The following is a 115343-nucleotide window of genomic DNA, read 5'->3' on the forward strand; positions in this document are numbered from 1 at the left end:
CGGCGCCGAGGACGCGGCGACGGGTCCTGCGCGTTTGAACGTACTCGACGTGACCCTGGAGACGACGATCTTCATTGCACCCAAGCACCTGCTCTCGCTTGGCGAAGAGATAACGGCAGATGGCCTGGTCACTTTCGAGATCGTCTACTGACGAAAGAACGCAACACACAACCGATGGAGGTACCACCTTGACGCTTCGTTCTTCCCTGTTTGCCCTCGGGCCACTGCTTCGTGCGAGGTCAACGACGTCCAGCGCCGGACAAAGGAAAGTCATGAACCCTTGTGGGTGTTTGATTGGGGTGGCACTTGCTTTAGCGCCGATCGGGGTCCGAGCAAGTGATCGGGCGGACCTGAGCGTAGCGGGTACGATCATGCCGTCGTCGTGCGAGGCGTTCGTGCGCGGCGGTCAGCTCGACCTTGGGGTGATCCACTTCGCGGACCTGAATCCCGACGAGACTCAGCCGACCCATCTCGTCGACAAGGAGAACAAACTCGACATTCTCTGCAATGGACCTGCCCGGTTCGCTCTCGGGGCCACGGACCTGTCCGATGGCGGCGGCAACGGACGCAATTTCTTCGGCCTCGGCCTTGGGTCCAATGACAAGTCGATAGGCCACATAACGATAAGCGAGCGCAATGACGGATTCATGGCCGATGGTAAACGGGCGTATCTGACGGCGACGGAGGATCGCGAGCTCTGGTTTGCCTCGTCGAAAAGCCCCATACCGTTTTCCCAGGCGGACTACCTCCTCGGCCTGAACAAGACCGAAGGATCGAGTGCGGGCCCGGACTTCGTACGGCAGGCGTCGATGTGGTTGTTCATCCCCGTGACGATCGCGCCGAAGGCGGATCTGGTGCCGGGAGACGAGCTCGTCCTCGCCGGAAATGTCTTGTTCGAGATCAAGTATCTCTGACCTTGGGTCACGCGATCGTCCAGGGTCGGTCGATATCCATGCCGGCGTCGATGCCGGCAACGTAAATCAACAAGGAATGCGAATGATACACTTCAATGCCTTAGGCGCGTCGGCAGCGCTGCTGCTCATGGCAAGCTCGGCAGTGGCGAGCGAGACCCGCGCCGATCTTCTCGTCAAGGGATCCATTACCCCGGCTGCAGCATGTAGCGTGGTCGTCGGCAGCACACTCAACCTGGGTACGATCAGGCGTGATCAGCTCGAGGCGGATCCCTCCAAGGAAACCGAGCTCGAGGAGCAGCGGGTGTCGACGACGGTCAACTGCCCCAGTGCCCGGCGCTTTGCCTTTGTCGTTCGCGAAGCCGGGGGCAACGATGCGTCATCGGACAGGATCTTCCCGATGCGGGCGAATGAAAGTGGAAAAGATACCGGCAAGTTGTTCCTTCTCTTCGATGCCCAATCGACCAAGATCGACGGCGTCCAAGGCTACGCGACGGGTGCGGACCGCGTGAATGACCTCGAGCAAGCCACCTGGGGGCCGGCAACGTCACCGCGCGAGAACCTGCCGATCACCAACGGACGTTACGCGGTTGGTTTCGTCACGGAGGCGGCGAGCACGGCAGCGCCGGCCAACATCAAGGACCTCAGCGTCAAGCTGCTGGTGAGGCCCCGGATCAATCCCGTGAACGAGCTCGACCTTTCGGCGGATATCGGCTTCTCGAGCGATCTCGGGCTCGAAATAAACTACTTCTAGTCGCAACCCGTAGGAGTCGATTCATCGGCGATCCCGCCGCAGCGCGGGCACTTCGTCGCGGCGCGGAAGTCCACCGCAGTGGGGCAGCCGGTCGCGAGCACCCATCGCCGATGAATCGGCCCCCACCGTACACAGAGCGGCGGTCAGGCCGTCGCCAAAGGGCGCTCAATGGCGGCGATACCGCTGCGTGCGTGATCGACGATCTCGCCAGCGAGACGCAGTGCATCGAGGAAGGCGTCGACCTCGTCGGCGCGCCCGGTGAACTCGGCGACCGACTGGTTTCCTGCGCGTTGCAGGAGCCGTCCGCCGAACTGGGCGAGGCACGCATCCACCGCACCGGCACTGGCTTCGACGTGGGCGACGAGGAGTTCCCGCTCCACGTGTTCGCGCCGGGTGATCTCCGCGATCTCGATCACATCGACGAGCTTTGCCGTTTGCTTGATGATCTGCTCGACCACGGCGTCGTCGCCGAACACCACGAGCGTGAGGCGTGACGCATCCACGTCGTGCGTGGCCGCCACGGTGAGCGATTCGATGTTGTAGCCCCGCGAGGCGAACAGACCGGCAACGCGTGCGAGTGCACCGGCTTCGTTCTGCAACAGCATGGAGATCAGGTGGCGCATGTCAGAACATTCCCGTGGGTTCGGCGGTGTCGGTCGCCGGCGCGTGGCGACTGGCGATCCAGTCGCCGGTGATCATCTCGGCGTAGGTCGATCCCGGGCCCACCATGGGATAGACGCCGGCATCCGGATCGATGATCACCTCGAGAAAGGCCGGGCCCTCGAAAGCGAGGAAGTCGGCGATGGTGGCGTCGATATCGTCCGGCTTGTCGAGGCGCTGCGCCCATTCGAAACCGTCGGCCTGGGCGGCGCGAACGAAATCTTTCTTATGCAGGCTCTTGTCCGAGGCTGAGAAGCGGCCCTTGAAGAACAGCTTCTGCCATTGGCGCACCATGCCGTCGCCAGCATTGTTCATCACGACGACTTTCACGGGAAGGTCGTACGTCGTCACCGTTTCGAGCTCACCGATGTTCATGCGGATGCTGGCATCGCCGTCGATATCGATGACGGTCAGGTCGCGCCTGGCGAACTGCGCGCCGATCGCTGCGGGCAGGCCGAAGCCCATCGTGCCCATGGATCCCGACGTCAGCCAGCGACGCGGCTCGCGGAAGTCGAAATACTGCGCCGCCCACATCTGGTGTTGGCCAACGCCCGTGCTGATGATGGCGCGCCCGTCGGTGATGCGGTTGATCGCCTCGATGACCGCGCAGGGATGGATCGTTTCACCGTCGCGGCAGAAGTCCATGGCATGGCTTTTCTTCAGTGCGGCGACGTGGTCGTGCCAGGGAGCGTAGTCGGTTGTGAAGCCGATGCGCTGGCCGTAAGCGAGCAGGCGCTCCAGGGACGCGTCCAATGAACCGATATGGTGCCAGTCGACCGCCTTGACCTTACCGATCTCCGCAGGGTCGATATCGATCTGGGCAATCGCGCGTGCCTTCGGTGCGAACTTGGCCGGCACCCCGACCACCCGGTCATCGAACCGGGCACCGAGCGCGAAGACGAGGTCGCAATCGTCCATGGCATAGTTGGCATAGGCGGCGCCATGCATGCCCAGCATGCGCAGGGCGAGCGGGTCGGTGGTATCGAAACCGCCGATGCCCATCAGCGTCGTGACGACCGGCAGGCCGAACGCGTGTGCGAACTCCCGGAGTACGCCTGCGGCTCCGGCTGAAACGATGCCGCCACCTGCGTAGATCAGCGGCCGCTTAGACGCGGCGAGCATGGCGAAGAATTCGGCGCACTGAGTATCGTCGATGACGGCGGATTCCACCGCATGCAAGCGAGAACGGTAGCCGCGCACCGCAAGTTCGCGCCGGCCTTCGAAGATGAGTGGCGCGTTCTGGACGTCCTTGGGTATGTCGATAACCACGGGCCCTGGCCGCCCGCTCCGGGAGATATGAAATGCCGTGCGCAAGGTGGCCTCGAGCGTGGAAGCATCGGTCACCAGGAACACGTGTTTCGCGCAGGCGCCCATGATCGTGGTGATGGGCGCTTCCTGGAAGGCGTCGGTACCTATGGAGCCCGTGGGAACCTGGCCGCAGATCACGACCAGGGGAATCGAATCGGCCATGCAATCGCGCACCGGCGTCACGGCATTCGTGGCACCCGGTCCGGAGGTGACGAGTGCGACGCCCACGCGACCCGACGCGCGTGCATAGCCGGCCGCCATGAAGCAGGCACCCTGTTCGTTGGCGGGCACGATGAGCGGCAGGGATTCGCGGCCGTCGTCGTGGAGATGGCTTTCGTTGTAGCGGAATACCGCGTCGTACACAGGAAGGATGGCGCCACCGGAGTAACCGAAGAGTACGTCGAGGCCCTCGTCGGCAAGCACTTGCACGACGATGTCCGCCCCGGTCATGGACTGGCCAGCCAGGGGATGATTCACGGTTGGACGGCGAATGTCGCCGACGGATTCCAGTTGCGCGTTCACGGGTATGTGAGTCCTTTAACGTCGAAAAGCCTGAGCTCTTGTAGGAGCCGCTTCAGCGGCGAAGGGTCCTCGCCGCCATCGGCCCGCTGCCGCGGGATCGCCGGCATAGCCGGCTCCTACAGGGTTTCGGTCAGTCAGCTTTGGCCGGTTCGGCGGCTGGCTTTGGCTGGTTGGTGGCTAGCCAGGGCATGCGGGCGCGTAGCTGCGCACCGACTTTCTCGATCGGGTGATCGAGATCGCGCTGCTTGAACGCCTTGTAGTTGGGCAGGCCTGCCTTGTACTCGGCGGTCCACTCGCGGGCGAACGTGCCGTCCTGGATCTCGGTGAGCACCTGCTTCATGCGCTGCTTCGTACCTTCGTCGACGATGCGCGGGCCACGCGTGTAATCACCGTACTGCGCCGTTTCCGAGATGAACTCGAGCATGCGGGCGATGCCACCTTCGTAGAACAGGTCGACGATCAGCTTGAGCTCGTGCATCACCTCGTAATAGGCGATCTCCGGGCGATACCCTGCCTCGACGAGGGTTTCGAATCCCTTGATGACCAGTTCGCTGGCACCACCGCAGAGCACGGCCTGCTCACCGAACAGATCGGTCTCGGTTTCTTCCTTGAAGTCGGTTTCGATCAGCATCGCGCGTGCACCGCCGATGCCGGCGGCGTAGGCCGTGGCACGTTCGGTGGCATGGCCAGTGGCATCCTGGTGCACCGCGTAGAGGCAGGGCACACCGCGACCGATTTCATACTCACGGCGGACGAGCGCGCCCGGCCCCTTCGGTGCGACGAGCACCACGTCGATGTCCTTGCGTGGTTCGATCTGGCCGAAGTGCACGTTGAAGCCGTGGGCGAACAACAGCGTCGCGCCGGGCTTGATGTTCGGCTCGATCGAGTTCTTGTAGATCTCGGGCTGGGTCATGTCCGGCGTGAGCACGGCGATCAGGTCCGCACCGCGGACGGCATCACCGGGCTCGGCCACGGCGAAGCCGTCGACATACGCGCGGCTCCATGACGGGCCACCGGGACGCAGGCCGACTACCACGTCGAGGCCGGAGTCCTTCAGGTTGAGCGCGTGTGCGCGGCCCTGGCTGCCGTAGCCGAGGACGGCGATACGGGCGTTCTGCAGCGGTGCGGTGGTGGCTTGCTTGTCGGTCACGGGGTGTCTCCTTGGGATTGCGAAGGTGTCATTCGGTGGTGGCTTGTTGTGGGAACCGATTCATCGGCGATTGGGGGTCGCGACACGGTCAGGGATTCGCCGATGAATCGGCTCCTACAGATGGGGGTGCTGGATAGGGTCAGTTACCGATGAGTTCCTGCGTCATGTCTTCTTCGTCGGATCGGCGCCGGGCGGGCGCCGTACCTGTCGCCGGCGCGTCGTCGAAGGCCTGGGTCACCGCGCCTTCCGCCGCCGAGCCAACCAGGCGCGCGTACTTCGCCAACACCCCGCGCGTTACCTTGGGTGGTGTGGGTTGCCACGCGCCACGGCGCGAGGCGAGGTCGGCATCGGTACGCAGTTCGCGTGTCGACGCGTCGATGAAGATCGCGTCGCCTTCGCGGAGCAGTCCGATCGGGCCGCCGCGTGCGGCTTCAGGCGCGATGTGCCCCACCATGAAGCCGTGCGTGGCACCGCTGAAACGGCCGTCGGTGATCAGCGCCACGTCGTTACCCAGTCCGCGACCGACCAGGGCAGCGGTGACGGCCAGCATCTCGCGCATGCCTGGACCGCCGGCAGGCCCTTCGTTACGAATGACCATGACATCGCCCGAGCGGATACGACCGGCCTGCACCGCGGCGAACGCCTCTTCTTCGCTTTCGAACACGCGGGCGGGACCCGCATGGCTGCTGCGACCGTGGCCGGCCAGTTTCAGGATGCAGCCTTCCGGCGAGAGGTTGCCGTAGAGGATGCTGTATCCGCCGCGCGGCTTGAACGCATGAGCGACCGGGCGCACCACTTGCTGCCCGTCGGTTGCCGGCGGCGCGGCGTCCAGCTCTGCGAACAGGCTGTGGCCCGTGACCGTCGGTGTATCCGTCAACAGCCCGGCCTTGCGTAGTTCCTGCGCGACGATGGCCGTGCCGCCCGCGGCGGTCAGCTCCACGGCGCTATAGCGACCGCCCGGCTTCAAATCGGCAATCACCGGTGTATTCGCCGATGCTGGCTCAAAGTCCTCGATGCTCAGCGGCACGCGCGCCTCGTTGGCCATGGCCAACAGGTGCAGCACGGCATTGGTCGAGCCTGCGGTCGCCGCGACCATGCGTGCGGCATTGTCGAAGGCCGCGCGCGTCATCACGTCGCGCGGCAGGCGGTTGTTATCCAGGCAGGCCATGGCGAGTTCGCCGCAGCGGAAGGCAGCGTCACGCTTGGCCGGATCGGTGGCGGGGATGTCGTTGAAGCCGACGGGTGACAGTCCCAGCGTGGTCAGCACCATCGCCATGGTGTTAGCGGTGAACTGCCCACCGCAGGCACCGGCGCCGGGGCAGGCATGGCGCTCGACATCGTCGAGTTCGGCGTCATCGATCTTGCCCGCGCCATGGGCGCCGACCGCTTCAAACACCTCCTGCACGGTGATCGGGCAACCGTTTCGATTGCCATGCGCGATGCTGCCGCCATACAGCGCGACACCCGGAATGTTGAGTCGGGCCAGCGCCATCGCGGCCGCTGGAATCGTCTTGTCGCAGCCGCACAGCACCACCATCGCATCCAGGCAATGACCATCCACCGCCAGTTCGATCGAGTCGGTGATCACTTCACGGCTGACCAGCGACGAACGCATGCCGGAGGTGCCCATGGCGATGCCGTCGGTGACGGCGATGGTGTTGAACTCCACCGGTGTACCACCGGCGGCGCGCACGCCTTCGGCGGCCGCTTCTGCCAGGTCGCGCAGGTTGAGGTTGCACGGCGACACGTTGGACCAGCTGTGCACGATCGCGACCATCGGACGGGCGATCGCCTCGTCATCGAGGCCGGTGGCGCGCAGCATCGCGCGTGCCGGAGCACGGTCCGGGCCGGTCTTTATCGCATCGCTGCGCAGCGTGCGGATCGGGATCTTCTTCTCGTTCATGCGGCCTCCGCCTTGGCGTTACATGCTTCCAGAACAGCGCGCGTGACCGTGTAGGTGGTCGCGCTACCGCCCAGATCGCGCGTGAGATTGCTGTGCTCCAGTACGTGATCCACCGCCGCTTCGACCACGGCCGCCTCGTTGGTCAGCCCCAGCGAATGGCGCAGCAGCATCGCTGCCGAGAGAATCGTCCCGAGCGGGTTGGCCAGTTGTTGTCCGGCGATGTCAGGCGCGGAGCCGTGGATCGGCTCGTAGACGCCCGCGCCGGGGCCACCGATCGATGCGGAAGGCGACAGGCCCAGCGAACCCGCCAGCACCGAGGCTTCATCCGTCAGGATGTCGCCGAACATGTTCTCGGTCACGATCACGTCGTACTCGGCGGGACGCGTGAGCAGATGCATGGCCATGGAATCGACCAACTGGTGCTCCAGTTCCACATCGGGGTAATCCGCACCGACGCGTGTAGCGACCGAACGCCACAGGCGCGAGGTCTCCAGCACGTTGGCCTTGTCGACCGAGGTGACCTTCTTCTTGCGCGTGCGTGCCAGCTCGAAGGCATGACGAACGACACGCTCGATCTCCACGACGCTGTAGCGGCACTCGTCGGTTGCGTCGGTATCACTGCGCGTTTTCGCGCCGAAGTAGATGCCGCCGGTGAGCTCGCGGATAAACACCAGATCCACACCCTTCGTGCGTTCGGGCTTGAGCGGCGACAGGGCCGCCGTGCGCGGGTGCAGCTTCAGCGGACGCACGTTCGCGAAAACGCCGAGCAGCTTGCGCATGGCCAGGAGACCCTGCTCGGGACGAACCGTCGCGTTCGGGTCCGACCACTTCGGGCCGCCCACGGCGCCCAGCAGGATGGCGTCCGCGGCCAGCAGCGCTTCACGCGTTGCCGGTGGCAGCGGATCGCCAAAGCGATCGATCGCGTCGCCACCGATCGCATGCTCGGCGAAAGTGAACTGATGACCGAAGCGCTCGGCGACCTGGCGCAGCACAGCTACGCCAGCCGCAGCGACTTCGGGGCCGATACCGTCACCCGGCAATACGACGATCTGGGCCTTCATGCGGCTTCCTCCATGCGGTTCTCGAAGGTGGCGATGGCGGCTTCGTGTTGCAGCAGGAAGCCCATCTGATCGACGCCGTTGAGCAGGCAGTGACGCGAGAAGGCGTCGAGGTCGAAGCGGATCGTTCCGCCGTCGGGCAGGCGGATCGAGCCATCGGCGATGTCGATACGCAGTTCGATGCCGGGATTGTCGAGCAGCCAGCGGTGTTCCGCCGCGCTCACGACGATGGCGAGCAGGCCGTTCTTGAGCGAGTTACCCCGGAAGATGTCCGCGATCTCGCTGGAGATGACCGCCTGGATGCCGTAGTCGAGCAGGGCCCACGGCGCGTGCTCACGCGAGGAGCCGCAGCCGAAGTTATGGCCGGCGACCAGGATGGCGCAGCCGCGGGCGTTTGCCTGATTCAGCGGGAAGGCAGGGTTGTCGCTGCCATCGGCGGCATAACGCCAGTCTTCGAAGCAATGCTTGCCCAGCCCCGTGCGTTCGGTCGTGGTGAGGAAGCGCGCCGGGATGATCCGGTCGGTGTCGATATTTTCGTTGCGCAGCACCGCGGTACACGAATGCACGTAGGCGAGCGGGCGGCTGGTCGGGCTCATGCGGCAACTTCCTGGGTCATGTATTCGCGTGGATCGGCAACGCGTCCGGCGATCGCAGACGCGGCGGCGACGAGCGGGCTGGCGAGCACGGTGCGTGCGCCCTTGCCCTGGCGTCCCTCGAAATTACGGTTGCTGGTGGCGACGACGAGCTGGCCCGGCTGGGCCAGGTCGCCGTTCATGGCAATGCACATGGAGCAACCCGGCTCGCGCCACTCGGCGCCTGCGGCGCGGAATATCTCGTGCAGGCCTTCGCGCTCGGCGTCGCGACGCACCTGCTCCGAGCCTGGGACGACCAGCATGCGTACGCCGGCGGCGACCGTGCGACCACGCATGATTTCCGCGGCGGCGCGCAGGTCGGAGAGGCGACCGTTGGTGCAACTGCCAATGAAGACCACATCGACCGCCGCGCCCGCGATGGGTTTACCCGCGACCACCTGCATGTAGTCGAGTGCGCGCTGTTCAACCGCGTCGGCGGCGGGAGGCACATTGGCGTGAATGGCGACGACCATGCCCGGGTGCGTGCCGTACGTGACCGAGGGCTGGATCGTCGATGCGTCGATGCGCACTTCGCGGTCGTACGTTGCGCCCGTATCGCTTGGGAGCGTGCGCCACGCCGCGACGGCACGATCCCATGCGTCGCCCTTCGGCACGCGCTCGCGGCCTTCCAGCCACGCGAATGTCGTCTCGTCCGGAGCAATCAGGCCGGCACGCGCGCCCGCTTCGATGGACATGTTGCAGACGGTCATGCGCTCTTCCATCGACAACGCGCGTATCGCATCACCCTTGTACTCGAGCACGTATCCCGTACCGCCACCGATGCCGATGGTGCCGATGATGTGCAGGATCAGGTCTTTCGCCGTGACGCCACGCTGCAGGGCGCCATCCACATGGATGGCGAAGGACTTCGGCTTGCGCTGGAGCAGGCATTGCGTGGCCAGCACGTGGCCGACCTCGGTGGTGCCGATGCCGAACGCCAGCGCACCAAACGCGCCATGGGTGGCGGTATGGCTGTCGCCGCAGACGATGGTCATGCCGGGCTGCGTCGCGCCTACTTCGGGACCGGCGACGTGGACAATCCCGCGCTGCGGGCTGTCCCAGCCCATGAGGTCGACGCCAAACTCGCGAACATTCGATTCCAGCTTCGCGACCTGTGCTTCGGCTTCCTTCGTGTAGTACGGACGAACGCCGCTCGCATTGGCGGGCAGGGTCGGCGTGGAGTGATCGAGCGTCGCCAGCGTGCGATCGGGACGACGCACCTGCAGGTTGCGCAAGCGCAATTCATCGAAGGCCTGCGGGGAGGTCACTTCGTGGACCAGGTGCAGGTCGATGTAGAGCACGCCCGGTGTGCTCTCGGTCTCCGGAGCGACCTGGTGGCTGTCCCACAACTTGTCGAACAATGTACGCGCGCTCATGCGGCGGCCCTCCCGGCAACGGCAGGCTCGTCGATGGCGGTCAGCCAGCCCCAGCGGTCTTCGGTGCGACCGTCGAACAGGCCGAAAAAGTCTTCCTGCAACTGGCGCGTGATCGGGCCCGGCCGACCATTGCCAACGGGCTTGCGATCGACCGAGCGCACCGCGGTGACTTCCGCGGCCGTACCCGTCATGAACACCTCGTCGGCGAAATACAACATTTCTCGCGGAAGCGATTGCTCGACGACGTTGAAGCCGCGCTCGCGGGCCAGGGTCAGCACGGAGTCGCGCGTGATGCCGCAGAGGATCGACGACGCGGCGGGCGGCGTGTAGATGGTGCCCTTGCGCACGATGAACAGGTTCTCGCCGGCACCTTCGCTCAGCAGGCCATCGGTGCCCAGCGCGATGCCTTCCGCGAAGCCGCCATTGATCGCCTCACGGGCGATCAGCTGGCTGTTGAGGTAATTGCCGCCGGCCTTCGCACCGCTCGGGTAGGTGTTGGGTGCGGCGCGGTTCCAGGAGGAGACACACACGTCCACGCCGTTCTCGATGGCATCGGCGCCGTGGTAAGCGCCCCAGGGCAGGGCGATGATGGCGACATCCACCGCGGTATCCAGTGAGGGAGCGAGGCTGAAGGTGAAGCCGCTGCGGAAGACGATCGGACGGACATAGGCGGAGGTGAGGCCGTTGGCAGCGATCACGTCACGGCAGGCGCGATTGATCGCGTCGGCGTCGTAGGGCATCGTCAGGTCGTAAATGCGGGCGGAGTGGAACAAGCGCTCCGTGTGTTCTTCCAGCCGGAAGTAGCGCGGTCCGTCGGGCGTGGCATAAACGCGCACACCTTCGAACACGGAGGAGCCGTAATGCAGCGCATGCGCGCCGACATGCACGGTGGCGTCGGCCCAGGTCTTGATGCGACCGTTGTGCCAGAGATGGGTCGGGGCTTCCATGTGTTGCTCCTTCAGGGACTGACCGCGAGGGCGGCGGCTGGGGTGGTGTTCTGATGCATTGCCATCAGCGAAGTGAGGTCATCGTTGGTCACTGACCGCTGTTTGTCTGTAAGGGTTTTAAAACTTTCGAAGACGGCGTCGAGCGTCGCTTCGTCTACCTCGTACTCGAGTTCGACCAGTCGCTGGCGCAGCGCGTGGCGGCCGGAGTGCTTGCCCAGAACCAGCGAGGTCTTCGCGCCGACATCCTGCGGACGCATGATTTCGTAGGTGCCGCGGTGCTTGAGCATCCCGTGCTGGTGAATGCCGGATTCATGGGCGAAGGCGTTGTCGCCGACGATGGCCTTGTTGCGCGGCACGGCCTGGTTGGTGACTTCGGCGAGCAGGCGCGAGGTGGGGAACAGGCGCTCGGTGACGATGCCGGTGTCGACCTTGAACAGCGGGCGGCGCGTGTGCAGCGCCATCACGATTTCTTCCAGCGCGGCATTGCCGGCACGCTCGCCGATGCCGTTGATGGTGCATTCCACCTGTCGCGCGCCGGCGCTGATAGCGGCCAGGCTGTTGGCAGTGGCCATGCCCAGGTCATCGTGGCAGTGCGCGGAAAACACCACGCGGTCCGCGCCGCGCACGTGCTTGCGCAGGTAGGCGAACATCTCGGTGATTTCCTGCGGGGTGACGTAGCCGACGGTATCGGGCGCGTTGAGGACGCAGGCACCGGCTTCGACAGCGACGGAAAAGATCTCGGCGAGATAGTCCGGCTCGGTGCGCAGCGCGTCTTCGGCGGAGAATTCGACCTCGTGAGCGAGGGCCTTGGCTCGGAGGATCGCCGTTGCAGCGATATCGATCACTTCCTGCTTGCTCTTGCCGAGCTTGTGCTCGCGGTGCAGGGGACTGGTGGACAGGAACAGGTGGATACGTGAATGTCGCGCGCCTTGCAAAGCCTTGCCCGCACTGTCGATGTCCGCTGACTGACATCGGGCCAATGCGGCGATCGTGGGCGTTTTCAGCGTCCTCGCGATCTCCGCCACAGCGGCGAAATCATCGGGCGAGGCTTGAGGGAAGCCGGCCTCGATGATGTCGACGCCCAGCGCTTCCAGGGCATGTGCCATGCGCAATTTCGCACGTCGGTCCATCGAGAAGCCGGGGGCCTGCTCGCCGTCGCGCAAGGTGGTGTCGAAGATGCGCACGCGGCCGCCTACGTCGCTCTCGACGGATTCGGTGCTGCCCTGGTTTGCTGGATTCATGTCTGGCTCCGCTCGTGAATGAGGCGGGCCTGGGGCAATAAAAAACCCCGCATCCGTTGCCGGGTGCGGGGTTCTTAAGGAGTCTTCAGGTTTGTTTCTATTTACCTGGACACTTGCCCTTAGCCCGCACCTCCGCAGGTAATAAGTACAAGGTTAATAAGAAGGAGGCCGCCGCCGAGACGCAGCTTGCCTACTGCCGCCGGGAGGCGGTTCAGGGCAAAGCGGCCAGTGGTGGTGCGCTGCGTCATGTCACCGAACGTAAGTCAGTTCGTCGACGCATGTCAACACTTTCTCTTGAAACTTGTTTCCTAGGACATTTGGACGGCTAGATGTCCGAGGGGGTGGTTTGCAAGCGGCAATCGCATTCTGTCAGCGATTCCAGGAAGTGGTATTGGCGGTCGTTTCGGGTAGAGAAAGCATCGCCGCTGAAGCGGCTCCCACATAGATCCGCGGCTGGGCGGGCCTTCCGTGGGAGCCCCTTCAGCGGAGATAGCCCAGCCGCGAGGTGCTTACCAGCGTCGCAGCCAGTCCGCGAGAGTCCTTCCGTCCGCAGCAAGCGGTTCCGCGCTTGCCTCGCGGTCCAGCATGGCGCCCAAGGCATCGGGCACCGCCACCGAACGTCCGATCAATGGCTCGACTACGGCATCGAACTTTGCTGGATGCGCCGTCGCGGCAACCGTCCAGGGACGGATGTCTCCCGCCATGCGCTGGCGCTCGAACACGCGGATCGCCGTTGCCGTATGGGGGCAGAAGACCTCGCTGTCGCTGGCCGAATGACGACGTATGACATCACGGATCTCCGCATCATCGACGCCTTCGGCGTGCCCGGCGCGACGCGCGTTGTCATCGCCTCCGAACAGGTGACTCAGCCGCTCGAAGTTGCTCGGCGCGCCCACATCCATCGCATTGGCGATCGTCGCCACCGCGTCGCGCGCCTGGTACGGCTGCCCGGCAAAGAACTCCGGCAGCGTATCGTTCGCGTTACAGGCAAACACCACATCCCCAATCGGCAACCCGATCTCGCGCGCCCACAGGCAGGCAACGGCGTTGCCGAGATTCCCGGTTGGCACGATGACATTCATCACGCCATCGGCGTTCAGTGACGCATGCCCGAAGTAAGCCATCTGCGGCAGCAGGCGCCCCAGGCTGATGCTATTCGCCGATGACATAGGCACGTCGGCCTGCAAGGCGGCATCGCCGAGCGCGCCTTTCACCATGCGCTGGCAGTCGTCGAAACTGCCTTCCACACGTAGCGCGCGCACGTTACCGCCGAAGCTGCCTAGCTGGTGCGCCTGGCGTGGCGAGACGCGGTTGTCTGGGTAGAGAATCGCGACGCGCACGCCGGGCAGGTTGTGGAAAGCGGCGCCGACGGCCGCACCGGTATCGCCCGACGTGGCTACGAGGATGGTGAGTGGGCGATCGCTGTCGCGGCGCAGGCGGCTCAGGCAAGCCGCGAGGAAGCGCGCACCGAAGTCCTTGAATGCTGCGGTGGGCCCATGGAAGAGCTCCAGCACATGAGCGCCTTCGATCTTCAACTCGCGACGCGGTGCCGGAAAGGCGAACGCTTCGGCGCAGATCGCCGGCAGATCGTCTTCGAGCGGATCGCCCTCGAAGAAGGGCTCGAGCATGCGCAGCGCGGTCCCCGCGAGGTAGCCGTTCGCCGGAGGCAGCGGCACCGTCGGCATCGTCTCGGGAACATACAGCCCGCCGTCGGGCGCGATGCCTGCGGCGATGGCATCGGAAAGACGTGTGGGCGCGGCACCGCCGCGCGTGCTGACATAGCGCATGGTCAGAGCAACCGGGCGGCGGGGCCGTCGATGGGGGCGACGAGTACGTCACTGTCGTGACCGGCAGCTTTGAAGGCGGCGCGCATGTCGATCGACGCGGCCTCGGCCGAGGCGCGATCTTCGAACCAGCCGAACACGCTCGGGCCGGCGCCGGAAATGCTGGCACCGAAGGCGCCATGGTCGAGCGCGGCCTGCTTCACGGCAGCGAAACCGGGAATCAGTGGCGCACGACGTGGTTCCACCAGCACATCGGAGAGTCCTTCGCGAACCAGCGCCGCTTCTCCGCGATAGCAGCCCGCCAGCACCAGCGCGAGATTGGCACTCTGCGCCACGAACTCGCTCAGCGCGTAATGGCCGGCCAGTGCAGCACGGGCACGGCGGGTTTCCAGCACCACGTGCGGATGGACCAGCGCGCAATGCCACTCGCCCGGCACCGGAATGCGCACGAGGCGCTTGTCAGTGGCGAGCACGAGGCCACCGAGCAACATCGGTCCGAGGTTATCGCCATGACGACTACCGCTGGCAACCACCTCGCCGTCCAACGCAAACGGATACAAAGCCTCGCGTGACAGCGGCTCGTCCAGCAGCGCATTGGCGGCAACGACAGCCGCGACGCAGGACGCCGCCGATCCGCCCATGCCCGAGCCCAGCGCGATGCCCTTGTGCAGCACCAGCTCGAAGCCGAACGGCAGTTGCAGCCCATGCATCATCGACAGCAACGAGGCGCCGGCGGTGTTGTCCGCGGCAGCCATCGGCAGGTCCGTGATCACGCCATCGATCGAGGCAATGCGCACTTCCCGCTCGGGGATGCGACGCACTTCGGCACGATCGCCTGCGCCTGCGACGCAGTGTCCAAGGATGTCGAACCCGATGCCGACATTGCCGACACTGGCGTAGGCCTCGGCCACGGCGACATCCGCACGGACCAGGGGCGAGGATTCTTCTTTCAGCATGCGCACCGTTTTACTCCCATGGCACCGGCCACGCGCAGCAGATCCGTGAAGACCGCCGCCGCCGTGACCTCGGGACCGGCACCCGGCCCCTGGACGACCAGGGCATTGTCGCAGTAACGGCGCGTGGCGAAACGCACCACGTTATCGGTGAGGCGCGAGTGCGCGAAAGCGTGGTCGGCACCGATCACCTGCACGCCTACCGAGGCGTTCCGCCCATCGAGACGGGCCACGTGGCGGAGCACGCCGCCCGCGGCGCGGGCATCGGCAAGCAGGGCGGCCATCGGCGCATCCATGGCGTCGAGATTCGCCATGAAGCCCTCGCGGCTGCCGTCGGCCAGCTCGGCGGGGATCAGGCTGCGTACGTTCACGTCGTCCAGGGACAGGCCGACGCCGGCTTCCCGGGCGAGAATCACCAGCTTCCGGGCCACGTCCATGCCGGAAAGGTCGTCACGCGGATCGGGCTCCGTATAGCCCATGGCATGCGCCTCGCGGACCAGCGCCGAGAACGGTACCGAGCCATCGAAGCGATTGAACAGCCAGGCCAGGGTACCGGAGAGCATGCCTTCCACGGCGAGCAGCTCATCGCCCGTGTCGATCAGGTCGCGCAGGGTCTGCACCACCGGCAAGCCCGCACCCACCGTGCCTTCGTAGTGCAGGCGGGCGCCGCTGGCGTCGGAGGCACGGGCGATTTTGTGCCAGCGATCCAGCGGCCCGCTGGCGGCGCGCTTGTTCGGGGTGACGATGTGGATGCCGGCGGCGAGCCAGCCGGCGTAATGGTTGGCCACGAGGTCGCTGGCGGTGCAGTCGGCCAGTACGGCCACTTCGCCTTCGCGGCCGGCCACGTACGCGGCGAACTCGTCGAGCTCGGCCGGACGCCAGATCTGGGCGCCGTGCTGGCGACCGTTGAGGGCGTCGTCGTCGCAATCCAGCCACATATGCCGGCTGTCGCTCACCGCCCGCAGGCTGAGCTGCAGGTTGCACTCGCGCAGCAGACGGGGTGCGGCCAGGCGCATCTGGGCCAGGAAGGCGCTGCCGACCTTGCCGGGTCCGACGACACCGACATTGACCACAAGGGGAGCGACGGCCACGCGCAGAGGCGCAACACGTAAGGGAGAACGGGGTAACTCGACAGCGATGGACACGATGAAAGCCTCCGGTGAGAGGCCCTTCGTCACATCAGGTTTGGGATCTTGGCTGGGAGTTCCGGCGCCGATCCCGTCCTGCGGGAGGTCGGGGCCGGCAGCGACAAGAAACTAGGCGCGCGCGAACTCCGATCCTCCGACCAGGGTAGTGGTCGTTGTCGTTGTAGTCGCGGTGGTGGACACGGACGCAAGCGCGCCGGCCGGGAGGGCCGGGGTGAAACGCAGCGCTGGCGTGTTGGGATGCATGGGCCCGACGTTATGCCCGCGTGTAGGGGACTGTCAAGCGGGTCGGGGCCGGCCGGATGGCCTATGTGGATTTTGGCGGAGGTGCCGACAGGTGCGAACTGTGGGAGCCGCTTCAGCGGCGATGGGGATTGCGGCAGCGCCCATCGCCGCTGAAGCGGCTCCCACAAACAAGATCAGCGTTTTGAAAGGTCTAGCGCGTAGACGGCGGTGCCGTCGCCGTTGTCGCGGAGTTGTTTGATGGCGAGGTGCTGGGCCTTGGCGATGTCTTCCTTGCCGGCCGCCGCGGTGAACGTGAGCGTGCCCTTGGTCTTCACCGGGACGAAGCTCCACGAACGCTTGTCGACATCTTTCGCGGTGATGGTCTTCTTCGTTTCCACCCACTTGATCACGACTTCGCGATTGCCGTCCGGCGCGTTCAGGACGACGGAATCGCCATTCATGCCCGGGAAGCCGCCGCCACCGTTTGCGCGATAGCTGTTGGTCACCACGATGAAGGGCTGGCCATCGTCGACCGGCTTACCCTTGTAGCGGAGGTTGCCGATGCGCTGGCCTTCTGGCTTGGTGACGTCGATGGTGTAGGTGATGCCACCCTGCATCTGGTCGAAGTTGTACGCCACGAACTTGCCGGTCAGTGCCTGTTCCCCCTCCTTCGAGGGATCGATCTGGTTGAAGCGTCGGGCCGACTCTTCCAGCCACGCCTTCACCCCGGCGCCATCGATCTTCACTGCGGCGAGCGTGTTCGGATAGAAGTACAGATCCGCCGCATTGCGGATGGTCAGGGGACCCTTCGACACATCGGTGTAATCGTCCGGGCCGCCGAAGCCTGTACGGAACGCGGAGGCGGCGGAGATCAGCGGGACGTCCTTCCATTCCGGGTGCGTACGGCTGAGCTCGTCACGCGCGTAGTCGGCTTGCGCGGCATTGACCACGGCAAGCGCGCTCATGTTGCCTTCGTCCGCGAAGTAGCTGGTGAGGTCGTGGTCTGTCGCGCCAATGGGCGTGTTGACGTAGGCGATCGCGGCTTCGTGTGCGTCCTTCACGATCGGCTCGATAGTCGGGTCGACGGCGACACACTCGTTCTTCTTCGGGCAGATCGGGCGGACCTGACTGTGGCTCTTGTCCTTCTCCACCACCCAGCGATCACCCTCGCGCTTCAACGTCATGTTGATCACGCCCAGATCCTTGCCGAAGAAGCCGCCCATCACGGCGGGCACGCCGCGCACGATGCCGCGCTTCGCGTCCACGTCCTTCATGTCCATGTAGCGCGGCCCCGGGAACTCGGTGTGCGAGTGACCCAGAAGCAGCGCGTCGATGCCCGGCACGCCGGCAAGGTACCAGCCGCCGTTCTCCATCTGCGGCGTGTACGGCGCGGTGTTGAGGCCCCCGTGCAGGATCGCGACCACCAGGTCGGGCTTTTGCGCGAGCACTTCCGGCATGTATTTGTTCGCGGCTTCGACGACGCCGTCGACGGTGACCTTGCCCTGCAGGTTGCGCTTGTCCCAGTCGAGAATCGGCGGCGGCGTGAAACCGATGATGCCGATCTTCAGCGTCGTCGGCACCACCTTGCCCATCGTGGTGGTGACGTTGACTGTCTTGGTCACGATGGTCCACGGCTTGAAGATGGGCTTGCCATCGCGCGTGCTGTAAACGTTGGACAGCACCAGCGGGAATTTCGGTCCCGCACACTGCTGGGCCTTCACACCGTCCACGTTCATCGACGTGTTGGTGACCTGGGCGAGGAAGGGCAGGCCGTAGTTGAACTCGTGGTTGCCGGCGGTACCGCCGTCGTAGCCGATCGCGTCCATCGCGGCGTAGATGCCCAGCTCGGTATCGCAGCCCACCGGCTTGACCATGGCCTGGTAGTCGGCGAGTACGGACCCCTGGATGGTGTCGCCGCTGTCGAACAGCACCGTATTCGGGAACTCCTTGCGAGCCTGGCGGATCAGCGTGGCAACGCGCTCGTAGCCGAAGCTCGGATCGTCCTTCTGCTTGTAGTAGTCGTACGAAAGAATGTTCGAGTGGACGTCGGTCGTCTCGAGGATAGCCAGGTCCAGCGTCGCGCCATCGGTGATAGCGGCGGGGTGGGCCGTCTTGTCTTTCGGCGCGCCGGCGCAGGAGGCGAGCAGTGCGGCCGAAAGCGTGGCCATCGCGAGATGCTTGAGCATGGGGGTATCCGGTGGGACGTAGGGTATCGGGGCGGAAAACTAGCAGAAAGCGCCGCAGCGGCATAACGGCCGTGCTCCTGTAGGAGCCGATTCATCGGCGATCCCACGAAGCGGGCCAGGATGCAGCAAGCACCCATCGCCGATGAATCGGTTCCCACAGAAGCCCTTTTCAGGGCAGGTGTTCGGCCTTGGCCTGGTCGAAATAGGTGTAGGTTCTGCCGTTGTCGGTGAGCTGCTTGGTCTTGAGGACGAAGCGGTAGCCCGTGCGGTTCATTGAAGAGCCGTCCACGCGGCGCACGTCCAGGCCCGTGGCGGTGTCGGTCGTCACATCCGCCGACGTCACGGCGAGGCCGTCGCCGCTGCGGCCTTCGATGGCCTCACGGAGCACACGCCCGTCCGGTTTGCCCAGATCCAGCTTGAGTACGGCGGCCAGCGTGGGCGCAAGGTCCACGTTGCCGCTCGGCAACTCGCTGCGCGTGTTCTTGCGGAAGTCGGGGCCGCTGACCAGCAGGAGGTTATGCACGTCGACCGGGCTGAAGCTGCCGTGCATGCCGCGCTCGTTCGACATGCTGGTGTACACGGTGCCCTTGAATCCCTGCACGGTCGCTTCCGCATCGAAGTCGTAGCTGGCCACAATGTCCGGCGCGCGCTTGTTCGCCAGGTGCACGCTGCCGAGGGGCAGGGTGCCGGGAATCTTGCCATAGCGCGCATCGACGAAGATGGCGCCGAAAGCCTCCTGGCTCTGCAGGAAGCGCACGGCCTTGAGCACCTGCGCGCGATCGTGCTCAGGCTGGTAGAGGTACTCGCTGCCTCCGTTGGGCGCGATGACGAAGGCCTGCTTCGGCAGTTCGGCGGGCACCTTATAGGCGGGTGTCGTGTACGGACCTGGCTTGCCACAGAGCTTGCCGTCGTCGTCGAAGCGCGTCGGACGTAACGGCTTGCCGTCGGCTTCGATGCCGGACATGACGGGCACATAGAGGCAGCCGTAGCCGTCGAAGGCGGTGAATCCGGCTCGGGTCATGTCGTCGGCCAGGCGGATGGCTCCGGATACGGAGTAGCCCCACTCGCCATCGGGCTTGCCGACCCGCCCGTCCGCAATCGTGCGCAGCGGAAACAGGTCGCGCGGCGCGGAGACGTTGCTGTGGGCATGGTCTGAAACGATGACCAGGTCGGTATCCGCCTCCATGCCCAACTCCTTCAGCCGTGCCTGCAACTTGCCCAGCAGCTCGTCTTGCGCGCGCAGGGCCAGATGAAAGTTGGGCGAGCCCACGCCATAGAGGTGCTCGGTGGAGTCGGGATTGCGGAGCCAGACGAAGCTCACATCAGGCTTCTCAACCGGAAGGATGTACGTCAGGAAGGCGTTCATCAGGTAGGCGTTGGCTGCCGCTGGCGGGGCGCCGGCGGCGTCGGATGCGTCCGAGCTCACACCATCCTTCAGGGTGACCAGCGATAGCTGGGCGGTCGGCGCGCCGTTGTCCGGCTCCAGTTGGAAGCGGTCCGCGTCGTAGGCGTGAACCGTGTTCGCCGGCAACGGCAGGCCCGCCTTGGTCAGGCGCCTGGCGAAGTCCAGCGGCAGCGCCACGTTCTCGTCGAGGATGACGCCGCCCTCGTGGATGTCCTGCATGAAGGCCGGTCCCGATTTACCGACCACCGCGGTCTTGAGCCCGGCCTTGCGTGCGCGGTCGAGCAGGGTGGGCGCCTCCAGGAGATCGTGGTGCCAGTGGTCGTCGAGGGCACGAAGGACGGCGTAGTCCTCGGTGTAGATCGGCGCGTTGTAGTCGCTTGGCGCGCCCTTGGCGTCGAATCCCGTGGCGCCGGGCGCCCAGAAGCGGTTGCCAAAGAAGCCGATGGTTCCGGGGAACGACCCGGTGGCGAAGCTCGACGCGTTGATCATGGTGAAGGTGGGGTACGTCGCGTGGTTGTCCGCGAAGAAGGTGCCCTGTTTCGCCAACGCCGCCAGGTTGGGCGTGTCGTCCTCGCTGATCGCGTCCGGCCGCATGCCATCCCAGACGAAGACGATGACCCGGTGCGCGTGGGCATCCACGGTCACCGCTGCAAGGAGGAGGGTGGCCAGGGCAGCAAGTCGACGCATGACGGGTTTCCGTGAGGATAAAAGGTGAGCATGTTGAGGCCCGCGTGTTTCAGTTCGGGGACGAGGTGCCGGTAGTGCGATAGGCGTCACCCCTTCGCAAGAATCACATCCCATCGTAAGAAAACATACATATCGAGTCTGCACGCTTGTCGGCTTCCCCCACGACGAGCTCCCTGTCGATGACGCTTTCCCGTCGCACCCTGTTTCTCGCCCTTGTTGCCGCCATGTCCGTCCAGGCCCGCGCCGGGGACGTGCCGCCGCCCGCCACCGCCGATCAGGCACAGCAACTCGAAGGCGTCTCGGTCATCGGTCAGGGTGAGACCCGGCAGGTGCAGCGCATCACGCCCGCCGACCAGAAGGTGCTGCCGCCGGGTACCAGCCCACAGAAGATCCTGAACCGCCTGCCGGGCGTGTCCGTGCAGTCGAACGATGCCTTCGGCGCCAATGAGGAATCGCAGACGATCACCCTGCGTGGGTTCAACGCCACCCGCCTCGGTTACACGCTGGACGGCCTGCCGCTGGGCGATAACGCCTACGGCAACTACAACGGCCTGAACATCTCGCGTGCACTGATCGCGGAGAACATGGCGACCGTCGAGCTGTCCGAAGGCATTGGTGCTCTCGGCACCGCATCCACCAGTAACCTCGGCGGCGCGATCCAGTACTTCTCGTCCGATCCGGCCAAGACCTTCGGCGGGAAGGTTGCACAGACCTTCGGTAGCGACCATAACCGCCGCAGTTACGCGCGCATCGATACCGGCGATTACAAGGGCTTCTCGATGTACCTGTCCGGTGCGCACACCGACGCGGACATGTGGGCCAACCCGAACTCGCCGACCAACACCAAGCAGTTCAACGGCAAGGCGGTCTATGAGTTCGGCGAGGGCAATCGCATCACCGGTTTCGCCGATACGTCGCGCACCAGTCAGGCCGACTATGCGTACCTGTCCAAGAGCGGCCTGAAGCGTGGGCTCGGGTGGGACTGGAACCTTTACGCACCGGACTGGAAGCGTGCGCTCGCCGCCGCCTACTGCTCGCCCACGTACACCAAGGGCGGCGTGAGCGATCCGCGTTGCGGCTTCTCCGGCGGCGTCGATAACATCGACGACGCGTACTACCAGAGCCGCGCCTTGCGTAGCGACGACCTCTACTACCTCGCCGGTGACTTTACGGTTGCCGATGGCGCCACGCTGCACACCCAGGTCTACCACCACGAAGACGCCGGCCAGGGCCATTGGTGGTCGCCGGGCCAGAAATCGTATCCGGGCACGGCGCAGGAGCTGCCGATCTCGATCCGCAGCACCAACTACACGATCAATCGTAACGGCGCGATCGCTTCGCTGGCGTGGGATCTGGGCGGCCACCATGTCGAAGGCGGCATCTGGTACGAGAAGAACGATCATCACGTCGAACGCAACTTCTATTACATCGACGGTCCGGTGAGCGATGACCGTTACCTGTCCGATCCGGATCGTCGTCTGTTCGCCCAGGACTACACGATCACGACGAAACAGGCCTATCTGCAGGACAGCTTCAAGGCGCTCGACGATCGCCTCAGTGTCGACTTCGGTGTGAAGAGCCCGCATACCACGATGACCGCGCGCGAGCTGCCGGGTGTGGAGAGTCCGTATGCGAACGGCACGCTGAAGGCGGAGAAATCCTTCCTGCCGCAGGCGGGTCTCGCCTACCAGCTGGCACCCGGCCAGGAAGTGTTCCTGTCCTATGCGAAGAACATCGCCGCCTTCCAGGGTGGTGGCGCCGGCGGCCCGCTCTCCGTGTCGCAGGCTGCGTTCGACGGCACCAGGTCCAGCCTGAAGCCGGAACAGTCGCGTAGCATCGATGGCGGCTTCCGCAGCGTCGGCGCATGGTACGAGGCATCCGTGGCGCTGTACGACGTGAAGTTCGACAATCGTCTGCTGTCGCTCAATCCGTGCCCGAGCATCGAGCAAGGCACGCGCCCGGAATGCAACACGGCCTTCGTCAATGTCGGCTCGGTCAGCAGTCGTGGTGCGGAGTTCACCTTCATCTGGAAGCCGATCCGTGGGTTCGAGTGGTACAACTCGGCTTCGTTCAACCGTTCCAGGTATGACGACAACTATGTCGCCAGCGGCCAGGTCGTGCCGGTGAAGGGCAAGACCACCGTCGATACGCCCAAGCGCATGCTCGCGAGCGAGATCAGCTATACCTACGGTCCTTGGTCGGCCAGCCTGCAGGGCAAGTACACGGGTAAGCGTTACTACACCTATACGAACGACCAGAGCGTGGCGGGTGCCACCGCCTTCGACTTCGGTGCAAGCTATAACTTCGGTCCCATCGCCAGCCTCAAGGCACTCACCCTGGCCCTGAACATCACCAATCTTACCGACCACCGCTACGCGACCAACCTGACCGCCTTCGCGGCGACGGATCCGAACGGCCGCGCGCTCGCGTTCCACGCCAGCGCGCCGCGGCAGAGCTTCGTCACCCTCACGGCGGATTTCTGATGAAGGTTCTTGGCCGCTCTTCATATGCGCGCTCCTCGTATGTCTTATCCTCGTGCGCTCTCGCCCTGGCGCTCGGAGCGCTCTCGATGCCCTCGCATGCCGCAACCGCACCGGCGAAGCCCCTTGCCGCGAAGGTCCTCGTTATCGGGCATCGCGGCGCGAGCGCGCTTCGGCCGGAGCACACGCTCGCCTCCTACGCCGTCGCCATCGAAGACGGCGCCGATTTCGTCGAGCCCGACCTGGTGTCGACCAAGGATGGGGTGCTGGTCATCCGCCACGAAAACGACATCGGCGGCACGACCGATGTCGCCGCTCATCCGGAATTCGCCGGCCGTCGCACGACGAAGACGGTCGACGGCGTGCAGATCACCGGCTGGTTCACCGAGGACTTCACGCTCGCGGAGTTGAAGACGCTTCGCGCCCGCGAACGTCTCGCCGATATCCGTAAGGCCAATACCGCGTTCGACGGCCAGTTCAGCGTGCCGACCTTCGACGAAATGATCGAGTTCGTCGCGGCCGAGTCGTCGGCGCGCGGGCGCGTCATCGGGATCATTCCCGAGATCAAGCACTCCACATATTTCCGCGGCGTTGGCCTGCCGATGGAAGACCGGGTGCTGGCCACCCTCGCATCCCACGCTTACACGCGTTCCGCGCCGGTCGAGATCCAGTCCTTCGAGATCGGCAACCTCAAGTACCTGCACGGGAAGCTAGGTAAAGCGCACCCGAATATCCGCCTCCTCCAGCTGATGGACGCCGCGGCGGAGCATCCCGCCGACGATGCAGGCACGACGTACGGCGAGATGATGACGCCGGCTGGCCTCAAGGCGGTCGCCGTCTATGCCGACGCCATCGGCCCATCGACACGCAGCATCATCCCGTTGGGTAAAGACGGTCGGCTGGCCCCGGTGGCACCGTTGGTCCATGACGCGCATGCCGTGGGCCTTGAGGTCCACCCGTACACGTTCCGGCCTGAGAACCACTTCCTCGCTGCGGATTTTCGCAATGATGCGGGGGACACTGCCCGGAACGAGGCGGGGTCGGTAGCGGAGATTCGCGCCTACCTGGCGGCGGGGATCGATGCGTTCTTCACCGATGACCCGGCGTTGGGGCGTAGGGCGCTGGATCAGCGCTGAGGCGGCTGGTTTCGCCGATGAATCGGCTCCCACATGAGGCTGCGGCATCCCACCGCGGCCTGCCGCAGGTATGATCCCCGGTCAGCCAGTCCCAGGGATCCCCCGATGTCGTTAGCCAAGTTCCTCCGCCACAAGTCCGTCGAGCAGTTGCAGGCCGAGGTTGGTCAGCGCAAGGACTTCCGGCGGGTGCTGGGTCTGTGGCAGCTCACGGCCATCGGCATCGGCGGCATCATCGGCGTGGGCATTTTCGTGCTCGCTGGCCAGCAGGCGGCGCTCAATGCCGGCCCGGCGGTCGCCCTCAGTTTCATCATCGCGGGTCTGGGCAGTGCCTGCGCAGCACTCTGCTACGCCGAGTTCGCCGGCCTGATCCCGGTCACCGGCAGTGCCTACACCTACGGTTACGCCGTACTCGGCGAAGGCGCCGCCTGGATCATCGGTTGGGATCTGCTCCTCGAATACGCGCTGGTGGTCGCCGTCGTCGCCATTGGCTGGTCCGGATACGTGCAGGTGCTGCTGTCGTCGGCGGGTGTGCACCTGCCCGAGTGGGCGCAGAAGAGCATGAGCGCCGACACCATGGCGTATTACTGGCAGCATGCCGTCGCGCCGCTTGGCGTGAGCTTCGCCCATCCGGTCGCCGCACCCACCGATGGACACCGCTTCAACATCATCGCCGCTGCCATCTCGGTATTCGTCGCCATTCTACTTTCGGTGAAAACGGAGTGGGGCGCGCGCCTCAACACGGTGATCGTCGGCATCAAGGTGATCGGCGTGGCGCTGGTGATCGGTGTCGGCGCGTTCTACATCAATACGGCGAACTGGCACCCGTTCATTCCCGAGCGCGTGTTCGACGATAAGGGCATGGGCCACTTCGGCTGGCAGGGCGTGCTGACTGGCGCGAGCGTCGTGTTCTTCGCCGTGTTCGGCTACGACACGCTGACCACCGCGGCCGAGGAAGCCAAGGATCCGCAGCGCGATCTTCCGCGTGCGGTGCTGCTGTCGCTGGCTGTGGCGATGGTTCTCTATATCGCGGTATCCCTGGTGCTCACGGGCATCGTGCCCTATGGCACGCTCAATGGTGAAGCATCGGTGTCCGATGCCTTCAATGCCATCGGCCTGCCGTGGCTGAGCAACGTCATCGCCGTGGCGGCGGTTATCGGCGTCATCAGCGTGTTGTTCGCTTTCATGTTGGGTGCGGCGCGCATCTGGTTCGCGCTGTCGCGCGATGGCTTGTTGCCGGCATGGTTCGCCCGTGTCCACCCGCGATTCGGCACGCCCGCTCGCCCGACGATGATTCTCGGCATCTTTACCGCCGCGGTCGCCGGCCTGCTGCCCATCGGTGAAGTGGCCGAACTGGTCAATATCGGCACGCTCAGCGCTTTCATCCTGATTTGCGCCTCGGTGCTCGTGCTGCGCGTGCGCAAGCCTGACCTGGAGCGGAAGTTCAAGACGCCGGCGGTGTGGTTTGTCGCCCCGCTGGGCATCCTGTTCTCGCTGGCGCTGATCTGGGGCCTGCCATGGATCACATTCGAGCGCTTTGCAATATGGATGGCGATCGGTTTGATCGTTTACTTCACCTATGGCGTGAAGCACAGCAAGCTCAATCGCGACTGAGATGCCCTCCGGTCATTCGACCATGTAATGCGGTGTGTCCGGCGGGTCCGGACGCACCGGCACGGTCCACTCGTTGGCCATATAGGAACGCATGCGCCGTTCGTTCGCCGCCGAATAGCGGTAGCAGTTGGCGCGCAGCAGACTGGTGGTTGACTTGAGGTTCGTTTCGCACGGCCAGCCTGACGACCAGCGTACTTCGGCGTCTTCGTGGCTGGCAGTCAGCGTGTGGCCGTACTCATGGGCAACGATGGTGTAACGGCCCTTGAGTGAAGCCATGGCGTGGTCGCCGCCAAGCCACGCAAGTCCGGATACGCCCGGCGCAACCTGGTTGCCCGTCAGCAGCATGAACTTGTATTCGAACTCGCCGCGAACGTGGGGGAGCCTTTCGCGACGTGCATAGCTGTCCACGGCCGTCGTCCAGTCCTTGAGCGATGAAGCCTGTCCATAAGCGATATCGGTCAGTCCGTCGACTTGCTGGCTGTAGATTGCCCACAAGCGCCTGGTCGGCAGGATTCTCTTCATGTCGGCGATCCACCAGGCGACATACTTCGCGTGGATGTGTTCCCGTGTCATGTCGAGCGTGTCGTCGTGAAGGAAAAGCCAGAAGACCAGGACGGGCGAAGATGCTGCCCGAGGCCGACTTGCAGCCGTGGTGCCGTTCCGTGCATCTCGTGGCACCGCCCGTCGTTGTCTTGATGCGCGGTGCGCTGCAGATTCGTCGTTGCCACGAGGCGCATCGGGGCGGCCCTGATGGCTGCCTTCCGCGTCGCGGTCGAAAGTCGTGACTTCCATGTCGCCGGAACGAGGCACGCTGATATCCAAGTGACCGCCGGAACGGGTTAGCATGGCTTGCTCGCCCTGCCACGTCACCCGATACATGGCCCCCGGCACGTCCCCTGAAACGTCGGGGAAGTGAAGTTCAACATCGAGTAGCGACTCGATGACCAGGGCGCCGCCGCCTTTGCCGTCGGAAAGCACGATGGTCTGGGGTAGTTCGCGAGCGATCGCCTCGTCGAAACGGTCGACGGCGTTGGTCGAACGAGCATGGGACGTGCTGGCAAGGAGGGGGCCGAGCGCAGAAAAGACCAGTGCGTGAAGAGCGGGGCGCAGCGGTGGTGGGCGGCGGGGCGCAGCCATGGAAGTCCTTTTCGTGGGGCGGCGCGGACGATAACGTGGTCGAGGTCGTTCATGGTGGCTCGCGGCCCACCCACGGCAGACCCCTACGGCAATGGGGGGCATTCGGGAAAGTGGTCTCGATGAGGACGCTGCCTTACGGTCGGCCCATTGAATCGAGCGTGGTAACGACCTACCTTCGAAAGGTCACGGCCCGAAGGAAAGGCAGCATGTCAGATCTCTCCGCGTTCCCGATCACCTCGCGCTGGCCCGCCGCGCATCCTGATCGCATCCAGCTGTATTCGCTACCGACCCCCAACGGGGTAAAGACCTCGATCCTGCTCGAGGAGCTCGGGTTGCCGTACGAGGTACACCTCGTCGACATCATGAAGAACGAGAACAAGACGCCGGAGTTCGAGTCGCTCAATCCGAACGGCAAGATTCCGGCGATGATCGATCCGAACGGTCCGGACGGTAAGCCGATCGGCCTGTTCGAATCCGGCGCGATCCTGCTCTACCTCGCCGAGAAGACGGGGAAGTTCATTCCCGCCGATGCGGCGAAGCGCTGGGAAACCATCCAGTGGGTATTCTTCCAGATGGCCGCGATCGGACCGATGTTCGGCCAGGTGGGTTTCTTCCACAAATTCGCTGGCCGTGAGTTCGAGGACAAGCGCCCGCTGCAGCGGTATGTCGATGAGGCCAAACGCTTGCTGGGCGTGCTGGATCGTCGCCTCGAGGGTCGCGACTGGATCGTTGGCGACGAATACACCATTGCGGACATCGCCACGCTGGGTTGGGTGAACAACCTGGTGACGTTCTATGGCGCGCGTGAGCTGGTCGGTTTCGATGACTTCCAGAACGTCATTGCATGGCTAGAGCGCGGCACATCGCGGCCGGGTGTGGAGCGCGGACTTAAGATTCCTTCACGCACCTGAGCGATCGAAAGGAGAAGAAAACGGCCGCGAAAGCGGCCGTTTTCGATGGTGTATGACGAGGTTCGTTCAGAAGCGGAATTCCGCCGACGCACCCCAGACGCCAACGTTCACCGTGCGCTTGTCATTGGTGATGTCCTGCGCCTTCAGCGAGTAGTTGTCATAATTGAATGACACGCCGAAGTTCTGGGCAAAGTCGTAACCGAAACCAATGCCGGCGTAAATGCCGTTGTCGTTTGACGAGTTACGGGACTTCGAAACGGAGGAGGGTGTGGTCCCGTCCACATACCAAGTGTCACGGATGTCGTAGGTGGTATGGGAGTGAGCCAGGCCCAGACGCGCGTTAATCGTCCAGTTGTGCGGAAGCACCCACTTCCCGTTTCCGCCGAGGAGCACGGCCTTGCCCTTCAACTCATACTTCCGCTCACCCAGAACAATCGTCGGGCCGAGGTAACGCTCGTTATATCTGGACGAGATGTTGCCGAGGTCTACATAGCCGGCCTCAACACCGACGTAGAACGGACGATCCACTGCCCAGCGGTATCCCACGACGGCGCCGAAGGCGGTGTCGTTCTTGTCCTGGAACCTGGCGTGGCTGATGTCGTATTGGGCGTTACCGCCGTTGATGCCGACGAAGGCGCCTTCATTGGAAGCACGTACGCCAAACGAAGCGAAAGTAAGCGCGGCGGCAGCGGCCGCCGTCAGAAGAAGCTTTTCCATGAAGATCCCTGGGTTCCTGGTAGTGCGCACCGGCCCCTTCGCCGGGCGGCCCCTTTTCGTGGCAGCGCGATAGTAGTCCCAAAAAAACGGCCGCGAAAGCGGCCGTTCTTCATGACACGTTCTGCGAACGATCAGAAACGGAATTCTGCCGCAGCACCCCAGACGCCAACATTCACCGTACGCTTGTCATCGGTGATGCCCTGCGCCTTCAGTGAATAGTTGTCGTAGTTCACCGTGACGCCGAAGTTCTTCGTGAAGTCATAACCGAAGCCGATGCCGGCGTAGATGCCGTTGTCGTTCGACGAATCGTGAAACTTCTGGCTGGAGACGCTATCGTTATTGAAGGATGCATTGGCCTTCACGTCGTAAGACGTGTGCGAATGTGCCACACCAAGACGTGCGGTGATCGTCCAGTGGTGCGGAAGCTCCCACTTGCCGTTGGCGCCAATGAGCAAAGCGCGACCCTTGAGCTCGTCTTTCTCGTTGTACGAGAGGACGCTTCCGGCGTACATCTGCGACTGGTTGTAGTGACTGGTGATCTTGCCCAGGTCAACGTAACCGGCTTCAACGCCGAAATAGAACGGACGATCTACGGCCCAGCGATAACCCACGACGGCGCCGAAAGCGGTATCGCTCTTGTCGTGGAAGTCGGTGTTGTCGATGTCGTAGTTGGTACGACCGCCGTTGATGCCGATGAAAGTGCCTTCGCTGGAAGCGTGGGCACCGAACGAGGCAAACGAAAATGCGGCAGCAGCGGCTGCCGTGAGAAGAAGCTTTTCCATGAGGATCCCTGTGTTCCTGATTGTGCGCACCGGCCCCTTCGCCGGGCGGCCCCTTGACTGGCCGCGCGATATTACGATCTTTTAACTTATTGCGCCAAGCACTTTTTGCTGATTATTGAGGCGCAAGTTCTTGCGATTTGCGTGCGCCGCACTTTCGGCGACACGCGACCGAAACGCCCGGTTGCCATGAGGCGTCGGCACCGCCCGTGACCTCTGGCATAGGGCTACGTCAGTCCCCGGCGTTTAGCATCGAAGGCTTGCGCGAACCGCAGGGGCTCGCGCTGACCCGCTCGCATGGATGGCCGGGCAACCCACACGCTCCACGGGAGAATTCAGTGAAATCCACCCTTCTTGCCTCCGCGCTGCTGGCGGCACTCGCCGGCGTTGGCGCGACGGCCGTCCGCGCGGATGATGTCCCCGCTCCGCAGGACACCGCTTATAACGGCACGCTCAAGCTCGCCGTCGACGCGACCGACCTCGACCACCGTGTTCTCCGCGTTCGCGAGACCATTCCTGCACAGGCGGGTCCGCTGACCCTGCTGTTCCCGCAGTGGATCCCGGGCCACCATTCGCCGACCGGTCCGATCGATCAGTTCGCCGGCCTCGTCGTGACCTCGGGTGGCAAGCGCATCGAGTGGAAGCGTGACGAATTCAACGTCTATGCGTTCCACGTGGACGTGCCGGCCGGTGCTTCCTCCGTCGACGTCGAATTCCAGACGCTGACCCCGCAGGACACCCGCCAGGGCCGCATCGTCATGACGCCCGACATCGTCAATGTCGAGTGGAACCAGGTGTCGCTGTATCCGGCGGGCTATCGTGCCGACCGCGTCCAGGTCGACGCGAGCGTGAAGCTCCCGGCGGGTTTCCAGTACGGCAGCGCGCTGGAAGAAGCGAGCAAGAGCGGCGACACGGTCAACTTCAAGACGATCAACTACGACGACCTCGTCGACTCGCCGATCTTCGCCGGCCGCTATTTCAAGCGCGTCGATCTCGATCCGAACGGCCGCTCGCCGGTGCATCTGAACATCGTGGCCGACAACGCCAAGTCGCTCGAGATCAAGCCGGAAGCCCTGGAGATCCATCGCAAGCTCGTCCAGCAGATGGACAAGCTCTACGGTGCCCGCCATTACAACCACTACGACTTCCTTCTCGCACTGACCGACAAGCTCGGCGGCATCGGCCTGGAACACCATCGTTCTTCGGAGAACAGCGCCGCGCCGGGCTACTTCACCGAGTGGGACAAGAACTGGCTCGGCCGCGACCTGCTCGCCCACGAGTACAACCACTCCTGGGACGGCAAGTACCGTCGTGGCGCTGATCTGGCCACGCCAAGCTTCAATGTACCGATGGGCAATAGCCTGCTGTGGGTCTACGAAGGCCAGACGCAGTTCTGGGGCAACGTCGTCGCCGCACGCTCCGGCCTGGTGACGCAGGACCAGGCGCGCGACCTGCTCGCTTTTGTTGCCGCGACCTATGACAAGGGCCGTCCCGGCCTGTCCTGGCGCACCATCGAAGACACCACCAACGATCCGACCATCGCCCAGCGTCGCCCGCTCTCGTATCGCAACTACCAGATGAGCGAAGACTATTACCAGGGCGGCCAGATGATCTGGCTGGATGTCGACACCAAGCTGCGCGAACTGTCCAAGAACAAGCGCACCCTGGACGATTTCGCCAAGGCCTTCTTCGGCATGAAGGACGGCGACTGGAAGGTCAACCCGTACACCTTCGAAGAAGTGGTCTCGACCCTCAACGGCATCGCGCCGTATGACTGGGCGACCTACCTGCGCGACCGCGTGGACGGCCACAAGGGTGACATCGAAGGCATCGAGCGCGGTGGCTGGAAGCTGGTCTACAACGACAAGCCTTCCGACGCCATCAAGGCGTTCGAAGCCCGTCGCATGATGACCGACCTGACCTACTCGGCCGGCTTCGCCGTGTCGAACAAGGGCGACATCTCCGACGTGCGCTGGGACGGCCCCGCCTTCAATGCCGGCCTCTCGCCGGGCATGCATATCGTCGCGGTGAACGACAAGGAGTTCTCCGGCGATGTGCTGAAGGACGCCGTGACCGATGCGAAGACGGGCAAGGCCCCGATCCAGCTGCTGGTCAAGAACTTCGACACGTACAAGACGATCAGCGTCGACTACCACGGCGGCCTGATGTATCCGCATCTGGAACGCGACAAGAGCAAGCCCGACTGGCTGGGCGAGCTGTACAAAGCAAAATGAGACATGAAGGGCGCCGCAAGGCGCCCTTCTTCGTTGTGGACGAACCGCTTCGACGGCCATGCTCTCGTAGGAGCCGATTCATCGGCGATCCCTACGGAGCGATACCTTCAGGTCCCTTCGCGAGCACCATCGCCGATGAATCGGCTCCTACAGAAACGGTCCCGGCAGGAATGGTCTCCGCCGAACTGGACACCACGGTGCGCTTCAAGGCCTTCAACCCGAACAACGGTCGTATGAATGCCACCCGCCGGATCACGAATTCGTGCAGCGCATAGCACCCGGCAATCGTCCCGCCCAGCACCAGCGCCGGTTCGAGCCCCGGCCCCAGTGACATCGGCTTCAGCCAGAACACCAGCAGGATGATCAGGCTCTGGTGCAGCATGTACCAGGGATACACGGCCTCCGTGCAATACGGCAGCCAGCGGAACGGGCGGTCGAGGAGCACCTTGCCCCAACCGAGAATGGTCAGCAGCGCGGCCCAGAGATACAGGCTCTGCGAAGACTGCGACAGCGCGGTCCAGAACGCGTCTGGCACGCGGTGCATCCATGAATCGTCGGCGACCAGCTGGCCGGTCAGGCGCAGGCCGAGATAGAGCGTGATCGAGACCAGCGCTGTGATAAAGGTAGCCTTGCGCATCGCAGCCACCCGTATCCAGAAACCCTGCTCGCGGGCCAGCAGATAGCCGCCGAGGAAGATCGATCCGTACTTGGCGTGCTGGTACCAGTCGCCGACCAGGGCACCGGTCGTGGGAAACATCGGCGCGAGGTACAGGATGAAGAAGAGCAGCAGCGCCGTCGGCGCACCCACGAGGAACCATGCGGGCGCCCGGCAGAAGGCCGCGACAGCGTTCCGGACGCGGGCATGCCCGAGGAGTGGCATCAGGGCGGCAAGGCACAGCGTGTACGTCCACAGGTAAGGCAGATACCAGAGGTGGTTCCAGGTGATCCCGTACTGCCACCCGGTGAAGCTGTCCTTCGGCCATGGGTGCACGTTCCAATAGCTGGCCAGGAAATTCCAGAAGCCCGGCGTGAGGTGGCCGCTGGCGACCCCTTCGCAGTAGGGCTGGATCGGCACCACCACGAACATGCCGAAGATCAGCGGCAACAACAGCCGCCAGCTGCGCTCGCGGGCGAAGCGCAAAAGCCGGCCCTCTGGGGCGGCCAGGGCGATCGCGGCGCCCGAGATGAGGAACAGCAGGCACATCCGCCAGCGGTTCACGAAGATCATCGGCCACTGCAGCCATTCGGCCGTGTGTGCGCTTTTGATGTGGAAGTCCCAGTCGCCCACATAGGCCATGGCCGTGTGATAGAGGATGAGGAGGGCGAAGGCGAGGATGCGCAAGGCATCGATGTCGTGGCGGCGGGTGGTGCTCATGTCCGTGCGTCCTGTCGTGAAGGCAGGGCCAGAATCGGCTTCGGGCCGGGCCCGGCACCACCACGAGGGGCCGAACGGGAGGCTTTCGGGGACGAATGGCGGGGCAGGGGGGATGGATGTCTACCGACGGCCGCGACGACGTTATGATCCCGGCATGGAAGCCCACGTCCCAACCCCTCCAGGCAAGGAACTCGACCGCGCCCGCCGCCGCCGCCGGGTGCTGATGATCGCCTTCTGGGTGCTCGTCTTCGTCACGGCTGCCATCGGGAACACCATGACCGGCCGAATGGACGCCATGCGGTACGACATCCCGACGCCCACCTGGCAGATTGCCACCAACGAATTCAGCAGCATCGTCCTCGGCCTTCTGATGCTGCCCTTCCTGCTGAAGGCGTGTGATCGCTGGCCGCTGCACGCGGATACCTGGCGTCGCCGGTTGCCGCTGTACTTCCTTGGCAGCGTGGTCTACTCCGCCTGTCACGTGGTCGGCATGGACCTGATCCGGATGCTCGTCTACTCCGCGTCCGGTTCGACCTACGAGCCAGGCCCCTGGGTCAACCAGGCGATCTACGAGTACCTGAAGGACATTCGCACCTTCTTCCTGATCGTCGCCGTCGGTCACATGGTGGAATGGTTCGGTCGCCACATCCAGGGCGAGGCCAGCCTGCTCGACGTGCCTGACGAAGGTCAGCCGGTCGAGGCGATCGACCGTCCGGAGCGCTTTCTCGTGCGCAAGCTCGGTCGCGATTTCCTGGTCGCGACGGCGGATATCGAATGGGTACAGTCCGCAGGCAACTATGTGAACCTGCGCGTGCGCGGCCGGGACTATCCCCTGCGGAGCACCCTGGCGGCGCTTGAAACCCGGCTCGATCCGGCCGTATTCGTCAAGGCACACCGGAGCTACCTGGTCCACCTGGCCCAGGTCACCGCGATCGAGCCGCTGGACGCCGGCGACGCGCGCCTGCACATGGCCGACGGCACCGTGCTGCCCTGCAGTCGGCGCTACAGGGAAAGCCTGCGCGCCGCCGCGGCCGGTGCCGAACCCGCTCTGGCAAAGGCCTGACAGCCCAGGCTAGGCCGCTCCTAGCCATTCGGCTACAATGCCGCCTCTGCAATACGCGCTCGTAGCTCAGCCGGATAGAGTAGTGGCTTCCGAAGCCATTGGTCGGGGGTTCGAATCCCTCCGGGCGCACCATCTTTACCCACTTCCCTGTGGGAGCCGCTTCAGCGGCGATTCCCCACTCTCGCGCACAATCAGCTATCGGGTTGCGCTGTGGAGATTGGCGCGGACCGTGGCGGCAAACCTGGCGTCTTTGGCATCGTAGACAAGTTGGACTTTCCCGGCCTCTGCATGGACGATCACTCCATACGCCGCGCCAGGATTTTCGACCATTCCTTTCGGGCGTCGTTCGTCCGTGTAGTAATAGATGCGTGGCGACTTCGATGCATCACGAGGAACCCAGATGCCACCGGCGTGCGTCCAGACCAGATTAGTCGTCGCTCCTGTATCGACTGTGACGGGATAGCCTTGCGCCCGGAAATAGGTGCCCTGGTCATCTTCCTTCTCGGCCGTGTATGTACCGGGCTCCACCGAGAAATGCCAATCGCTTCCAAGCAATCGTGCCGGGACGTCGTACGCCGCGACCTCGCCCAGGACGATGGTGTCAGGGTGAGCAGCCACCCGCAGCGTATTTACCGGCGGGCCGCTAGTGCACGCGGCGAGACAAAGCGCCGACGCCATCCATGACACTCGCGCGTACCGCGCCATGGCAACGCAGTAGTCCGAGATAATGTTCATGCTCATCGTACGCATCCTGTCTTCCCCGCGGCGGAGTATCCGAAAAGCAGGCTGAGGCCGCAATCAAATCTTCATCGCATCTGCGGTCGAACTCTGTGTTAATGCATACGTCGTCACCATCGGTACGATACCCCCGCATAGAACTGATGGTCCGGCGTCGCATTGTTCACGCCCATGTTCGCGCCGACGTCCAGTTGCAGATCGGGACTGGCCAGAAAGGTAAACGCGATATCGGCGGACTCCTGCTTCACGTGGCCCGACGGATCGTGGTTGTCCTGGCGCCAGTACTCCACGGCGACGGACAGCCGGCTGGTCAGGGGGTGAGCCACGTTCACGAGATTCGTCACGGCGAGATGTCGCCCATGACCGTCGGCATCCGCCAGCGCATCGAGTTCCGGTCCGATCGTGACTGAAAATCCGCCGCCCACCGCTGCGCTTATCGGCACGGCGACACCACCTTCCCACCGATCGTTGCCGATGTCGTGCGAGGCGGTGGGAGCCTTCACGAAGGGGATGACCGAGGCGCTGAACACGTCGCCGCTGTAAAGGGCTGTTTTCACCCGCACGTAGATGTCGCCTGAGCCGCGCGTGGTGTGGCGTTCGCCTCCCTCTTTCGTGGTCACGCGCACGGCCGGCGCCCAGTTCACTTCGATATCGGTGTGGGCGCCGATGCCGTACTTGAGGTACGGGTTGACGAAGTAAAGCGTGTCGGTGCTGCTGCCGGGGTGCGCGTCGTGCGTGGCATTGCCCACATCGGCTTCCAGCTGCCACGTGCCCTCGGGCACGGTGCAAGGCGCATTGGCCTTGGTGGGACGATCCGTACAGATCGGCGCAGCCTCATCGGCGTGGGCGGTGAAGGCCGGAAGGATGGCAAGGAGGGCGAGCGGAAGAAGCATGGAACGGAACGACATGGCCACGCCTTGGAATCAGGGATGACCACCCATGCTATGCATCGTCGTCTAAGGGCGGCGTTCTATTGGGTGCCGCGATATCAAGATGGCATCAAGAGGCGTCAGACAAGGCCGGCCAGCCGATAGCCGACCTGAAGCTCCGTCACGAAATGGCGTGGTCTTGCCGGCTCGTCTTCCAGTTTCTGCCGGAGATTGGCCATGTAGACGCGTACATAGTGCGGTCGCGTGGCATAGCCCGGGCCCCAGACATCGTGGAGGAGTTGCTTATGGGTCAGTACCTTGCCCTGTCCACGCACCAGCGCAGTCAACAGACGGTACTCGATGGGCGTCAGGTGCACGGACTCGCCCCGGCGTAAGACCTCGTGCGTCGCCAGGTTTACTTCGATGTCGCCGAAGCGCACGCGCGCGCTGGCCTGGCCACGATCGCCGGCAAGACTGGCCCTGCGCAATTGCGCACGCACGCGTGCCACCAGCTCGGGAACACCGAACGGCTTGGCAAGATAGTCGTCGGCGCCGGCTTCCAACGCAGCCACTTTTTCCGCTTCACTGTCGCGTGCGGAGAGCACGATGATCGGTGCCGACGACCAACCACGCACGTCACGGATCACCACCTTGCCGTCGTCGTCGGGCAGGCCGAGATCGAGCACGATCAGGTCGGGCTGCCGGCTGGCGGCCTCGATGCGCGCACGTAGCGCGTCGCCCGCCTCGAAGACCGTCATCTCCTCGCGCTCGAGGGCCAGCCGAAGGAATCGGCGGATATCCGACTCGTCTTCGACGATCAGGATGCGTGGCTTGTTCATACGGGGTCTTCCCGGTCGATCGCCGGCGGATCGCCTGCGGCCAGGGTGATGTCAAAACGTGCGCCATGCGGGTTGCCGCGTGACGCGGACAGGCTGCCGCCGTGCGCCTCGACGATGCGCCGTGAAAGCGCCAGCCCCAACCCCACACCCGGGACGGCGGACTCACGGGTACCCCGCGCGAATTCCGCGAAGAGCGACTCGACCTCGATACCGGGGGGAAAGCCGGGGCCGTCGTCCTCAACCGTCAGGTGAATGTGGGCGCCGACGAAGGCAGCCTCGATCCTGAGCGTCGCATCGTTAGGTGTGTATTTGGCGGCGTTGTCGAACAGGTTGGCTAGTACGCGCTCGAACAGGGCCGCATCCAGCTCGACCAGGGGGAAGTCCCGAGGTATGTCGATCACGACCCGACGTCCGCCAAGATGCACCGTGGTCAGCGCCGATCCGACGACCTCATCCAGTGCATGCCATTGCAGGTCCAGATGCACCCCTTCGCCCTGCATGCGCGCCGCGTCCAGCAGGTTAACCACCTGGCGTTGCATGCGACCGGCCTGGTTTGCGATAGCACGCGCGATGTCGTTCTCGCCCAACATACTGGCCATGCCGCGAATGGCGGTCAACGGTGTTCGCAGGTCGTGGGATACGGCGGCAAGCAATGCGTTTCGCAGGCGTTCGCCCTCCATGCGCAGCTGGGTTTCATGCGCCACCTCGACGTAGTGCACGCGTTCGATCGACAGGGCGATGAGTGACTGGACCGCACGAAGCAAGGTGATCTGCCCGGCATCCAGTGGGCCACTTGTCGTGCGTTCAAGCATGAGGACGCCACGCGTGCTCATGGCTGTGGAAAGCGGAAGGTAGGTCGCTTCGCCCGAGGGCAGCATGTCGGTATCGCGGCCGGCAGGAAGGCCGTTTTCGAGCACCCATCGGGTGACGGCCGTTTCGTCCGCATCGCCGGGTAGCAAAAGCGTGGTGCGGCCGTCGAACAAGGGACCGACACGCACCGTGCAAACCCGTGAAATGTCTTCGTTACGCACGGCAATCGACAGGTCGGTGGCCACGGCCGCCAGCGCGCTGGCGCGTCTCTCCCTGGCTGCTGCGGTAACGGCCTCGTCGCGCAGGCGAGCCGCGAGCTGCCCGGTGACCAGGGCCACCACCAGCATCAGGAAGAAGGTGAAGAGGTACTGCGTGTCGGAAACATGAAACGACCAGACCGGCGGCACGAAGAAGAAGTCGAAACTGCCCACGGAGACAAACGCCGCGAGTGCCCCGGCGGCGCGACCCCAGCGCAGGGCCACGAGCACGACCGTGAGCAGGAACACCATCACCACGTTCGACAGGTCGAACACCCGCAGGAGCAGTGCTGCGATGCCCGTCGTGGTTGCGCAGGCGCAAACGGCGTAGATCAGCACACCGTAGCGAAACGGCTGCGGCTTTACCTTCAGGGTGTGCGGAATCATGTCCAGGCATGATAGCCGGGGTCTCGCACGTGCGTCATTGTCACGGCTTGGGCGACAGAGCATCGCGGATCGCCGGGTTTTTCGGGCCGGGCTGATGGTGGAAAGTCGCCGGTCTCTTTCTCTGTACGGCCGCCGTCATGACACCCAAGGAAATCGTACCCGCTCGCGGTGGTCCCCCCGCGCACGGCGGGAGTCTCCTGATTCTCGCTGCCATCTGCCTGTCGGCCCTGGTCCTGCCACTCAGCTTCACCGGGGGAGCGGTCGCCACGCCTGCGATTGGCCGCGAGCTTGGTGGAAGCTCCGCCGGCCTCACGTGGATCACCAACGCTTTCATGCTCAGCTTTGGTAGCTTGCTGATGGCGGCGGGTGCACTGGCCGATCAGTTTGGCCGCAAGCGCATGTTCGCGGCCGGTATCTCCTTTTATAGCGTGTTATCACTCGCCCTCGCCTTTGCGCCGTCGGTCGGTTGGCTGGACGTTCTTCGTGCCGTGCAGGGCATCGCTGCGGCAGCGGCACTCGCCAGCGGCACGGCCGCACTCGCGCAGGAATTCGACGGTCATGCCCGGACGCGAGCATTCAGCATGCTCGGAACCACATTCGGCATCGGGCTCGCGTTCGGTCCGTTGATCGCCGGCGGGTTGATCGATGCATTCGGCTGGCGCTCCGTGTTTGTTCTCACGGCCGTGCTGGGAACCATCGCCATGGTGTTCGGCGTGCCGCGCATGCGTGAAACCCGCGACCCCGGTGCGCAGGGCGTCGATTGGCCCGGCGCGATCACGTTCACCGCAACGCTCGTTCTTTTCACTTCGGCCGTGATCCAGGCACCCGATAGCGGCTGGTCGAGTGCGTGGGTGGTCGGCATGCTCTCGGGATCGGTGGCCAGCCTTTTCGCCTTTATCGTCATCGAGAACAGTGTTGCGCGTCCGATGCTCGACCTCAGTCTGTTCCGCGTGCCGCGATTCGTCGGTGTGCAGATCCTGCCGATCGGCACCTGCTATTGCTACATCGTGTTGGTCGTCATGCTGCCGCTGCGGTTCATCGGTGTCGAGGGCATGAGCGAGATCCAGGCAGGCCTGCTGATGATCGCGCTGTCCGCGCCGATGCTGGTCGTGCCGATCACGGTGGCCTCGCTGACGCGCTGGATGCCGGCCGGCGTCCTGTCAGGTATCGGTTTCCTCATCGCAGCGGTCGGGCTGCACTGGCTCAGCCTCTACAGCGTGGGTGACTCGATGTTCGCCCTTCTCGCGCCGATGGTGGTGACGGGCATAGGCGCCGGCATGCCGTGGGGCCTGATGGATGGTCTTTCGATCAGCGTCGTTCCGAAAGAGCGTGCGGGCATGGCCGCGGGCATCTTCAACACCGCGCGCGTCGCTGGGGAGGGCATCACGCTCGCCATTGTCAGCGCCGTGCTGGCCGGGCTCGCGGCGGCGAACCTGGGTCATCTCGTTCCGGATGGTGGTGCACAGCTGTCCGAAGCGGCGCAGCGCCTGGCTACCGGCGACATGGCGAGGGCGGTGACGGCACTGCCGGCGGCGACGCATGAGCAACTGGCAGCGAGCTATGAAGAGGCGTTCCGCGCGCTCCTGCACATCCTTACGGGGATCACCGTTATCTCCGCCATCACGGTTTTCGCCTTCCTGAGCCGGACGGCAGTGATCGAGGAAACTGTCTCCCCTGAAGCTACAGAGCTGATCAACTGACCGGATTTATCTCCGATAGCGCAATCAGCAGACTTTGCGTGCAGTCCGGTCGCGGACCGGCACCCCTTCACAGCCAGGAACCAACATCATGTCCAAGCTCTACATTGCCAATCAGACCTGCTCGCAGGCCGTACAGATCATCGCGAATGAGCTTGGCCTGACGCCGGAGCTCATTCACTACAACGTGTTCGACAAGAGCACCTCGAACGGTGACGACTTCGGTCAGGTCAATCCGCTGGGCTATGTTCCTGTACTCGTCCTCGACGACGCGAAGGCCGAGCAACTTTCTGAGACCATCGTCGTGGTGTCCTACCTCGCGGACCAGCACCCGGGCTCGGGCCTGATTCCTGCGCCGGGTACGATCGAGCGCGTACGCATCGATCAACTCCTGACCTTCGCGGCCACCGAGATCGCTCAGAAGCACATTCCGCTCATGCGCAAGCTGATGACGGCGGAAGGCTCGGAGTGGACGCGCAACAAGATCGTCAGCGCGTACGCCGTGCTGGACCAGCGACTTGCCGACGGGCGCGCCTGGCTGAACGGTGACACCTTCACCGTGGCGGATGCATACGTATGGGCCACGATGTGGCACGAGCGCAGCGGCGCGCGCATCGAGCATCTCGAGCACCTCATGGCATGGAAGGCGCGTGTCGACGCACGGCCGTCGGTGCGCAAGGCGCTTCAGGACGAAGCAAATGTCGTCGCCGTGCACGAGTCGCTCGCCGCAGCCTGAGCGGATCGGTCCGCGAGAACAGGCCACCGGCGGCCCCAGGACAGCCGGTGGCCTTGGGCACAATTCGCCAATCCTTCGTATCACGCTCGTGTCCTCATGTTCGGGCGACTCATGAGCGGAGTGGACGTGATGGGAATGCGCGCACGGGTATTGATGTCGGCGGTCGTGCTGGCCGCTTTGATCGGATCGGTGATCGCGCCGCCGTCGAAGGCCGCTACGCCCCTTCCCGATCCGGCACGAGCCGGCTTTGCGGATCGCCTGTATCGACTCGACTGCGGCCATTCGCTCGCGAACGACGAATCGGTGTGGACACCCGGGGAAAACGTCGGACGTCCGATCGAATTTTCGTCGACGTGCTGGCTGATCAAGCGGGGCGGAAAATGGTTACTCTGGGACACCGGGGTTCCGGAATCCGCATTGAACGACCCGAAAGGCTGGTCGACGCTTCCCCAGTTGATCGTTTATCACCTCGATAAAACAATCTCGGGGCAACTTTCCGCGGTCGGCCTGAAGCCGGACGATATCCAGTACGTCGCGATATCGCACACGCATGGCGACCATATCGGAAACGTCGCACTGTTTCCCAATGCGACGGTGCTGATACAGCGCGTCGAATACGAATGGATCAGTTCGCCCGACGGGCCGAACGCGAACGTGAACCAGTTGAAAGCGCTTGCGCGCAAACTCATGGGAACACCGAAGCATCTTCAGCTTCTCGACGGGAACACGGATGTGTTCGGCGACGGCAGTGTCACGCTGTTTCCGACGCCCGGTCATACGCCCGGAAGCCAATCCCTGCTTGTCCATCTGAGGAAGTCGGGCTTCATCATCCTGTCGGGTGACGTTGCCCATCTCGACGCGAATTTCCGCAATAACGTTGTGCCCACCCTGAACACGGATAAGGCCGCGTCGATCGCGTCGATGGAAAAGGTCAGGACCATGATGGGCACCTATCATGCCCAGCTATTCATCAATCATGACAAGGCACAAACCGACACCTTGAAGATCATTCCTGCCTTTTACGATTGACGGAAGCGCTCGAGGCCGAACTGGCCTAACGGAGGAACTCGGCGAGGGCGTCAAGCACGATGCGTGTGCGCGAAGGCATGCGGTGGCCAAGCGGAATGAGCGCATGAACGGGCGGCCCGGGGATGTCGGCTTCCGGAAGCACATGAACGAGCGCACCGGCTGCGATAAGCGGCCGAGCGACACGATCGAACAACTGAGAGATACCGAATCCGTGGACCGTCGCGTCGATGAGTGCCTGCCCGTCGGATAACACGAGCACGGGCGCCGGCACGATATCCCGCGTGGCGTCCCCGTCTCGTACGGTCCACGGCCGCAGACGGCCGGATGAGGCACGGAAGATCGCCGCGTCGTGGACACTGAGGTCGGCGATCGATGTGATTGCCGGCTTGCGCGCGAGATAGCCCGGCGAGGCATAGAGCCCATTCCGCAGCGTGCATAGTTTGCGTACCGACATGTCACTGTCTGGCGGAAGCTCACCGATGCGTACGACGAGGTCCCACCCCTCGGCGACGGGATCGGAGATGCGATCAACGAAGGCCAGCTCCAGCGCGATCTTCGGATACGTATCTCGTAGCGCGGCGAGCGTCGGTAGAAACAGCCGGCCGAAGCCAGCCGGAAGATCGATGCGCACCTTACCGATGGGTTCAGCGCGCCTTGCCGCCAAGGCCTGCTCCGCATCACGCAATCCCGCAAGCGCCGCCTGCGAAGCCTGGAGGTAGATCTCGCCATCTTCGGTGAGACGCACGGCGCGTGTCGTCCGCTGGAAGAGCTTCGTGCCCAGACGCGTCTCCAGACGCTGCACCGCCTTGCCTACGTTGGATTTGCTTGTCCCCAGGTTTTCCGCAGCGCGCGTAAAGCTCCCCGTCTGGGCAACGGCTGTGAAGGCCACGATCTCGGGTACGGAAGCATCGGCGCGTTCGGTCATTGTGTCCCCCTGGGCGCCAAAGAGTATTTGCTTACCGGATTTATCCGTCAATCAGCGCAGATCAGACTTTCTCCATGCTGACGAGAAAGCTCATCGAATCCGGCGCGTACCTCGACCACTTCCGCGGCCTCGACCCTGCGATCTGCTGGGACGACGAACGTCAGGCGCGCTCGCTTGCCGAGACGCTGGCCGCAGCGCCTTCGCAGGACACCGGGATCTGGATCTTTGGCTACGGCTCGTTGATCTGGAATCCCATGCTTTGCTTTGACGAGCGTCACTGGGCCACGCTGCCTGGGTGGCAGCGCAGCTTCAGCCTCGGCATGGTCGCGGGCAGGGGGTCGCCGGAGCAACCGGGCCGGATGCTGGCCGTCCAGCCCGGCGATTCGATCCGCGGTGTTGCCCTGCGCCTGATCGGTGCGCAGGCCCACGATGAACTCCGCCTGCTATGGCGGCGCGAAATGCCGACGGGCGCCTACCTGCCCACATGGGACACAGCGGTACTCGATGACGGCCGCAGGGTCGTGTCACTCGTCTTCGCTGCCAATGCTGACCACCCGATGCACGCGGTGGACTCATCCGTCGCCACCGTGGCGCCCCTCGTCGCAGCGGCGAGCGGCCCTTATGGCAGTAACGCCGAGTACGTACTCCGGCTAGACGATGAACTGGTCGCCGCGCGGGCGACAGACGCCTATGTGCACTCACTCGCCTCAGCCGTAAGGGCGCTGACGCCTTGACGGCGCGCTGGCGATTGTCGCCGGCGGGGCGCCAAAGAAACGCAAATAGCCGGATTTATCCCGCAGGCCGCGAAAGCCAATCTATGCACCGTGAGTCATGACCGTCATGCCCGCGCGCATCTCGCGCCCTCTCCGGCCCTGACCGACACGAGCTCTTTCTCTTCCACACACGTTCCTGGAGACACTTCATGACCACCACCCGCAAACGACTTTCCGTTGCGCTCGGCGCCCTGCTTGTCGTCGGCGGCGCCGCCGGCATGGCTACCTACCACGGTCACGAGGCCGTCGCAGCCGCTCACGCGGACACGGTAGCACCGGCCACCGAAGTCGACGTCGCCCCCGTCATCGCGCGCAGCATCACCGAGTGGCAGGGCTACTCCGGCCGGCTGCAGGCGGTGGACCGGGTCGACATTCGTCCCCTCGTCTCCGGCAAGATCGTCGCCGTCAACTTCCGCGACGGGTCACTGGTCAAAAAGGGCGACAAGCTGCTGACAATCGACCCGCAGCCCTATCAGGCAGAAGTCGAGCGTACCGCGGCGCAGGTTGCCGCCGCCGAAGCGCGCGCTACCTACACCACGACGGATGCGGCTCGCGCCGAGCGTTTGATCGGTAGTAACGCCATCGCCCGTCGCGATTACGACGAGAAGGTGAATGCCTCGCGCGAGGCGCAGGCTAACCTCAAGGGTGCACGCGCAGCCTTGTCGGCAGCGAGGATTAATCTCGCCTACACCGACGTCGTCGCTCCGGTATCCGGCCGCGTGTCGCGTGCCGAACTCACGGTGGGCAATGTCGTCAATGCCGGCGCAACCGGTCCGGTCCTGACCACGATCGTTTCCGTGTCGCCGATCTACGCGACTTTCGAAGTGGATGAACAGACGTACCTGAGCAACCTTCGCGGCCGCGATGGCACGAAGATTCCCGTGGCGCTTGGCCTCGCCAATGAGGACGGTTACTCGAAGCATGGCGTGATCGATTCGATCGATAACCAGCTCGATACCACGTCCGGCACGATCCGCGTCCGCGCGCGCTTCGACAATGCCGATGGTTCGCTCGTACCAGGCCTGTATGCGCGCCTGAAAGTGGGTGCCGGCACGCCGCACGACGCCGTACTCATCGAGGACGCCGCCATCGGTACGGACCAGTCGAAGAAGTACGTCCTGGTGGTCGGCACCGATAACAAGGTGCAGTACCGCGAAGTGAAAATTGGCGACCTGCACGACGGCCTGCGCATCGTTACCGCCGGGCTGAACGCTGGCGATCGAATCGTTGTGCATGGCGTGCAGCGGGTGCGCCCCAGCGATGTCGTCAAGCCAACCCCTGTCGACATGGGCGCCGCACTCGCGACGGCCCAGGCCGCTGACTGACCGGAGCCTATCCCATGAACATCTCCAAATTCTTTATCGACCGGCCGATCTTCGCAGGCGTGCTGAGTGCGGTGATCCTGCTCGCAGGTGTCATCTCGCTCACCAAGCTTCCGACAGCGGAATACCCCGAAGTCGCACCACCCTCCGTCGTCGTTCGCGCGCAGTACCCGGGGGCGAACCCCAAGGTCATCGCCGAGACCGTCTCCGCGCCGATCGAGGAACAGATCAACGGCGTGGAAGACATGCTGTACATGCAGTCGCAGGCCAACGCCGACGGCAACACCGCGACCACGGTGACCTTCAAGCTGGGCACGGACCCTGATAAGGCCGCGCAGCTGGTGCAGAACCGCGTGGCTCAGGCATTGCCCCGCCTGCCCGAGGATGTCCAGCGCCTTGGCGTGACAACGGTGAAATCGTCGCCCACGCTGACCATGGGCGTGAGCGTCACGTCGCCGAGTGGAAAGTACGACCTCACCTACCTGCGCAATTACGCGCTGATCAACGTCAAGGACCGCCTCGCACGCGTGCCCGGCGTCGGCGAGGTGGTCATGTGGGGCGCAGGCGACTATGCCATGCGCGTGTGGCTTGACCCGCAGAAGGTTGCCGAGAAGAACATGACCGCGTCCGACGTGGTCGCTGCCATCCGCGAGCAGAACGTGCAGGTCGCGGCGGGCATCGTCGGTGGCGCGCCGATGTCGAAGGACGTGCCGCTCCAGCTCTCGGTCAACGCGCAGGGCCGGCTGAAGACGGAGGAGCAGTTCCGCGACATCATCGTCAAGAAGAACGCGGACGGTGGAATTACCCATCTCTCCGACGTCGCCCGCGTTTCCCTGGAATCCTCGGAGTTCGCCCTGCGTGCCCGCCTGGATAACAAGGAAGCCGTGCAGCTGATCATCTTCCAGCAGCCCGGCGCAAACTCCCTGAAGATCTCCGACGATGTCCGCGCCGCCATGGCGGACATTAAGAAGGACATGCCGGAAGGCGTGGATTACGCGGTGAAGTACGACCCCACGCAATTCGTGCGTGAGAGCATCGATGCGGTTATCCACACGCTTTTCGAGGCCATCATCCTCGTGGTGCTGGTGGTGATCGTCTTCCTGCAAACCTGGCGCGCATCGCTCATCCCGTTGCTCGCCGTGCCGGTTTCCATCGTCGGTACGTTCTCGCTGATGCTTGCCTTCGGCTACACCATTAACGCCCTGTCGCTGTTTGGCATGGTGCTCGCCATCGGTATCGTCGTCGATGACGCAATCGTGGTCGTCGAAAACGTCGAACGAAACATCGCCGCCGGACTGAGTCCACGGGAGGCGACCTACCAGGCCATGCGCGAGGTGAGCGGCCCGATCGTCGCCATCGCCCTGACCCTCGTCGCCGTGTTCGTGCCACTCGCCTTCATGTCGGGCCTTACCGGTCAGTTCTACCAGCAGTTCGCCATGACGATCGCCATCTCGACGGTGATCTCGGCCTTCAACTCGCTGACCCTGTCGCCGGCACTTGCCGCCATCCTCCTCAAGGGACACGACGCTCCCAAAGACTGGCTGACCCGCGGCATGGATCGCGTCTTCGGTCGCTTCTTCGCCGGGTTCAACAGGCTCTTCAACCGCGGCTCGGAGGCCTACGGCAAGGGCGTGGGTCGCGCGGTGGGCCGCAAAGCCCTCATGGTCGGCGTCTACCTGGTATTGCTCGCCGCCGCCGGTGTGCTGGGCAAGACCGTGCCGGGTGGCTTCGTGCCGGCACAGGACAAGGACTATCTGGTGAGCATTGCCCAGCTGCCCGCGGGCTCCTCGCTGGAGCGCACCGATGAAGTCATCGAACAGATGACTGCCATTGCGCTGAAGGAACCCGGCGTGGTGGCTGTCCCGTCATTCCCCGGCCTGTCGGTGGCTGGCTTTGCCAACTCGTCATCCGCCGGCCTGGTGTTTCCGGTCCTCGCGCCGTCGAAGGAGCGCGGCGACGCTCTCTCGGCCGACAAGATCGCCGCATCGCTCAATGCGAAGTACGCGAGGATCAAGGGTGCGCAGATCGCGACCTTCCCACCGCCGCCGGTCTCTGGCTTGGGCGCGCTGGGTGGCTTCAAGCTGCAGATCGAGGACCGTGGCGCCCTCGGCTACGAGGCACTGAACGATGCCGTCCAGGCCTTCATGAAGAAGGCGTCGCAGGCGCCCGAGCTAGGCCCCATGTTCAGTAGCTATCAGATCAACGTTCCGCAGCTCGACGTCAAACTCGATCGCGTGAAGGCAAAGCAGCTCGACGTGTCCGTGACGGACGTCTTCGACACGATGCAGATCTATCTTGGCTCGCTTTACGTCAACGACTTCAACCAGTTCGGTCGCGTCTACCAGGTTCGTGCGCAAGCCGACGCGCCCTTCCGCATGAATGCGGATGCCATCGGTCAGCTCAGGACGCGCAATGCGAATGGCCAGATGATTCCGCTGTCGTCGCTGGTCACGGTGAATCCCACCTATGGTCCGGATACCGTGGTGCGTTACAACGGCTTCACGGCGGCGGACATCAACGGTGGTCCTGCGCCGGGGTATTCGTCCGGTCAGGCCCAGGCTGCCATCGAGCGGATCGCTGCCGAGACGCTACCGCGCGGCATACGTTTCGAATGGACCGACCTGACCTACCAGCAGATCATCGCCGGCAACTCGGCCATGTGGGTCTTCCCGATCAGCATCCTGCTCGTGTTCCTGGTCCTGGCCGCGATGTATGAAAGCCTCACCCTGCCGCTGGCGATCCTGCTGATCGTTCCCATGAGCATCCTGTCGGCCCTTTTCGGTGTCTGGCTCACCGGCGGCGACAACAACATCTTCACCCAGATCGGGCTGATGGTTCTCGTCGGTCTCTCGGCAAAGAACGCGATCCTCATCGTTGAGTTCGCTCGCGAGCTGGAGATGGATGGCCGAGGCATCGTCGAAGCGGCGATCGAAGCCAGCCGGCTGCGCCTTCGCCCGATCCTGATGACGTCGTTCGCTTTCATCATGGGTGTTATCCCCCTGGTGACATCGACCGGTGCTGGTGCGGAGATGCGTCACGCTATGGGCATCGCGGTGTTCTTCGGCATGCTCGGCGTCACCCTGTTCGGTCTGATGCTCACGCCCGTCTTCTACGTGCTGTTGCGCAAGCTTGCTGGGAGCAAGCCGCTGGTCGACAAGCACGGTACCCATACCCACATGCAGCTCGACGCTGCGTCGAAACATTGAGGAGTACGTCATGAAAGCCGTTTTCATGGGTCGTCTGTTCAAGGGCGCCACCGCGGTGGCCGCCACCCTGATTCTCGCCGCATGCTCGCTGGCTCCCGCTTATCACGCGCCGTCTGCGCCTGCGGATGTGGCCTTCAAGGAAGCCTCGCCCTCGTGGTCGCAGGAAACGGCCACGGCGCTCGACGGCAGCACATGGAAGGCGGCGATGCCGTCGGAAGAGGCGGCGCGCGGTGAATGGTGGAAGATCTTCAACGACGCGGTACTGGACAAGCTCGAGCGCCAGGCACTTGAGGCCAATCAGGATCTCAAGGCCGCCGCGGCGCGCGTGAAGGAGGCACGCGCGCTCAACCAGGTCGCCCGTTCCGCCTACTTCCCTACGGTCGATGCGGGGCTGGGTGCCACCCGGCAACAACCGTCGGCGGCCTCGCAGGGCCTCGCCGATGGCTCACGCGTCCAGCCGTCGACGGTATATCGCGCCCAGGCCGATGTCTCCTACGAGGTCGACCTGTTCGGCCGCGTGGCCTCCAGCGTGGACGCCGCCAGGGCTGATACGCAGCGCAGCGAGGCGCTGTTCCGTTCGGTGCAGCTCGCGTTGCAGGCGGATGTCGCACAGAACTATTTCGCATTGCGTGAGCTGGATGCCGAAGGCGAGATCTATGCGAATGCGGTCGCCTTGCGCGAGGACAGCCTGAAGCTACTGAAGAGTCGCTTCGCCGAGGGGTACATCTCCGAGGTGGATGTGCTGCGCGCCGAGTCCGACCTGTCGACCGCACGCTCGGCGGCGATGACGGCGCAGCGCCTGCGTGCCGCATCGGAGCACAGCCTCGCCGTATTGCTCGGCAAGACACCGGCCGAGTTCACCATGCCAGCCAGTCCGTTGGTGTCGGTGAACCTGCGCATTCCGGCCGGCCTGCCGTCGTCGCTTCTGGAACGCCGGCCGGATATCGCCGCGGCCGAGCGCGCGATGGCTGCCGCGAACGCGCGGATCGGTGTGGCAAAATCCGCATTCTTCCCATCCCTATCGCTCACCGGCACGGGCGGTTCCGAATCGTCATCCTTCGGCAATCTGTTCAAGTGGAGTAGCCGATCGTTCCTGCTTGGTCCGCTGACCGGTACTGCGCTGAGCCTTCCGCTGTTCGACGGCGGCAAGCGCAAGGGCGATCTCGCCAATGCGAAAGCGACCTATGAGGAACAGGCGGCGACGTACCAGCAGCAGGTGCTCCTCGCGTTTCGGGAAGTGGAGGACAACCTCGCTACCTTGAGAATCCTCGAGGAACAGACCCGGACTCAGGATGACGCCGTCGCGTCGTCCACGAAGGCGGCGTCGCTGCTTCGGGCGCAATACACCGAGGGTCAGACCAACTACCTGGATGTTCTCGATGCGCAGCGGACCGTGCTGGGCACACGTCGCGACGCGGTGCAGCTGGAGGGGTTGCAGGCCATCGCCACTGTCAATCTTATCCGCGCCCTGGGCGGTGGCTGGGACGACACGGCGAACCCGGCTCCGGCCGTCACGCCGGTCGCGACACGCTGAGGAGCGACGACATGGAACGTTTTACTGCGTTGGAGACCTTCATTCGCATCGTCGATACCGGATCGTTCACGGCGGCGGCCAGGCAACTGGGCATCAGTCAGTCCGGCGCATCCAAAGCGATGGCGCGGCTCGAGGCGGAACTTGGCGTCCGCCTGTTGCATCGATCGACCCGCAGTATGAGCACCACCGACGCGGGCCGTCGCTTGCACGGGCACGCCAAGCACGCGCTGGCCCAACTCGAGGACGCACTGTGCGCCGTGCGAGCCGAGGCGCAGCAACTCACAGGCAAGCTCAGGGTGTCGGCTCCGCCGGGGTTTGCCCGCCGACACGTGGTCTCCGAGTTGCCGCGGTTCCTCGATCACAACCCGGGACTGGAGGTGGAGGTCGTCATGGATGACGCGCTCCACGATGTGGCGGAGGCGAGGATCGATCTCTGCCTGCGCCACGGTGAGCCAGGGCGGAAGATTCCGGGAAGTCGCCGGATCGGTCTGGGCCGCCGGCTTGTCGTCGGCTCGCCTACCTATTTCGCCAGTCACGGCGAGCCGCATACACCGGATGAACTCGCGATGCATAGGGTAGTCATCTGGTCGGCCGACAAAGCGTCGAACACCTGGTCATTCCACCGTGGCCACGATGTGCAGCATGTCGAATTGAAGGGTCGGCTTCGCGTCGATTCACGCGAAGGCATGCGCGATGCGCTCCTCGCCCAGGCCGGCGTCGCCGTTATGTCGGAATGGGACGTCGCCTCCGAACTCGCCAATGGTTCGCTTCGCCCCGTCCTGGCGGGCTGGAGCCTGCCGACGGACGAGATCTGGGCCGTCCCCACGGGCGGTCGCTTGATAAGCCCGGCGGTGAACTCGATCATGTCCTTCATCGAGGCATCCATCCGGCGTTCGACGCCATGCGGGAGCGAGGACGAATGAGTGGCAACGCGAAGGCGGTGGACGTGACGCATGCCCGTGGCCTTGGCCTGGCGTTGGCTGCGCTGGCCAAGGGCAGGGAAGACGATGCCATGGTCGCATTGACAGCTACCCGGCAGAGATCGTTCATGGCACGCGCGCTGCTCCTATCCCTGGCGGAAAGGCAGGACGCCAACGCCTACGACGCCCCGCGGGCGTTTGAAGCGTTCATTCGCGGTGGCGGTAACATCGCGCTCTACAGCGCTATGAGCGACATGCTTGCCCGGGTCTACGATCGGTATCGACCGGCGCGCATGATCGACATCGGTACGGGTGACGGATTGGCGTTGGTTCCCGCGCTCGCTGCCGCTTCCCATCGCCCGCGGGAGGTCGACGTCGTCGAGCCGAACGAAACGATGTTCACGAAACTCGCCGCGCGACTTCCGCTACATGCGGGATACCACCAAGGCTTTGAGGCGTTCGCCGAGAACCTGGGAGCGGACGATCGTTGGGAGCTTGCGCAGTCGACCTTCGCGCTCCAGTCGATCCCGCCGCATGCACGGATGCCGGCACTCACTCAACTGGCGTCCCACGTGGACCGTTTGGTTATCGTCGAGTTCGATATCCCGATGTTCGCGGAGGGGAGCATCGACCTGTATGAATCACTGGCGAGGCGATACGAACTCGCTGCCACCGAGCAGGGCGAACATGCGGAGTTGGTGGCCTCCGGCTTTCTCGCTCCCATGCTGCTCGGCCAGCTTCGTGCGCAAAGCCCCTCGAACTGGGAGCAGCCGGCCGCCGCGTGGGTCGACGAGCTTCTCGCGAGCGGTTTTCAGGTGGTGGAGGTCGAGCACGTGCACGACTACAGCTGGGCGCCCGCTGTGCGCATTATGGCGGTGCCGTAGGTGTTCCGCGACGAGGGTGGTCGATCTGACGAAGCACGGTGTCGTAGGAGGCTTCATCCGCGGTCGTCGCTTCGACATAGGCGGAAATCCCAGGCAGCTGCCGGCGGAGGTCCTCATTGCGTAAACCCAGCACGAGCTTGGACCGCATGTCGGCGCCATCTGGGAGCCAGCTTATCAAGACGACCTTCGACTCCGGATCGCCGTTCCTGTCCGTGAACTGGAAGTCCACGACGTACGACCTGCAATCACGCGTGGGAAATGTCCTGACGAAAAGGTCGAATGCCGCGGGAGTTGCCGTTATGTCCGACTCGGACGTGCTGTCCATGACCATCGTTGACTGGGCGTCGTTGAGCCTGAGGGCGATGTACGTGAGCCTGTGCGACGACGTCATCTGCCGGTAGGCTTCGGTCACCGCCGGGCCCAGCGTAAAGCCTTCCTGGGCGAGGGCCGCCTGGCCAGGACTGAACAGCACGACGACGGCGATAGCCAGTCGACGAATGAAGGCGCGGGATGCGCGATGCTTCATGGAGTGCTCCTTGCGTTCGCAGCATGTGAAACCTATCCCTGTCCCGTGAGATTACCCCGCCTTCGGGGTGGGAGCTACCGTCATCGTCATCGCCGCTTCGTCGGCGATGATTTGCGCGGCCTCCTGCACATACGGATCTTTCGACGGTTTGGTGGGCTCCGGGCGCTTGTCCTGCGCCACGCTGCGCTCTTCCGGGTCGAGACCGTCGTCGCCCTGGGGTGAGGCATCGTCGTCGGCCGGGAGGCCATCGGCCAGGTTCAGCGCGTTGCGACGCGCACGGAAGTCCGCGGAGGCTTTCAGGTCGGCCTCGCGGGTGGCTTTGCGCTCATCGAGGTTCAACGAAACGGTGGTGCGGGCTGCCGTGGCCTGGAAAGCGGCAAGCTCGTCGATGGTCAGCTGCCACCGCGCCGCATGTTGCACGCGCGCGGCGTGCGCGCTGTCGAGCTTCGGCACGAGCGGCCCGAGGATGGCGTCGTGCGTATGCGGCACGGCAGCGATGGATGACGCCGGCAATGCGTTCTTATAGGTCGACTCGCCGAAGTCCTTCTCGTCTTCCGTCGCCGGGAAGGCGATGTCCGGTGTCACGCCGAGCAGCTGCGTGCTGTCGCCGTTGATGCGATAGAACTGGGCGATCGTCATCTTCAGTTCGCCGAGCTTGCCCTCGTGCTGCTCTTCGACGGCTTCGTCCAGGTCGAGCAGGTTCTGCACCGTGCCCTTGCCGAAGGTGCGCTGGCCAAGGATGACGCCACGACCGCGATCCTGGATCGCTGCGGCGAAGATCTCCGAAGCCGATGCCGAGCCATGGTTCACCAGCACACCGAGCGCACCCGTCCAGGTCGGCGCAGCATTCGTGGCGCCCTGCACATCGACCTTGCCATCCGCGCTGCGCACCTGCACGACAGGTCCCGCGCCCGTGAACAGGCCGACCATGTCCGAGGCCTCGGTCAACGAGCCGCCGCCGTTGTCGCGGAGGTCGATGACCACGCCGTCGACGTTCTGCTTCTTCAGTTCGCCGAGCATGCGCGAGACGTCGCGCGTCACGCTGCGATAGTTCGCGTCGCCTGCGCGACGGGCGTCGAAGTCTTCATAGAACGAGGGCACGGTGATGATGCCCAGCTTGTGCGCATGGTTTGGGCCGCCGACCTGGAGCACGGTCTGCTTCGCGGCTTCGTCTTCGATGCTGATATGGCGGCGGGTCAGTGTGACGACGTGTGGAGCGACATCGCCCTTGCTTTCGTCGGGTAGCAGCTCGACACGGACCGTCGTGCCGCTCTTGCCCTTGATCAGTGCGATCACGTCATCCGACCGCCAGCCGATCACGTCGGTCAAGGGACCGGCGCTGCCCTGGCCGACCCCGGTGATGCGATCGCCGACATGAATCTTCCCGGACTTTGCCGCGGGGCTGCCTGCGATCAGTTCGGTGACCTGCGTGTACTCGTCGTGCTCGCGCAGGTAGGCGCCGATACCTTCCAGCGACAGCGACATCTCGGTGTTGAATGCCGTCGCGGCCTCGGCGGCGAAATAGTCGGTGTGCGGATCGGTCGACTCGGCATACGCCGTCATGAAAAGCTGGAACGCGTCGTCGGCGCTCGTCTTCCCGATGCGGGAAGCGAGGTTCGTGTAGCGATGGGTGAGCGTCTTGCGGATGGCGTCGTCACCCTGTCCGGCCAGTTTCAGGCGGAGCCAGTCTTCCTTGGCGCGCTCGCGCCAAAGCTCATGGAGTTCGTCTGTCGATGCAGGCCACGGCAGCGCCTTGCGCTCGGTGGCGATGGATTCGTGGGCCGTGAAGTCGAAGCCATCCTTCAACAGTGACTGCGCGTAGCGCGACTCTTCCACGATCCGGTTGAGGTAGAGATTCACCGGCTCGAAGGCGGGCGTCAGGTCGCCCTGGTCGATGGCTGTGCCGAGCGTGGGACGGAGCGGTGCGAAGTGCGCGATGTCGGCCTGGGTGAAATAGCTGCGCTCGGGGTCGAGCGTCTCGACCAGCTTGTCGAAGACGACAGCCGAGAACGCGGCGTCCAGCGGCCGGGGCCGATAGTGGAACCGGGTCAGGAATAGCGTGGCGACCTTTCCGGCGACGGCTTGCTGGTCGGTAGGAGCCAGCGCGATCCGGGACGGTGTGGGGGCGCCCGTCGCTGCCGTCTGGGGCGCGCCGGTGGCCGTGGTCAGGGCAAAGGTCGCGCAGATCGCCAGGGCGGCGAATACGACGGAGCGGGGGGAAGTCATGGGATATCTGGTCGCGGCATTCGTTGAGGGCATTCTGGCATGGCCATCATGGAGGAGCCGGCCATTCGTGCGGCTTTCCGCGGGATAGGTCGCGAAATCTTGCGATCGCTGCCTGCGTGGTTCGGGCACTCCTAAGGGGAGGCGAGGGCTTTGCCTCGTAGCGCGCCTGCCCTGCCAGGTGACTGCGCGAGCGTGGTCCGGAAGGCTGCGAGTGCGGCCGCTCGTTGGTTCTGCAGTAGCAGGAGATCGCCAAGTTGTTCGCGCGCGGGAAGGATCGGTCCCGGCGTCACCGGCCGCTTCTCCAGCGCGTCCTCCTTGTCTGCGGCAGCGCTGAGCAACCTCACCGCATTTGCCGGCTCGCCGCTGGCTTGCGCCGACCAGGCCATGACTTCGTCCGCCAACACGCTCGTCTGCACCGACCAATAGGTGTCGCCGGCCGCGTTGAGCTGCGTGGCTATCTGTGACAGGCGGTTCGCTTCCTGTCGCGCCTCCGCGGCATGCCCGGTGCGCGCCAGTCCCAGCCCCCTCGCCCATACGGCGATGGCGACGACGGAGGGCGGTGCTCCCGAAGCATCCTTGATCGCACTGGCATCCGCCCAATGCGACTGCTCCACGGCGACACGGATGGGCATGGCGGTAGCGGCATAAGCGATACCGAAATCCTCCATGTCTAGCGAGGGCATGGTGCGCATCGCGTCGACGACCGCACTGGCTTCCTTCGCGCGACCTGTCTGCATATAGGCGTAAACCAGGTAGTCCATCGCGTGCAGCTGTCCCATCGTGTCGCCGTGCGCGCGCGCGGATGCCTGGGAGGCGAGATTGGACTGGATGGAGTCGTTCCACAGGCCGAGACGCGTGAAGATGTGCGATGGCATGTGCAGCGCATGCGGTGCCGAGGGTGCGATGGACGCGTACTTCCTGGCCGCAGGGAGCCCACGTTGCGCCAACTCGGCGCTATCGCAGGCGTGGATAAGGTAATGGGCGATGCCGGGATGGTCGGGATGCGTCCGGAACAGGGGCTCGAGGATATCGATGGCCTGCTTCTGTCGGGCGTGGGTCTTGTCCGAAGGCGCCGCGTTCGACAGGAGCGCGACGGCATAGAACACCTGCGCTTCGACATCGTTCGGGTTGCTTCGAGCCAGTTCGGCCATGGCCTTCTCGTAGGCGAGCGTGCGCTGTGCCGGCGTGAGGCCGGCATCGACCTTGTAGAGCTCGCCAAGCGCGTGAATGAATTGCTGCTCACGAGGTGTCGTTGCGCCCAGCCGGGTTGCTTCGAGCATTTCCTTCTGGCCCGCGGCGAAGGTGTCCGGTGGAAGCGCCGGCGCCCACACGGGGTGGAAGTAGGTCATCGCTATGCCCCAATGCGCCATGGCGCAGTGGGGATCGGCAGCGGCGATATCGCGGAACGCCTGCGTGGCGGGACCGTAGGCGAAGGAATGCAGCAGCGCGACGGCGCGATCGAAGGGCTGCTGCACCTTCGGGTCGCAGGAGATGGAAAACGTCACCTTCCCCAGCTTCTCGGGCATCCCGTGGTCGTGCATTTCCTGGCCATGTGCCGCTGCAGCAACGAGCAGCGACGCCCAAACGACCCACGACCGACGAAACATGCGTATCTCCAGTGGCTCGCAATAATCTACGCCCGACGGGCCGTCGCTCACATACCCAAAACGGCTAATCCGCCCCTGGCGTCACCGTCAGGCGAGCGTGGTGACGATGTCGATGTTCCCGTGCAGCGCTTTCGAGTACGGGCAGGTGCGGTGCGCGGAGTCGATCAGGGACTGGGCGACATCGCGGTCAAGCCCGGGAAGGCTCACGTTGAGGCGGGCCTGCAGGAAGTACTCCTCACCCGAGGTACCGAGATCGACCTCGGTGTTCACCTCGGTGTCCTTGGGCAGGGCGATGTGCTGCGCACGGGCGGCAAGACCCATCGCACCGATAAAGCAGGCGGACCAACCGGCGGCAAGCAGCTGTTCCGGGTTGGTGCCGGTGCCGGCTGTGCCGGGGGGTGACAGCTTGACCACCAGGCGGTCGTCGAAGCTGCGCGACTCGCCGTCGCGGCCGCCGGTGGTACGGGTCTTGCCGGTATAGAGGACGTTCTCGATGCGTGACATGGTGGTATCCCGTTCGGTTGGAGGTGACGACTAGGAGACGCCCGCGGCGTATCCCGGGTGTGTCGCCACCTCCGCCCCAAGGCATCGAAATGTGTAGCGCGGGCCTCTGGATACATTCGGTTACACACGAGGTTTCCATGGCCGGAACAGGCGCCACCGCCCCGCTACGTTCGGTTACAAAACGGCGGTTGCGCGACACGCGCGGGATACGTGGCGGGGCTTCAATAAGTCATCCTCAATGCACAGATGACTCGCCATGACCTCTCCCCGCCTGCTCCTCGTCTTCTCCGCCTTATGTATCTCCGCCATTGCTTCCTGGCCTGCCGGCTGGGCACGTGACCGCGCAGGCGATGTCGCGTCCGCCTCGGCCGTCGTGCCTGCGCCTGAATTCACCGGTATCGATCACTGGTTCAATTCCCAGCCGCTGTCGCTGAAGGACCTGCACGGCAAGGTCACGCTGGTGGAATTCTGGACGCACGAGTGCATCAACTGCGTCCACGTGGTTCCCCACACCGAGGCGTTGTACCAGCGCTATGCCAACGATGGCCTGGTCGTCGTCGGCGTCCATACGCCGGAGTACGACGAAGAGCACGACCTCGGGGGTGTCGCCTCGGCCATCAGGCAGCAAGGCATCACCTACCCGGTCGCGGTCGACAACAGCTACGCCACCTGGAACGCCTATGGCAATCGCTTCTGGCCGGCGCTGTACCTGATCGACCAGAACGGCAAGATTGTCTACAGCCACTACGGCGAGGGAAACTACGACGAAACCGAAGCACGCGTCCGCCAGCTGCTCGGCAAGGCGTGAACCTGACCCTTTCTTTCACCTGGTAACCCGGAGCCTGGCATGGACCATGTCGACCATATCCTCGTTGTCGATGACGACCGCGAGATTCGCACCGGTGTCGCGCAATACCTGCAGAAGAATGGGCTGCGCACCAGCGTGGCGGCAGATGGTCGCGAGATGAACGCCTTGCTCGACACCACCGCCGTCGACCTCATCGTGCTCGACATCATGATGCCGGGTGACGATGGCCTGGTGCTCACCCGTAACCTGCGCGCAAGCAAACACCGGGCAATCCCGGTGCTTTTGCTCACCGCGCGGGACGACGAGACCGACCGGATCATCGGCCTGGAGATGGGTGCCGACGACTACGTGGTCAAACCGTTCTCGCCACGCGAGTTGCTGGCGCGTATCAACGCGGTGATCCGCCGCACGCGCATGCTGCCGCCGAACCTGCGCGTGACCGAAGCCAGCGGCATGCTCGGTTTCGGCCGCTGGCGCCTGGACACGACCGCGCGCCACCTGCTCGACGACGAAGGCACGATCGTGTCGTTGAGCGGGGCGGAGTTCCGCTTGCTTCGGGTATTCCTGGATCACCCGCAGCGGATCCTTTCGCGGGACCAGCTGCTCAACCTCACCCAGGGTCGCGACGCCGAGTTGTTCGACCGCTCGATCGACCTGATGGTGAGTCGTCTTCGCCAGCGCCTCGTCGACGATGCGCGCGAACAGGCGTACATCAAGACGGTCCGCAACGAAGGCTACGTCTTCACCATGCCGGTCACGGTGCTCGGGGAAGCGTCGTGAAGGCGACGCTCCGGCGCTGGATGCCGCGCAGCATCGCGTCGCGCCTGTACCTGATCATCTTCGCCGGTTTGCTGCTGGCGCATGGCATGTCGTTCGGGCTGCTCTTCTTCGAGCGTTACCAGAGCGCCAAGACGGTCATGCTCAATACGCTCGAGCATGACGTCGGTACGTCGGTCGCGATCCTTGACCGTCTTCCGGCGGTGGAACGGCCGGCATGGATAAGTCGTCTCCAGCGCGATAACTATCGCTATATCCTCGGGCCCGGCAAGGCCGGCGCCGATCCGATTTCGAATCGCGCGCGCGTCGTCACCGATCTGATCCAGCGCGAAGTCGGACCATCGTTTGCGGTCAAGGCGAACACCGTGTCGATGGGCCCGGAACGCTACCAGGTGCATCTCACCCTGCATGACGGAGAGCCCCTGAGCATCGAGGTGACCCCCCGGGTGATGCCCCTCGCCGACTGGCTTCCCTTCGTCTTCATCCTGCAGATGGTCGTGCTTCTGGTGATTACCTGGGTGGCTGTCCGTCTGGCGACGCGCCCCTTGGTGCGTCTGGCGCGCGCCGCGGAATCCATCACGCCCACGAACGACGGACCACGGATGTCCGAGGACGGTCCGACCGAGGTGGCACAGGCGGCGGTTGCCTTCAACGCCATGCAGGATCGCATTGCCCTCTACGTGAAGGAACGCCTGCAGATCCTGGCCGCGATCTCGCACGACCTGCAGACACCGATCACACGGATGCGCCTGCGCGCCGAGGGCCTCGAAGAGTGTCCGGAGCGTGGCAAGCTGCTACAGGACCTCCACGAGATGGAGCATCTGGTGCGAGAGGGCGTGGCTTATGCGCGCAGCGCGCACGGCGCGACGGAGACGCCGCGCAAGATCGACCCGGCGGCCTTCGTCGAAAGCCTGGTGTTCGACTACCAGGACACAGGCAAAGCGGTGAGTCTCACCGGCAGCGTCGACGGCACCGCCATCGTCCGGCCGCAGGCCCTGCGTCGCGTGCTTGGCAACCTGATCGACAACGCGTTGAAGTACGCGGGTGCTGCGGAGGTGGGCATGACGCGCACGTCCGCCGGGGCCTTGTGTATCGAGGTGGCCGACAACGGGCCGGGTATTCCCGATGACGAGCTGGCGCGTGTGCTGGAGCCGTTCTATCGGCTGGAGACGTCGCGGAACCGCGATACGGGTGGGACCGGGTTGGGATTGGCGATTGCGGCGCAGTTGATGCTGTCGGTGGGCGGGCGGCTTACGCTTGCGAATCGGGCGGGTGGTGGGTTGGTTGCGCGCGTGGAGTTGCCGTAAGGCCGGCTGGTCGCGCTGAATGTGGGAGCCGATTCATCGGCGATGGGTGCTGGCGACACCGCCAGGTATCGCCGCTGAAGCGGCTCCGACACAGAGCATCGCTTCATCCCATCAGGTCCTCGCGATACGCATAAAGCCCCGGCTGCCCACCGGTAGCAACAAACAAAACATGCTCCCCATCGCGCACGACCCCGCTGCGCAGGTCCTGCAACAACCCGGCGAACGCCTTCCCGGAATACACCGGATCGAGCAGGATGCCCTCGGCGCTGGCCATTAAACGCAAGGCTTCCTTCATCGCTGGCGTAGGCACGCCGTAGCCGTCGCCAAGCTGGGACCCATCGACATGCACCTCGTTCGCGGCAAGGTCGGCCGTGGACTCCAGCAGTCCGAGTCCCTCGCGCGCGAGGCCGAGCGTCGTCGCCGCGGTGGCGTCCCGCTCGCCGAGAACGGAATACGCGGATACGCGTGCCGGATCGCGACCCAGGGCGGCGAACCCTGCCACCAGGCCCGCATGCGTTCCGGAGCTTCCGTTCGGAACGACGATACGGTCGAAGCGTAGCCCGAGCTCGTCTTCCTGCTGGGAGATCTCGCGCGCGCAGCGCGCATAGCCGAGCACACCGCGAGGCGTAGAACCCCCGGTGGGCAGGACGACGACCGTATGCCCTTCGTTCCGCAGCGCCTCGGCACGCGCATTGGCGTGGACGAGCGCATTCTCACCGCGCGGCAGCAGGGTCACCGTGGCGCCAAACAATTCATCGAGGAGCACATTGCCGTTCTTCTCATAGTCATCTCCCTCCTTGGGAACCATGCGAGCAAGCAGCATTTCGCACGCAAAGCCATGACGGGCGGCAGCCGCCGCCGTCAATCGCGCATGGTTGGACTGGACGCCGCCCACCGTGATCACCGTGTCCGCGCCGATGTCGCGCGCATAGCCAAGGTGATACTCCAGCTTGCGCAGCTTGTTGCCGCCGCCGCCCAGCGCCATGACATCGTCGCGTTTGATGCTCAAGCGGATGCCTCGCCGCGCCAGGCCGAGTTGTTCTTCGATACGGGAAAGGCGATGTATTGCCGTGGCGTTGTCGAGAAGCGCGATGCGGGGAAGGCGATCGAGAGCGGCAAGGGCATCGTGAGACATGGCGTGTCCGGGAAGATGGGAAGGGCGGGCCCGTCATGATCCGCCGATTCGCCGCCTGCGGCGAGCCCGGGTCGGGTCAGAACGGTGGTAACGAGTCCGCCAGCTTCTCGTGCTCGCGAAGGACGGGCAACGTGTCGTGCGCGAAGGCGCGTATCTCCGTGTCTTCGCCTTTCGTCGCCTCGAGCTCGTAGAGGCCCGCCGTGAGCTTGTGCGAGCGAACCATCACGTCGGAATAAGCGCGATCGAAGGCCGCGCCGTCGAGGCCCTTGAGACGGTCGATGTCATGTTGCTGCGCCACGTCGGGCGCTGTCGCGATCTGGATGCCCTTGCTACCTGCCAGCTTTCCGAGTTGCTCGTTACCCTGCGTGTGATCGGTCACCATGCGCGCGGCGTACTTCTTCACGTCGTCCGACGATGCCTGGTCGGCGGCGAGCTTGCCCAGTGCGATCTCGGTGAGGTTGCCGCTGCTCGCCTTGCGGACGAAGTCGGTATCGGCGGCGCTGCTTCGCGCCGAGTCGGCGGAGGCCGTGCCCGCGAGGCTGAGGGCGAAGATAAGACAGAGGAGCTTGCGCATGACTCATCCTCCAGAGCGGGCCAGATAAGACAACGCCCCGGTCTGGGGCCGGGGCGTTGTCCCTCTTACTCGGTATGCGCGTGGCTTATATCCTGGGTCCGCGACGCAGGCCGCCGAACAGCAGCGACAGGATGAACAGGATGAGGAAGACCACGAACAGGATCTTGGCAATGCTGGCGGCGCCGGCGGCAATGCCGGTGAAGCCGAAGACCGCCGCGATGATGGCGATGACGAAGAAAACTACGGCCCAATGCAGCATGTCGATGACTCCTCTAGTGGCGCGGTAAAAGCGGAATGGGGTGGATGGGCGCCATTCGAACATCGCCGGCCTGAAGCCTGTGTCGTCAACGGGTGAGCCCCTCTCTCACCGGGCCTATGCATCTCCTACACGCAGGACGCCAGTTGCGGCGGCGCCGCCAAGGCGCGAAGGTGTGCGGACCTCCCGACAGGATGCCCCGCCATGACTGCACAACGCCTTCGAGACCTCCATCGCGGCAGCGAACTGCTCGTCCTGCCCAATGCCTGGGATCCCGCCAGCGCCGCGGTGATACAGCACGCGGGCGCCCCGGCCATCGCCACGACGAGCGCCGGCGTGGCGTGGTCGTGTGGCTGGCCAGACGGCGACCAGCTGCCCGCCGACGAGATGGTCGGCGCCGTGCGCCGCATCCTGCGCGTGGTCGATCTTCCGCTGACCGTCGATATCGAGGAAGGTTGTTCGGAGGATCCCGACGAGGTGGCTCGGCTGGTCGCGACGCTCGTGGACGCTGGCGTGTCGGGCATCAATATCGAGGACGGGTCGAAGTCGCCCGACCTTCTCGTCGCGAAGCTGAAGGCGATACGCGCCACGCTGGGCAGTCGCGACCTGTACATCAACGCGCGCACCGATGTGTACCTGCGCGGCCTGGCAGCGGGGGAAGCAGCGATTGAAGAGGTCACCCGTCGCGCGAGCCGTTATATCGATGCCGGGACGGACGGTATGTTCGTTCCGGGCGTTTCGGTGACCGACGACATCCGCCGTCTCGCCGACGCCATCGCGCCGGCGCCAATCAACGTGATGCTGGTGCCGGGATTGCCGTCGCGGGACGAGCTTTTCGCGGCTGGCGCGCGACGCCTGAGCGCCGGTATCGCGTTGTCCCTGGAGGCCTATGCAAACACGGCGCGGATGGCAGCCGAGTTCATGGGCAAGGCGGAGCCAACTGCCGTCAGCTATCCCGTACTCAACGCGCTACTGAAAAAATAGGCGAGCAGAGATGCGCCCTGCGTAGGAGCCGATTCATCGGCGATCCCGCAGCAGCGGGCCAGTCTGACGCAAGCACCCAATCGCCGCTGAAGCGGCTCCCACAAAAAAAGCCGGGCCAATGAAGCCGGTCCAAACAAAAGAGGGTGGCTTGCGCCACCCCCTTTTTCAAAGCACGCGCAGGAAGAAGTGAATTACTTCTTCTTGACGTCGAATGCCTCGTTGCCCACGGCCTGGCCGTTGAGCGAGATGGTGACCTTGTACTTGCCTTCCGGCCATTCGTTCGGATTCTGGATCTTGAACGTGGTGACGGCCGGACCATCCGTGCTGATCGACTGGCTGATGTCGCTGACCGTGGTGGTCGTCTCGCCGTCCTGGTAGGTCCACTTCGCGTTCAGCGTGGCGCCGGCGGAGGTGCCGTCGGTAGCGACCGATGCGTAGATGGTCTTGTCCGACGGGGCGAAGGCGTTCTTGGCCTTGGCGACCTTCTTGTCGCCGCCAACGGCGTTGCCGAGCGTCACCGAACCGACCTTCAGCGTGTCGGCAGCGGCCGGTGCGACGGGGGCAGCCGGAGCGGCGGCAGGCTGGGCAGCCGGGGCAGCAGCGGCGGTCGTCGTGGCAGCAGGAGCCGCCGGAGCAGTGCCTGCGGCGGCCGGTGCAGCCGGTGCGGTGGCAGACGGAGCCGGTGCGGCGTTCTGCTGATCTTCCTTCTTGCCGCAGGCGGTGAGGACCAGCAGACCGGCGACGGTGGCCGTGGCGAGAGCGGACGAACGGAAGGAAAGCTTCATGTCTGGATTCCGATAGTGCTGATCAAAGTCGAATGGGACGAGGCGCAGGGGCCTTATCCCCTTGGCCGCGGCAGGTTACAGGCTACACAACTAAAGGCAAGACCAATGAAGAACGCATGAACGATGCATTCATTATTGGCGTGCGCCACGCGGATTGTCGGGTACGGCGGCGGGGTCCGTGCTGCGGAACGGATTGATATCGAGACCGCCCCGACGGGTGTAGCGCGCGTACACGGCGAGCTCGCGGGGCGCGCAGCGCTCACGGATATCCATGAAGATGCGCTCGACGCACTGCTCGTGGAACTCGGTGTGGCTGCGGAACGAAACCAGATAGCGCAGCAGGCCGGCACGGTCGATCGGCGCCCCCGTGTAAGCGATCTGCACGCTGCCCCAGTCGGGCTGGCCGGTGACCGGGCAGTTCGAGCGCAGCAGGTGCGATACCAGCACTTCGCGGGCATCGCCTTCGTGGGTGCGAAGGAAGTCCGGTCGCGGCGGGCCGTAGCTGTCGAAATCCAGTTCCTGGGCGTCCAGAAGCGCGCCATCGGGCTCGCCGATCGGCGTGCCGTCGAGTTCGCCCGGTGCGCGCAGGATCACCTCGGAGGGCCCGCCGGCTGCCGCCGACAGGTCGCGGACGAGGATCGCGCGCACGGCTTCGGCATCGGCCAGGCGTTCCTGGGCGAAGCTGTTCAGGAAGAGCTTGAAGGACTTGGATTCGACGATATTCGGCGTCGTCGCCGGGAATCGGAACTCCGCCACGGCGACCACCGGCTTGCCGCGCAGGTCCAGCCAGGAAAGCTCGTACCCGTTCCAGACGTCGACGCCGTGGAACGGCAACGCACCGGCGGATACGCCGATCTCGTCGCGCTTGCCCTGGCGGGGAATGGGGAAGAGCAGCCCGGCGTCGTAGCGGTCGGCGTAGACGGTGGCCTTGCCCAGCGGCGAATGATCGGGAGATGACATCCGCCCATTATAGGGAGGGAAGCCCCACCCCCGTTAACCGGGGACGGGGCTGCCGTTCACGGATCAGGCGTTGATGAAGCCCATCATGTTCGTCGCATAGCGGTCGCCCACGGCGGAGTCCGGCGGGAAGATGGCGTCAATCTCGGCCACTTCCGCGGTGCTCAGGGGTACGTCCACCGCGCCAGCGTTCTCGTCCAGGTAAGTCCGACGCCGGGTACCCGGGATGGGAATGATGTCCTCACCCTTGGCCAGTACCCAGGCCAGGGCCAGCTGGCCCGGCGTGCAGCCCTTGTCGGCAGCGAATTTCTTCACCTTGTCGACGATGGCGACGTTCTTCTGGAAATTCTCGCCGACGAACCGGGGGTTCAAGCGGCGGTAATCGTCCTCGGCGAAGTCTTCCGGCCGGGTGATCGCGCCGGTGAGGAAGCCACGGCCCAGTGGGCTATAGGCGACCAGGGCGATGCCGTGCTCGCGGCAGGCGGCCAGGGTCCCGGTGGTCTCCGGATCGCGGGTCCACAGCGAGTATTCGCTCTGCAGCGCGGCGATGGGATGGACGCTGGCAGCCTTGCGGATGGATTCGGCCGAGGCTTCGGACAGGCCCAGGTGACGCACCTTGCCCTCTTCCACGAGTCGGGCCATGGCGCCGACCGTCTCCTCGATGGGCACGGTCTGATCGACACGATGCTGGTAGTAGAGGTCGATGTGATCGGTTTTCAGCCGGCGAAGGCTGCCTTCGACCGACTCGCGCACGTATTCCGGGCGGCCGCTGATGCCGCGTTTGTTCGGGTCGTTCGGGTCGCGCACGATGCCGAACTTCGTGGCCAGGAAGACCTGGTCGCGCCGGCCGGCGAGTGTGCGTCCGAGCAGTTCCTCGTTGGTGTGCGGGCCGTAGGCGTCGGAGGTGTCCCAGAAGGTGATGCCGAGCTCCAGCGCACGCTCGAGGGTGGCGATGGATTCCTTCTCGTCCGTGGGGCCGTAGAACTCGCTCATGCCCATGCAGCCAAGGCCGAGCATCGACACCTGGGGGCCGTGCGTTCCGAGTTGGCGGGTCTTCATGCGTTTCTCCTTCGTTTCGAGGGGAGGGCGGCCGGCACCGGCGCGGGAGGCGTCGGTGTTTCGGCAGGGGAAGGGGCGCCGTCTTCGACGTACATCGAGCGGTACAGGGCGATCTTGTCGTCCAGCCGGGCGATGGTCTCGGTCAACGTGACCAGCTCGTCACGCAGGTTGGCGGCGTGGCGTGCCAGGAGGTCGCCACGCAGGCGGATGCTCTCGGGCGTCTCGCCCTGGCGCCGCAGCTCGGCATATTCCTGGATCACCCGCATCGGCATGCCGGTGGCGCGCAGCTTGAGCACGAAGTGGATAAAACGCATCTCGGCCTCGCCGTAGACGCGCTGGCCACTGCGCCTTGGCACCGGATCGATCAGGCCGATCTGCTCGTAGTAGCGCAGCGTATGCGTGGTGAGGCCGGTGGCGAGAGCGGCCTCGGCAATGGTCATCGAATTAGGCATTCGAAGAGCGTACGCCTTCGAGTGCACTCGAAGTCAACAGGGGCAGGCTGCTGTCTCTGGGGCAGCTTTCTGTGGGAGCCGCTTCAGCGGCGATTGGGTACTTGCGGCCGCCTTGCCCGCGGCCGCGGGATCGCCGATGAATCGGCTCCCACAACGAGTTCGGGGTCAGGCGGGGAGCGGCTGGACCGCGGTCGGCTTATGTTCGGCGTCGAGCGCGATCATCGTGAACGTGCCGCGGGTGCAGAGCTCACGGGCGCCGGTGAGCAGGTCTTCCGTGTACATGGCCACGTCGATCTTCATCGAGGTGCGGCCGACCGACACGACCGTGGCGATCAGTTCGACCATCTGTCCCTTGCGCACCGGCACGTGGAAGTCGACCTGCTCCGAACGGGCGGTGACGACGATCTGGCGGGAGTAGCGCGAGGCGGCAAGGAAGGCCGCCTTATCCATCCACGCCAGCGCCTGGCCGCCGAACAGCGTGCCGAGGTGATTGGTGTGGTCGGGGAAGACGATTTCGAGGAGGCGAGCCTCGATGGGGCGGGCGATGTCGGTCATGAGGCTGTTCCTGTTGCAGTGCAGCAATGATACAGCCGCTGCCTCAAAACCGCTTTACTGTGGGAGCCGCTTCAGCGGCGATGGTGCTTGCCTCTATCTGGCCCGCTACCGCGGGATCGCCGGCAGATAGCCGGCTCCCACAGGTTCATTTCCGCCAGGTTCCAGATTCTTAGAACGACTGGTCGAAGGCCACTTCGCCCTCAACGCCGACCTGGTAGGACGAAACGCGGCGTTCGAAGAAGTTGGTCAGCTCCTGGACGTCCTGCAGGTCCATGAAGTCGAACGGGTTCTTCGAGCCGTACTTCTTCGGCATGTCCAGCTGCACAAGGCGCTGGTCGGCGCAGTACTCGAGGTACTGGCGCATGTCGGTGACCGACAGGCCGGCGACGCCGCCGGAGAGCACGTCCTGGGCGAACAGCGTTTCGCAGGCAATGGCGTCCTCGAGCATCGCTTCGACCTGCATGCGCATCTCGTCGTCGAACAGATCCGGTTCCTGCTCGCGCACGGTGCGTACGACTTCGAAGGCAAAGGCCATATGGCCGGACTCATCACGGAACACCCAGTTGGTGCCCGAAGCCAGGCCGTGCAGCAGGCCGCGCGAACGCAGGTAGTACACGTAGGCGAAGGCGGCGAAGAAGAACAGGCCTTCAATGCACGCGGCGAAGCAGATCAGGTTGAGCAGGAACTGCCGGCGGTGTTCGCGGGTGTCCAGGCGGTTGAGGCCCTGGATGGAGTCGATCCACTTGAAGCAGAACTCGCCCTTCGCTGCGATCGACGGGATGCTCTCGATCGCCGCGAACGCCTTGTTGCGTTCCGAAGGTTCCGGAATATAGGTGTCGAGCAGGGTGAGGTAGAACTGCACGTGCAGCGCTTCCTCGTAAAGCTGGCGCGAGAGGTACATGCGCGCTTCGGGCGAATTGATGTGCTGGTAAAGGTTCAGCACGAGGTTGTTCGACACGATCGTGTCGCCGGTGGCGAAGAAAGCCACGAGGCGATGGATCAAGTGGCGATCCGCGTCCGACATCTTCGACTTCAGGTCCGACGTGTCCAGCGAGAAGTCCACTTCTTCCACCGTCCAGGTGTTGCGGATGGCGGAGCGGTACATCTCGTAGAACTGCGGATACTTCATCGGCCGCAGCGTCAGTTCGAAGCCGGGGTCGAGGATGTTGGAGTCGCGGGTGATCGGTGCAGCGGACATCGGGTACCTCTGGAAAGAATGAGCGGCTTTTGTGGGAGCCGCTTCAGCGGCGATGGGTGCTTGCGTCGGTCTGGCCCGCTGCCGCGGGATCGCCGGCAATAGCCGGCTCCCTCAGGTTTCCGGTACCCCCATCGCCGATGAATCGGCTCCTACATTTCTCTACTGTTACTGGCAGGCTTCGCAGTACTCGGGGTTCTCGAGCGAGCAGAACACCGCGGCTTCGGCCTGTTCCTGGGCATCCGCGGCCGGGGCGATCGGTGCCTGCACGGCGGCCGGGGAGCTGACCGTGGTCTTGGCAATACGCGTAGCCGGACGCGAGCGCAGGTAGTAAGTCGTCTTGACGCCCGACTTCCACGCGTACATGTACATGGAGGAGAGCTGGCCGATGTTCGGGTTCTCCATGAAGAGGTTCAGCGACTGGCTCTGGTCGATGTACGCACCGCGCGCGGCGGCGAGGTCGATCAGCGCCTTCTGCGGCAGTTCCCACGTGGTGCGGTATACCTCGCGCAACCGAGCCGGGATGGACGTGATGCCCTGGACCGAACCTTCGGCGAGCTTGATCTGGTCACGCACTTCGCCGGTCCACAGGCCCAGCGTCTTCAGCTCGTCGACCAGGTAGCGGTTGACCACCAGGAAGTCGCCCGACAGTGTTTCGCGCTTGAACAGGTTCGACACCTGCGGCTCGATGCACTCGTAGCAGCCGGCGATCGAGGCGATGGTTGCCGTCGGCGCGATGGCGATGAGCAGCGAGTTGCGCAGGCCCTTGGCCTTGATCTTCTCGCGCAGCTCGGCCCAGCGGCCGTCGGCATCGGTCGGCGTGGCGGCCGGCCAGTAGTCGAACTGCATCTCACCATTGGCCGAACGGGTTTCTTCGAAGCCCGGCAGCGGGCCGTCGCGCTCGGCGATCTCGTTGGACATGGACAGCGCGTGGAAGTAGATCTCTTCCTGGATACGCGTCGACAGCTTGCGGGCTTCTTCCGAATCGAACGGCAGGCGCAGCTTGAAGAAGACGTCCTGAAGGCCCATCACGCCGAGACCGACCGGGCGCCACTTCATGTTCGCCGTCTTCGCCGTGGCGATCGGGTAGAAGTTGAGGTCGATGACGCGGTTGAGCTGGCGCACGGCAGTGCGCACGGTGGTGGCGAGCTTGTCGTAGTCGAACTGGCCGTCCACCACGTGGCGGGCGAGGTTCACCGAGCCGAGGTTGCACACGGCCGTCTCACCTTCCGAGGTCACTTCGAGGATCTCGGTGCACAGGTTGGACAGGTGGATGACGTTCTGCGGCAGCGCCGTCTGGTTGCTGGTGGCGTTGGAGCGATCCTTGAAGGTCATCCAGCCGTTGCCGGTCTGGGCCAGCGAACGCAGCATGCGGGCGTAAAGCTCGCGGGCCTTGATCGACTTCGAGGCGAGGCCTTCGGCTTCGGCCTTTTCATAGGCGGCGTCGAAGGTCGGGCCCCAGGTGTCGACGAAGTGCGGGACGATCTTCGGGTCGAACAGCGACCAGTCGCCATCGATCTCCACGCGGCGCATGAACAGGTCGGGGACCCAGTTGGCCAGGTTGAGGTTGTGCGTGCGGCGGGCGTCGTCGCCGGTGTTCTCGCGCAGCTCGAGGAACTCCTCGATGTCCGCGTGCCAGGATTCCAGGTACACGCAGGCCGCGCCCTTGCGCTTGCCGCCCTGGTTCACCGCGGCAACCGAGGCGTCGAGCGTCTTCAGCCAGGGCACGAGGCCGTTGGAATGACCGTTGGTGCCCTTGATCAGCGAACCGCGCGAGCGGATGCGCGAGTACGCCAGACCGATACCGCCGGCGAACTTCGACAGCTGGGCCACGTCGCCATACTTGGCGTAGATGGATTCCAGCGCGTCCTGCGGGGAGTCGAGCAGGAAGCACGACGACAGCTGCTCATGCGCGGTGCCGGCGTTGAACAGGGTCGGCGAGCTGGCCAGGTACTCCAGCGACGAGAGCATGCGGTACAGCTCGAGCGTCTCGGCCACGTCGTTGCCGCCGAGCGCGCAGGCGATGCGCATGAAGAAGTACTGCGGCGTTTCGATCACGAAGCGCTTGGTCGGGTGACGCAGCAGGTAACGGTCGTACACCGTGCGCAGGCCGAAATACTCGAAGCGACGCGAACCGGTCGTGTCGATCGCATCGTTGAGCTTGCGCGCGTTGATCTGCACGAAGTCGCGGAGGCGCTCGTTGAGGATGCCCAGGTCGAAGCCGGTCGAGATCGACTGCGAGAAGGACTGGATGTCCTGGCCCGACACTTCCTTGTCGACGAACGCGGCGAGCAGGCGCGCGGCGAGCTGGCCGTATTCCGGCTCTTCGGCCGTGAGCGCGGCCGAGGTGCGGATCGACAGCTGGTCGAGTTCCTGGGTGGTGGCACCGTCGTACAGGCCGCCGATCGTCTTCAGCGCCACGCGCATCGGATCGACCGCAAACAGGCCATCGGCGCTGCGCGTCACCGCGCGCACGATCTTGTTCACGTCGACCACTTCGTGGCCGCCGTTGCGCTTGGTCACGCGCATCTGGCCGGGATTGTGCGGCGGCGTCAGCGCGAAGGCCGGCGGGGCGTCGTTCTTGTAACCGGCGGCAGGCGCCTTGTCGGTTGCTGCGGAGGGAGTGGCGGCCGCGTCGGCCGTCTCGGTGCGCTCGCGCGCTGCGGAATCCATCGTCGTCATTGTGTTGGCAGCCCCATGGCCTTGGTCAAACCTCCGTCCCGAGGGTCGGCTCGATGCGATGGGGGCGAAACACGGGAAATGTCGGGGACGGAGCGCCTTTGAAGGGCTCCGGTCCGCGACGTGCTTCCCCGCGGAAGCCGTCACCACTATCGAGGCCTCTCGGGCACCGATTGCTGGCAGGTCTTCGGACTCGTGGACGTGGACCTTGCGGTCCGCCTACCCGTCGCTTCCCAGTCCCCGAAGGACCAGTGCATTGAACGGGATCGTTTCCACTTACCGCTGCGGGGCAGTTCCGGATTCACACCGGTATTCCCTATTAAGTCCGACGGGCAGTCGCGCCTCTCCGGACACCAACGAGACACACGATATAGCTGGCGAAGGGGTGCGTCAACACAAGATGTAGGGTGTTGGCGTAGGTGGTTGATCGGCTGGGGAGTCCCTGTTGTCAAGCGTTTTTCGACGGCTCGCCAATGAAGGTTCTGTGAAGGCCGTCTACACAAAGGGAACCACAATGAACCGATAAAATCGCCGCCCACCAGCCACCCACGATTGCTCGACAGATGCCCTCATCGTTCGCATTGCAGGACCAGACTCTCCTTTCCCATGCGCTCGATGCCCTGCCATTCGGCTTTGCGGCCGTGTCGGCTTCGGGAGAGCTGCTCTACGCCAACGCCTGGGTGACCGCCCGCTTGCGCGAACACGAGCCTTCGGGGTTCCTCGGCCTGTGGGAGCCCGACAGCCGGGATCGCCTTGTCGCGGCGCTGCCGCTGGTCATACCAGGCAACGGCGTGCGCGAGCTGGCCCTCGCCACGGTCGATGGAGCCCACGTGCGGGTATCGCTCGAAGCCCGGCCGGGTTTGCCAGCCACCGCGGCGGTGACGATCCGTTCGGCGGGAGAGGGCACCGACGGCTCCGGTGCCGCCGAAGATCGCCGCGTTGCCCTGATCGAGATCGGCAACCTGCTGCGCGATCTGGAAGATCCGGCCGATATTGCCTACCGTGTCGCTGAGGTACTCGGCCGGACGCTGAAGGTGAGCCGGGCCGGCTACGGCACGATCGACCCGGTGGCCGAAACCATCACGGTGGAGCGAGACTGGAATGCGCCAGGGATCCAGACCCTCGCCGGCGTGCTGCACTTTCGCGACTACGGCAGCTACATCGATGAGCTCACACGTGGCGTGACCACGGTGATCACCGACGCCCGGACGGACCCACGCACGGCTGCCACCGCCGATGCCCTGGCCGGCATCACCGCCTTGTCCTTCATCAATATGCCGGTGACGGAACGGGGCGGCTTCGTCGCCCTCCTGTACCTCAACCACGCGGACCCTCGCGACTGGTCCGAGGAAGAGATCAGCTTCGTCAGCGAAGTAGCCAGCCGCACGCGCGTGGCCGTGGAACGGCGCCGTGCCGAGCACGAGCTCCGGCTACTGGCCAAAGATCTCGAGCGCCAGGTCGTCGAGCGTACCTACGAGCGCGACCGGGTCTGGACTCTCTCCAGCGACATCCTGGTCGTGGCCGACACCGACACCCGCCTGCTCTCGGTCAATCCGGCGTGGACAGCCATCCTGGGTTGGAGCGAGCGCGACACGGTCGGTCGTTCCTACCTCGACTTCGTTCACCCGGAAGACATTTCTCGCACCCAGGAGGAAACCGGTCACCTGGCCGAGGGCGAGACCACGCTTCGCTTCGAGAACCGCTATCGCACCGCCAGCGGTGACCTGCGCACGCTCTCGTGGCGGGCGGTGCCCAGCGAGGGCCTGATCTTCGCCGTGGCCCGTGATGTCTCGGCCGAGCGCGACCGCGAAGCGGCGCTGGACGTCGTCCAGGAGCAGTTGCGCCAGGCGCAGAAGATGGATGCGATCGGTAACCTCACCGGCGGCGTGGCCCACGATTTCAACAACCTCCTCCAGGTGATCAGCGGCAATCTGCAGTTACTCGCCGCCGACGTCTCCGGTAACGAACGCGCGGAGCGTCGCGTCGCCAATGCCATGGCGGGTGTCACGCGCGGTTCCAAGCTTGCCGCACAGCTGCTCGCCTTCGGTCGCCGCCAGCCGCTGGCACCCAAGGTCGTCAACATCGGTCGCTTCGTCCGCGACATGGACGAACTGTTGCGCCGCGCGTTGGGCGAGGCCATCGAGGTGGAAACCGTGATCGCCGGCGGGTTGTGGAACACCCTGGTGGATCCCTCGAACGTGGAGAACGCGCTGCTCAACCTCGCGATCAACGCGCGCGACGCGATGAACGGCCAGGGTCGCCTCACCGTCGAGGCAGGCAATGCCTTGCTCGACGACGCTTACGCCAAGGGCTATGCCGACGTCCGCCCGGGCCAGTACGTGATGCTCGCCGTGACCGATACCGGTACGGGCATGCCGCAGGAGATTCTTGGACAGGTGTTCGAGCCGTTCTTCACCACCAAGCCGGAGGGGCGCGGTACGGGGCTGGGCCTGTCCATGGTCTACGGCTTCGTGAAGCAGTCCGGCGGGCACGTGAAGATCTATAGCGAGCCGGGCGAGGGCACCACGGTGAAGATCTACCTGCCGCGCTCGACCCAGGGCGAAGACCGCGTGGTCGAGCTCGACGAGGAGGGCGTACGCGGCGGCGATGAAACCATACTCGTCGCCGAGGACGACGAAGCCGTGCGCGACACCGTGGTCGGTCTGCTCACCGACCTGGGTTACCGCGTGCTCAAGGCGCGCGATGCGGAAAGCGCACTGTCGATCATCGAAAGCGGCATTGCGATCGACCTGCTGTTCACCGACGTCGTCATGCCGGGTCCACTGCGTAGCCCGGAACTGGCGCGCAAGGCGGTCGAGCGGCAGCCTGGCATCGGCGTGCTTTTCACCTCCGGGTACACCGAAAACGCCATCGTGCACGGCGGCCGCCTGGACGAAGGTGTGGAGCTGCTGAGCAAGCCATATTCCCGCGAGGCGCTGGCGCGCAAGATTCGCCATGTGCTCGCCGGGCGCGTACCGCGCGCGCCGGTCGGCCCCCTGGCCGCGCCAGCACCCTCGTTACCCCCGCCCCATGGCCTTCCGGCGTCCTTGCGCATCCTGGTAGTCGAAGACGATGCGCTCATCCGCATGGCGGTCACCGAGATGCTGGAAAGTCGTGGGCATACGGTCTACGAAGCCGGGGATGGTCACGAAGCCATGCGCTTGCACGGTGCGGAAGCCATCGACATCCTGCTCACCGATGTCGGCCTGCCCGGGATGAACGGCGTGGAAGTGGCTGAGCGCATGCGCGAGGTGCAGCCGTCGCTGCCAGTGCTCTTTGCCACTGGCGACCAGACCGCCAATGGCGTCCAGCGCGACGCGCGCACGGCGATCATCGTCAAACCGTATGGGGTCTCCGATCTGATCGATGCGATCGGACGGATTACGCGGCCGGCGTAGGCTCAAGGCAACATATGCCCTCCGGTCACCCCGTAGGTCTCCCCGGTAATAAAGCTGGCCTCCTGCGAAGCCAGCAACACATACACCGGCGCACACTCCACCGGCTGTCCGGGCCGCTTCAGCGGCACGTTCTTGCCGAACTCCACCAGCTTCTCCTGAGGCTGTCCGCCGCTAGGCTGCAGCGGCGTCCATACGGGTCCCGGCGCCACCGCGTTCACGCGGATGCCCTTCTCGGCGACCTGTTTGGCCAACGCCTTCGTGAACGCGACGATCGCCGCCTTCGTCGGCGCGTAATCGAGGAGGATGTCCGACGGCTCGTAGGCCTGGATCGAGGCGGTGTTGACGATGGCGGCGCCGGGCGGCATGTGCGGTAACGCGGCCTTGCACAGCCAGAACAGCGCGAACACGTTGGTCTGGAATGTTTCCTGGAACGCCGCACTTTCCAGCTCGTCGATGGACTTGGCAAACTGCTGGCGTCCGGCCACATTGGCGAGAATATCCAGGCCACCCAGCTCCTTCACGGCCTTCGCGATCAGTTGTTTGCAGAACGCCTCGTCCTTCAGGTCGCCGGGCACGCCGATCACGGTATGGCCTTCGCCTGTAAGCAAACCGATCACTTCGTCGGCGTCTTTCTGTTCCGAGGGCAGGTAGTTGATCACCACGCTGGCGCCTTCACGCGCAAAGGCGATCGCCGCCGCGCGTCCGATACCGGAGTCGCCTCCGGTGACCAGCGCCTTGCGATCCTTCAGGCGGCCATTGCCGCGATAACTGGTTTCGCCGTGATCGGGGCGCGGCACCATCTCCCTGGCGAGGCCGGGCGCGGGTTGCGGCTGCTTGGAGAAGTCCGGCTGCGGATACTGGGTGCGCGGGTCGCGCATCGCATAAGGGTCGTACGTCGCGTGCTTTGCCATGGGGAAAACCTCTGGGGGAGGCTTTCCGGTTTACGGGGCGGAACGTCCATGTCCCGTCCACGTCATGTCATTTGCCCATGCCGCCGAGCATGCTCTTGCCCTGCTTGAGCACGGCTTTACAGACCTTGTGCGTGAGCTTCTCTTTCATGTCGCCAGTGGGCGAGCTGTCCGAGCCGGCCGCGCCGCCAAGGTCGAGGGTCTTGCCATCCTTGGACTTGAGCAAGCCCTTGGCGCCGTCGAGATAGCCCGCGTCCTGCGTTGGCGCGGCAGCGGCCGTGGACGATTTGCCGCCGAGCTTGCCCAGCAGCTGGTCCTTCACCCCCGAGGCGCCACTGTCGCCGCCGAGGTAGTTGTTGGTCACGCAATACTGCAGGATGCCAGCGGCATTGCTGGTACTGCCCGATGTCAGCGAACTGGTAGATCCACCCATCATCCCTTTAAGGCTGTCGAGCTGCGCGGCGGAAGCAGCGCCCGAGGCGACGGTGAGAGTGAGGGCGATACCGGCGAGGACGGTCTTCATGACGTTGGCTCCGGAGTTTCGAGGTCCGGAAGGGATAAACCTTCGCGCGTTAGATGGATGTATGCGACCGGAGCCGCAGCGCCTTCCTGGCCGGTTATGCTCGGACGTTTCATCCCCCGACAGGTCCCGGCCTTGCCAAGCATCCGCCCTCTCGTGCTCGCCATCGCCCTCGCGCTCCCCGTGGGACTTTCGCCCCCCGTAGGAGCCGCTTCAGCGGCGACAGGCACGAGCGTCACCGTCCACGCTCCCCGCGTCGAACGCACGGATACACCGACCTACGTGGATGCCACGCCGCCGCGCTTCTCCTGGCTCATCGACTCCCGCGCCAACGGAACACGACAGATCGCCTACCGCATCATCGTGACGCACGAAGGCCGGCCGGTATGGGACAGCGGTAACGTAAGTTCGGCGCGTTCCTTCGACATCGACTATGCCGGCCCGGTCCTGCAGCCAGGCCAGCGTTACGAATGGCGTGCAGACATCCGTACCACCGACGGCGGTGGCAGCGTGGCATCGCACTTCGATACCGCGCTCGACGAAGCCGGTTGGCATGGTGCGCAATGGATCGGCAAGGCCGACCCGGAAAGCCTTCCGGCACCGTTGCTGCGCAAACCGTTCCACGTCGAGGCAGGTGTCGAGCGGGCGACGCTCTACGTCGCAGCGGGTGGCTACGCCGACCTCTCCATCGATGGTCGTCCCGTCAGCGACGCCGTGCTGTCCCCTGGTTTCACCGACTACGACAAGCGCGTGGAGGTCGTAGCCACCGATGTCTCGCTGACGCCGGGCGACCACGTGCTCGCTGCCGAACTCGGTCGCGGCTTTTATGGCATGACCAATCCCAATGTCTGGCATTGGGAGCGCGCGCCATGGCATGGGCAGCCGCGCATACGTACCCTGCTGCGCGTGCGGTACGCCGATGGGCGCGTACAGGACATCGTCAGCGACGATAGCTGGCGGGTTGCCGACGGCCCTACGCGGCTCGACGATCTCTACGGTGGCGAAACGTACGACGCACGGGAAACGATGCCCGCAACGTGGAAGCCGGCTACCGTGCTTCCCGCACCACGAGGCAAACTCGTGGCGCAGACGGAACAGCCGATCCGCGTAACCGACACACTGCACGCCACGTCCGTCACCGAGCCGAAGCCTGGCGTCTTTGTCTTCGCTTTTGCGCGCGTCATCGCAGGCTGGGCGACGTTCGACGCGACGGGGCCGGCAGGGACGACGATCACCGCGCACTACGGCGAGAAACTCATGCCGGACGGCACGGTGGATGCGCGCGACGAACATCACTATTTCAAGGCCGGTTTCCAGACGGACCGCCTGACCCTCGCCGGTGGCCCTGAACGATGGCATCCGCGTTTCTCGTACAAGGGCTTTCGCTACGTACAGGTGGAAGGATGGCCAGGCGATAAGCCGGCGCTCGACGCCGTCAGCGCGCAGGTCGTCCATACCGACGTCGCCGTGACCGGTCGCTTCGACAGTGCCAACCCGCTGCTCGACTGGATCCACCGTGCGACCGTCGACACCCTGCTCAACAACCTGCATGGCATTCCCACCGACACGCCGATGTACGAAAAGAACGGCTGGACCGGTGATGGCATGCTCGGTGCAGATATGTTCCTGCGCAACGTCGATGCCGATCGTTTGCTGGCAAAGTGGGTGCGCGATATCGCCGACACGCGCAAAGCGGATGGCGCACCGTTGCTGATCGCGCCGAATCCCGGCTGGGGCGATGTTCGCGCACCCACGTGGCATGCAGCCTATGTGCTCGTGCCCTGGTCGCTGTGGATGCATGCCGGCGACCGTCGTCCCATGGAAGAGCACGTCGACGGTAACGCGCGTTACGTGGCGATGGAGAACGCGCGTTCTCCCGGCGGCATCGCCGACACCGAACTGGGTGACTGGGTGAGCCCGGAAACCGATCCGGGCGGCGAGAACGCGCCCGAAGACAAGCGTATCGCCGCCACGGCCTACCTGTACCGGATGCAGCGGGTGACCGCCGGGATGCTTCGAGTGCTGGGTGACAACGCACGTGCCGCCGGCTTCGATGCGCAGGCGGATGCGGTCCGCGATGCCTTCAATGCGCACTTTCTCGATCGCGCGGCCGGCCGTTATCGCGGCGACGGCGACCAGGGCTACCGGCAGGCCCACAACCTGCTGGCGCTTGCCTTTGGACTGGTGCCCGACGGGTTGCGCGATCGCGTTGCCGCCGGTGTGGCGGCGGATGCGAAGGCTCGTGGCGATCATCTCGATACGGGTGCCTTGGCAACCAAGATCATCCTCCCCGTGCTCACGTCCACCGGTCACGTGGATGAGGCCTGGCGTATCGCGACGCAGGTCACGTTCCCCAGCTGGGGCTACTGGCGAGACAACGGGGCGACCAGCCTGTGGGAGCACTGGAAGCTGGCGTCGCGTTCGCGGGGGCACTATTTCCTCGGCACCGTCGACGACTGGCTGTTCGGCGATGTCGCCGGTCTGCGGCCGCTGGCGCCGGGTTGGCAGCGGATCGAGGTGCGGCCGGCGGTGACGGCGTGGCTGGACCACGCCTCGGCCGCCGTGATGACGCCTTATGGCGAGGCCTCGGTGGCGTGGCGCAAGGTGGACGGACGGGTGGAACTGGATGTGCATGTGCCGGTGGGGGCCGAGGCGGTGGTGGGATTGCCGGGGCGGTCGGACGCGGTCGTCGGGTCGGGCGACCATCATTTATCCGCTCCGTAGGCATCGCCGATGAATCGGCTCCTGCCTTGTTCATAAAATTGCCGTAAAGACCTGCGATTTCCCGCCGTTAATGCATAGACGGGGAAGTAGAACAGGGTGACGGTACATGTCCGCATTGAAGAACTGGTTCGGCCGCACGACGTTGAACACGCGGGTGTGGATGGTCATGGCCGTGGTGGTGCTGGGCCTTGTCGGCCAGACCGTTATGTCGGGGATCGAAAGCCGCCGCGTGCAGATGACGGAACTCGCCAACACGCTGGAGCAGCATGTGACCGCGGCGATCGCCATCGCGGACGCATACCACGCACGTGCCGAGAAGGGACAGACGAGCGATCTCGAAGCGCGCATCGCCGCACTCGATGACATCCAGGCCATGCGCTGGTCCAACAACACCGGTTACGTCTTCGCCTTCGATTCGGCGCTGACCATGCGCATGCATCCGCTGCGCGCCGCCGATATCGGCAAGAACATTCGTGACGACGTGGACGGCAAGGGCTTCCACCAGTACGTAGCCATGCTCGACGCCGATACGAAGGACGGCCACGGCATGACGCGATACACGCAGATCATGCCCAAGACCAACGAGCTGAAAGACAAGATAAGTTACTCGAGCTGGTACAAACCCTGGGACCTGCACTTCATCTCGGGTGCCTACTTCGACGACATCGATGCCGCTTTCCGGGCCCAGTTGGAAAAGGACTTGCTCAAGTCCGCGGCCATCGCGGCGCTCGCCTTGCTGGTGGTCTGGCTGTCGATGAGCAGCATCCGCGCCACGGTGGGCGGCGAACCGCGCGACGCCGTGCAGATCGCCAGCCGCATCGCCGGCGGCGACCTGCGCAACGACGGCGGCGACTATGCTCCGGCCAGCCTGTTGGGTGCACTGGAGCGTATGCGCGGCACCCTCTCTTCCATCGTTTCCGAAGTGCAGCAGGGCGCGCACGTGGTTGCCACGACATCCGCCGAGATCGCCCGGGGAAACGATGACCTTTCCCATCGTACGCAGGAGCAGGCCTCCAGCCTCGAGGAAACCGCGGCATCGATGGAAGAAATGACGGCGACGGTCAAGCAGAATGCGGAGAATGCGAACGCAGCCGACCGTCTCTCGCGTCACGCCAGGGGCGAGGCGGAGAAGGGCGGCGCCGTGGTTGGCGAAGCCATGGAAGCGATGCGGGAGATCGGCGATTCCAGTCGGCGCATAGGCGACATCGTTGGCCTGATCGACGAGATCGCCTTCCAGACCAACCTGCTCGCCCTCAACGCCGCCGTGGAGGCGGCACGTGCCGGCGAGCAGGGCAGGGGCTTCGCGGTGGTGGCGGCGGAAGTGCGCCGGCTGGCCCAGTCCAGCGCGGCAGCGTCGCGCGAGATCAAGGGCCTGATCGCCGAAAGCGGCGAACGCGTGGAGGTTGGTGCGGCGCTGGTCGAGCAGTCTTCGGTCGCCTTGCGTGACATCGTCGCCAGCGTGAAGAAGGTGACCGACATCGTCGCCGAGATCGCGGCGGCGAGCGCCGAGCAGTCCGCGGGCGTGGATCAGGTGAACCTTGCGATTGCACAAATCGATCAGGTCACCCAGGAGAACGCGGCGCTGGTGGAAGAGGCTGCGGCCGCCGCCAAGTCCATGCAGGACCAGGCGCACTCGCTGAGCGATCAGGTGGCGTTCTTCACGGTCGACGGCGGTGCCCATGTCGAGGGGTTGGCCCGTGCGTCGGCGGCAGAGCGTGCAGCGCACGATCTCAGCTTCGGCCAGGCCGGCACGGCGACGAAGGGTAGCAACGCCCGGGCCGCATTCGCCTGAGGTGACAAAAGATCACTAAACAACTGAGAATAAGTCGCTTCAGTCATTAGTCCCAGCGGCCTATCGTTCTCCTCGTCCCTATCAAAACGAGGAAAAACGCCATGTACGCCATTACCGGAATCACCGGCCAGGTCGGCACCGCCCTGGCTGACGCCCTGTTTGCCGCAGGCAAGCCTTTCCGCGCTGTGGTCCGCGATGCGGCCAAGGGAAAGGCCTTCGCCGACCGCGGTGCCGAGGTGGCCATCGCCGAGATCGACGATACCCCGGCGCTGGCGCGGGCCTTCGAAGGCGCCGAGGCGGTCTTCATCCTGCTCCCGCCCGTGTTCGATCCGTCGCCAGGCTACCCGGAGTCGAATCGCAGCATCGCGTCGATTCGGGACGGCCTGCTCGCCGCGCGGCCGGATCGCGTCGTGGTCCTGTCGACGGTCGGCGCGCATGCCACGGAAGAAAACCTGCTGTCGCAGCTGGGTCGGATGGAAGACGTCCTCGGCAAGCTGCCCATGCCGGTGACGTTCCTTCGCGCGGGCTGGTTCTTCGAGAACGCCCAATGGGACGTCGCCTCCGCACGCGACACGGGTGTTATCGACAGCTACCTCTACCCGCTCGACCGCAAGCTACCCATGGTCGCCACGAAGGACATCGGCGAGCTGGCCGCGAGACTGCTCGGTGAGACAACCACCTGCGTACGGGTGGTGGAGCTCGAAGGCCCGCAGCGCACCAGCCCGAACGACATCGCCGCCGCCTTTGCCAAGGCGCTCGGCCGCGACGTGACCGCTCGCGTTACGCCACGCGCCGGGTGGGAAGCGGGTTTCATCGCCCAGGGTATGACGAACCCGACACCACGCATGCGCATGCTTGATGGCTTCAACGAAGGGTGGATCGACTTCGAAGGGTCATCGTTGAAGGGTCCTACCGGCGTCGACGAGGTGATCGCCGGGTTGGTGAGTCGCGGCAGCTGACCTATCCTGCCTTGCAACGCCCCTGCTCGAGGAACGCCCGCATGGATCACGCCGCAAGTTATGTCCAGGGCGCGAGTGCCACGCCGCTGCTCGGTGAAACGGTCGGGGTCATGCTCGACCGTATCGCCGCGAGCTGGCCGGAGCGGCCGGCCCTGGTCGTTCGCCAGCAAGGCATCCGCTGGACCTATGGCGAGTTCCACGCCGAGGTCGAACGCGTTGCCGCCGGGCTGCTCGCGCTGGGCCTGGAGCCCGGCGACCGCATCGGCATCTGGGCACCCAACCGGGCCGAATGGGTAGTGGCGCAGTTCGCCGCACCCAAGGCGGGCCTGATCCTGGTCAACATCAATCCGGCCTATCGCTCTCACGAGCTGGCCTATTCGTTGAACAAGGTGGCCTGCCGCGCGCTGATCCTGCCGCGAGCTTTCAAGAGTTCGCACTACCTGGAGATTCTCGGCGGACTGGCGCCGGAGCTTGCGAGCTCCGAGCCTGGCGGACTGCGTGCGGCGGCGCTGCCGGATCTGCGGCACGTCATCCTGCTCGACGATGAGCCGGCGCCAGGCACGCGGCGCTGGGCGGATATCGCCGCCGACGCCGGGGCGCGGGCGACGCTTGCCGCGATCGAGACCAGGCTGTCCTTCGACGATCCGGTGAATATCCAGTTCACCTCGGGCACCACCGGTGCACCGAAGGGCGCGACGTTGACGCATCACAACATCGTCAACAACGGCTTCTTCATCGGCGAGGCCATGCGCCTGACCGAGCAGGATCGTCTCTGCATTCCCGTGCCCTTCTATCACTGCTTCGGCATGGTGCTCGGCAATCTCGCTTGCGTCACGCACGGTGCCTGCATGGTCATTCCGGGCGAGGGTTTCGATGCGCTCACCACGCTGGAAACCGTGGCCGAAGAACGATGTACGGGCCTTCATGGCGTGCCGACGATGTTCATCGCCGAACTGGAGCATCCACGTTTCCATGAGTTCGACCTCACCTCGCTTCGCACCGGCATCATGGCCGGCTCGCCGTGTCCCATCGAGATCATGCGGCGCGTCGTGCGCGACATGCACATGGCCGAGGTCACGATCGCCTACGGCATGACGGAAACGAGCCCGGTCAGTTTCCAGACCGTGGCCGAAGACCCCCTCGAACTGCGCGTATCCACGGTCGGAAGGATTCATCCGCACGTGGAGGTCAAGATCGTCGACGAGACGGGGCGTGTCGTGCCCCGAGGTGGCACCGGCGAACTGCTCACGCGTGGCTACTCGGTGATGCGCGGCTACTGGGCCGACGAAGCCAACACACGCGCCGCACTCGACGATGCTCGCTGGATGCACACAGGCGACCTCGCCACCATCGACGACGCCGGCTATTGCACCGTTGTCGGCCGCCTGAAGGACATGATCATCCGCGGTGGCGAGAACATCTATCCGCGCGAGATCGAAGAGTTCCTTTACGGCCACCCGGATATCCAGGACGTGCAGGTGTTCGGCGTGCCGGATGCGCGCCTGGGCGAGCAGGTCTGCGCATGGATCCGTCTGCGCGACGGCAGCGCCGTGTCGGCCGCCGCGATACAGGACTACTGTCGCCGGCATCTTGCTTACTTCAAGGTGCCGCACTTCGTGCGTTTCGTCGACGCCTTCCCGATGACGGTGACCGGGAAGGTGCAGAAATACCTGATGCGGGAAGCGATGATGGCCGAGCTTGCCGAAAACGCGAGCGCGTAAGAACGCGCGATGTGTCGTCTCTACTTCGGATTCACGCTGTGAGCACCACCCTGTCGCATAGGGGTGGGGTTACTGCTCATGGTGAGGCGACACGTGAAACGAGTCAGAAGATTTCATCCGGCAACGCTGTTCACGGCGTTTCTTTTTGCGCTGGCCGGTGTGGCCACCCTGTTAGGTGGCATCCGCCTCGTCAATCTCGGTGGCTCCATCTACTACCTGGTAGCCGGTGCGATCCTGCTGGTCGTGGCCATCCTGTTGCTGCTGCGACAGCGCCTGGCCGTCGGCCTCTACGCGCTCATGCTGATCGGCAGCGCCGCCTGGTCGGTGTGGGAAGTCCATTGGGATTTCTGGCAGCTGCTGCCGCGCCTCGACGTGTGGTTCGTGCTTGGCCTGTGGCTCTTGCTGCCATGGCCACGACGTGGCCTGGGCCGTGATCGTTACTACGACAGCGCCCGCGACACCGGTGGTGGCTTTCTTTTTGTCTCCCTGCTGATCGTTGCCGCCGTTGGCATCGTCGGCGTGTTCCATGTGGACCACGACCTGCCCGGCGAACTGCCCATGGCCGATGTCTCCGGCCCGCAGGGCGACCGCGCCGCGCGCGCGGATGGCGACTGGACCGACTATGGCAGTTCTCCTTACGGTCAACGCTATTCGCCGTTGACCCAGATCACGCCGGACAACGTCGGTCAGCTGCAGGTGGCGTGGAAGATCGAGACGGGCGACAAGGTCGGTCCGGACGATCCGACCGAAACGACCGCCGAGAACACCCCGCTTAAGATCGGCGACACCGTGTACCTTTGCACGCCGCATAGCCGCGTGATCGCCATCGATGCAGCCACGGGCCAGAAGCGCTGGGAGTTCGACCCGAAAATCCAGAGTCCCGTCGGCTTCAAGCACTGGGAGCACATGACCTGTCGCGGCGTCTCTTACCACGACGACGCGAAGTACGCGTCCGCCGTGATTCCCGCCCCGGCGACGACCGCCCCGGGTGTTCCCGCTGCCGCTTCCACGGCACCGCTGCCGCTGACGGCCACTGCGTCAGCGACATGCCCGCGTCGTCTGTTCCTGCCGACCGCCGATGCGCGCCTTATCGCGCTCAATGCGGACTCCGGTCAGCCCTGCACCGACTTCGGCGAGCAAGGCACGATCAACCTGCGTAGCAACATCGGACCGTTCACGCCGGGCGGCTACTACTCCACCTCGCCGCCGGCGGTGACGAAGGATCTCGTCATCATTGGCGGTCACGTCACCGATAACGAATCGACCAACGAGCCGTCCGGCGTGATTCGCGCCTACGATGTGCACGACGGTCACCTGGTGTGGAACTTCGATCCGGGCAACCCGGACGCGACCGCGCCGATCGGTCCCGATGGCATCTACACGCGTAACTCGCCGAATGTCTGGTCGCTCTTCAGCGTCGACGAGAACCTCGGCATGGTCTACCTGCCCATGGGCAACCAGACGCCCGACCAGTTCGCCGGCGGCCGCACGCCCACCTCCGAGAAGTTCGGCGCCGGTCTGGTCGCACTCGATATCGCGACGGGTAAGCTCAAGTGGAATTACCAGTTCACGCACCACGATTTGTGGGACATGGACGTGGGCGGCCAACCGACGCTCGTGGACCTGCAGACGGCCGACGGCGTGAAGCCGGCCGTGCTGGCGTCGACCAAGCAGGGCAGTGTGTACGTGCTCGACCGTCGCGACGGCACGCCGATCGTGCCGATCAACGAAGTGCCTCGCCCACAGGGCGCCGTCCCGGGCGATCACACCGCGCCGACCCAGCCGCTGTCCGACCTCAACTTTGCCCCGCCGCAGGTGCGCGAGCAGGACATGTGGGGCACGACGCCCTTCGACCAGCTCTGGTGCCGCGTGCGCTTCCGTTCGCTGCGCTATGAGGGCATGTTCACGCCGCCGTCCGAGCAGGGATCCCTGGTCTTCCCGGGTAACTTCGGCGTGTTCGACTGGGGCGGTGTGTCGGTGGACCCGACGCGCCAGCTCATGCTGATCAATCCCAGCTACATGGCCTTCCAGTCGAAGCTGATTCCGAAAGAAACGCTGGCCAGGATGGAAGTCGGTCCCGCGAAGAGCGAGACCGAGGGCGTGAAGAAGGCCGAGGGCATTCCTTACGGCATCGAACTCTCGGCATTCCTGTCGCCGCTGGGCATTCCCTGCCAGGCGCCGCCGTGGGGCTACGTGGCTGGCGTGGACCTGCGCAGTGGCAAGATGCTCTGGCGCCACAAGAACGGCACGATCATCGACAGCGCCCCGCTACCGATCCCGATGCCGCTCGGTGTCCCGAGCCTCGGCGGCATGGTCACCACAGCCGGTGGCGTGACCTTCCTCAGCGGTACGCTCGACTACTACGTCCGCGGTTACGACGTGCGTACGGGTAAGAAGCTGTGGGAATCGCGCCTGCCTGCGGGTGGCCAGGCCACGCCGATGACGTATGCGGACAGCAGTGGGCGTCAGTACCTGCTGGTGACGGCGGGTGGGCATGGCTCGCTGGGTACGAAGCAGGGCGACTGGGTTATCGCTTACGCGTTGCCTAAGCCATAAAGCATCGCCGCTGAAGCGGCTCCTACAGGGATGCTCTATGTAGGAGCCGATTCATCGGCGAGCTCTTAGCCCGAGTCACTCAGGTAGACACTGCGCCGCGGCGTCGCGAACAACCGACGCAACATGGGCTCGAACGTGGCAAGCGGCAGCGTCTCCGCCGAAGCGTCGAAGGCGGGACTGTCGTAGCGCTCGCAGAACTCGGCCGTGCGTGCGAAGTGCGGATGATCGGCGAACCGGTTGCGCATATTCCGGTCCAGGCCGACGTGGTGAAAAAAGTAGTAACCCTGGAAAATCCCGTGATGCTCGACCATCCAGAGGTTCGCCTCGCCCACGAAGGGCTTCAGGATCGCCGCAGCGATATCCGGATGATTGAAGCTGCCCAGCGTGTCGCCAATATCATGTAATAACGCGCAGACGACGTACTCCTCGTCCCGCCCGTCGCGAAACGCACGCGTTGCCGTCTGCAGCGAGTGGGTGTATCGATCGACCGGAAAACCGCCGAAGTCGCCACGCAGCAACTCGAGGTGGGCCATCACGCGGTCCGGCAAGGCGCGGGCGTAGTCCGCGAATTCACCAGCGATGATGCGCCAATCGTCCGCCGTGCCGTCGCGCATATGACTGAAGCCAGCGCGGGCGCTCATGCCCGCTGGGCCCGTTGTCGGTCCGCCTCGACGTGACGGCCGGTGATGAACCAGAGGCGGCTTGCGACAAAGCCGAACAGGCCGGCGATACCGATGCCGAAGGCGAGGCCGCGGTAGCCGCCGCCGACCGCATCCGAGAGTGTACCTACGAGGTATGGACCCCACGCGCCGCCCAGCAGGTAGAGCGCCATCATCGCGCCGCCCCAGGAGAGACCCTTGAGATGCGCCGGCACCACGTCCTGCGTGGTGGCCGCCACCGCGGGCAACGCCATGCCGACAAAGATGCTGTGCAGGGGCATCATTGCCGCGCAGAAAAGCATGAGCGCACGATTGCCGATATCGAGCGCGGCGAGAAGGACAAGCAACATGAAGACGGTGGCGATGGCGATGCTGATCGCCGCCAGGCGCATGCGTCCGTCGGGACGCTTCGTGTGCCAGCGGTCGGCGATCACGCCGCCGAGCAGCGGGCCGGCGAGACCGATGATTGTGACGACGCCCATGACCAGTCCGGCCTTGTCCTCCTTGATGTCATACGCACGCATCAGCAGGGCAGGGAACCAGGTGCCCACGGAGATCTGCAGCACCGCGTACATGCCCAAGCCGACGTAGAGCCAGCGCAGCGTCGGAATGGCCCAGAGTTCCCGAAGATTGCTCCACAGCGAGGCGTGGCGGAACGGCGTGCCATCCGCATTGCTCAGGCGATAGTCCTGCATGAACAAGGCGAGCACGCCAAGGATGACGCCGGGAATACCGAACACGTAGAACGGTGTTCGCCAGCCACCCGCATGCGCCGACAGGTAGCCGCCGAGGATCGCGCCAAGGATGATGCCGACCGTGATGAAGGTATTGAAGATGCCGAGTTTCCGGCCGCGTTGCGCCTCGGGGTATGACGCCGAGACGAGTGCCGTGCCGCCCGGAGCAAATCCCGCCTCACCGACGCCGACGCCGAAACGGGCGATCGCCAGCGCGAGCAGCCCCCCGGCAAATCCGGTCGCCAGGGTGAAGACGCTCCAGATGATCGCCATCATTGCGATGGTCTTGCGTCGGCTCCAGGTATCGATCAGGCGCGAGGTGGGCAGGGTGAAGAGGATGACGCCGATGAAGTACGCGGTGCCAGCCAGCCCGGCCTGTCCGTCAGTGAGGCCCAGATCGGCTTTCAGCGGCTGGAGCACCACCGACATGATCTGCCAGTCGGCGTAACGCACCGCGTAGAGCAGCGAGCAGACCGTGAGGACGTAAGTAGCCCGCGGACCACCTACCTCGAAACGTTCGCTTGTCGCCGTTGCCGGCACGGCGGCCTTGATGCCACTGCTTGCCATGGGAGTGCCCTCAACCGGCCGTGGACGTGGCATCGGCGAACTCGCGTTCCTGCAGTTCGCGCCACATGATCTTTCCCGTGCCGCTCTTCGGCAGGCGTTCGACGAATTCCACGGCCTGGGGCACCTTGTAGGCAGCCATATGCTGGCGCGCCCAGACGATGAGCGTGGCGGCATCCACTTCCTGCCCGGCGCGCGGCACGATCACGGCCTTGACGCCCTCACCGCGCTGCGCATCGCGAAAGCCGATCACACAGGCTTCCTGCACGGCGGGATGCGCATAGAGCAGACTTTCCACCTCGGCCGGCCAGACCTTGTAGCCCGAAGCGTTGATCATGCGTTTCAGGCGGTCGACCAGGAAGAAGTAACCGTCTTCGTCGACGTAGCCGAGATCGCCACTACGGAAATAGCGCATTCCGTCAACGACGCAGAACGCCGCTTCGGTGGCCTCTGGCTTGTTCCAGTAGCCGAGGAAGACCTGCGGGCCCCGGATAAGAATCTCGCCGACCTCACCCTCGGCAAGAACGCGGAGTGACTCGGGATCGACGACGATCGAGTCGGTATCCTGGATCGGCACGCCCAGGCACTGCGACTTCGGATGGTGCGCGGGATTGGTGTGCGTGGTGGCGATGGTCTCGGAAAGTCCGTAACCCTCGATATACGGAATGCCCCAGAGCGCATGGATCTTCTCGGCGACGGCCTTGGGCATCGCTGCGCCACCGCCGGTAAGGAGCTTCAGGGAGCTGACATCGACACGGTCGAGGTCGGGTTGGGCAAGGAAGTCGAACAGCATGGTCGGGATCGCCGTCCACGTGCTGACCCGGTAACGTTCGATAAGCATGGCCGCGCAACGCCGGTCCCAGCGCGTCATGATCACCATGGTCGCGCCGCCGAAGATCACCGCGTTCACGCCCAGCTGCAGGCCGGTGACATGGAACATGGGCAAGGCTGCCAGGCAGACCTGGTCTTTTGGAATGCGGCTGAATTCCGCGCTGCCCACAGCCGCGTGCATGACACTGGCATGCGTATGCATGCAGCCCTTCGGCGTGCCCGTAGTACCGGAGGTGTAGGGTATGACCGAGAGATCGTCGGCGACGACAGTGACCGGTTCGAGCTTCGCGTCGGCGGTCATCGCCTCCTGCCAGCCGACGACGCCGTCGAACGCGACGCGCGGGGCAGCTACCACCTCCGGCACGGGAAGATCGCTGGCGACGGCGCGGTACTCGCCGTAGCAGGCCGCAAGCGCGTGCGTCAGTTCATTGCCCAGGAGCGGAAGGATGCCTTGTGCGAGCTCCTGACCGAAGATCGCAACGCGCGCGCCGCTGTCGCCAACGATGTTTCGCACCTCCTCCAGCAGGTTCATGGTGTTGACGGGAACCACGACGCCACCGGCGCGCAGGATGGCGTAGAACGCAATGACGAACTGCGGGCTGTTCTGCATGAACAGGGCAACCCGGTCACCCTTCGTCACGCCCATGCTCGACTGCAGGAAACCCGCCAGCGTGTCGACCTCGCGACGCAGCGTCGCGTAAGTGATGTCGTTACCGTAGTAGGCGATGGCGATGCTATCGGGATAGCGTGTCGCCGATACTTCCAGGTTGTAGTAGAGCGACGTGCGCGGAAGTGCCAGATGCTGCGGCAGGCCCGGCGGCCAGAAAGTCACATTCTTCATTGGTACCCCTCTCCCCAAGAATCGTGTTGTCGCCGTGGTCAGTCGACCTGCTGCGGCAGGATCATAAGCTTGCCCACGGCTTCGCGGGCGAGCAGCGCATCGAGCGCGTCCGCCGCTCGCGAGAGCGGGTAGCGTCGCGAGATATGTGGGTGGATCTGTCGCTCGCGCAGCCACGTGAGCAGCTGCTTCATGTTCGCTGCGTTGAGAGCGGGCTCACGGCGCACGAAGTCGCCCCAGAACACGCCGACGAGCGAGCTGCCCTTGAGCAGAAGCAGGTTGATCGGGATCTTAGGGATCTCGCCCGCAGCGAAACCGACGACGAGGTAACGACCCCGCCAGCCCACGCTGCGTAGCGCAGGGTCGGCGAAGTCACCGCCCACCGGGTCGTAGACCACGTCGACCCCGCGCCCGCCCGTGAGCGCTTTAACGCGCTCACGCAGGTCTTCGCGTGTGTAATCGATCGTTTCGTCGGCGCCATGCTCGCGTGCGGCGGTCAGCTTGGCTTCGTTCGACGCGGCAGCGATGACGCGCAAGCCGAGCAGCTTGCCTATCTCTACCGCGGCGATACCGACGCCGCCGCCGGCACCCAACACGAGCAGCGTCTCGCCCGGCTGGGCCTGGGCGCGATCCTTCAAGGCATGCAGGGACGTGCCGTAGGTGAGCACGAAGCTACCGGCGACCTCGAGTTCGTCGTCGGCGATGTCGCGCGGTAACGGCAGCACATGTGTGGCGTCGACGACGACTTCCTGCGCATAAGCGCCGTAAGGCGTCAGGCCGACGATCTTGTCGCCGACCGTGAGGTGGCTCACGTCGGCACCGACGGCAATGATTTCGCCGGAAAGCTCGCCGCCCGGTGAGAAGGGAAATTCCGGCCGAAACTGGTACTTCCCCGCGACGATCAGCGCATCGGGGAAATTCACCGCCGCAGCCCGTGTTCGCACCAGCACCTGGGCAGCCCCGGGCACGGGCGAGGGCAGGTCGCGGAGGACCAGCGAGGACGGCGCTCCCCAGGCATCGCAAACGATGGCTTTCATCAGAGCCGTCCCCGCATGACGTGGGTGACCTTGTCGCGTAATGCGACGAGCTTCGGGCCGAAGTCGTCGACCAGCTTCTCGCGCGTCACCATGGCTACGCGACCGCTGACGTTCAACGCCAGCGTGCGGCCGCCATCGGCGGAAACCATCGGGACACCGACCGCGAAAATCTCTGGATTCCAGTCGCCGAGCGAGAAACAAAACCCGTAATGCTCATAGTCCTGGCGCGCCCGGACGATGCCGGACCGGATCCTGGGCCAGTAGCCCGGCTCGCATTCCATCTCCAGTTCCATGAGGTGGCGGTTGAACATGTCGATCGGTCGCGCCGCGAGGTCGGCGCGGCCCAGCGCCGTCGAGCCATGCGGCACGCGTGCGCCCACGGCGAGTTTCATCTCGAAGGAGGGATCTCCCTGGCATACCTCGAGCAGGACCATGCGGCCGCGGTCGGCCTCGCCGAGCATGACTGCCGACTGCGTGTACTCGGCCAGTTCCATCATCAGGGGGCGAGCGACCGCAACGACGTCGTTGGCGCGCATATAGGCGTGGCCCAGCGACAGCAATGCGGTACCGAGGGAATACTTCTCGAGGATCTCGGAGTAACTGAGGTAGCCGAGCTGGGCGAGGGTGAAGGTGAGACGGGAAACGGTCGCCTTGGGCAGTCCGGTCTGTGCTGAGATGTCGCGGTTGCCGAGATACTTCGACCCGTATTCGAAACAACGCAGGATCGAAAACGCGCGGGCTACCGCGCTGACGAACTGCGGATCGTTCTCGTCAATCGCCAGGCTCAGTGTGTCGATCTTGCGCTTGGGGTTACCCATGGGCTTGTCCTGCGTAGTGCGCCAGCTCGAGGCGGGCGATCGTGCCGTTGTGAACTTCATCCGGGCCATCGGCCAGCCGAAGCGAGCGGATGCCTGCATAGCTTCCGGCAAGCGGGAAGTCATCGCTGACGCCGGCGCCACCGTGCGCCTGGATCGCCCAGTCGATGATCTGGCAGGCCATGGTCGGGGCCACCGCCTTGATCATGGCAATCTCCCGCCGTGCCACCTTGTTGCCGACGGTGTCCATCATGTACGCGGCTTTCAACGTGAGCAGACGTGCCTGCTCGATCATGCAGCGCGACTGCGCGATGCGTTCATGCCACACCGACTGCTCGGCGAGGCGCTTACCGAAGGCGACGCGACTTTGCACGCGGCGACAGAGCAGTTCGAGCGCGCGTTCCGCCGCGCCGATCGTGCGCATGCAGTGATGTATACGACCCGGGCCGAGACGCCCCTGGGCAATTTCAAAGCCGCGCCCCTCACCCAGTAGAAGGTGGTCGGCAGGAACGCGCACGTCGTGCAGATCGATCTCCATGTGGCCATGCGGTGCGTCGTCGTAGCCAAAAACGGTGAGCGCGCGGAGTGTCCGGACACCCGACGTCTGGGCCGGCACCAGGATCATCGATTGCTGCTGATGGGTGGCCGCGGCCGGGTCGGTCTTGCCCATGACGATGTACAGCGTGCAGCGCGGATCGCCCGCGCCCGACGAGAACCACTTGCGTCCGTTGATGACGTAGCTGTCGCCGTCCCGGCGAATCGAGCACTCGATGTTGGTCGCGTCCGACGAGGCCACGGATGGCTCGGTCATCAGGAACGCGGAGCGGATATCGCCGGCCAGGAGCGGTTCCAGCCACTGGGTTTTCTGGGCCTCGCTGCCGTAGCGCTCCAGCGTTTCCATGTTGCCCGTATCGGGCGCGGAGCAGTTGAACACCTCGGCCGCCCAGTACACACGTCCCATGATTTCGCTGAGGGGGGCGTATTCCAGGTTCGAAAGACCTTGCGGCGCGCGTTCGGATCGCGGCAGGAACAGGTTCCACAAGCCCTGTTCCCTGGCACGCTGCTTCAGCGGCTCGAGCAACTGCAGCGGAAGCCAGGGGTTGCCGGCAGCGCGATTGCGCTGGATTTCCTCGTGGTAAGCCGCTTCGCTCGGGTAGATGAACTCGTCGAAGAAGGCCAACAAGCGGGCACGCAGTTCTTCGACCTTCGGGGTGAACGAGAAATCCATGCCGCATCCTGTGTGGGAGCTAAGGCTTAAGTTCCGTCAGACGGAACATCATTCCACGTCTGCCGCCCATCCTAGAACCGGTGATCCGCTCTTGACAATGGGGGTGCGCATCTATTCTTCTGCACCCCATCGCCTCGTAAGTCATTCATTTCAGAACAGTGTTCCGTCTAGCGGAACTTGGAGCGAAACACCGCATGCCGAAGCTGCACGTGTTGCTCAAGAAGGAAGAGCTGGATCCCGCCCGCCTCGCGGACAAGGTGGTGATCGTGCTCGACGTGCTGTTTGCCACCTCGACGATCGTGCACGCGTTCGGTCAGGGACTCGACGCGTTATGGCCTGCACGGGACGCCGACGACGCGCGGCGCATCGCTGACGGCCTGGACGAACCAGCGCTCGCCGGCGAGTATCTCGCCGACGAACTGCCGGGCTTCGGGCCCGCGACGCCCCTGGCGTTGTCTCGAACACCGCTCGGAGGTACGACACTGGTGTATGCGACGACCAACGGTACCGTCGCGCTCAATGGCGCAGCAGGGGCGGCCCACGTCTACGCCGGCGCCCTGTTGAACGGCGACGCCCTGGTATCCCATGTGGTCGCGGCACATCCCGAGGCTAATGTCCTGCTCGTGTGCGCAGGCTCGATGAATCATTTCAACCTCGAAGACTTCTACGGCGCCGGTCATCTCGCTGCGCATTTCGAGCGGAGCGGCCACTACAAACTTTCCGATGCCGCTCTCGCGGCGCTCCTCCTCTACCGGGGATGCGACGCGGGTACCGCACTGGGCCAGTCACGCGTGGGCCGCATGATGCGAGCTCATGGCTTGCAGCACGAAGTCGATTACGCGGCGCAGTCCGACACGCTGGCCGTCGTACCCGAGCTGCTCAACGGTTGCCTGCGCGCCGTGGTCGCATGAGCACGTCACTGTCCGACGCCACCATCCCGTTCGATGCCGCTGTGCTGGAGCGCTGGCTCACCAGTCACGTCGATGGCTTCGCGGGCCCCTTGAAGATATCCCGGTTCAAGGTGGGACAGTCAAATCCGTCCTATCTCCTGGACACGCCTTCCTCACGCTACGTGATGCGAACGAAGCCGGCACCGGCGGCGAAGCTGTTGCCGTCCGCGCATGCGATCGACCGCGAGTTCCGTGTGCAGTCTGCGTTGTTCGGCAGCGACGTCCCCGTGGCGAAGATGTATCGCCTGTGCGAAGACGAATCGATCATCGGGCGTGCCTTCTACATCATGGACTTCGTCGAAGGACGGATCTTCTGGGAGCAATCCCTGCCCGGCGTGCCGGCGGAGGAGCGGCACGCAATCTATGTCGAACTCAATCGCGTCATCGCCGCGTTGCACGGCCTGGACGTGGCCGCGCTCGGCCTCGGCGACTACGGCAAAGCCGGCAACTACTTCGTTCGCCAGGTCGACCGCTGGACGCGGCAGTACCGCGCTTGTGAGCTACAGCGTATCGACGCGATGGAGCGCCTGATCGAATGGCTCCCGGCGAACATTCCGTCCGAAGAGACGCCGCAGGTGTCGCTCGTCCACGGCGACTACCGTATCGACAACGTCATCTTCCACCCGACCGAGCCGCGCATCCTCGCGGTCATCGACTGGGAACTCTCGACACTGGGTCACCCCCTCGCCGATTTCGCCTACCACCTGATGAGCTGGCACATGCCACAGGGCGCGCTGCGCGGGCTGCGCGATCTCGACCTGGCGGCGCTCGGCATTCCGGACGAGGCGACCTACATCGCGATGTACCGCGAACGTACCGGCGCCGCGGAAGCCGACTGGAACTATTTCCTCGCTTATAACGTGTTCCGTCTCGCCGCCATCGTCCAGGGCATCGCCAAGCGTGCCAGCGAAGGCATCGCCAGCAATTCCACGGGCAACGAACACGCACAGTACGTCGAGCCGCTCGCCGAGCTCGCCTGGTCTTTCGCTCGCAAGCTCCCATTCGATAAAGGGTCCACAGCACATGTCCGTCACGTATGAAATCCGCGGCGACGTCGCGGTACTGCGCATGTCCAACCCGCCGGTCAACGGCCTGGGTATCGCTACCCGCCGTGGCCTCGTCGAATCGCTCGATCGCGCCCTTGACGACGATGCCGTTCGTGCCGTCGTCGTTACCGGTGATGCGCGCGCCTTCTCGGGCGGCGCCGATATTCGTGAGTTCAACAAGCCGGAGGCATCGCAGGAACCGACCCTGCCGACGGTGATCGCTCGCTTCGAGCGCAGCACCAAGCCGCTCGTCGCGGCCATCGAAGGTCTCGCGCTTGGCGGTGGACTCGAGCTGGCGCTGGGTATGAATGCGCGTGTGGCCGACAGTGCGGCACTCATCGGCCTGCCCGAAGTAAAGCTGGGCATCCTGCCGGGGGCCGGTGGTACGCAGCGGTTCCCGCGCGCGGCGGGGCTCGAGGTTGCGCTAAACATGATCGTCTCGGGCGAGCCGGTGAAGGCGAAGCGGCTGGCCGCCACACGGTTGTTCGAGAAGCTGGTCGATTCGGACACCGTTGGGGCAGCCGTCGAGGTGGCGCGTGGCATGGTCGGTGGATCGCTGCCCCGTGTGCGCGACATGCGTGTCGAACATCCGAACCCTGAAGGTTTTCTCGGCTTCGCACGAGGTGCCGTGGCTGCGGCAGCCGCCAGCTATCCCGCGCCGCTCAAATGCATCGATGCCATCGAGGCGGCTGTGAAGCGAAGCTTCGACGAAGGCATCCTCGTCGAGCGCGAAGCCTTTGCCGTGCTGGTCAACACGCCGGAATCGAAGGCCTTGCGGCACGTGTTCTTCAGCGATCGTGCCGCCAGCAAGATTCCCGACGTGGCCTCGGATACGCCGCAACGCGAGGTCCGCCGCGTCGGCGTGATCGGCGCCGGCACCATGGGCGGCGGCATCACCATGAACTTCCTCAACGCCGGTATCCCGGTAACGCTGCTGGAAACGGCACAGGAACCGCTCGACCGAGGTCTCGGCACGATACGCAGGAACTACGAGAGCAGCGCGAAGAAGGGCAAGCTCACGGCGGAACAGGTCGAGCAGCGCCTGGGTCTGCTGACGCCGACGCTTCGCTACGAAGATCTCGCCGATGCCGACCTGATCATCGAGGCGGTCTTCGAGGATTACGCCGTGAAGAAGGCGGTTTTCGAGAAGCTCGACGCCGTGGCGAAGCCTGGGGCGATCCTTGCCAGCAACACCTCCACGCTCGACGTGAACCGGATCGCCGCACTGACCGCACGGCCGGAGAGTGTCGTCGGCATGCATTTCTTCAGCCCGGCCAACATCATGAAGTTGCTCGAGGTTGTGCGCGGATCGGCGACGGCAAAGGATGTCCTCGCTACCGTGATGGCTATCGCAAAGAAGATCGGCAAGACGGCCGTCGTTTCCGGCGTGTGCGACGGCTTCATCGGCAATCGCATGATCGAGCAGTACGGCCGGCAGGCAGGCTTCCTGCTGGAAGAGGGCGCCACGCCGCAGCAGATCGATCACGCGGCGGAATCCTTCGGCTTCGCCATGGGGCCTTTCCGCATGAGCGATCTCGCCGGCAACGATATCGGTTGGGCGATCCGCAAGCGCCGGCTCGTCGAGCAACCGGATCTGATCTATTCCAAAACCGCCGACCTGCTGTGCGAGATGGGCCGCTTCGGCCAGAAGGCAGGCAAGGGTTGGTACGACTACAAGCCCGGCGACCGCAAGGCTTACCCCTCGGCGGAAGTCGAGGCGATGGTCGCCGAGTACGCAAGGGGCATTGGCGTGCCGCCGCGCGACATCCCCGATAGCGAGATCGTCGAGCGCCTCGTCTACGCCCTCGTGAACGAAGGTGCACGCATCCTCGAAGAGGGCATCGCGGCCCGCGCCTCGGATATCGACGTCGTCTATCTCTACGGTTACGGCTTCCCGGTATGGCGTGGTGGCCCGATGTTCCATGCGGACAGTGTCGGACTGTTCAACGTCCTCGCCTCGATGCGCAGGTTCGCCAAGGGCCACCAGGGCAGCGACTGGGAGCCGGCACCCCTGCTGGTGAAGCTCGCCGCCGAGGGCGGCTCGTTCAACGGCTGAGACGCCACCGTCGCCATTCCACGCCTTTGCATCGGGATATTCACGTGAAAGAAGCTGTCATCGTTTCCACCGCTCGCACCGCGCTGGCCAAGAGCTGGAAGGGCGCCCTCAACATGACCCACGGCGCCACGCTGGGTGGCCACGTGGTTGAACACGCGGTCGCGCGCGCCGGCATCGAACCGGGCGAGGTCGAAGATGTACTGATGGGCTGCGCCAATCCGGAAGGTGCGACAGGCGTCAACATCGCCAGGCAGATCGCCTTGCGCGCGGGCCTGCCGGTGAGCGTGCCCGGCGCCACCGTGAACCGCTTCTGTTCGTCGGGGCTACAGACCATCGCCATGGCGGCGCAGCGGATCATCGCTGGCGAAGGCGAGATCCACGTGGCCGGCGGCGTCGAGAGCATCTCCTGCGTGCAGCCGTTCATCAACCAGCACATGCTCACCGAGGGCTGGCTGCTCGACAACAAGCCGGCGATCTACTGGTCGATGCTGCAGACCGCCGAGACCGTGGCCAAGCGCTACGGCATTTCGCGCGAGCGTCAGGACCGCTACGGTGCCGAGAGCCAGCGCCGCGCCGCGGAGGCGGCGGCAGCGGGTCGCTTCGACAAGGAAATCGTGCCGATCACCGTGCTTGCCGGCGTGGCCGATCCCGAAACACGACAGTTGCTAACGCGCGAGGTCACGCTCACGGCCGACGAGGGTATCCGTGCCGATACGACGTACGAAGGCGTGTCGAAGATTCGTCCGGCACTCCCGGGCGGCGTCATCGCCGCAGGTAATGCCAGCCAGTTCTCTGATGGCGCTTCGGCAGCCGTATTGATGGATGCCGCACTCGCCGAGCGCAAGGGACTGTCGCCACTGGGTATCTTCCGCGGCTTTGCGGTCGCCGGCTGTGAGCCCGACGAAATGGGCGTGGGCCCGATCTATGCGGTGCCCAAGCTGCTCCGGCGCGCGGGTCTGACGGTCGATGACATCGGCCTTTGGGAACTGAACGAGGCCTTCGCCGTACAGGTGCTCTACTGCATGGACACGTTGGGCATCCCCCACGACAGGCTCAACGTGGACGGCGGCGCGATTGCCGTCGGGCATCCGTATGGTGTGAGCGGTGCGCGACTGGTCGGTCATGCCCTCATCGAAGGCAAGCGGCGAGGCGTGAAGTACGTTGTCGTCACCATGTGCGTCGGTGGCGGCCAGGGTGCGGCCGGCCTGTTCGAAGTGGTCTGACCTTCGATGACCTCCCTGCTCCTCTCCCGCCGCGACATCGAGTTTCTTCTTTACGAATGGCTCGACGTGCCGGCACTCGCGGCGACACCGCGCTACGCCGGCCATGACCGCGCCACCTTCGACGCCGTGCTCGATACCTACGAGCAGATCGCGACCGACTACTTCGCCCCGCACTACAAGAAGGCCGACGAACACGAGCCGACGTTCGACGGCGAGAAGGTAAGACTGATCGACGAGGTCGCGCCCGCGCTGCACGCCTTCATCGACGCCGGACTGATGCTGGCCGGCCAGGATGCGGACATCGGTGGCATGCAGCTGCCGATGGTCGTCGCGACGGCCGGCATGGCCTACCTCTACGCGGCGAACGTGGGTACAACGGCGTATCCCTTGCTCACGCTGGGCAACGCCAATCTCCTGCTGGCGCATGGCAACCCGGCGCAGATCCGCACCTTCGTCGAGCCCGAACTGCAGGGCCGGTTCCACGGCACCATGTGTCTCTCCGAACCGCAGGCAGGGTCGTCGCTCTCGGATATCCGCACGCGTGCCGAGTACGACGGCGAGTCGGCCCTGGGTCCGCGTTATCGCGTGTTCGGCAACAAGATGTGGATCTCCGGCGGCGACCACGAACTCTCCGAAAACATCGTTCATCTGGTGCTGGCGAAGATACCCGGACCCGATGGCCAGCTGATTCCCGGCGTGCGTGGTATCTCGCTGCTCGTCGTGCCCAAGTTTCTGGTCGACGAAGACGGCAAACTCGGCGAACGCAACGATGTGCGCCTCGCAGGCATCAATCACAAAATGGGTTACCGCGGGACGGTGAACTGCCTGCTCAATTTCGGCGAAGGCACACGCCACACGCCGGAAGGGAAGGGTGGTGCCATCGGCTACCTCGTCGGTGAGGCCCATCACGGCCTCGCCTATATGTTCCACATGATGAACGAGGCACGGATCGGCGTCGGGCTTGGCGCCGTGGCGCTGGGGTATACGGGCTACCTGCACGCGCTCGACTATGCCCGGCAGCGCCCGCAGGGGCGTCCGCCGGGTGCGGCAGGCAAAGACCCGACCACGCCCCAGGTACGCATCGTCGAGCACGCCGATATCCGCCGCATGCTGCTTGCGCAGAAGGCCTATGTGGAAGGCGGTCTCGCTTTCACGCTGTACTGCGCTCGTCTTGTCGACGAGGCCGCCACGGCGGCCGATACCACGGAGCGGGCGGCGATCATCCAGCTGCTCGATATCCTTACGCCTATTGCCAAGAGCTGGCCGGCCCAGTGGTGCCTCGCGGCCAACGACCTCGCCATCCAGGTGCACGGCGGATACGGCTACACCCGCGAATACAAGGTGGAACAGTTCTGGCGCGATAATCGCCTGAACGCGATCCATGAGGGGACCCATGGCATCCAGGCCATGGACCTGCTCGGGCGCAAGGTGGTCATGAACGACGGCGCCGCCTTTGCCGCCTTCGCCGCGCGCGTGAATGGCGCCATCGATCGCGCCGTGGCGAGGCCGGCACTCGAGGGCGACGCGCTGGCGTTGCGCGCACGACTGCAGCGTCTGGGCGAGGTCACCCGCCAGCTCTGGTCAACCGGCGACATCCAGCTGACACTAGCCAATGCCAGTCTCTATCTCGAAGCATTCGGGCATATCGCCATCACCTGGATCTGGCTCGAACAGGCACTGGTCGCAGCGGATCGGGCCGGTGACTTCTACGAGGGCAAGCGCCGTGCCGCGCGGTACTTCTTCCGCTGGGAATCGCCCCGCGTGGATGCACAGCTCGACCTGCTCGCGAGTCTGGATCGCACGCCGCTGGACATGCACGACGACTTCTTCTGATCGCAAGGACTCTCCATCGTGAACGACAGATCCCTTTTTGACCTCAGCGGCAAGACCGCCCTCGTTACCGGCGGCTCTCGCGGGCTAGGCCTGCAGATTGCCGAAGCACTCGGTGCATACGGTGCACGGCTGATGATTTCCGCGCGCAAGGCCGACGAACTCGAGCAGGCAGCCACCCATCTTCGCGGTCGTGGTATCTCCGTCGATGTCTTCGCCGCCGACGTTTCCAGGGAAACCGACGTGACTGCGCTCGCCGATGCCGCACTGGCACAGATGAGCCACGTCGATATCCTGATAAACAATGCGGGCGCCAGCTGGGGCGCGCCCGCCGAGTCGCATCCGCTCGAGGCATGGGACAAAGTGTTCAACCTCAACGTGCGCGGTCTGTTCCTGCTGAGCCAGCGCATCGCGCGGGACTCGATGATTCCGCGTCGCTATGGCCGCGTCATCAATGTCGCCTCGGTGGCCGGCTTGCGTGGCAACCCACCGGGAACCATGCAGACCATCGCGTATAACGCCAGCAAGGGTGCCGTCGTGAATCTCACGCGTGCGCTCGCCGGCGAATGGGGCGTGCACGGCATTACCGTGAATGCCCTGGCCCCCGGGTTCTTTCCGTCGAGAATGTCAGAGAAGCTGATCCTCGCCCTGGGTGAGGAGGCGTTGATCGCCCAGTCGCCCTTGCGGCGCCTCGGCGACGACGAGGACCTGAAAGGCGCGGCCTTGCTCTTCGCGTCCGATGCGGGCAAGCACATCACCGGGCAGATCCTCGCTATCGACGGTGGCCAGAGTGCCGTCTGACGGCGGCGGCCTGCGCATCGTCGACAGCCTCGAGGCGCTCGCGTCCCTCGCCGGTCACGATGTGGCCGTGAGTGAGTGGCTGCGCATCGATCAGGAGCGCGTCCAGGGCTTCGCCGATGCAACGGGCGACCAGCAATGGATCCATACCGATCCGGAGCGCGCGACCCGCGAGTCGCCCTTTGGCGGTACCGTCGCGCATGGTTACCTCACACTGTCCCTGCTGCCCGCGATGTTCGAGTCCACCATCCGTATCGATGGCATCCGCATGGCCGTGAACTACGGCCTGGACCGCGTCCGGTTTCCGGCCCCGGTGCGTGTCGGTGCACGTATTCGCGCCCACCTCGTCCTCGATCGCGTCGAGCCTGTCACCGGTGGCGTCCAGGCGTTCTGGACCGCATCGGTCGAGATCGACGGGGGCGACAAGCCCGCCTGCGTCGCGCAGATGCTCGTTCGCTATTACCCTACCTGACGACTGCGCCCCAACGGCGCCGGAGTTTCCATGGATCTCGATTTCAGTCCCGACGAACTGGCCTTCCGCGACGAGGTACGTCAGTTCCTCGCAACCAGCCTGCCTGCCGAAATTCGCGACCGCATGCGACGTGCGGACGAGAGCCACGTGCGCGAAGACATCCTCGCCTGGCAACGCCTCTTGCATGCCCGCGGGTGGGGCGCTCCCGCCTGGCCTGCGGACTTCGGTGGCACGGGCTGGAGCAAGACCCAGCAGTACATCTTCGAGAACGAATGCTCGCTGGCGGATGCACCGATGCAGCTGGCCTTCGGCGTGAAGATGGTCGCGCCCGTCCTGATGCGCTACGGCAGTGCCGAACAACAGGCACGATTCCTTCCCGGCATCATCGAGGGGAAAGACTGGTGGTGCCAGGGTTACTCGGAACCCGGCTCGGGTTCGGATCTCGCTTCGCTGAAGATGAAGGCCGAGCGCGACGGCGACGAGTACGTGTTGAACGGGCAGAAGGTCTGGAACACGCTCGGCCAGTTCGCCGACTGGATCTTCTGCCTGGTGCGGACGGATCCCACGGTCAAGCCACAGAAGGGCATCTCCTTCATCCTCGTCGATATGAAGTCGCCGGGCATCACGGTGAGGCCGACGCGGCTTCTCGACGGTACCTTCGAAGTCAACGAGATCTGGTTCGACAACGTCCGGGTGCCGGCGGAGAACCTCATCGGCGAGGAAAATCTCGGCTGGACGTATGCGAAGTTCCTGCTCGGTCACGAGCGCACCAACATCGCCGGCATCGGGGCGAGCAAGCGTGGCCTGCAGCGGCTTCGGGAAGTCGCCGCCCGCCTGGCGCGCAACGGACGGAACCGGCTGCACGACCCCGTTTTCGCGACCCGCGTCGCCCAGGTCGAGATGGAACTGCGTGCGCTTGAAATCACCAACCTTCGGGTCATCTTTGCCGAAGCGCGCAACCACGCGCCCGGGCCGGAAGCATCGATGCTGAAGATCCGCGGCACCGAAATCCTTCAACGCATCTCCGAACTGCATGTGGACCTGCTGGGTGCCAGTGCGCTGGGACTCGATGCCGATGGCGACGACGAGGCGCTCCAGGCGACCCGTGCTTACCTCAACCTGCGCAAGCTGAGCATCTTCGGCGGATCCAACGAGATCCAGCGCAACATCATCGCCCACATGATTCTCGGTCTCTAGGAGCAGCACATGGACTTCTCGTTCACCGACGAACAGCAGATGCTGCAGGACACCACGCGTCGCTTCGTGGCCAGTCGTTACAGCTTCGACGTACGCCACGCCATTGCAGCGACGGCCGAGGGCTGGTCCCGCGACGTCTGGGCGCAGATGGCCGATCTGGGGTTGCTCGCGATCAATATTCGCGAGGAGGATGGCGGGCTCGATGCGGGCCCCGTGGGCACGATGCTCGTCGCGGGTGCGCTGGGTGAAGCGCTCTCGCTCGAGCCATTCCTCGCCAGCGCCGTGGTCGCCACGCATGTCATCGGCAACCTCGGCTCGGCGACGCAACGCGCGGAATGGCTTCCGGCGCTTGGCAGCGGCGACCTCCTGGCCGTGCTCGTCACTGACGAGGGAGATGCGCTGCATGCCGCATTCGAGGCGCGCGAGGAGCGCGGCGGGTGGTGGCTTGAAGGCTCGCTGCAAGGCGTCTATCACGCCGGTGTGGCCGGTCTTCTCCTGGTCGTCGCACGTACCGGCGACGGTACGGGCGTGTTCGCGGTTACGCCGGAAACGCCGGGCGTGCACGTGTCGTCGCGCGGGTCGGTCGACGGTCAGCGCATGGCGGACGTGGTACTGGATGGTGTCCACATCGACGTATCTGCCCGCGTGGGTGGCGAAGCGCTAGGGCCCGTGCGTGACGCCCTCGACGCGGGACTGGCCGCCCTCTGTTCCGATGCCCTGGGTGCGATGGAGCGGATCCTCGCCGCGACGATCGCCTATACGCGGTCGCGGGTGCAGTTCGGCACGCCGATCGGCAGCTTCCAGGCCTTGCAACACCGCATGGCTGAGATGCTCATCCACATGGAACAGGCGCGCTCGATGAGCTACCTGGCCACAGCGCAATGCACGAATCCCGATCTCCCGGAGCGGCGAGAGGCGCTGTGCGCGGCAAAGGCCTTGATGGGGCAGGCGGCACGCTACATCGGCCAGCAGGCCGTCCAGCTGCACGGCGGCATGGGCATGACCGACGAGCTGGACGTCAGTCATGCCTTCAAGCGCCTCCTCGCCTTCGAGCTTCGCTACGGCACGACCGACGAACGCCTGGCCAGCTACCGCGAGCACGTCGTCGTCGCCTGATCGCGCCGTCGTAGCCCGATCGCGCGGGCTTTGTGTAGGAGCCGATTCATCGGCGATCCCTGCGGAGCGTGGTGTTGGGTGCCGTCGCGAGCACCCATCGCCGATGAATCGGCTCCTACGGGGAGCGCGCGGTTCGCTCGCAGCGACCTGCTTTCCATGTTGTTGCGCAACACGTCGGCGCGATCGACCGGATCGCGCCGACGTCGTTTATAAAGGACTTTTTTAAAGCAATATACAAAATGCCGGCACAGCCTTGCGCGACGCAACAATGACTCGCGCAAACCCCCGTACCAAGTTCCGTTTTCCGAAAAAGGAAGTGCTAGCTTCCGCCCCGAATCAAGTGCATTCGCACGGCAACGGGGGAACGGCATGGCTTCATGGCATTACTCGCGGCGCATCCTGGCGTGGTCGATCGCCGCCTCGCTGGCCACGGTTGCGGCAAGCACCGCCATGGCGCAGGACGCCGCGGCGAAGAAGCCGGCGGACACTGCCGCCGAGACCAACCCGGACGGCTCGCCCAAGGTCACCAAGCTCAACGAGATCAAGGTATCCGCGCAGAAGCGCGAGGAATACCTGCAGGACGTGCCGGTGACGATGGCGACTCTGAATCGCCAGCAGCTGCACGACGCGGGTGTTCGCGACATCAAGGACCTGCAGATCCTCGTGCCCGACCTGGTCGTGACCAGCACCGATTCCACGGCGAACACCACGGCGCGCATCCGTGGCGTCGGTACCACGGGCGACAACGCCGGGCTTGAATCGTCGGTGGGTGTGGTGATCGACGGTGTGCCCCGCGCCCGCGTCGGCGTGGGCTTCGGCGACCTCGGCGAGATCAACCAGATCGAGGTGCTCAAGGGACCGCAGGGCACCGTGTTTGGCAAGAACACCACGGCCGGCGTCATCGACATCACCACGCAGCGTCCGACCTTCACCGAGCAGGGTTCGGCCGAGTTCGATGTCGGCAACTATCGCGCCGCCGGGGTCTCGGCGTCGTACAGCAACAAGATCACCGACTGGGCGGCCTTTCGTGTCTACGTGGCGGATCGTCAGCACAATGGCTACAACGATGTCTTCGTCAACCAGGGGCCGCGCACCGAGACCCACGACGATGACCAGGACTTCCACTCCTTCCGTGGCCAGCTGCTGCTCAAGCCGACCAAGGACGTGGACATCAACATCATCGGCGACTACACCCAGCGCAACGAGAACTGCTGCGTGGCCGTGACCACCCACCGTGATCCGGGCATCGCGGCCCTGACCGACGTCTTCGCGGGTGGCCCGGGTCTGGGCGTCATCCCCTCGGCCGATCCGTCGCGCCGGCTTGCTTATGCCAACAGCGATACGACACAAAAAATCATCGACAAGGGTGTGTCGGCCGAGGTGAACTGGAATACCCCCTGGCTAAACAACGCGACGCTGACCTCGATTACCTCAGTACGCCAGTGGAACCTCGAGAGCGCGAGCGATCTCGACTTCAACGGCGCCAACCTGGCTATCCACGACTTCAGCCCGAACAACGGTGAACGCTTCAACACCTTCTCACAGGAGCTTCGCTACGCCGGTTCGACCGACCACGTCGACTGGATGGGTGGCGTGTACTTCGACAACGTGCGCCTGCAGCGCAGCGAGCAGATCACCGAGCAGCCGCAGTACGAGGGCTTCCTCTCCAGCGAACTCGTTTATGGCATCGCCGCGGCGCTTCCGCCGGGCCTGTTCAGCACCGCCAATCCGCAGAATTTCTTTTCCCAGGTCACCGGTGCGCCTTATGGGCAGTCGTTCACCGGCGTCGCCCAGCGCGACCAGTGGAACCAGAACTCGAAGAGCGAGGCGGCCTTCGGCAATGCCACCTGGCACATCACCGATGCCTTCTCGCTTACCGGTGGCATGCGCTACACGCACGAGCAGAAGAAAACCGATTTCCGCTACGACGATCCGAATGGCGGCCTTGGGTGCGGCGCCGCGCTGACCACCACGGGCGTGGGGCGGGCACTGATTGCGCGAGGCCTGCCGGCATCGCTCGTGCCGCTGGTGGCGCCGACGGTCATCGGCAATATGTGCCTGCCCTGGCAGAACCCGCTGTTCAATGGCCTCAACGTGCAGAACAACCTCACCGAGAGCAACTGGTCGGGAACCCTGAAGGCTGCCTACCGCTTCAGCGATCAGATGATGGTCTACCTGAGTGGAGCGCGCGGCTACAAGGCGGGCGGCTACAACCTGGCGCGCGTTCAGTCGGCGAACGGACAGGTCGGTGGTGGCTCCGGCGTCATTCCTGTGACGGATACATCGTTCCCGGCCGAAGCGGTCAACAGCTTCGAGCTCGGCACGAAGACGACCTGGGCCGATGGCAACCTGCTGATCAACGCCGCGCTGTTCCATTCGCGCTACACCAACTACCAGCTCAACACCTTCAGCGGAATCAGCTGGGTGGTCGATTCGATCCCGCAGCTCACCACCCAAGGCCTCGATGCGGACGTGCTATGGCAGACGCCGATGCGCGGGCTCACGCTGCAGGCAGCGGCGACCTATACCAAAGCCCGGTTTGGCAACGATGTCCTCGCCGACCCGACGCTGGTGAACGTTCCGGGCAGTACGCCCGGGTACGCGCCGCGCTGGAGCGCATCGTCGGGTGTGACCTATCAATGGGACATGGGCAGTCGCCTGTTCGGTCGTTTCAATGTCAATGCGAAGTACAGCGGCGACTATCTCGCCAGTGGTCTTCCCGATCCGCTGATGACGCAGAAGTCGTACACGCTGGTGGGAGCCCGCTTTACCGTCGGCGATATCGGCAAGCACTGGACGGTTGAGCTCTGGGGCCAGAACCTGACCAACCGCACCTACGTGCAGGCTTACTTCGATCCAGCCCTGCAGACGGGTTCGGAGAATGCCTTCCTCGGGGATCCCCGAACGTTCGGCGTGACGTTGCGCGCCTCGCTCTGACGAGGGCGCTGACGTGACCGAAACGTTCGTCGATGTGCTGATCGTCGGTGCCGGGCTCGCCGGCATCGGCACGGCGTGTCATGTGGTCACAGCCTTCCCGGGCCGCAGCGTCGCCATCCTCGAGCGCCGCGCCGCCATCGGCGGTACGTGGGATCTGTTTCGCTATCCCGGTATCCGATCCGACACGGACATGTTCAGCTATGGCTACGCGTTTCGTCCCTGGCAGGGCGCACGCACGCTGGCCGACGGCGCCGTCATCCGCCAGTACATCGCGGACACGGCGCGCGAATTCCACCTTGACGACCGTATCCATTACGGGGTCCGCGTCACGGCAGCGGCGTGGTCGAGCGGCGCGCAGCGTTGGTCGGTCACCGTTGTCGACGAGGCTAGCGGGAAGATCGAACGGTTCCGTTGCGCCTTCCTGTTTGCCTGCACCGGCTACTACGATCATGACGCTGGCTACCTGCCGACCTTCCCCGGCGAAGAGGTGTTCACCGGGCAGCGCATCCACCCACAGCATTGGCCCGTGCAGCTGGATGTTTCGGGCAAGAAAGTCGTCGTGATCGGCAGCGGCGCCACGGCCATTACCCTGGTGCCGGCGATGGCGCATGAAGTCGCGCAGATCACCCTGCTTCAGCGTTCTCCCTCGTACATCGTTTCCATGCCGTCGGTCGACGGCCTGTCCCGTCTTCTCGGTCGTGTCCTCCCGGCAGCATGGGTCCACCGTTTCACGCGGTGGCGTTTCATCGCGCTGCAGCGTGGCGTTTATCTGGCCAGCACACGCTGGCCGAAAGCCATGCGCTCCGTCCTTCTCTCGCACGTCAAGTCACGCGTCGGCAAGTACGTGGACATGAAGCACTTCACGCCGACGTACGCGCCCTGGGACCAGCGTGTCTGCGTCGTGCCCGACGGAGACCTGTTCGAAGCGCTCAAGTCGGGGAAGGCGTCGATCGTCACGGGAGCCATCGAGCGCTTCACCGCCGGTGGCATCCGCCTCGTGTCCGGTGAGGAGATCGCGGCCGATATCATCGTCACAGCTACGGGGCTCAACGTCAGCCAGCTCGGCGGCATGTCGCTCAGCGTGGACGGCGAACCGGTGAGGCTGCACGAACGCATGACCTACAAGGGCGTGCTCGTCGAGGGTGTTCCCAACCTCGGCCTGGTCTTCGGTCATGCGAACGCACCGTGGACGCTGAAGGTCGAACTCGCCGCCCGTTACCTCTGCCGTTTGATCGCCCACATGGACCGCATCGGCGCCAGCGAGGTCAGACCGCGCGAAGAGACCGCCAGCAGGACGAGCGAAAGCATCCTCGGTGCGCTGGCCTCGGGTTACGTCAAACGCGCGGATGGTGCGTTACCGCGCCAGGGCAGCCGTCATCCCTGGAAGGTCACCCAGCACCTGGGTCGCGACAGGCTCATGTTGCTGAAGGAACCCGTCGACGATCCGCTGCTTGTCTTTCGCCGTCCGGATACGGCGGAACTGCCACGTGCGTCGAGCGGACGTCATGCGGGACAGATCGCCGTCGTAACAGGCGCGGGCTCCGGCATTGGGCGAGCCATCGCCCGTTTGCTGTCCGCCGAAGGTGCACGGGTTCACTGCGCGGATATCGACGGCACGGCGGCGACGGCGACAGCCAGCGGCCTTGCCGATGCGCGAGCACATACGCTCGATGTGACCGACGCCGCGGCGGTGGCCGCCCTCGCCGACGCGATCTACGCCGAAGACGGACGCGTCGATCTGCTCTTCAACAATGCAGGCATCGGTCACGCTGCTCGCGTCGACGAATCCTCGCTCGAGGACTGGCAGCGCGTGCTGTCCGTCAACCTGATGGGTGTCGTGCACGGTATCCACGCCTTCCTGCCACGCATGCAACGGCAGTCGGCGCCGTCGCGCATCGTCAACACGGCGTCCGGCGCCGGCCTCTTCCCCCATCCACGCATGGCGCCTTACTGCGCGTCGAAGCACGCCGTGGTGGGCCTGTCCACGTCGCTGGCCGCCGAGCTGGACGGCAGCGGTGTGGGGGTCACGATCCTGTGCCCTGGCGTGATCGACACCGCGATCGCGTCCACCACGCGTATGCGCGGTGAAACGCTCGCCCATCAATCCGAAGCCGTCGCCTACTACGCACGGCACGGCACCGCGCCCGAGAAGGTCGCCGTCGACGTGCTCGCGGCCGTCCGTCGCCGCAAGCTGTTCTGTCTCACCCCCTGGACGCAGACCGGCATCGGCTGGCTGCTCTACCGGTTGTCGCCCCGACTTGCGATGCATGTCATGCGTGCGCAGGTGAATCGCATTCTCGGAACGTCCACGGCGCATCGTGCGCCTCCCGCGGAGTACCCCCATGTCGATCCCGATGAACCCGCGCGCGCCGGCTGTCGCCGCGAACGCTGACGACGACGCGGCTATCGCCGCGCTGCGCAATGCCTTCGAAGCGCAGCGCGCCGCGTTCTCGTCGGACCGCGCACCCTCGCTCGACGAGCGCCGCCGGCGGCTGGGAGCGCTGTGCACGATGCTCCTGACCTATCGCGAGCGAATTGCCGGAGCGCTCATACGCGACTTCGGATCGCATCCGGTGCCGGCATCCGATCTTATTGAGGTCCTCGGCGTGGTCGGTCGCGCACAGTACGCCATGGAACACCTGGCGGCGTGGATGCAGCCGCAGCCACGGGATATCGACCCGGCCATGCTGGGCACCGCGACGGCGATGGTCCGGCCACAGCCGAAGGGCGTGGTCGGCAACATCGTGCCCTGGAACTTCCCGTTCGACCTGGCCCTCGGGCCGATGATCGATATGCTGGCAGCAGGCAACCGCGTGATGATCAAGCCATCCGACTACACGCCAGCCTGTGCGGCCCTGTTACACGAGATGGTCGCGGCGACGTTCGACCCTTCGCTGGTGTACGTCGCCGTCGGTGGCGTCGAACTGGCACGCGCCTTCGCCGCGATGCCCTGGGACCACCTCCTGTACACGGGCAACGCCGCGATCGGCCGTGACGTCATGACCGCGGCAGCGGCGAACCTCACGCCGGTGACACTGGAGCTTGGTGGCAAATGTCCCGCGCTGTTCACGCCGGGCTCGGTGACGGCCACCAACGTCGAGTCGGTCATCGGGACCAAGACCATCAAGAACGGGCAGATGTGCGTGTCCGTGGACTATGCCCTTGTGCATCGTGGTGAAGTGGCGGCCTTCGTCGATGAGGCCATGTCATACATGCGCGATAACGCGCCCGGCTATTCACGTTCCGCCGATTGCACCGGCATCATCTCCACGCGACATCTCGAGCGTCTCGAAGCCATGCTTACCGAGGCGGTCGATCGTGGCGAGCGCGTGGTCGCCCTGGAACATGATGGCCGGATCGATCGCGAGACGCGGCGCATGCCGATGTACCTGGTGGTCGATCCATCGCCCGATCTTCGACTCGCCCGGGAAGAGGTGTTCGGGCCCATCCTGCCGGTGCTGGTATACGACGAGCTCGATGAGGCCATCGATCGGATCAACGCGGACGAGCGGCCGCTGGGACTTTATGTCTTCGGGGACTCGCCGGACGAGATCGAGCGGGTTATCGCAGAAACGACATCCGGCGGTGTTTCGGTGAACGCCTGCGCGCTACAGGCATCGCTGCCGTCGCTCGGTTTCGGTGGCGTTGGCGCGAGCGGGATGGGCCGCCATCACGGCGTCGACGGCTTCCGCGAATTTTCCAACCAGCGTGGTGTGGTGACGCGTGGCAGCGGCGATCTGATCGCCAGCTTCTACGCGCCCTACGCGAAAGCGGAAGGCCTGGTCGCCGCCGTACTTGGCGGCATGTGAGCATGGCGCGGCCGAGCCTCGGCGCGAGACTCTTCAGCGCCGTACTTCGTCTTTCCGGTCGAAAGCGCTTTCTGGGCTCGGTATCCGCCCTGCGGGAGGGCATCGCGGAAGCCCGCCGGCGTGGACCGGCGCTTCCGCCGCGGAGCCTCCAGCGCGCGCTTCGCGTGGACGTTACCGAGGTGCGTGGCCATCGCGTCTACACCCTGGCGCCGCCCGGGAGCGTGCTGCCGCCACGCGTTCTCTACCTGCATGGCGGTGCATTCGTGCGACCGATCACCGCGACCCACTGGCGGTTTCTACAACGTCTCGTCGAGGCCAGCGGTCGTGGCATTCGCGTACTGCTCTATCCACTTGCCCCGGAATACCAGGCCACGGTGGCGCTCGACGTGGCCGATCGCGTGTTCGATGACCTCGGGCCGCACGCCATGTTGATGGGCGATTCGGCCGGCGGAACCCTGGCGTTGGCGCTTGCCTTGCGTCGCCGCGAGCGAGGCGCATCCCTGCCATCGTGCATGGTCCTGATCACACCGATGCTCGACGCCGCGCTCACGAGCGAGGATGTCCTGGCGACGGCGCGCCGCGATCCCATGCTGGACGTGCCTGGCTTGCGCGAGGCAGCAAGACTGCATGCGGGCGACCTGCCGCTGGATCATCCCTTGATCAGCCCTCTTCAGGCCGATCTGTACGGCCTCCCCCGGATGCTCCTGTTCGCCGGCACCGACGATCTCCTTCACCACGATGCCCTGCGTTTCGCAACGAAGGCGCGCGCACAGGGCGTCGACCTCACCTGCGTGCTCGGCGACCGCATGATCCACGTCTGGCCCATCCTTCCCATCACCGAAGGGCGCCTGGCCCTCGCGACCATCGTCACCTTCCTCGCCCACGATCCCCAGCGCGTTCTGTAGGAGCCGCTTCAGCAGCGATGCCTCACCGCCTTTTCTTCGTATCCGGCAACAACGCGGCCAACAACCCGATCAACGGCAGAAACGCACAAATCTGATACACGGCTTCGATCCCGATATGGTCGGCGAGCTCACCAAGAATGGCCGCGCCAAGGCCGCCCATGCCAAACGAAAACCCGAAGAACAAACCGGAAATCATCCCCACCTTGCCCGGCACCAACTCCTGCGCGAACACCACGATGGCTGGAAATGCCGAAGCCAGGATCAAGCCGATGACCACCGTCAGCGGCGCGGTCCAGAACAGGCTCGCATACGGCAGTAGCAGGGTGAAGGGCAGGGTGCCGAGAATCGAGAACCATATGACTCGCTTGCGTCCGAACCGGTCGCCGACAGGGCCGCCGAGTATCGTGCCCACCGCCACCGCGCCGAGAAACACGAACAGATGCAGCTGCGCGCTCTCCACCGACACGTTGAAGCGGTGAATGAGGTAGAAGGTGAAGTAGCTGGTCAGGCTGGCCAGGTACACGTACTTGGAAAAGATCAGGGCGAGCAGCACGGCGATACCGCGCTTGGCCTCGGCGCTCGTATGCGTCACGGCGGGCTGCTTCGCGGCGCTTGCCTTCAGTCGCGGCAGGCCGTGATGCTTGTACCACTGGCCGACGTTCCAGAGGATTGCGCCGGACAGTAACGCCAACAGGGCGAAGAAGGCCAGGCTCGACTGGCCCCAGCGCACGACGACCACGGCGGCAGCGAGCGGACCCAGCGCCTGGCCGGCATTGCCGCCGACCTGGAAAAGCGACTGCGCCAGGCCATGTCGGCCACCGGAGGCCATGCGCGCTACGCGCGAGGATTCCGGATGGAACACCGAGGAGCCCATGCCGAGCAGCGATGCGCCGACCAGCAGCATCGGGTAGGTGTGCGCGATCGACAGTACCAACAGGCCGGCCAGTGAGAACAGCGTACCGCCGGGCAGGGCCAGCGGCGTCGGCCGGCGGTCCGCATACAGGCCGACCAGCGGCTGCAGGATCGAGGCGGTGATCTGATAGGTCAGCGTGATCAAGCCGATCTGGCCGAAGTCCAGGTGGAAGCCTTCCTTCAGGCCCGGATAAATCGCCGGTAGCAGCGATTGCATCATGTCGTTGAGCAGGTGGCAGAAGCTGATCGCGAAGATCACCCCGAACACGGTCGGGTCCGCGCGCGGTGTGTCCACCGTCGCGCTGGCTGGCGCTTGCATGGGGGTCTTCCTGGGGATCGGGGATGCCTATGAGACCACGGCAGCGTGCGTCCCGCGCTAGGATATGGGTCATCCACGTTCGAGATCGGGACAATGATCGCTAAGTACGACCCCGTGGCGTTCGAAGCCGTGCCCCGGCCGGTGGTGTCGCGCGGCCACGAATACCCTACGTCCTTCGAGCTGGCCACACACCAGCATCGCCGGGGGCAGCTGCTCTACGCCGCGGCCGGGACGGTGGCGGTCACCACGCCGGAGGGTGCGTGGATCGCCCCACCCGAGCGTGCCGTCTGGATTCCGGGCGGCACGCCGCACTCGGTCCGCATGGTCGGCAGCGTGAGCACGCGCAGTGTCTATATCGAGCAGGCGGCCAGTTCGGCGCTGGGCGACCACTGCCGCGTGCTTGCGGTGGCTCCCTTGCTGCGTGCCCTGCTGGTCGCCGCCGTGGACGTACCACGTGAATACGACCAGGAGGGACGCGACGGCCTGCTGATGTCCCTGGTGGTCGAGGAGATCGCCAGGGCGCCGACCATCCCGCTGGCCCTGCCCCTGCCTACCTACGCACCGCTCGCGGCGCGCTGCGCGGCGTTCCTCGAAGAACCGCGCATGAGCGAGACCATCGACGACTGGGCGGCCGATCTTGGCATGCATCGGCGCCGCTTCACCCGGCTCTTTCGCCGCGAGACCGGCACGAGCTTCGCGCAATGGCGGCAGCAGGCCTGCCTGTTGGTCGCCTTGCCGCGCCTGGCCGCAGGTGAACCCGTGACGATGGTGGCGCTGGACCTTGGCTACGAAAGCCCGACGAGCTTCTCGACCATGTTCCGCCGCGTCCTTGGCAAGTCGCCGAGCCATTATCGGCCCTGAAACGCACACGTGAACGCACGGTTGACATTCGCGGAATACTCAAGCAGCATGCAATCTCGTTAAGACATTTAGACGTCTATACTGCTGACCCAATCGCAGGCACCCGATCTTGACCATTCAACGCTCAGCCCATACGCACCTTCTGATCGATGTCATTTCGATCGGTGCGTATTGCTGTTGTCGTCGCGTCTGATCCCCTAGCGCCCCGTGCGCTCCGCCCCGCGGGCGGCCGGATAACCCCCTCCCCAGTTTTCCCTTCTATCGACCTCGTGTGGTTTTCCCGCGCGCGGCATCCCGATCTTCCGGCCGCGTACAGCGTGCCGGCCAGTGCGCGTGTACGCGCCGATATGTGCCCTGAACGGGCATCCTTGATGACTTCATGAGGCACCACCGTGCAAACCAGAATCACGATTCGTCGCCATCTCCTGTCCGCTGCGTTGCTAACGGCGCTCGGCACCGGAGCGGCACTCGCGCAGTCCACGACGGGCGGCATCTCCGGTCAGGTAAGCGACCCACAGGGAGCGACCGTCGTCGTCAAAGGTGGCAACGGCCTTACCCGGGAAGTGAACGTGGACGCCAAGGGGCGTTACAGCGCGAGCCAGCTCCCGCTCGGTACCTACTCAGTCACCCTGCGCCGTAACGGTCAAGAGGTGGAAACCCGCAACGACATCGGTTTGCGAGTTGCCGCATCGACCGACGTGTCGTTCGTAACCGCAACGGCCAACCTCGAAGGCGTCAAGGTCAGCGCATCGCGGCAGGCGGATATCGATGTCACGACGGTCGACTCGCGTTCGGTCATCACGGCCGATCAACTGGCCAGGCTGCCACTGGCGCGCAACGCCGACGAGATCGCCCGCCTCGCACCCGGCGTGGTATCGAACAGCGGCGGCTACACAGGCCCCACCGGCGCCTCGCTGAACAGTTTTGGCGGTTCGGCAGCCAGTGAAAACGCGTACTACATCAACGGTTTCAACGTGACCGATCCGCAGCGCGGTCTGGGTGGTATTTCGTTGCCGTACGGCGCCATCGACCAGCAGGAGACGTATACGGGCGGCTACAGCGCGCAGTACGGTCGCTCGGACGGTGGCGTCATCAACCAGGTCGGCAAACGCGGCAGCAACGAATGGCATGCCGGTGGACAGGTGTTGTGGGAGCCTGCATTCGCACGCGCGGACGCAAGCAACACGTACTACACCAATGGCTTGCCATCGTCACCGGTAGCCGGCGAACTCTATCGACCCAATGCGCAGGACAAGAGCTGGGTCACGACGGTCAGCACGTATGTGGGCGGCCCGCTCATCAAGGACAAGCTGTTTTTCTTCCTCGCCGGCGAGTTCGAACGTCAGGAGGGTTCGACGCACCAGGCCGTCGACAGTACGAGTCCGGACGTCCAGTACCGCTACAATTCGCCCCGCTGGTACAGCAAGGTCGACTGGAACATCACGGACAACAACATCCTCGAGCTCACCGGTGCCTCGAACACGCGCAAGACCAGTGGCAGCGTTTACGACTATGACTACTCTGACCTGAGTCGCGGCGATCGCATCGGCTCGGCAGATAACATCAAGACGGGCGGCCACGTCTTCTCGGGCAAGTACACCGGTTACATCACCGATAACCTGACGGTGTCGGCGTTGTTCGGCAAGATGAAATTGAGCCAGTACGACCAGCCCGGTGCTTACGACCCGAGCCTTACGTACGTGGATGGCCTCATCAATCAGAATCCTGCGCTCAACGGCGGCAATCCGGTGGGCAACAACCAGACGGTGCAACAACTTTACAATCCCAATCGTAGCCAGCGCATCAGCAACACCCGGTTCGATATCACGTATGTGCTCGGCGACCACACGTTGAGCGCCGGTATCGACAACGAGGTAACGCGAGCGATCGACCAGGGTTCGGAGGCGTCGGGCGATGGTTATTACTGGAGCTATGGTCGCGCCGACCCGAACACGCCCATTTCGACGGGTCTTGGCGTGCCCGCGACGGGCGGTATCGTCAATGGTCAGGATGGCTACTACGCCGTTCGCCATGTCACGAGCTCGCTTGCGAGCGTGCGATCCAGCCAGCGGGCGCAGTACATCGAAGACAAATGGCAGGTGGACGACCGCTGGCTGCTTTCGCTGGGCCTGCGCAACGACCAGTTCGAAAACTACAACCGCGACGGCGCTGCCTATGTCACGCAGCACAAGCCGCAGTGGGCGCCACGGCTTGGCTTCAGCTGGGACGTGAACGGCGACGCCAGCTTCAAGGTGTACGGCAATGCGGGTCGCTACTACCTCGGCCTTCCGCTCAACCCTGGCCTGAACGCAGCGGGCGCGGCGCTGAGTACCTCGCAGTACTTCACCTATAGTGGTATCGACGGGCAGGGCCTGCCGACCGGACTGACGTCTTTCTCGAAGCCGGTGTCTTCCAACAACTACTACGGTGTCCTTCCCGACGCGCAGACGGTCACCGCGAAGAACCTGAAATCCGAATACCAGGACGAGTTCATCCTCGGCTTCACCAAAACACTGGGGCATGACTGGGTTTATGGCGCGAAGCTGACCCAGCGCATCCTGCGCAGCGCGATCGACGACTATTGCGATACCGACCGGATCATCGCCAAGGCCGCCACGCTCGGCTACGACGTCGCCACGACCAACAGCTGCTACCTGTTCAACCCCGGTCGCGCCAGCACGTTCAATCTGATCGACACGTCGGGCCAGCTGGTCAGCGTACCGATGACCAACGCCGAATTCGGCTTTCCGCATCTCGAGCGCCGTTACTACGCACTGGAAAGCTTCCTCGAGCATCCGTTCGATGGCCGCTGGTACGGCAAGGTCGATTACGTGTTCTCGCGCAGCTACGGCGATACGGAAGGCCAGCTGCGCTCCGATGTCCAGGCGACGGCCGCCTCCACCAGTCCGGACTGGGACAACAGCTACCTGATGGAAAACAACAACGGCCCGACGAACAACGACCATACGCACCAGCTGAAGCTGTATGGCTATTACCAGTTGACCCCGGAGTGGCTGGTCTCCGCGAACCTGAGCTTCGTCTCGGGCTCGCCCAAGGTTTGCCTGGGCTACTACGGCCCGAATCTTACCGACCCGGGTAAATACGGTGGGCAGTACCACTACTGCGACGGTGTCGCCGCGACGCCCGGGTCGCAGGGCAGGCTTCCCTGGATTCGCCAGCTGGATCTGGGGACGACCTACCGGCCCGCGTTCGCGGAGGGCAAGCTGTCATTCACGGCAAGCGTCTTCAACGCGTTCAATGACCAGCGTGCGCTCAACCGCTATCCGTACTCGCAGACGGACCCCGGCGTGGCCGACCCGCAATACGGCCAGGCCGTGGTTCGCCAGCTGCCAAGGTACGTGCGGCTTGGCGTGAGTTACGACATCTGACGACGGCCTTCGCGCCGCGACTCAGGACGTGCCGACCTGCGCAGCGTCGCAGTCGGCACGGATGATGCGCTCCATCGTTTCCGCGGGCGCCAGGCCCACCCCGACGCGCAATACCGCCTCGTCGGGAGAGGGTTCCTCGAGTGTCGCCAGCTGGCTATCCAGCAGGTGGGGATCGAAGAAGTGGCCGCTGCGTTGCCCGAGTCGCTGGGCGAGCAGATCGCGCGGCGCGTGCAGATAAACGAAGCGCACATCACCATACCCACCCCGCAAGAAATCGCGGTAGCGCCGCTTCAATGCCGAACACGCCAGCACCAGGGATTCGCCGCGCTCGCGATGGCGATTCATCTCCGCCACGATCGCTTCCAGCCAGGGCTGACGGTCGTTGTCGTCCAGCGGGATGCCGTGTGCCATTTTTTCGCGGTTGGCGAGGGGATGCAGACTGTCGCCGTCGATGAAGGGCTGGCCCAGCCGGGCTGCCAGGCCTTCGCCGATCGTGCTCTTGCCGCTGCCGGAAACGCCCATGACGATAGTGATCATGGCGCCAAGCATGCCGCAACCGGGGCCGACAATTCGTGAAGTGTGGGGCGTACTATCCGACGCTGGTTCCCTAACGACATGCCTCCATGGAAATGATCGA

General features: G+C 64.6%; 91 protein-coding genes, 1 tRNA gene and 1 riboswitch (2 of these 93 cut by a window edge). Of the genes, 45 read left to right on the forward strand and 47 right to left on the reverse strand.

Features of this window, described 5'->3' with window-relative positions; genetic code table 11:
• From HB634_RS15280 to HB634_RS15290, 3 genes are all read left to right on the forward strand, one after another.
• A protein-coding gene (locus HB634_RS15280) for a hypothetical protein (RefSeq protein ID WP_213949168.1) crosses the window boundary here: on the forward strand, positions 1-151 show its end. It extends 1031 nt beyond the left edge of the window; 151 of the gene's 1182 nt are visible here — the last part of the coding sequence; the start codon falls outside the window, past its left edge; its stop codon occupies positions 149-151.
• A gap of 121 nt (positions 152-272) precedes the next feature.
• Positions 273-914, forward strand: coding sequence for a DUF1120 domain-containing protein (locus HB634_RS15285; protein ID WP_213949169.1), 642 nt, complete (start codon positions 273-275; stop codon positions 912-914).
• Between the two features lie 82 nt (positions 915-996).
• Complete coding sequence (locus tag HB634_RS15290; protein ID WP_213949170.1) at positions 997-1665, forward strand: hypothetical protein; 669 nt, start codon at positions 997-999, stop codon at positions 1663-1665.
• A gap of 143 nt (positions 1666-1808) precedes the next feature.
• Here HB634_RS15290 and ilvN read toward each other — a convergent pair whose 3' ends face one another.
• The 14 genes from ilvN to HB634_RS15360 all read right to left on the reverse strand — a co-directional run bounded on the left by ilvN (position 1809) and on the right by HB634_RS15360 (position 20847).
• The gene (ilvN, locus tag HB634_RS15295) at positions 1809-2288 is read right to left on the reverse strand and encodes an acetolactate synthase small subunit (protein ID WP_063572546.1); all 480 of its coding nucleotides are present in this window, start codon (positions 2286-2288) and stop codon (positions 1809-1811) included.
• A 1-nt stretch (position 2289) separates the two neighbouring features.
• Complete coding sequence (gene ilvB, locus HB634_RS15300) at positions 2290-4083, reverse strand: biosynthetic-type acetolactate synthase large subunit (RefSeq protein WP_082879152.1); 1794 nt, start codon at positions 4081-4083, stop codon at positions 2290-2292.
• A gap of 202 nt (positions 4084-4285) precedes the next feature.
• A complete protein-coding gene (gene ilvC / locus HB634_RS15305; protein ID WP_213949171.1) occupies positions 4286-5305 on the reverse strand; it encodes a ketol-acid reductoisomerase in 1020 nt (339 codons plus the stop codon).
• 139 nt (positions 5306-5444) lie between these two features.
• Positions 5445-7178, reverse strand: a complete 1734-nt coding sequence (gene ilvD / locus HB634_RS15310) for a dihydroxy-acid dehydratase (protein ID WP_213949407.1) — start codon at positions 7176-7178, stop codon at positions 5445-5447.
• A gap of 26 nt (positions 7179-7204) precedes the next feature.
• Complete coding sequence (gene leuB / locus HB634_RS15315; protein WP_213949172.1) at positions 7205-8269, reverse strand: 3-isopropylmalate dehydrogenase; 1065 nt, start codon at positions 8267-8269, stop codon at positions 7205-7207.
• The gene (gene leuD / locus HB634_RS15320) at positions 8266-8862 is read right to left on the reverse strand and encodes a 3-isopropylmalate dehydratase small subunit (protein WP_213949173.1); all 597 of its coding nucleotides are present in this window, start codon (positions 8860-8862) and stop codon (positions 8266-8268) included. Before leuD ends, leuB begins: the two co-directional genes overlap by 4 nt.
• Positions 8859-10274, reverse strand: a complete 1416-nt coding sequence (gene leuC / locus HB634_RS15325) for a 3-isopropylmalate dehydratase large subunit (RefSeq protein WP_213949174.1) — start codon at positions 10272-10274, stop codon at positions 8859-8861. The genes leuD and leuC overlap by 4 nt, the downstream gene beginning before the upstream one ends.
• Complete coding sequence (locus tag HB634_RS15330) at positions 10271-11221, reverse strand: branched-chain amino acid transaminase (protein ID WP_063573626.1); 951 nt, start codon at positions 11219-11221, stop codon at positions 10271-10273. Before HB634_RS15330 ends, leuC begins: the two co-directional genes overlap by 4 nt.
• Before the next feature lie 11 nt (positions 11222-11232).
• Positions 11233-12462 carry a 2-isopropylmalate synthase gene (locus HB634_RS15335; RefSeq protein ID WP_213949175.1) on the reverse strand — a complete coding sequence of 410 codons (1230 nt, stop codon included), beginning with the start codon at positions 12460-12462 and terminating at the stop codon, positions 11233-11235.
• 509 nt (positions 12463-12971) lie between these two features.
• The gene (gene thrC, locus HB634_RS15340; protein WP_213949176.1) at positions 12972-14249 is read right to left on the reverse strand and encodes a threonine synthase; all 1278 of its coding nucleotides are present in this window, start codon (positions 14247-14249) and stop codon (positions 12972-12974) included.
• Between the two features lie 2 nt (positions 14250-14251).
• Positions 14252-15202, reverse strand: a complete 951-nt coding sequence (locus tag HB634_RS15345) for a homoserine kinase (RefSeq protein WP_213949408.1) — start codon at positions 15200-15202, stop codon at positions 14252-14254.
• The gene (locus tag HB634_RS15350; RefSeq protein WP_255548650.1) at positions 15196-16296 is read right to left on the reverse strand and encodes a homoserine dehydrogenase; all 1101 of its coding nucleotides are present in this window, start codon (positions 16294-16296) and stop codon (positions 15196-15198) included. The genes HB634_RS15345 and HB634_RS15350 overlap by 7 nt, the downstream gene beginning before the upstream one ends.
• Positions 16297-16763: 467 nt before the next feature.
• Positions 16764-18755 (reverse strand): bifunctional 2',3'-cyclic-nucleotide 2'-phosphodiesterase/3'-nucleotidase, encoded by a 1992-nt coding sequence (locus HB634_RS15355; RefSeq protein WP_213949177.1) that lies wholly within the window; start codon positions 18753-18755, stop codon positions 16764-16766.
• A gap of 169 nt (positions 18756-18924) precedes the next feature.
• A complete protein-coding gene (locus HB634_RS15360; protein ID WP_213949178.1) occupies positions 18925-20847 on the reverse strand; it encodes a nucleotide pyrophosphatase/phosphodiesterase family protein in 1923 nt (640 codons plus the stop codon).
• 179 nt (positions 20848-21026) lie between these two features.
• On the opposite strand from HB634_RS15360, the gene HB634_RS15365 reads away from it, so the two are divergent.
• The 3 genes from HB634_RS15365 to HB634_RS15375 all read left to right on the forward strand — a co-directional run bounded on the left by HB634_RS15365 (position 21027) and on the right by HB634_RS15375 (position 26074).
• On the forward strand, positions 21027-23330 hold the full coding sequence (locus HB634_RS15365) for a TonB-dependent receptor (RefSeq protein ID WP_082879021.1): 2304 nt from the start codon (positions 21027-21029) through the stop codon (positions 23328-23330).
• Positions 23331-23416: 86 nt separating this feature from the next.
• The gene (locus HB634_RS15370) at positions 23417-24463 is read left to right on the forward strand and encodes a glycerophosphodiester phosphodiesterase (protein ID WP_213949179.1); all 1047 of its coding nucleotides are present in this window, start codon (positions 23417-23419) and stop codon (positions 24461-24463) included.
• A 105-nt stretch (positions 24464-24568) separates the two neighbouring features.
• Positions 24569-26074, forward strand: coding sequence for an amino acid permease (locus HB634_RS15375; RefSeq protein WP_213949180.1), 1506 nt, complete (start codon positions 24569-24571; stop codon positions 26072-26074).
• A 12-nt stretch (positions 26075-26086) separates the two neighbouring features.
• Here HB634_RS15375 and HB634_RS15380 read toward each other — a convergent pair whose 3' ends face one another.
• Positions 26087-27211 (reverse strand): hypothetical protein, encoded by a 1125-nt coding sequence (locus HB634_RS15380; RefSeq protein ID WP_213949181.1) that lies wholly within the window; start codon positions 27209-27211, stop codon positions 26087-26089.
• Between the two features lie 206 nt (positions 27212-27417).
• Between HB634_RS15380 and HB634_RS15385 the strand changes: the two genes are divergently transcribed.
• Positions 27418-28122 carry a glutathione binding-like protein gene (locus HB634_RS15385; protein WP_063572651.1) on the forward strand — a complete coding sequence of 235 codons (705 nt, stop codon included), beginning with the start codon at positions 27418-27420 and terminating at the stop codon, positions 28120-28122.
• A gap of 66 nt (positions 28123-28188) precedes the next feature.
• Here the strand turns inward: HB634_RS15385 and HB634_RS15390 are convergent, their stop codons facing one another.
• Entirely contained in the window at positions 28189-28839 is a 651-nt protein-coding gene (locus tag HB634_RS15390) for an outer membrane beta-barrel protein (RefSeq protein WP_063572650.1), read from the reverse strand.
• Positions 28840-28970: 131 nt separating this feature from the next.
• Entirely contained in the window at positions 28971-29621 is a 651-nt protein-coding gene (locus HB634_RS15395) for an outer membrane beta-barrel protein (protein ID WP_063572649.1), read from the reverse strand.
• A gap of 335 nt (positions 29622-29956) precedes the next feature.
• On the opposite strand from HB634_RS15395, the gene HB634_RS15400 reads away from it, so the two are divergent.
• Positions 29957-31852 (forward strand): M61 family metallopeptidase, encoded by a 1896-nt coding sequence (locus tag HB634_RS15400; protein ID WP_063572648.1) that lies wholly within the window; start codon positions 29957-29959, stop codon positions 31850-31852.
• A gap of 91 nt (positions 31853-31943) precedes the next feature.
• Here HB634_RS15400 and HB634_RS15405 read toward each other — a convergent pair whose 3' ends face one another.
• Complete coding sequence (locus tag HB634_RS15405) at positions 31944-33227, reverse strand: acyltransferase family protein (RefSeq protein ID WP_213949182.1); 1284 nt, start codon at positions 33225-33227, stop codon at positions 31944-31946.
• Between the two features lie 274 nt (positions 33228-33501).
• Between HB634_RS15405 and HB634_RS15410 the strand changes: the two genes are divergently transcribed.
• Together HB634_RS15410 and HB634_RS15415 are read left to right on the forward strand one after the other, a co-directional pair.
• Positions 33502-34290 (forward strand): LytTR family DNA-binding domain-containing protein, encoded by a 789-nt coding sequence (locus tag HB634_RS15410; RefSeq protein ID WP_345777510.1) that lies wholly within the window; start codon positions 33502-33504, stop codon positions 34288-34290.
• Between the two features lie 55 nt (positions 34291-34345).
• A tRNA-Arg gene (locus HB634_RS15415) sits at positions 34346-34422 on the forward strand.
• A gap of 63 nt (positions 34423-34485) precedes the next feature.
• Here the strand turns inward: HB634_RS15415 and HB634_RS15420 are convergent.
• The 4 genes from HB634_RS15420 to HB634_RS15435 all read right to left on the reverse strand — a co-directional run bounded on the left by HB634_RS15420 (position 34486) and on the right by HB634_RS15435 (position 38190).
• Entirely contained in the window at positions 34486-35031 is a 546-nt protein-coding gene (locus HB634_RS15420) for a hypothetical protein (protein WP_213949183.1), read from the reverse strand.
• 107 nt (positions 35032-35138) lie between these two features.
• Positions 35139-35936, reverse strand: a complete 798-nt coding sequence (locus HB634_RS15425; RefSeq protein WP_213949184.1) for a transporter — start codon at positions 35934-35936, stop codon at positions 35139-35141.
• 101 nt (positions 35937-36037) lie between these two features.
• The gene (locus HB634_RS15430; RefSeq protein ID WP_213949185.1) at positions 36038-36736 is read right to left on the reverse strand and encodes a response regulator; all 699 of its coding nucleotides are present in this window, start codon (positions 36734-36736) and stop codon (positions 36038-36040) included.
• Positions 36733-38190: a DUF4118 domain-containing protein gene (locus tag HB634_RS15435; protein WP_213949186.1), complete on the reverse strand. Its 1458-nt coding sequence runs from the start codon at positions 38188-38190 to the stop codon at positions 36733-36735. Before HB634_RS15435 ends, HB634_RS15430 begins: the two co-directional genes overlap by 4 nt.
• Positions 38191-38327: 137 nt before the next feature.
• Between HB634_RS15435 and HB634_RS15440 the strand changes: the two genes are divergently transcribed.
• The 3 genes from HB634_RS15440 (at position 38328) to HB634_RS15450 (ending at position 41652) form a co-directional block, all read left to right on the forward strand.
• Positions 38328-39890: an MFS transporter gene (locus tag HB634_RS15440; RefSeq protein WP_213949187.1), complete on the forward strand. Its 1563-nt coding sequence runs from the start codon at positions 38328-38330 to the stop codon at positions 39888-39890.
• 88 nt (positions 39891-39978) lie between these two features.
• Entirely contained in the window at positions 39979-40623 is a 645-nt protein-coding gene (locus HB634_RS15445) for a glutathione S-transferase N-terminal domain-containing protein (protein WP_063570870.1), read from the forward strand.
• A 111-nt stretch (positions 40624-40734) separates the two neighbouring features.
• A complete protein-coding gene (locus HB634_RS15450; protein WP_197478195.1) occupies positions 40735-41652 on the forward strand; it encodes an N-acyl homoserine lactonase family protein in 918 nt (305 codons plus the stop codon).
• Positions 41653-41677: 25 nt separating this feature from the next.
• On the opposite strand, the gene HB634_RS15455 is transcribed toward HB634_RS15450, so the two are convergent.
• Positions 41678-42577 carry a LysR family transcriptional regulator gene (locus HB634_RS15455; RefSeq protein ID WP_213949188.1) on the reverse strand — a complete coding sequence of 300 codons (900 nt, stop codon included), beginning with the start codon at positions 42575-42577 and terminating at the stop codon, positions 41678-41680.
• Between the two features lie 74 nt (positions 42578-42651).
• On the opposite strand from HB634_RS15455, the gene HB634_RS15460 reads away from it, so the two are divergent.
• The 6 genes from HB634_RS15460 (at position 42652) to HB634_RS15485 (ending at position 51216) form a co-directional block, all read left to right on the forward strand.
• Positions 42652-43311 (forward strand): gamma-glutamylcyclotransferase, encoded by a 660-nt coding sequence (locus HB634_RS15460; protein WP_213949190.1) that lies wholly within the window; start codon positions 42652-42654, stop codon positions 43309-43311.
• A 188-nt stretch (positions 43312-43499) separates the two neighbouring features.
• Positions 43500-44675, forward strand: coding sequence for an efflux RND transporter periplasmic adaptor subunit (locus HB634_RS15465; protein ID WP_063570873.1), 1176 nt, complete (start codon positions 43500-43502; stop codon positions 44673-44675).
• Between the two features lie 14 nt (positions 44676-44689).
• The gene (locus HB634_RS15470) at positions 44690-47878 is read left to right on the forward strand and encodes an efflux RND transporter permease subunit (protein ID WP_063570874.1); all 3189 of its coding nucleotides are present in this window, start codon (positions 44690-44692) and stop codon (positions 47876-47878) included.
• 10 nt (positions 47879-47888) lie between these two features.
• Positions 47889-49412, forward strand: coding sequence for an efflux transporter outer membrane subunit (locus HB634_RS15475; protein WP_255548633.1), 1524 nt, complete (start codon positions 47889-47891; stop codon positions 49410-49412).
• A gap of 11 nt (positions 49413-49423) precedes the next feature.
• Positions 49424-50335, forward strand: coding sequence for a LysR family transcriptional regulator (locus tag HB634_RS15480; protein WP_213949191.1), 912 nt, complete (start codon positions 49424-49426; stop codon positions 50333-50335).
• Positions 50332-51216, forward strand: coding sequence for a hypothetical protein (locus HB634_RS15485; RefSeq protein WP_063570877.1), 885 nt, complete (start codon positions 50332-50334; stop codon positions 51214-51216). Before HB634_RS15480 ends, HB634_RS15485 begins: the two co-directional genes overlap by 4 nt.
• On the opposite strand, the gene HB634_RS15490 is transcribed toward HB634_RS15485, so the two are convergent.
• The 4 genes from HB634_RS15490 to HB634_RS15505 form a co-directional block, all read right to left on the reverse strand.
• Positions 51200-51742 carry a hypothetical protein gene (locus HB634_RS15490; RefSeq protein ID WP_213949192.1) on the reverse strand — a complete coding sequence of 181 codons (543 nt, stop codon included), beginning with the start codon at positions 51740-51742 and terminating at the stop codon, positions 51200-51202. The two genes, HB634_RS15485 and HB634_RS15490, sit on opposite strands and share 17 nt — an antisense overlap.
• A 51-nt stretch (positions 51743-51793) precedes the next feature.
• A complete protein-coding gene (locus HB634_RS15495; RefSeq protein ID WP_213949193.1) occupies positions 51794-53968 on the reverse strand; it encodes a carboxy terminal-processing peptidase in 2175 nt (724 codons plus the stop codon).
• Between the two features lie 131 nt (positions 53969-54099).
• The gene (locus tag HB634_RS15500) at positions 54100-55575 is read right to left on the reverse strand and encodes a hypothetical protein (RefSeq protein ID WP_213949194.1); all 1476 of its coding nucleotides are present in this window, start codon (positions 55573-55575) and stop codon (positions 54100-54102) included.
• An 87-nt stretch (positions 55576-55662) separates the two neighbouring features.
• Positions 55663-56079 carry an organic hydroperoxide resistance protein gene (locus HB634_RS15505; RefSeq protein ID WP_213949195.1) on the reverse strand — a complete coding sequence of 139 codons (417 nt, stop codon included), beginning with the start codon at positions 56077-56079 and terminating at the stop codon, positions 55663-55665.
• Positions 56080-56335: 256 nt separating this feature from the next.
• Between HB634_RS15505 and HB634_RS15510 the strand changes: the two genes are divergently transcribed.
• From HB634_RS15510 to HB634_RS15520, 3 genes are read left to right on the forward strand one after another with little or no spacing between them, the layout of a single operon-like run.
• Complete coding sequence (locus tag HB634_RS15510; RefSeq protein WP_213949196.1) at positions 56336-56887, forward strand: redoxin family protein; 552 nt, start codon at positions 56336-56338, stop codon at positions 56885-56887.
• A 39-nt stretch (positions 56888-56926) separates the two neighbouring features.
• Positions 56927-57667, forward strand: a complete 741-nt coding sequence (locus HB634_RS15515) for a response regulator (protein WP_213949197.1) — start codon at positions 56927-56929, stop codon at positions 57665-57667.
• Positions 57664-58971, forward strand: coding sequence for a HAMP domain-containing sensor histidine kinase (locus tag HB634_RS15520; RefSeq protein WP_345777505.1), 1308 nt, complete (start codon positions 57664-57666; stop codon positions 58969-58971). Before HB634_RS15515 ends, HB634_RS15520 begins: the two co-directional genes overlap by 4 nt.
• A 103-nt stretch (positions 58972-59074) precedes the next feature.
• On the opposite strand, the gene HB634_RS15525 is transcribed toward HB634_RS15520, so the two are convergent.
• The 3 genes from HB634_RS15525 to HB634_RS15535 all read right to left on the reverse strand — a co-directional run bounded on the left by HB634_RS15525 (position 59075) and on the right by HB634_RS15535 (position 60939).
• Positions 59075-60106, reverse strand: coding sequence for a D-cysteine desulfhydrase family protein (locus HB634_RS15525; RefSeq protein ID WP_213949198.1), 1032 nt, complete (start codon positions 60104-60106; stop codon positions 59075-59077).
• A 76-nt stretch (positions 60107-60182) separates the two neighbouring features.
• Complete coding sequence (locus HB634_RS15530; protein ID WP_213949200.1) at positions 60183-60680, reverse strand: DUF4142 domain-containing protein; 498 nt, start codon at positions 60678-60680, stop codon at positions 60183-60185.
• An 85-nt stretch (positions 60681-60765) separates the two neighbouring features.
• On the reverse strand, positions 60766-60939 hold the full coding sequence (locus HB634_RS15535; protein WP_046968321.1) for a DUF1328 family protein: 174 nt from the start codon (positions 60937-60939) through the stop codon (positions 60766-60768).
• A 201-nt stretch (positions 60940-61140) separates the two neighbouring features.
• Between HB634_RS15535 and HB634_RS15540 the strand changes: the two genes are divergently transcribed.
• Entirely contained in the window at positions 61141-61920 is a 780-nt protein-coding gene (locus tag HB634_RS15540) for an isocitrate lyase/phosphoenolpyruvate mutase family protein (RefSeq protein ID WP_213949201.1), read from the forward strand.
• Between the two features lie 191 nt (positions 61921-62111).
• Here the strand turns inward: HB634_RS15540 and HB634_RS15545 are convergent, their stop codons facing one another.
• The 7 genes from HB634_RS15545 to HB634_RS15575 form a co-directional block, all read right to left on the reverse strand.
• The gene (locus HB634_RS15545; protein ID WP_213949202.1) at positions 62112-62705 is read right to left on the reverse strand and encodes a hypothetical protein; all 594 of its coding nucleotides are present in this window, start codon (positions 62703-62705) and stop codon (positions 62112-62114) included.
• Between the two features lie 132 nt (positions 62706-62837).
• The gene (queF, locus tag HB634_RS15550) at positions 62838-63665 is read right to left on the reverse strand and encodes an NADPH-dependent 7-cyano-7-deazaguanine reductase QueF (RefSeq protein WP_213949203.1); all 828 of its coding nucleotides are present in this window, start codon (positions 63663-63665) and stop codon (positions 62838-62840) included.
• Between the two features lie 63 nt (positions 63666-63728).
• The gene (locus HB634_RS15555) at positions 63729-64721 is read right to left on the reverse strand and encodes an aldo/keto reductase (RefSeq protein WP_213949204.1); all 993 of its coding nucleotides are present in this window, start codon (positions 64719-64721) and stop codon (positions 63729-63731) included.
• Positions 64718-65161, reverse strand: a complete 444-nt coding sequence (locus HB634_RS15560; RefSeq protein WP_213949205.1) for a MerR family transcriptional regulator — start codon at positions 65159-65161, stop codon at positions 64718-64720. The genes HB634_RS15555 and HB634_RS15560 overlap by 4 nt, the downstream gene beginning before the upstream one ends.
• A 177-nt stretch (positions 65162-65338) precedes the next feature.
• Positions 65339-65728 (reverse strand): acyl-CoA thioesterase, encoded by a 390-nt coding sequence (locus HB634_RS15565; RefSeq protein ID WP_213949206.1) that lies wholly within the window; start codon positions 65726-65728, stop codon positions 65339-65341.
• A gap of 169 nt (positions 65729-65897) precedes the next feature.
• Entirely contained in the window at positions 65898-66926 is a 1029-nt protein-coding gene (locus tag HB634_RS15570; protein ID WP_159896226.1) for a ribonucleotide-diphosphate reductase subunit beta, read from the reverse strand.
• Positions 66927-67091: 165 nt separating this feature from the next.
• On the reverse strand, positions 67092-69605 hold the full coding sequence (locus HB634_RS15575) for a ribonucleoside-diphosphate reductase subunit alpha (protein ID WP_213949207.1): 2514 nt from the start codon (positions 69603-69605) through the stop codon (positions 67092-67094).
• Positions 69606-69762: 157 nt separating this feature from the next.
• Positions 69763-69975, reverse strand: a riboswitch (cobalamin riboswitch).
• A gap of 190 nt (positions 69976-70165) precedes the next feature.
• Between HB634_RS15575 and HB634_RS15580 the strand changes: the two genes are divergently transcribed.
• Positions 70166-73000: a response regulator gene (locus tag HB634_RS15580; protein ID WP_213949208.1), complete on the forward strand. Its 2835-nt coding sequence runs from the start codon at positions 70166-70168 to the stop codon at positions 72998-73000.
• Positions 73001-73002: 2 nt separating this feature from the next.
• On the opposite strand, the gene HB634_RS15585 is transcribed toward HB634_RS15580, so the two are convergent.
• Both HB634_RS15585 and HB634_RS15590 read right to left on the reverse strand, forming a co-directional pair.
• Positions 73003-73911 (reverse strand): SDR family oxidoreductase, encoded by a 909-nt coding sequence (locus HB634_RS15585; RefSeq protein ID WP_063572458.1) that lies wholly within the window; start codon positions 73909-73911, stop codon positions 73003-73005.
• 67 nt (positions 73912-73978) lie between these two features.
• Positions 73979-74431 carry a DUF2501 domain-containing protein gene (locus HB634_RS15590; protein WP_063572459.1) on the reverse strand — a complete coding sequence of 151 codons (453 nt, stop codon included), beginning with the start codon at positions 74429-74431 and terminating at the stop codon, positions 73979-73981.
• Between the two features lie 132 nt (positions 74432-74563).
• On the opposite strand from HB634_RS15590, the gene HB634_RS15595 reads away from it, so the two are divergent.
• From HB634_RS15595 to HB634_RS15615, 5 genes are all read left to right on the forward strand, one after another.
• Positions 74564-77152, forward strand: coding sequence for an alpha-L-rhamnosidase (locus tag HB634_RS15595; RefSeq protein WP_213949209.1), 2589 nt, complete (start codon positions 74564-74566; stop codon positions 77150-77152).
• Positions 77153-77258: 106 nt separating this feature from the next.
• Complete coding sequence (locus tag HB634_RS15600) at positions 77259-78944, forward strand: methyl-accepting chemotaxis protein (RefSeq protein WP_213949210.1); 1686 nt, start codon at positions 77259-77261, stop codon at positions 78942-78944.
• A 101-nt stretch (positions 78945-79045) separates the two neighbouring features.
• Complete coding sequence (locus tag HB634_RS15605) at positions 79046-79903, forward strand: NmrA family NAD(P)-binding protein (protein WP_213949211.1); 858 nt, start codon at positions 79046-79048, stop codon at positions 79901-79903.
• Between the two features lie 41 nt (positions 79904-79944).
• Positions 79945-81624, forward strand: coding sequence for an AMP-binding protein (locus HB634_RS15610; RefSeq protein ID WP_213949212.1), 1680 nt, complete (start codon positions 79945-79947; stop codon positions 81622-81624).
• Positions 81625-81717: 93 nt separating this feature from the next.
• Positions 81718-84180 carry a membrane-bound PQQ-dependent dehydrogenase, glucose/quinate/shikimate family gene (locus HB634_RS15615; protein WP_345777506.1) on the forward strand — a complete coding sequence of 821 codons (2463 nt, stop codon included), beginning with the start codon at positions 81718-81720 and terminating at the stop codon, positions 84178-84180.
• A gap of 65 nt (positions 84181-84245) precedes the next feature.
• Here the strand turns inward: HB634_RS15615 and HB634_RS15620 are convergent, their stop codons facing one another.
• From HB634_RS15620 to HB634_RS15645, 6 genes are read right to left on the reverse strand one after another with little or no spacing between them, the layout of a single operon-like run.
• Positions 84246-84821, reverse strand: a complete 576-nt coding sequence (locus tag HB634_RS15620) for an HD domain-containing protein (protein WP_213949214.1) — start codon at positions 84819-84821, stop codon at positions 84246-84248.
• On the reverse strand, positions 84818-86140 hold the full coding sequence (locus HB634_RS15625; protein ID WP_063571805.1) for an MFS transporter: 1323 nt from the start codon (positions 86138-86140) through the stop codon (positions 84818-84820). Before HB634_RS15625 ends, HB634_RS15620 begins: the two co-directional genes overlap by 4 nt.
• Positions 86141-86150: 10 nt before the next feature.
• Positions 86151-87809, reverse strand: a complete 1659-nt coding sequence (locus HB634_RS15630; RefSeq protein WP_213949215.1) for a long-chain-fatty-acid--CoA ligase — start codon at positions 87807-87809, stop codon at positions 86151-86153.
• A gap of 38 nt (positions 87810-87847) precedes the next feature.
• A complete protein-coding gene (locus tag HB634_RS15635; RefSeq protein WP_213949216.1) occupies positions 87848-88843 on the reverse strand; it encodes an NADPH:quinone oxidoreductase family protein in 996 nt (331 codons plus the stop codon).
• Positions 88843-89661, reverse strand: coding sequence for an IclR family transcriptional regulator (locus tag HB634_RS15640; protein ID WP_063570430.1), 819 nt, complete (start codon positions 89659-89661; stop codon positions 88843-88845). Before HB634_RS15640 ends, HB634_RS15635 begins: the two co-directional genes overlap by 1 nt.
• On the reverse strand, positions 89654-90886 hold the full coding sequence (locus tag HB634_RS15645) for an acyl-CoA dehydrogenase family protein (RefSeq protein ID WP_063570429.1): 1233 nt from the start codon (positions 90884-90886) through the stop codon (positions 89654-89656). Before HB634_RS15645 ends, HB634_RS15640 begins: the two co-directional genes overlap by 8 nt.
• Positions 90887-91080: 194 nt before the next feature.
• On the opposite strand from HB634_RS15645, the gene HB634_RS15650 reads away from it, so the two are divergent.
• The 13 genes from HB634_RS15650 (at position 91081) to HB634_RS15710 (ending at position 109225) form a co-directional block, all read left to right on the forward strand.
• Positions 91081-91797: a 2-phosphosulfolactate phosphatase gene (locus HB634_RS15650; RefSeq protein ID WP_213949217.1), complete on the forward strand. Its 717-nt coding sequence runs from the start codon at positions 91081-91083 to the stop codon at positions 91795-91797.
• Positions 91794-92876 carry a phosphotransferase gene (locus tag HB634_RS15655; protein ID WP_213949218.1) on the forward strand — a complete coding sequence of 361 codons (1083 nt, stop codon included), beginning with the start codon at positions 91794-91796 and terminating at the stop codon, positions 92874-92876. Before HB634_RS15650 ends, HB634_RS15655 begins: the two co-directional genes overlap by 4 nt.
• Complete coding sequence (locus HB634_RS15660) at positions 92860-94938, forward strand: 3-hydroxyacyl-CoA dehydrogenase NAD-binding domain-containing protein (RefSeq protein ID WP_063570426.1); 2079 nt, start codon at positions 92860-92862, stop codon at positions 94936-94938. Before HB634_RS15655 ends, HB634_RS15660 begins: the two co-directional genes overlap by 17 nt.
• Positions 94939-94982: 44 nt before the next feature.
• Positions 94983-96161 (forward strand): acetyl-CoA C-acyltransferase, encoded by a 1179-nt coding sequence (locus HB634_RS15665; RefSeq protein ID WP_063570425.1) that lies wholly within the window; start codon positions 94983-94985, stop codon positions 96159-96161.
• 6 nt (positions 96162-96167) lie between these two features.
• Positions 96168-97994: an acyl-CoA dehydrogenase gene (locus tag HB634_RS15670; RefSeq protein ID WP_213949220.1), complete on the forward strand. Its 1827-nt coding sequence runs from the start codon at positions 96168-96170 to the stop codon at positions 97992-97994.
• An 18-nt stretch (positions 97995-98012) separates the two neighbouring features.
• Complete coding sequence (locus tag HB634_RS15675) at positions 98013-98792, forward strand: SDR family oxidoreductase (RefSeq protein WP_213949221.1); 780 nt, start codon at positions 98013-98015, stop codon at positions 98790-98792.
• On the forward strand, positions 98782-99261 hold the full coding sequence (locus HB634_RS15680) for a MaoC family dehydratase (protein ID WP_345777507.1): 480 nt from the start codon (positions 98782-98784) through the stop codon (positions 99259-99261). The genes HB634_RS15675 and HB634_RS15680 overlap by 11 nt, the downstream gene beginning before the upstream one ends.
• A gap of 30 nt (positions 99262-99291) precedes the next feature.
• Positions 99292-100458, forward strand: coding sequence for an acyl-CoA dehydrogenase family protein (locus HB634_RS15685; protein ID WP_213949222.1), 1167 nt, complete (start codon positions 99292-99294; stop codon positions 100456-100458).
• Between the two features lie 9 nt (positions 100459-100467).
• Positions 100468-101574 (forward strand): acyl-CoA dehydrogenase, encoded by a 1107-nt coding sequence (locus HB634_RS15690; RefSeq protein ID WP_213949223.1) that lies wholly within the window; start codon positions 100468-100470, stop codon positions 101572-101574.
• Positions 101575-101943: 369 nt separating this feature from the next.
• Entirely contained in the window at positions 101944-104511 is a 2568-nt protein-coding gene (locus HB634_RS15695; protein WP_255548635.1) for a TonB-dependent receptor, read from the forward strand.
• 13 nt (positions 104512-104524) lie between these two features.
• Positions 104525-106903 carry an SDR family NAD(P)-dependent oxidoreductase gene (locus HB634_RS15700; protein ID WP_213949224.1) on the forward strand — a complete coding sequence of 793 codons (2379 nt, stop codon included), beginning with the start codon at positions 104525-104527 and terminating at the stop codon, positions 106901-106903.
• Positions 106854-108320: an aldehyde dehydrogenase family protein gene (locus HB634_RS15705; RefSeq protein ID WP_063571629.1), complete on the forward strand. Its 1467-nt coding sequence runs from the start codon at positions 106854-106856 to the stop codon at positions 108318-108320. The genes HB634_RS15700 and HB634_RS15705 overlap by 50 nt, the downstream gene beginning before the upstream one ends.
• 2 nt (positions 108321-108322) lie before the next feature.
• Positions 108323-109225, forward strand: coding sequence for an alpha/beta hydrolase fold domain-containing protein (locus HB634_RS15710; RefSeq protein WP_213949225.1), 903 nt, complete (start codon positions 108323-108325; stop codon positions 109223-109225).
• Positions 109226-109247: 22 nt separating this feature from the next.
• On the opposite strand, the gene HB634_RS15715 is transcribed toward HB634_RS15710, so the two are convergent.
• The gene (locus HB634_RS15715; RefSeq protein ID WP_063571627.1) at positions 109248-110456 is read right to left on the reverse strand and encodes an MFS transporter; all 1209 of its coding nucleotides are present in this window, start codon (positions 110454-110456) and stop codon (positions 109248-109250) included.
• Between the two features lie 93 nt (positions 110457-110549).
• Here HB634_RS15715 and HB634_RS15720 point away from each other — a divergent pair, with 93 nt between their 5' ends.
• Both HB634_RS15720 and HB634_RS15725 read left to right on the forward strand, forming a co-directional pair.
• Positions 110550-111317, forward strand: coding sequence for a helix-turn-helix transcriptional regulator (locus HB634_RS15720; RefSeq protein ID WP_213949227.1), 768 nt, complete (start codon positions 110550-110552; stop codon positions 111315-111317).
• A 392-nt stretch (positions 111318-111709) separates the two neighbouring features.
• Positions 111710-114706, forward strand: a complete 2997-nt coding sequence (locus tag HB634_RS15725; protein ID WP_213949228.1) for a TonB-dependent receptor plug domain-containing protein — start codon at positions 111710-111712, stop codon at positions 114704-114706.
• A gap of 21 nt (positions 114707-114727) precedes the next feature.
• Here the strand turns inward: HB634_RS15725 and HB634_RS15730 are convergent, their stop codons facing one another.
• Positions 114728-115243 (reverse strand): gluconokinase, encoded by a 516-nt coding sequence (locus HB634_RS15730; protein ID WP_213949230.1) that lies wholly within the window; start codon positions 115241-115243, stop codon positions 114728-114730.
• Positions 115244-115329: 86 nt separating this feature from the next.
• Here HB634_RS15730 and ltaE point away from each other — a divergent pair, with 86 nt between their 5' ends.
• Positions 115330-115343 carry the start of a low-specificity L-threonine aldolase gene (ltaE, locus tag HB634_RS15735; RefSeq protein ID WP_213949231.1) on the forward strand. The gene runs 1000 nt beyond the window's last position, so 14 of the gene's 1014 nt are visible here — the first part of the coding sequence; the start codon lies at positions 115330-115332; the stop codon falls past the right edge of the window.

The organism is Luteibacter sp. dw_328, assembly GCF_018449605.1.
Classification (GTDB): Bacteria; Pseudomonadota; Gammaproteobacteria; order Xanthomonadales; family Rhodanobacteraceae; genus Luteibacter.

Excerpts from the sequence above, each read along its gene's own strand:
- HB634_RS15285 (WP_213949169.1), top strand. The coding sequence starts at position 273 with ATGAACCCTTGTGGGTGTTTGATTGGGGTGGCACTTGCTTTAGCGCCG.
- HB634_RS15290 (WP_213949170.1), top strand. The coding sequence starts at position 997 with ATGATACACTTCAATGCCTTAGGCGCGTCGGCAGCGCTGCTGCTCATG.
- ilvN (WP_063572546.1), bottom strand. The coding sequence starts at position 2,288 with ATGCGCCACCTGATCTCCATGCTGTTGCAGAACGAAGCCGGTGCACTC.
- ilvB (WP_082879152.1), bottom strand. The coding sequence starts at position 4,083 with ATGACCGGGGCGGACATCGTCGTGCAAGTGCTTGCCGACGAGGGCCTC.
- leuB (WP_213949172.1), bottom strand. The coding sequence starts at position 8,269 with ATGAAGGCCCAGATCGTCGTATTGCCGGGTGACGGTATCGGCCCCGAA.
- leuD (WP_213949173.1), bottom strand. The coding sequence starts at position 8,862 with ATGAGCCCGACCAGCCGCCCGCTCGCCTACGTGCATTCGTGTACCGCG.
- leuC (WP_213949174.1), bottom strand. The coding sequence starts at position 10,274 with ATGAGCGCGCGTACATTGTTCGACAAGTTGTGGGACAGCCACCAGGTC.
- HB634_RS15330 (WP_063573626.1), bottom strand. The coding sequence starts at position 11,221 with ATGGAAGCCCCGACCCATCTCTGGCACAACGGTCGCATCAAGACCTGG.
- HB634_RS15335 (WP_213949175.1), bottom strand. The coding sequence starts at position 12,462 with ATGAATCCAGCAAACCAGGGCAGCACCGAATCCGTCGAGAGCGACGTA.
- thrC (WP_213949176.1), bottom strand. The coding sequence starts at position 14,249 with ATGCGCTATGTCAGCACGCGCGGCGGTGCCGCGCCCACACGTCTTTCC.
- HB634_RS15345 (WP_213949408.1), bottom strand. The coding sequence starts at position 15,202 with ATGCTGAAAGAAGAATCCTCGCCCCTGGTCCGTGCGGATGTCGCCGTG.
- HB634_RS15355 (WP_213949177.1), bottom strand. The coding sequence starts at position 18,755 with ATGCTCAAGCATCTCGCGATGGCCACGCTTTCGGCCGCACTGCTCGCC.
- HB634_RS15360 (WP_213949178.1), bottom strand. The coding sequence starts at position 20,847 with ATGCGTCGACTTGCTGCCCTGGCCACCCTCCTCCTTGCAGCGGTGACC.
- HB634_RS15365 (WP_082879021.1), top strand. The coding sequence starts at position 21,027 with ATGACGCTTTCCCGTCGCACCCTGTTTCTCGCCCTTGTTGCCGCCATG.
- HB634_RS15370 (WP_213949179.1), top strand. The coding sequence starts at position 23,417 with ATGCCCTCGCATGCCGCAACCGCACCGGCGAAGCCCCTTGCCGCGAAG.
- HB634_RS15375 (WP_213949180.1), top strand. The coding sequence starts at position 24,569 with ATGTCGTTAGCCAAGTTCCTCCGCCACAAGTCCGTCGAGCAGTTGCAG.
- HB634_RS15380 (WP_213949181.1), bottom strand. The coding sequence starts at position 27,211 with ATGGCTGCGCCCCGCCGCCCACCACCGCTGCGCCCCGCTCTTCACGCA.
- HB634_RS15385 (WP_063572651.1), top strand. The coding sequence starts at position 27,418 with ATGTCAGATCTCTCCGCGTTCCCGATCACCTCGCGCTGGCCCGCCGCG.
- HB634_RS15390 (WP_063572650.1), bottom strand. The coding sequence starts at position 28,839 with ATGGAAAAGCTTCTTCTGACGGCGGCCGCTGCCGCCGCGCTTACTTTC.
- HB634_RS15395 (WP_063572649.1), bottom strand. The coding sequence starts at position 29,621 with ATGGAAAAGCTTCTTCTCACGGCAGCCGCTGCTGCCGCATTTTCGTTT.
- HB634_RS15405 (WP_213949182.1), bottom strand. The coding sequence starts at position 33,227 with ATGAGCACCACCCGCCGCCACGACATCGATGCCTTGCGCATCCTCGCC.
- HB634_RS15410 (WP_345777510.1), top strand. The coding sequence starts at position 33,502 with ATGACCGGCCGAATGGACGCCATGCGGTACGACATCCCGACGCCCACC.
- HB634_RS15420 (WP_213949183.1), bottom strand. The coding sequence starts at position 35,031 with ATGAGCATGAACATTATCTCGGACTACTGCGTTGCCATGGCGCGGTAC.
- HB634_RS15425 (WP_213949184.1), bottom strand. The coding sequence starts at position 35,936 with ATGTCGTTCCGTTCCATGCTTCTTCCGCTCGCCCTCCTTGCCATCCTT.
- HB634_RS15430 (WP_213949185.1), bottom strand. The coding sequence starts at position 36,736 with ATGAACAAGCCACGCATCCTGATCGTCGAAGACGAGTCGGATATCCGC.
- HB634_RS15435 (WP_213949186.1), bottom strand. The coding sequence starts at position 38,190 with ATGATTCCGCACACCCTGAAGGTAAAGCCGCAGCCGTTTCGCTACGGT.
- HB634_RS15440 (WP_213949187.1), top strand. The coding sequence starts at position 38,328 with ATGACACCCAAGGAAATCGTACCCGCTCGCGGTGGTCCCCCCGCGCAC.
- HB634_RS15445 (WP_063570870.1), top strand. The coding sequence starts at position 39,979 with ATGTCCAAGCTCTACATTGCCAATCAGACCTGCTCGCAGGCCGTACAG.
- HB634_RS15450 (WP_197478195.1), top strand. The coding sequence starts at position 40,735 with ATGAGCGGAGTGGACGTGATGGGAATGCGCGCACGGGTATTGATGTCG.
- HB634_RS15455 (WP_213949188.1), bottom strand. The coding sequence starts at position 42,577 with ATGACCGAACGCGCCGATGCTTCCGTACCCGAGATCGTGGCCTTCACA.
- HB634_RS15460 (WP_213949190.1), top strand. The coding sequence starts at position 42,652 with ATGCTGACGAGAAAGCTCATCGAATCCGGCGCGTACCTCGACCACTTC.
- HB634_RS15465 (WP_063570873.1), top strand. The coding sequence starts at position 43,500 with ATGACCACCACCCGCAAACGACTTTCCGTTGCGCTCGGCGCCCTGCTT.
- HB634_RS15470 (WP_063570874.1), top strand. The coding sequence starts at position 44,690 with ATGAACATCTCCAAATTCTTTATCGACCGGCCGATCTTCGCAGGCGTG.
- HB634_RS15475 (WP_255548633.1), top strand. The coding sequence starts at position 47,889 with ATGAAAGCCGTTTTCATGGGTCGTCTGTTCAAGGGCGCCACCGCGGTG.
- HB634_RS15480 (WP_213949191.1), top strand. The coding sequence starts at position 49,424 with ATGGAACGTTTTACTGCGTTGGAGACCTTCATTCGCATCGTCGATACC.
- HB634_RS15485 (WP_063570877.1), top strand. The coding sequence starts at position 50,332 with ATGAGTGGCAACGCGAAGGCGGTGGACGTGACGCATGCCCGTGGCCTT.
- HB634_RS15490 (WP_213949192.1), bottom strand. The coding sequence starts at position 51,742 with ATGAAGCATCGCGCATCCCGCGCCTTCATTCGTCGACTGGCTATCGCC.
- HB634_RS15495 (WP_213949193.1), bottom strand. The coding sequence starts at position 53,968 with ATGACTTCCCCCCGCTCCGTCGTATTCGCCGCCCTGGCGATCTGCGCG.
- HB634_RS15500 (WP_213949194.1), bottom strand. The coding sequence starts at position 55,575 with ATGTTTCGTCGGTCGTGGGTCGTTTGGGCGTCGCTGCTCGTTGCTGCA.
- HB634_RS15505 (WP_213949195.1), bottom strand. The coding sequence starts at position 56,079 with ATGTCACGCATCGAGAACGTCCTCTATACCGGCAAGACCCGTACCACC.
- HB634_RS15510 (WP_213949196.1), top strand. The coding sequence starts at position 56,336 with ATGACCTCTCCCCGCCTGCTCCTCGTCTTCTCCGCCTTATGTATCTCC.
- HB634_RS15515 (WP_213949197.1), top strand. The coding sequence starts at position 56,927 with ATGGACCATGTCGACCATATCCTCGTTGTCGATGACGACCGCGAGATT.
- HB634_RS15525 (WP_213949198.1), bottom strand. The coding sequence starts at position 60,106 with ATGTCTCACGATGCCCTTGCCGCTCTCGATCGCCTTCCCCGCATCGCG.
- HB634_RS15530 (WP_213949200.1), bottom strand. The coding sequence starts at position 60,680 with ATGCGCAAGCTCCTCTGTCTTATCTTCGCCCTCAGCCTCGCGGGCACG.
- HB634_RS15535 (WP_046968321.1), bottom strand. The coding sequence starts at position 60,939 with ATGCTGCATTGGGCCGTAGTTTTCTTCGTCATCGCCATCATCGCGGCG.
- HB634_RS15540 (WP_213949201.1), top strand. The coding sequence starts at position 61,141 with ATGACTGCACAACGCCTTCGAGACCTCCATCGCGGCAGCGAACTGCTC.
- HB634_RS15545 (WP_213949202.1), bottom strand. The coding sequence starts at position 62,705 with ATGAAGCTTTCCTTCCGTTCGTCCGCTCTCGCCACGGCCACCGTCGCC.
- queF (WP_213949203.1), bottom strand. The coding sequence starts at position 63,665 with ATGTCATCTCCCGATCATTCGCCGCTGGGCAAGGCCACCGTCTACGCC.
- HB634_RS15555 (WP_213949204.1), bottom strand. The coding sequence starts at position 64,721 with ATGAAGACCCGCCAACTCGGAACGCACGGCCCCCAGGTGTCGATGCTC.
- HB634_RS15560 (WP_213949205.1), bottom strand. The coding sequence starts at position 65,161 with ATGACCATTGCCGAGGCCGCTCTCGCCACCGGCCTCACCACGCATACG.
- HB634_RS15565 (WP_213949206.1), bottom strand. The coding sequence starts at position 65,728 with ATGACCGACATCGCCCGCCCCATCGAGGCTCGCCTCCTCGAAATCGTC.
- HB634_RS15570 (WP_159896226.1), bottom strand. The coding sequence starts at position 66,926 with ATGTCCGCTGCACCGATCACCCGCGACTCCAACATCCTCGACCCCGGC.
- HB634_RS15575 (WP_213949207.1), bottom strand. The coding sequence starts at position 69,605 with ATGACGACGATGGATTCCGCAGCGCGCGAGCGCACCGAGACGGCCGAC.
- HB634_RS15580 (WP_213949208.1), top strand. The coding sequence starts at position 70,166 with ATGCCCTCATCGTTCGCATTGCAGGACCAGACTCTCCTTTCCCATGCG.
- HB634_RS15585 (WP_063572458.1), bottom strand. The coding sequence starts at position 73,911 with ATGGCAAAGCACGCGACGTACGACCCTTATGCGATGCGCGACCCGCGC.
- HB634_RS15590 (WP_063572459.1), bottom strand. The coding sequence starts at position 74,431 with ATGAAGACCGTCCTCGCCGGTATCGCCCTCACTCTCACCGTCGCCTCG.
- HB634_RS15600 (WP_213949210.1), top strand. The coding sequence starts at position 77,259 with ATGTCCGCATTGAAGAACTGGTTCGGCCGCACGACGTTGAACACGCGG.
- HB634_RS15605 (WP_213949211.1), top strand. The coding sequence starts at position 79,046 with ATGTACGCCATTACCGGAATCACCGGCCAGGTCGGCACCGCCCTGGCT.
- HB634_RS15610 (WP_213949212.1), top strand. The coding sequence starts at position 79,945 with ATGGATCACGCCGCAAGTTATGTCCAGGGCGCGAGTGCCACGCCGCTG.
- HB634_RS15620 (WP_213949214.1), bottom strand. The coding sequence starts at position 84,821 with ATGAGCGCCCGCGCTGGCTTCAGTCATATGCGCGACGGCACGGCGGAC.
- HB634_RS15625 (WP_063571805.1), bottom strand. The coding sequence starts at position 86,140 with ATGGCAAGCAGTGGCATCAAGGCCGCCGTGCCGGCAACGGCGACAAGC.
- HB634_RS15630 (WP_213949215.1), bottom strand. The coding sequence starts at position 87,809 with ATGAAGAATGTGACTTTCTGGCCGCCGGGCCTGCCGCAGCATCTGGCA.
- HB634_RS15635 (WP_213949216.1), bottom strand. The coding sequence starts at position 88,843 with ATGAAAGCCATCGTTTGCGATGCCTGGGGAGCGCCGTCCTCGCTGGTC.
- HB634_RS15640 (WP_063570430.1), bottom strand. The coding sequence starts at position 89,661 with ATGGGTAACCCCAAGCGCAAGATCGACACACTGAGCCTGGCGATTGAC.
- HB634_RS15645 (WP_063570429.1), bottom strand. The coding sequence starts at position 90,886 with ATGGATTTCTCGTTCACCCCGAAGGTCGAAGAACTGCGTGCCCGCTTG.
- HB634_RS15650 (WP_213949217.1), top strand. The coding sequence starts at position 91,081 with ATGCCGAAGCTGCACGTGTTGCTCAAGAAGGAAGAGCTGGATCCCGCC.
- HB634_RS15655 (WP_213949218.1), top strand. The coding sequence starts at position 91,794 with ATGAGCACGTCACTGTCCGACGCCACCATCCCGTTCGATGCCGCTGTG.
- HB634_RS15660 (WP_063570426.1), top strand. The coding sequence starts at position 92,860 with ATGTCCGTCACGTATGAAATCCGCGGCGACGTCGCGGTACTGCGCATG.
- HB634_RS15670 (WP_213949220.1), top strand. The coding sequence starts at position 96,168 with ATGACCTCCCTGCTCCTCTCCCGCCGCGACATCGAGTTTCTTCTTTAC.
- HB634_RS15685 (WP_213949222.1), top strand. The coding sequence starts at position 99,292 with ATGGATCTCGATTTCAGTCCCGACGAACTGGCCTTCCGCGACGAGGTA.
- HB634_RS15690 (WP_213949223.1), top strand. The coding sequence starts at position 100,468 with ATGGACTTCTCGTTCACCGACGAACAGCAGATGCTGCAGGACACCACG.
- HB634_RS15695 (WP_255548635.1), top strand. The coding sequence starts at position 101,944 with ATGGCTTCATGGCATTACTCGCGGCGCATCCTGGCGTGGTCGATCGCC.
- HB634_RS15705 (WP_063571629.1), top strand. The coding sequence starts at position 106,854 with ATGTCGATCCCGATGAACCCGCGCGCGCCGGCTGTCGCCGCGAACGCT.
- HB634_RS15710 (WP_213949225.1), top strand. The coding sequence starts at position 108,323 with ATGGCGCGGCCGAGCCTCGGCGCGAGACTCTTCAGCGCCGTACTTCGT.
- HB634_RS15715 (WP_063571627.1), bottom strand. The coding sequence starts at position 110,456 with ATGCAAGCGCCAGCCAGCGCGACGGTGGACACACCGCGCGCGGACCCG.
- HB634_RS15720 (WP_213949227.1), top strand. The coding sequence starts at position 110,550 with ATGATCGCTAAGTACGACCCCGTGGCGTTCGAAGCCGTGCCCCGGCCG.
- HB634_RS15730 (WP_213949230.1), bottom strand. The coding sequence starts at position 115,243 with ATGATCACTATCGTCATGGGCGTTTCCGGCAGCGGCAAGAGCACGATC.